Annotated in this window: 88 protein-coding genes and 1 tRNA gene (1 of these 89 only partly in view); 44 read left to right on the forward strand and 45 right to left on the reverse strand. The window is 69.3% G+C overall.

Annotated elements, in window-relative coordinates:
* Window positions 1-140: the 3' portion of a neutral/alkaline ceramidase gene (locus tag AB0I35_RS08505; protein WP_357395169.1), read on the forward strand. It extends 1,894 nt beyond the left edge of the window; only the last 140 of its 2,034 coding nucleotides appear in the window; the start codon falls outside the window, past its left edge; its stop codon occupies window positions 138-140.
* Here AB0I35_RS08505 and AB0I35_RS08510 read toward each other — a convergent pair.
* Window positions 137-397: a DUF2530 domain-containing protein gene (locus AB0I35_RS08510; protein WP_357395170.1), complete on the reverse strand. Its 261-nt coding sequence runs from the start codon at window positions 395-397 to the stop codon at window positions 137-139. The two genes, AB0I35_RS08505 and AB0I35_RS08510, sit on opposite strands and share 4 nt — an antisense overlap.
* Before the next feature lie 68 nt (window positions 398-465).
* Here AB0I35_RS08510 and AB0I35_RS08515 point away from each other — a divergent pair, with 68 nt between their 5' ends.
* Window positions 466-897 (forward strand): MarR family transcriptional regulator, encoded by a 432-nt coding sequence (locus tag AB0I35_RS08515; protein WP_067492414.1) that lies wholly within the window; start codon window positions 466-468, stop codon window positions 895-897.
* On the opposite strand, the gene AB0I35_RS08520 is transcribed toward AB0I35_RS08515, so the two are convergent.
* The gene (locus AB0I35_RS08520) at window positions 898-1,284 is read right to left on the reverse strand and encodes a YccF domain-containing protein (RefSeq protein WP_067492416.1); all 387 of its coding nucleotides are present in this window, start codon (window positions 1,282-1,284) and stop codon (window positions 898-900) included. It abuts the gene before it with no gap.
* Window positions 1,285-1,309: 25 nt separating this feature from the next.
* Between AB0I35_RS08520 and AB0I35_RS08525 the strand changes: the two genes are divergently transcribed.
* Window positions 1,310-2,113: an RNA methyltransferase gene (locus tag AB0I35_RS08525; RefSeq protein WP_357395171.1), complete on the forward strand. Its 804-nt coding sequence runs from the start codon at window positions 1,310-1,312 to the stop codon at window positions 2,111-2,113.
* Window positions 2,110-2,406: a DUF2537 domain-containing protein gene (locus AB0I35_RS08530; RefSeq protein WP_357395172.1), complete on the forward strand. Its 297-nt coding sequence runs from the start codon at window positions 2,110-2,112 to the stop codon at window positions 2,404-2,406. Before AB0I35_RS08525 ends, AB0I35_RS08530 begins: the two co-directional genes overlap by 4 nt.
* Here AB0I35_RS08530 and AB0I35_RS08535 read toward each other — a convergent pair.
* From AB0I35_RS08535 to serC, 3 genes are all read right to left on the reverse strand, one after another.
* The gene (locus tag AB0I35_RS08535; RefSeq protein ID WP_357395173.1) at window positions 2,380-3,096 is read right to left on the reverse strand and encodes a hypothetical protein; all 717 of its coding nucleotides are present in this window, start codon (window positions 3,094-3,096) and stop codon (window positions 2,380-2,382) included. The genes AB0I35_RS08530 and AB0I35_RS08535 overlap by 27 nt on opposite strands.
* Window positions 3,097-3,234: 138 nt before the next feature.
* Entirely contained in the window at window positions 3,235-4,308 is a 1,074-nt protein-coding gene (gene sepH, locus AB0I35_RS08540) for a septation protein SepH (protein WP_357395174.1), read from the reverse strand.
* A 400-nt stretch (window positions 4,309-4,708) separates the two neighbouring features.
* Entirely contained in the window at window positions 4,709-5,830 is a 1,122-nt protein-coding gene (gene serC, locus AB0I35_RS08545; protein ID WP_067492426.1) for a phosphoserine transaminase, read from the reverse strand.
* A gap of 239 nt (window positions 5,831-6,069) precedes the next feature.
* Here serC and AB0I35_RS08550 point away from each other — a divergent pair, with 239 nt between their 5' ends.
* The gene (locus tag AB0I35_RS08550) at window positions 6,070-6,705 is read left to right on the forward strand and encodes a hypothetical protein (protein ID WP_357395175.1); all 636 of its coding nucleotides are present in this window, start codon (window positions 6,070-6,072) and stop codon (window positions 6,703-6,705) included.
* Between the two features lie 170 nt (window positions 6,706-6,875).
* Here AB0I35_RS08550 and AB0I35_RS08555 read toward each other — a convergent pair whose 3' ends face one another.
* Window positions 6,876-7,388: a hypothetical protein gene (locus AB0I35_RS08555; protein ID WP_357395176.1), complete on the reverse strand. Its 513-nt coding sequence runs from the start codon at window positions 7,386-7,388 to the stop codon at window positions 6,876-6,878.
* A gap of 109 nt (window positions 7,389-7,497) precedes the next feature.
* Between AB0I35_RS08555 and AB0I35_RS08560 the strand changes: the two genes are divergently transcribed.
* The 3 genes from AB0I35_RS08560 (at window position 7,498) to AB0I35_RS08570 (ending at window position 10,828) form a co-directional block, all read left to right on the forward strand.
* Window positions 7,498-7,818, forward strand: a complete 321-nt coding sequence (locus tag AB0I35_RS08560; RefSeq protein ID WP_357395177.1) for a hypothetical protein — start codon at window positions 7,498-7,500, stop codon at window positions 7,816-7,818.
* Between the two features lie 8 nt (window positions 7,819-7,826).
* Window positions 7,827-9,695: an alpha/beta hydrolase gene (locus AB0I35_RS08565; RefSeq protein WP_357395178.1), complete on the forward strand. Its 1,869-nt coding sequence runs from the start codon at window positions 7,827-7,829 to the stop codon at window positions 9,693-9,695.
* 131 nt (window positions 9,696-9,826) lie between these two features.
* Window positions 9,827-10,828, forward strand: a complete 1,002-nt coding sequence (locus AB0I35_RS08570; RefSeq protein WP_357395179.1) for an LppA family lipoprotein — start codon at window positions 9,827-9,829, stop codon at window positions 10,826-10,828.
* Window positions 10,829-11,088: 260 nt separating this feature from the next.
* On the opposite strand, the gene AB0I35_RS08575 is transcribed toward AB0I35_RS08570, so the two are convergent.
* Window positions 11,089-12,210, reverse strand: a complete 1,122-nt coding sequence (locus AB0I35_RS08575) for a citrate synthase 2 (protein ID WP_357395180.1) — start codon at window positions 12,208-12,210, stop codon at window positions 11,089-11,091.
* A 181-nt stretch (window positions 12,211-12,391) separates the two neighbouring features.
* Between AB0I35_RS08575 and pdxH the strand changes: the two genes are divergently transcribed.
* The 4 genes from pdxH (at window position 12,392) to AB0I35_RS08595 (ending at window position 16,404) form a co-directional block, all read left to right on the forward strand.
* A complete protein-coding gene (gene pdxH / locus AB0I35_RS08580) occupies window positions 12,392-13,048 on the forward strand; it encodes a pyridoxamine 5'-phosphate oxidase (RefSeq protein WP_357395463.1) in 657 nt (218 codons plus the stop codon).
* 55 nt (window positions 13,049-13,103) lie between these two features.
* Entirely contained in the window at window positions 13,104-14,396 is a 1,293-nt protein-coding gene (locus AB0I35_RS08585; RefSeq protein WP_357395464.1) for an MFS transporter, read from the forward strand.
* A 294-nt stretch (window positions 14,397-14,690) separates the two neighbouring features.
* Window positions 14,691-16,004, forward strand: a complete 1,314-nt coding sequence (locus AB0I35_RS08590) for a citrate synthase (RefSeq protein ID WP_084457266.1) — start codon at window positions 14,691-14,693, stop codon at window positions 16,002-16,004.
* A 40-nt stretch (window positions 16,005-16,044) separates the two neighbouring features.
* A complete protein-coding gene (locus AB0I35_RS08595) occupies window positions 16,045-16,404 on the forward strand; it encodes an FKBP-type peptidyl-prolyl cis-trans isomerase (RefSeq protein ID WP_067492438.1) in 360 nt (119 codons plus the stop codon).
* A gap of 53 nt (window positions 16,405-16,457) precedes the next feature.
* Here AB0I35_RS08595 and AB0I35_RS08600 read toward each other — a convergent pair whose 3' ends face one another.
* A complete protein-coding gene (locus AB0I35_RS08600) occupies window positions 16,458-17,030 on the reverse strand; it encodes a hypothetical protein (RefSeq protein WP_357395181.1) in 573 nt (190 codons plus the stop codon).
* A 205-nt stretch (window positions 17,031-17,235) separates the two neighbouring features.
* On the opposite strand from AB0I35_RS08600, the gene AB0I35_RS08605 reads away from it, so the two are divergent.
* Window positions 17,236-17,859, forward strand: a complete 624-nt coding sequence (locus AB0I35_RS08605; RefSeq protein WP_357395182.1) for a hypothetical protein — start codon at window positions 17,236-17,238, stop codon at window positions 17,857-17,859.
* A 48-nt stretch (window positions 17,860-17,907) separates the two neighbouring features.
* Here the strand turns inward: AB0I35_RS08605 and AB0I35_RS08610 are convergent, their stop codons facing one another.
* Together AB0I35_RS08610 and AB0I35_RS08615 are read right to left on the reverse strand one after the other, a co-directional pair.
* A complete protein-coding gene (locus AB0I35_RS08610) occupies window positions 17,908-18,489 on the reverse strand; it encodes a Uma2 family endonuclease (RefSeq protein WP_357395183.1) in 582 nt (193 codons plus the stop codon).
* 36 nt (window positions 18,490-18,525) lie between these two features.
* A complete protein-coding gene (locus tag AB0I35_RS08615) occupies window positions 18,526-19,686 on the reverse strand; it encodes a hypothetical protein (RefSeq protein WP_357395184.1) in 1,161 nt (386 codons plus the stop codon).
* Between the two features lie 238 nt (window positions 19,687-19,924).
* Between AB0I35_RS08615 and AB0I35_RS08620 the strand changes: the two genes are divergently transcribed.
* Window positions 19,925-20,581 (forward strand): hypothetical protein, encoded by a 657-nt coding sequence (locus AB0I35_RS08620; protein ID WP_357395185.1) that lies wholly within the window; start codon window positions 19,925-19,927, stop codon window positions 20,579-20,581.
* An 83-nt stretch (window positions 20,582-20,664) separates the two neighbouring features.
* Here AB0I35_RS08620 and AB0I35_RS08625 read toward each other — a convergent pair whose 3' ends face one another.
* From AB0I35_RS08625 to AB0I35_RS08680, 12 genes are all read right to left on the reverse strand, one after another.
* Window positions 20,665-21,240: an alkaline shock response membrane anchor protein AmaP gene (locus tag AB0I35_RS08625; protein WP_357395186.1), complete on the reverse strand. Its 576-nt coding sequence runs from the start codon at window positions 21,238-21,240 to the stop codon at window positions 20,665-20,667.
* Entirely contained in the window at window positions 21,237-21,773 is a 537-nt protein-coding gene (locus tag AB0I35_RS08630) for a DUF6286 domain-containing protein (RefSeq protein WP_357395187.1), read from the reverse strand. The genes AB0I35_RS08625 and AB0I35_RS08630 overlap by 4 nt, the downstream gene beginning before the upstream one ends.
* Window positions 21,770-22,123: an Asp23/Gls24 family envelope stress response protein gene (locus tag AB0I35_RS08635; protein WP_357395188.1), complete on the reverse strand. Its 354-nt coding sequence runs from the start codon at window positions 22,121-22,123 to the stop codon at window positions 21,770-21,772. The genes AB0I35_RS08630 and AB0I35_RS08635 overlap by 4 nt, the downstream gene beginning before the upstream one ends.
* A complete protein-coding gene (locus AB0I35_RS08640; protein WP_067492453.1) occupies window positions 22,120-22,308 on the reverse strand; it encodes a hypothetical protein in 189 nt (62 codons plus the stop codon). Before AB0I35_RS08640 ends, AB0I35_RS08635 begins: the two co-directional genes overlap by 4 nt.
* Window position 22,309: 1 nt before the next feature.
* Window positions 22,310-22,780, reverse strand: coding sequence for an Asp23/Gls24 family envelope stress response protein (locus AB0I35_RS08645; protein WP_357395190.1), 471 nt, complete (start codon window positions 22,778-22,780; stop codon window positions 22,310-22,312).
* Between the two features lie 73 nt (window positions 22,781-22,853).
* A complete protein-coding gene (locus AB0I35_RS08650; protein ID WP_357395191.1) occupies window positions 22,854-23,219 on the reverse strand; it encodes a hypothetical protein in 366 nt (121 codons plus the stop codon).
* Window positions 23,186-23,554, reverse strand: coding sequence for an Asp23/Gls24 family envelope stress response protein (locus AB0I35_RS08655; protein WP_357395465.1), 369 nt, complete (start codon window positions 23,552-23,554; stop codon window positions 23,186-23,188). Before AB0I35_RS08655 ends, AB0I35_RS08650 begins: the two co-directional genes overlap by 34 nt.
* 5 nt (window positions 23,555-23,559) lie before the next feature.
* Window positions 23,560-24,132 carry an Asp23/Gls24 family envelope stress response protein gene (locus tag AB0I35_RS08660; RefSeq protein ID WP_357395192.1) on the reverse strand — a complete coding sequence of 191 codons (573 nt, stop codon included), beginning with the start codon at window positions 24,130-24,132 and terminating at the stop codon, window positions 23,560-23,562.
* Window positions 24,123-24,686, reverse strand: a complete 564-nt coding sequence (locus AB0I35_RS08665; protein ID WP_357395194.1) for a sigma-70 family RNA polymerase sigma factor — start codon at window positions 24,684-24,686, stop codon at window positions 24,123-24,125. The genes AB0I35_RS08660 and AB0I35_RS08665 overlap by 10 nt, the downstream gene beginning before the upstream one ends.
* A gap of 119 nt (window positions 24,687-24,805) precedes the next feature.
* Complete coding sequence (locus AB0I35_RS08670) at window positions 24,806-26,128, reverse strand: HAMP domain-containing sensor histidine kinase (protein ID WP_357395195.1); 1,323 nt, start codon at window positions 26,126-26,128, stop codon at window positions 24,806-24,808.
* Window positions 26,129-26,169: 41 nt separating this feature from the next.
* Window positions 26,170-26,880, reverse strand: coding sequence for a response regulator transcription factor (locus tag AB0I35_RS08675; RefSeq protein WP_357395196.1), 711 nt, complete (start codon window positions 26,878-26,880; stop codon window positions 26,170-26,172).
* 103 nt (window positions 26,881-26,983) lie between these two features.
* Complete coding sequence (locus tag AB0I35_RS08680; RefSeq protein WP_357395197.1) at window positions 26,984-29,014, reverse strand: AMP-binding protein; 2,031 nt, start codon at window positions 29,012-29,014, stop codon at window positions 26,984-26,986.
* 262 nt (window positions 29,015-29,276) lie between these two features.
* Between AB0I35_RS08680 and AB0I35_RS08685 the strand changes: the two genes are divergently transcribed.
* From AB0I35_RS08685 to AB0I35_RS08700, 4 genes are read left to right on the forward strand one after another with little or no spacing between them, the layout of a single operon-like run.
* The gene (locus AB0I35_RS08685) at window positions 29,277-33,011 is read left to right on the forward strand and encodes an ATP-binding protein (protein ID WP_357395199.1); all 3,735 of its coding nucleotides are present in this window, start codon (window positions 29,277-29,279) and stop codon (window positions 33,009-33,011) included.
* Window positions 33,008-33,421: a roadblock/LC7 domain-containing protein gene (locus AB0I35_RS08690; RefSeq protein WP_011207200.1), complete on the forward strand. Its 414-nt coding sequence runs from the start codon at window positions 33,008-33,010 to the stop codon at window positions 33,419-33,421. The genes AB0I35_RS08685 and AB0I35_RS08690 overlap by 4 nt, the downstream gene beginning before the upstream one ends.
* Before the next feature lie 7 nt (window positions 33,422-33,428).
* On the forward strand, window positions 33,429-33,803 hold the full coding sequence (locus tag AB0I35_RS08695) for a DUF742 domain-containing protein (protein WP_067492470.1): 375 nt from the start codon (window positions 33,429-33,431) through the stop codon (window positions 33,801-33,803).
* A complete protein-coding gene (locus AB0I35_RS08700; RefSeq protein ID WP_174550224.1) occupies window positions 33,784-34,386 on the forward strand; it encodes an ATP/GTP-binding protein in 603 nt (200 codons plus the stop codon). The genes AB0I35_RS08695 and AB0I35_RS08700 overlap by 20 nt, the downstream gene beginning before the upstream one ends.
* Window positions 34,387-34,436: 50 nt before the next feature.
* On the opposite strand, the gene AB0I35_RS08705 is transcribed toward AB0I35_RS08700, so the two are convergent.
* Entirely contained in the window at window positions 34,437-34,979 is a 543-nt protein-coding gene (locus AB0I35_RS08705; protein WP_357395200.1) for a hypothetical protein, read from the reverse strand.
* Window positions 34,976-35,251 carry a helix-turn-helix transcriptional regulator gene (locus AB0I35_RS08710; protein WP_067640988.1) on the reverse strand — a complete coding sequence of 92 codons (276 nt, stop codon included), beginning with the start codon at window positions 35,249-35,251 and terminating at the stop codon, window positions 34,976-34,978. Before AB0I35_RS08710 ends, AB0I35_RS08705 begins: the two co-directional genes overlap by 4 nt.
* Before the next feature lie 83 nt (window positions 35,252-35,334).
* Between AB0I35_RS08710 and AB0I35_RS08715 the strand changes: the two genes are divergently transcribed.
* Both AB0I35_RS08715 and AB0I35_RS08720 read left to right on the forward strand, forming a co-directional pair.
* Window positions 35,335-36,831 carry a carboxyl transferase domain-containing protein gene (locus AB0I35_RS08715; RefSeq protein ID WP_357395201.1) on the forward strand — a complete coding sequence of 499 codons (1,497 nt, stop codon included), beginning with the start codon at window positions 35,335-35,337 and terminating at the stop codon, window positions 36,829-36,831.
* 92 nt (window positions 36,832-36,923) lie between these two features.
* Window positions 36,924-37,778, forward strand: coding sequence for an aldo/keto reductase (locus AB0I35_RS08720; RefSeq protein ID WP_357395202.1), 855 nt, complete (start codon window positions 36,924-36,926; stop codon window positions 37,776-37,778).
* Here AB0I35_RS08720 and AB0I35_RS08725 read toward each other — a convergent pair.
* Window positions 37,759-38,877: an NAD(P)-binding domain-containing protein gene (locus AB0I35_RS08725; protein ID WP_357395203.1), complete on the reverse strand. Its 1,119-nt coding sequence runs from the start codon at window positions 38,875-38,877 to the stop codon at window positions 37,759-37,761. The two genes, AB0I35_RS08720 and AB0I35_RS08725, sit on opposite strands and share 20 nt — an antisense overlap.
* 91 nt (window positions 38,878-38,968) lie before the next feature.
* Between AB0I35_RS08725 and AB0I35_RS08730 the strand changes: the two genes are divergently transcribed.
* The 5 genes from AB0I35_RS08730 to AB0I35_RS08750 all read left to right on the forward strand — a co-directional run bounded on the left by AB0I35_RS08730 (window position 38,969) and on the right by AB0I35_RS08750 (window position 43,713).
* The gene (locus AB0I35_RS08730) at window positions 38,969-39,697 is read left to right on the forward strand and encodes an enoyl-CoA hydratase (protein WP_357395205.1); all 729 of its coding nucleotides are present in this window, start codon (window positions 38,969-38,971) and stop codon (window positions 39,695-39,697) included.
* Window positions 39,697-40,830 carry an MBL fold metallo-hydrolase gene (locus AB0I35_RS08735; RefSeq protein WP_357395206.1) on the forward strand — a complete coding sequence of 378 codons (1,134 nt, stop codon included), beginning with the start codon at window positions 39,697-39,699 and terminating at the stop codon, window positions 40,828-40,830. The genes AB0I35_RS08730 and AB0I35_RS08735 overlap by 1 nt, the downstream gene beginning before the upstream one ends.
* Window positions 40,831-40,890: 60 nt before the next feature.
* On the forward strand, window positions 40,891-41,139 hold the full coding sequence (locus AB0I35_RS08740; protein WP_067492586.1) for an antitoxin: 249 nt from the start codon (window positions 40,891-40,893) through the stop codon (window positions 41,137-41,139).
* 52 nt (window positions 41,140-41,191) lie between these two features.
* Window positions 41,192-43,459, forward strand: coding sequence for an ATP-dependent DNA ligase (locus AB0I35_RS08745; protein ID WP_357395207.1), 2,268 nt, complete (start codon window positions 41,192-41,194; stop codon window positions 43,457-43,459).
* 74 nt (window positions 43,460-43,533) lie between these two features.
* Window positions 43,534-43,713 carry an antitoxin gene (locus AB0I35_RS08750; RefSeq protein WP_357395208.1) on the forward strand — a complete coding sequence of 60 codons (180 nt, stop codon included), beginning with the start codon at window positions 43,534-43,536 and terminating at the stop codon, window positions 43,711-43,713.
* A 79-nt stretch (window positions 43,714-43,792) separates the two neighbouring features.
* On the opposite strand, the gene AB0I35_RS08755 is transcribed toward AB0I35_RS08750, so the two are convergent.
* The 8 genes from AB0I35_RS08755 to AB0I35_RS08790 all read right to left on the reverse strand — a co-directional run bounded on the left by AB0I35_RS08755 (window position 43,793) and on the right by AB0I35_RS08790 (window position 51,122).
* Window positions 43,793-44,428 (reverse strand): ammonium transporter, encoded by a 636-nt coding sequence (locus AB0I35_RS08755; protein ID WP_357147552.1) that lies wholly within the window; start codon window positions 44,426-44,428, stop codon window positions 43,793-43,795.
* A gap of 211 nt (window positions 44,429-44,639) precedes the next feature.
* A complete protein-coding gene (locus AB0I35_RS08760) occupies window positions 44,640-45,380 on the reverse strand; it encodes an energy-coupling factor transporter transmembrane protein EcfT (RefSeq protein ID WP_357395209.1) in 741 nt (246 codons plus the stop codon).
* On the reverse strand, window positions 45,377-47,470 hold the full coding sequence (locus tag AB0I35_RS08765) for an ATP-binding cassette domain-containing protein (RefSeq protein ID WP_357395211.1): 2,094 nt from the start codon (window positions 47,468-47,470) through the stop codon (window positions 45,377-45,379). The genes AB0I35_RS08760 and AB0I35_RS08765 overlap by 4 nt, the downstream gene beginning before the upstream one ends.
* A gap of 101 nt (window positions 47,471-47,571) precedes the next feature.
* Complete coding sequence (locus AB0I35_RS08770; protein WP_357395212.1) at window positions 47,572-48,351, reverse strand: metallophosphoesterase; 780 nt, start codon at window positions 48,349-48,351, stop codon at window positions 47,572-47,574.
* 252 nt (window positions 48,352-48,603) lie between these two features.
* Window positions 48,604-49,362: an RNA pseudouridine synthase gene (locus AB0I35_RS08775; RefSeq protein WP_357395466.1), complete on the reverse strand. Its 759-nt coding sequence runs from the start codon at window positions 49,360-49,362 to the stop codon at window positions 48,604-48,606.
* Between the two features lie 58 nt (window positions 49,363-49,420).
* Window positions 49,421-49,855: a PIN domain-containing protein gene (locus AB0I35_RS08780; RefSeq protein ID WP_357395213.1), complete on the reverse strand. Its 435-nt coding sequence runs from the start codon at window positions 49,853-49,855 to the stop codon at window positions 49,421-49,423.
* Window positions 49,852-50,094: a CopG family transcriptional regulator gene (locus AB0I35_RS08785; RefSeq protein WP_357395215.1), complete on the reverse strand. Its 243-nt coding sequence runs from the start codon at window positions 50,092-50,094 to the stop codon at window positions 49,852-49,854. The genes AB0I35_RS08780 and AB0I35_RS08785 overlap by 4 nt, the downstream gene beginning before the upstream one ends.
* Before the next feature lie 41 nt (window positions 50,095-50,135).
* Window positions 50,136-51,122, reverse strand: coding sequence for an adenylate/guanylate cyclase domain-containing protein (locus tag AB0I35_RS08790; RefSeq protein WP_357395216.1), 987 nt, complete (start codon window positions 51,120-51,122; stop codon window positions 50,136-50,138).
* A 193-nt stretch (window positions 51,123-51,315) separates the two neighbouring features.
* Between AB0I35_RS08790 and AB0I35_RS08795 the strand changes: the two genes are divergently transcribed.
* Entirely contained in the window at window positions 51,316-52,212 is an 897-nt protein-coding gene (locus AB0I35_RS08795) for an NAD(P)-binding domain-containing protein (protein ID WP_357395217.1), read from the forward strand.
* On the opposite strand, the gene AB0I35_RS08800 is transcribed toward AB0I35_RS08795, so the two are convergent.
* The gene (locus AB0I35_RS08800) at window positions 52,176-52,910 is read right to left on the reverse strand and encodes a MerR family transcriptional regulator (protein ID WP_357395219.1); all 735 of its coding nucleotides are present in this window, start codon (window positions 52,908-52,910) and stop codon (window positions 52,176-52,178) included. The two genes, AB0I35_RS08795 and AB0I35_RS08800, sit on opposite strands and share 37 nt — an antisense overlap.
* Before the next feature lie 61 nt (window positions 52,911-52,971).
* Here AB0I35_RS08800 and AB0I35_RS08805 point away from each other — a divergent pair, with 61 nt between their 5' ends.
* Window positions 52,972-53,403 (forward strand): DUF6194 family protein, encoded by a 432-nt coding sequence (locus tag AB0I35_RS08805; protein WP_357395220.1) that lies wholly within the window; start codon window positions 52,972-52,974, stop codon window positions 53,401-53,403.
* A gap of 28 nt (window positions 53,404-53,431) precedes the next feature.
* Here AB0I35_RS08805 and AB0I35_RS08810 read toward each other — a convergent pair whose 3' ends face one another.
* Entirely contained in the window at window positions 53,432-54,022 is a 591-nt protein-coding gene (locus tag AB0I35_RS08810) for a TetR/AcrR family transcriptional regulator (protein WP_357395221.1), read from the reverse strand.
* Between the two features lie 149 nt (window positions 54,023-54,171).
* Between AB0I35_RS08810 and abc-f the strand changes: the two genes are divergently transcribed.
* The 6 genes from abc-f (at window position 54,172) to AB0I35_RS08840 (ending at window position 58,980) form a co-directional block, all read left to right on the forward strand.
* On the forward strand, window positions 54,172-55,773 hold the full coding sequence (gene abc-f / locus AB0I35_RS08815) for a ribosomal protection-like ABC-F family protein (RefSeq protein WP_357395222.1): 1,602 nt from the start codon (window positions 54,172-54,174) through the stop codon (window positions 55,771-55,773).
* A 17-nt stretch (window positions 55,774-55,790) separates the two neighbouring features.
* Window positions 55,791-56,504, forward strand: coding sequence for a CatB-related O-acetyltransferase (locus tag AB0I35_RS08820; protein ID WP_357395223.1), 714 nt, complete (start codon window positions 55,791-55,793; stop codon window positions 56,502-56,504).
* Complete coding sequence (locus AB0I35_RS08825) at window positions 56,462-56,629, forward strand: DUF4236 domain-containing protein (RefSeq protein ID WP_084457272.1); 168 nt, start codon at window positions 56,462-56,464, stop codon at window positions 56,627-56,629. The genes AB0I35_RS08820 and AB0I35_RS08825 overlap by 43 nt, the downstream gene beginning before the upstream one ends.
* Window positions 56,630-56,640: 11 nt before the next feature.
* Window positions 56,641-57,276, forward strand: coding sequence for an aminotransferase class I/II-fold pyridoxal phosphate-dependent enzyme (locus AB0I35_RS08830; RefSeq protein WP_357395467.1), 636 nt, complete (start codon window positions 56,641-56,643; stop codon window positions 57,274-57,276).
* Window positions 57,277-57,518: 242 nt separating this feature from the next.
* Complete coding sequence (locus AB0I35_RS08835; RefSeq protein ID WP_357395224.1) at window positions 57,519-57,791, forward strand: hypothetical protein; 273 nt, start codon at window positions 57,519-57,521, stop codon at window positions 57,789-57,791.
* Window positions 57,792-58,092: 301 nt separating this feature from the next.
* Complete coding sequence (locus AB0I35_RS08840; RefSeq protein WP_357395225.1) at window positions 58,093-58,980, forward strand: exodeoxyribonuclease III; 888 nt, start codon at window positions 58,093-58,095, stop codon at window positions 58,978-58,980.
* Between the two features lie 7 nt (window positions 58,981-58,987).
* Here AB0I35_RS08840 and AB0I35_RS08845 read toward each other — a convergent pair.
* The 3 genes from AB0I35_RS08845 to AB0I35_RS08855 all read right to left on the reverse strand — a co-directional run bounded on the left by AB0I35_RS08845 (window position 58,988) and on the right by AB0I35_RS08855 (window position 61,080).
* A tRNA-Arg gene (locus AB0I35_RS08845) sits at window positions 58,988-59,063 on the reverse strand.
* A gap of 66 nt (window positions 59,064-59,129) precedes the next feature.
* Window positions 59,130-59,840: a DUF1542 domain-containing protein gene (locus AB0I35_RS08850; RefSeq protein WP_357395226.1), complete on the reverse strand. Its 711-nt coding sequence runs from the start codon at window positions 59,838-59,840 to the stop codon at window positions 59,130-59,132.
* 100 nt (window positions 59,841-59,940) lie between these two features.
* Entirely contained in the window at window positions 59,941-61,080 is a 1,140-nt protein-coding gene (locus AB0I35_RS08855; protein WP_357395227.1) for an acyl-CoA dehydrogenase family protein, read from the reverse strand.
* 149 nt (window positions 61,081-61,229) lie between these two features.
* Here AB0I35_RS08855 and AB0I35_RS08860 point away from each other — a divergent pair, with 149 nt between their 5' ends.
* Window positions 61,230-62,864, forward strand: coding sequence for a long-chain fatty acid--CoA ligase (locus AB0I35_RS08860; protein WP_357395228.1), 1,635 nt, complete (start codon window positions 61,230-61,232; stop codon window positions 62,862-62,864).
* Between the two features lie 99 nt (window positions 62,865-62,963).
* Here AB0I35_RS08860 and AB0I35_RS08865 read toward each other — a convergent pair whose 3' ends face one another.
* Both AB0I35_RS08865 and AB0I35_RS08870 read right to left on the reverse strand, forming a co-directional pair.
* Window positions 62,964-63,356 (reverse strand): SCO5389 family protein, encoded by a 393-nt coding sequence (locus tag AB0I35_RS08865; protein ID WP_357395229.1) that lies wholly within the window; start codon window positions 63,354-63,356, stop codon window positions 62,964-62,966.
* 77 nt (window positions 63,357-63,433) lie between these two features.
* Complete coding sequence (locus AB0I35_RS08870) at window positions 63,434-64,465, reverse strand: nitronate monooxygenase (protein WP_357395230.1); 1,032 nt, start codon at window positions 64,463-64,465, stop codon at window positions 63,434-63,436.
* A 261-nt stretch (window positions 64,466-64,726) separates the two neighbouring features.
* Here AB0I35_RS08870 and AB0I35_RS08875 point away from each other — a divergent pair, with 261 nt between their 5' ends.
* From AB0I35_RS08875 to AB0I35_RS08905, 7 genes are all read left to right on the forward strand, one after another.
* Window positions 64,727-65,587, forward strand: coding sequence for a M23 family metallopeptidase (locus AB0I35_RS08875; protein WP_357395232.1), 861 nt, complete (start codon window positions 64,727-64,729; stop codon window positions 65,585-65,587).
* 235 nt (window positions 65,588-65,822) lie between these two features.
* Window positions 65,823-73,148: an amino acid adenylation domain-containing protein gene (locus AB0I35_RS08880; protein WP_357395233.1), complete on the forward strand. Its 7,326-nt coding sequence runs from the start codon at window positions 65,823-65,825 to the stop codon at window positions 73,146-73,148.
* A 48-nt stretch (window positions 73,149-73,196) separates the two neighbouring features.
* Window positions 73,197-79,067, forward strand: coding sequence for an amino acid adenylation domain-containing protein (locus AB0I35_RS08885; RefSeq protein ID WP_357395235.1), 5,871 nt, complete (start codon window positions 73,197-73,199; stop codon window positions 79,065-79,067).
* 140 nt (window positions 79,068-79,207) lie between these two features.
* Entirely contained in the window at window positions 79,208-86,545 is a 7,338-nt protein-coding gene (locus tag AB0I35_RS08890) for an amino acid adenylation domain-containing protein (protein WP_357395236.1), read from the forward strand.
* 62 nt (window positions 86,546-86,607) lie between these two features.
* Complete coding sequence (locus AB0I35_RS08895) at window positions 86,608-104,169, forward strand: amino acid adenylation domain-containing protein (RefSeq protein WP_357395237.1); 17,562 nt, start codon at window positions 86,608-86,610, stop codon at window positions 104,167-104,169.
* 205 nt (window positions 104,170-104,374) lie between these two features.
* On the forward strand, window positions 104,375-105,397 hold the full coding sequence (locus AB0I35_RS08900) for an alpha/beta hydrolase family protein (protein ID WP_357395468.1): 1,023 nt from the start codon (window positions 104,375-104,377) through the stop codon (window positions 105,395-105,397).
* A gap of 183 nt (window positions 105,398-105,580) precedes the next feature.
* Entirely contained in the window at window positions 105,581-106,819 is a 1,239-nt protein-coding gene (locus AB0I35_RS08905) for a TetR/AcrR family transcriptional regulator (RefSeq protein ID WP_357395238.1), read from the forward strand.
* Here the strand turns inward: AB0I35_RS08905 and AB0I35_RS08910 are convergent.
* On the reverse strand, window positions 106,802-108,301 hold the full coding sequence (locus AB0I35_RS08910) for an aldehyde dehydrogenase family protein (protein WP_357395239.1): 1,500 nt from the start codon (window positions 108,299-108,301) through the stop codon (window positions 106,802-106,804). The two genes, AB0I35_RS08905 and AB0I35_RS08910, sit on opposite strands and share 18 nt — an antisense overlap.
* A gap of 214 nt (window positions 108,302-108,515) precedes the next feature.
* Here AB0I35_RS08910 and AB0I35_RS08915 point away from each other — a divergent pair, with 214 nt between their 5' ends.
* From AB0I35_RS08915 to AB0I35_RS08925, 3 genes are read left to right on the forward strand one after another with little or no spacing between them, the layout of a single operon-like run.
* Entirely contained in the window at window positions 108,516-109,517 is a 1,002-nt protein-coding gene (locus AB0I35_RS08915) for a daunorubicin/doxorubicin resistance ABC transporter ATP-binding protein DrrA (RefSeq protein ID WP_067491227.1), read from the forward strand.
* Window positions 109,517-110,326: an ABC transporter permease gene (locus AB0I35_RS08920; protein ID WP_357395240.1), complete on the forward strand. Its 810-nt coding sequence runs from the start codon at window positions 109,517-109,519 to the stop codon at window positions 110,324-110,326. Before AB0I35_RS08915 ends, AB0I35_RS08920 begins: the two co-directional genes overlap by 1 nt.
* On the forward strand, window positions 110,323-111,150 hold the full coding sequence (locus tag AB0I35_RS08925) for an ABC transporter permease (RefSeq protein WP_357395241.1): 828 nt from the start codon (window positions 110,323-110,325) through the stop codon (window positions 111,148-111,150). The genes AB0I35_RS08920 and AB0I35_RS08925 overlap by 4 nt, the downstream gene beginning before the upstream one ends.
* A 39-nt stretch (window positions 111,151-111,189) precedes the next feature.
* On the opposite strand, the gene AB0I35_RS08930 is transcribed toward AB0I35_RS08925, so the two are convergent.
* From AB0I35_RS08930 to AB0I35_RS08945, 4 genes are all read right to left on the reverse strand, one after another.
* Window positions 111,190-112,365 (reverse strand): lycopene cyclase family protein, encoded by a 1,176-nt coding sequence (locus tag AB0I35_RS08930; RefSeq protein ID WP_357395243.1) that lies wholly within the window; start codon window positions 112,363-112,365, stop codon window positions 111,190-111,192.
* Between the two features lie 202 nt (window positions 112,366-112,567).
* Window positions 112,568-113,734: an ABC transporter permease gene (locus tag AB0I35_RS08935; RefSeq protein WP_357395244.1), complete on the reverse strand. Its 1,167-nt coding sequence runs from the start codon at window positions 113,732-113,734 to the stop codon at window positions 112,568-112,570.
* Between the two features lie 52 nt (window positions 113,735-113,786).
* Entirely contained in the window at window positions 113,787-114,659 is an 873-nt protein-coding gene (locus tag AB0I35_RS08940; protein ID WP_357395245.1) for an ATP-binding cassette domain-containing protein, read from the reverse strand.
* A 49-nt stretch (window positions 114,660-114,708) separates the two neighbouring features.
* Entirely contained in the window at window positions 114,709-115,185 is a 477-nt protein-coding gene (locus AB0I35_RS08945) for a hotdog fold domain-containing protein (protein WP_357395246.1), read from the reverse strand.
* Window positions 115,186-115,343 lie beyond the last annotated feature (158 nt).

Below are 115,343 nucleotides of genomic sequence, written 5' to 3' on the forward strand. Positions count from 1 at the left end.
CGATCGCCCGTTTCGTCTGGGACATCCCGGCCGGCGCGGAACCGGGAACGCACCGGTTCGTGCACTTCGCCGACGCGCTCGGCGCCGACGGCGTGCTGCGCCCGTTCACCGGGACCAGCGACGAGTTCGAGGTCGTCTAGTCCTCGGTGAGGCCCACCTGGGCGCCCTTGTCGCCCCGCAGGGCCGACCGCCGCTGTGCCAGCCAGATCGATGAGCCGAGCACGCCGACGAACAGGCCCATCAGGCACACCGACCGGGCATCGGCCCAGGCCGGGACCACGAAAGCCAGCACGGTCGCCACCGCCCAGGCGGCGAAGCCGATCAGCACGACCGGGCGCGGATCGACCAGGCTGCGTGGCAGGTGCGGCATCTCGCGGCTGACGGGTCCGGCGTCCATACCCAAACAGTAGCGCCCTGAAACTCATCAGCGGGCACAGCCGTACCGTAGAGTTCTGCACTGTGACAGTGCCATCCGACGTCCGTGCCCTCGCCGGTGATCTCTCGCTGGCGGTTGTGCGGCTCACGCGACACCTGCGCGGCCGCCGTGCCGAGGCGCAGATCTCGCTCACGCAGCTGTCGGCCCTGGCCACCCTCGCTCGCGACGGCGCGATGACGCCCGGCAATCTCGCGGGCAAGGAGCGCGTGCAGCCGCCGTCGATGACCCGCGTGATCGCCTCCCTCGCCGACCTCGAGCTGGTTCAGCGCAGACCGCATCCCACCGACGGGCGCCAGATCATCGTGTCGCTGTCACCGGCCGGCCGGGCGTTGGTCGCCGACGAGACTCACGCGCGGGAGGCCTGGATGACCGAGCAGCTGTCCAACCTGAGCCCGGAACAGCTCGCGGTGCTCGATCAGGCTGTGGCGATCATGAACCAGATCATCGCGGGTTCGGAGTAGTCAGCCCTGCTGCGGTACCACCTCGTGGCCGAGCGGGAACAGCGACAGCGGAACCAGTTTGAGATTGGCCCAGGCGAACGGCAGCCCGATGATCGTCACCGCCAGCGCCACACTGGTGAACACGTGGCCGAGCGCCAGCCACCAACCGGCGAAGACGAACCAGATGATGTTGCCGAGCAGCGACCCCGCCCCGGCGCTCGGCTTGTCGACGACCGTGCGCCCGAACGGCCACAGCACGTAACCGGCCAGCCGCAACGACGCGATACCGAACGGGATCGTGACGATCAGGACGAAGCAGATCAGCGCCGCGAACAGGTAGCCGACTGCCATCCAGAACCCGCAGAGCACCACCCACAGAATGTTCAAGATCAACTGAACCAGCTTCATGCATCCAGCATGCCAGGATGATCCGGTGGCCGAAGTAATTCCCCTCGACGATCCCGCCGACCCGCGTGTCGACGACTTCCGCGATCTGTCCTCCGCCGACCGCAGGCCCGACCTGCCCGGCCGCAAGGGACTGGTGATCGCCGAGGGGGTGGTGGTGGTGCAGCGCATGCTCGACTCGCGTTTCACCCCGAGTGCGCTGCTCGGTGTCGCCAAACGCTACGAGGCACTCGCCGACGACCTCGCGGGGCTCGATGTGCCCTACTACCAGGCGACGGCCGAGGTGATGGCCCAGGTGGTCGGCTTCCACCTCAATCGTGGTGTGCTCGCGGTCGCGCCGCGCCCGGCTGAGCTGACGGTCGACGGGGTGCTCGACGGTGCGCGCACGGTGGCCGTGCTCGAGGGCGTCAACGATCACGAGAACCTGGGGTCGATGTTCCGCAACGCGGCCGGGCTCGGCGCCGACGCGGTGCTGTTCGGTGACCGCTGCTCCGACCCGCTCTACCGGCGTTCGGTCCGCGTCTCCATGGGGCACGTGCTGCGGGTGCCGTTCGCCCAGATTCCGCAGTGGCCGGGCGGTCTGGAGTTGTTGCGGGAGCGTGGTTTCCAGATCATCGCGCTCACCCCGAACCCGGCGGCGGCGAACCTGGCGACCGCGATGACGGGCGAGCGGGTCGCCCTGCTGCTCGGCGCCGAGGGCCCCGGCCTGACCGAAGAGGCCATGCGCGCCACCGACATTCGCGCACGGATCCCCATGTCGCCCGGCACCGATTCGCTCAATGTCGCCACCGCTGCCGCGATGGCCTTCTACGAACGAGTCCGCACGTCATGAGTCCGGACGGGCGCTATCGGGCGGGGCCGGGTTCGGTGCCGTTGGCGTTGGGCGGCACGGTGATCGCGCTGGTCGCGGCGCTCGGCGCGGTGGCGGTGTACGCGTTCGGTGTCGCGCTGGCCGATGTGCATCCGCTGCTCGCGATCGCGGTGAACGTGATCGCGGTGGTCGGGGTCGCGCCGACCGTGTGGCGGTGGCGATCCACGCCGGTCGTGCGCTGGGTGCTCGCGGGGGCGGTGGTCGGAGTGGCCCTCGGCTGGCTCGCGCTACTGGTCTACCTGGTCGTCGGCTAGCCGACCGGGCCTGCGCAGCCATCGGGACAGACCGCGCCGGGGTGGCGCGGTCGACACAGGTTCAGGTGCTCGGCCTTTCGGGTACAGCGTGAATCCGCAGACCGGCAGGTCGCCCAGGCGGGGTGCCCCGAGATGGCGGAAGCCGAGCCAGTGGGCATTGGCCGCGTCGGCGAAATCGGGTGGATCGAAGGGCAGCGATTGCGGGCCCGGTCGGTCGTCGCGATCCCACGGCACCGGATGGTCGCCCGCCCAGAACTCGCGCTCCCACACCATCGGCAGGCCCTCGTTCTCCAGGATATCGACCCTGGTCGAGCTGAACGAGCGCCGGAATTCCCCCCGTTCCCAATGGGCGAACGCACCCCAGTGCACGGTGGTGTCGAACGAGATCAGGTAGGTGTGTTCGGACGCGAGGGGGCGCACGAGCAGATCGGGCAATCTGGTCGGCTCGATCAGCGCGGCCTCGGCGGTGCACACGACCGTCACTCCGGGATAACACCCGATGTAGACCTCGTCGCGATCCGGACCAGCGCAGCCGTCGAGTGTCCCGACCACGATCGGGCGCACATCGTTGTCGGCATACAGCTCACCAGCCAGTGCCTGCGCGGCAACGGGATCGGACGTGGGCCGCTCGCGCAAGACGGCGGCGGGCTCGGCGGTATCGACATACCAAAGCGTGGAAGCCGACTTCACGTGTCACCTCCGATTGCTATCGGAACCCGTGGTGCGGCGGCTGCCGCCGCGCCGGGCGTGCACTCGACCCCTGCGCTGTCGGCTGTCGACCAGCGCGGCCCCGAGTTCCCGGGAGAACTCGGGGCCGCCGGTGCACAGTCAGTTGCCGGAGCTGCGTACGCCCAGGAGTACGTCTTCCCAGGACGGCATCGGCGCCTTGCCCCGCTTGTTGCGTGCCGGCTTCGGCTTTTCCGGCTCGGGCTTGGCGGCGGGCTTGTCCTGCTGCCCAGCGGGCGGCGCCGGTGTGGCGGGCTCGCTCGGCGCGGCGGGGGCCGTCGCCGCCGGAACCGGTGCGGCCGGTTTGGGGGCCGCCGGGGTCGGTGCGGTCGGCATCGGTGCGGTCGGCATCGGCGAGGCAGGCATCGGCGTGGCGGGCATGGCCGTCGGCGCCGGCTTGGCCGGAATCGCCGCCGTCCCACCGCCTGCCGCGACCTGGCGCTGCTCGTAGTACTCGTTCAGCGCGGGCTGCGGACGGCTCTGCGGGCGCGGCGCAGGCGTCATCGGCTCACGTGGACGCGGCTCCACCGGGACCGGCGCCTCGACCACCGGGGCAGACGGTGCGGGCATGGTGGCCAGACCACGCAGGGCGCGACCGAAATCCGGATCGATCAGGTCGTTGGCCGGGTCGTCGAGCGGGGAGACCGAACCGCCGTGCGCGTCGGGCTGGTAGCGCCAGTGCGCGGCGATCTCGGAGTGCCCGTGCCGCCACTGCAATTGCGCGACCCAAAACCCCTTTTCGTCCTTCCAGGCATCCCATTCGGCGTGTTCGATGGTGTGCCCGCGCTCGGCGAAGGCCGCGGTGACGATCTCGTGCAGCGTTTCCAGCGCCGGGCCGTCGGGGCGCACCGGGTGGGCTTTCTGCGCCAGCTCGGCGGCGCGAGCACGCTCGAGCAACACCGGATAGGCGAACCGCTCGACTTTGCTCGCCGGCATGCCGGACTCCGCCGTGACCTGCTCGACGGACGCGCCGGCGCGAATACGGGCCTGGATATCTCTAGGACGCATAGACGCTTCCATTTCGATCTCGATCTGGCCGAATCGTGCGAGGTCGCCGCGCGCCGCCGCGCGGAGCTTGTCGTCGGCGGGCAGCCGGAACTTGGTGCCGGACTCGAGGTCGCTGCACACGATGTGCGTGGAGTCGGGCGTCACCCCGATCACTCGAAGTTCACGCACCGTTACCTCCCTATCGCGTCGGCTCCGTCTGTTAGGACACCGCCCACTTTCCTAGACAGTAGTGCACATTACTTGGCCGCGGCAGCAGACACGCACGCCCAAATCGCGCACGCGGGCACCCCGGGCGGCTAATCTGATCGGCTCGTTACACGAATCCCGCACGCATGCAGGCACTTTGGTGATGGGTCATCGGTGCTGACAGTCGCGAACCCTCCGCAGAATGCGAACTTTGCGAAGCGTGTCAACCGGAGGCGAATACTGAATGGGTTTGCGCCGACCGGGAGTTGCGGGTGCGATTTTTGCGACGAAGGAACAAAAATCGTGCCCGCAACTCCCGGTCATAGTGGGCGCAAACCCCGCAGTGCCGCAGGCGCCGCCAAACAAGACGGCGCCGACAGAATTACAGCTGACCGACAACCCAGTCGATGGAACGGGTCAGCTGGGAAACGTCTTCCGGGTCGATCGCCGGGAACATGCCCACACGCAGCTGGTTGCGGCCCAGCTTGCGGTACGGCTCGGTGTCGACGATGCCGTTGGCCCGCAGGATCTTCGCCACCTGGGCGGCGTCGACCGAATCGTCGAAGTCGATGGTGCCGACGACCTGCGAACGATGCGCCGGATCGGTGACGTACGGGGTGGCGAAGGAGCTCTGCTCGGCCCAGGTGTAGAGGCGCGAGGACGAGTCGAGGGTGCGCTTCACGGTCCAGTCCAGGCCGCCGTTGGTGTTCATCCACTCGATCTGGTCGGCGAACAGCAGCAGGGTGGCGATGGCCGGGGTGTTGTAGGTCTGGTCCTTGGTGCTGTTGTCGATGGCGACGGGCAGCGAGAGGAACTCCGGGGTCCAGCGACCCGAGGCCTTGATCTCCTCCACGCGGGCCAGCGCGGCCGGGCTCATGATCGCGACCCACAGGCCACCGTCGGCGGCGAAGCACTTCTGCGGGGCGAAGTAGTACACGTCGGAGTCGGCGATGTTCACCGGCAGACCGCCCGCGCCGGAGGTGGCGTCGATGGCGATCAGCGCGTTCTCCGAACCGGCCGGGCGCGACACCGGGATGGACACACCGGTCGAGGTCTCGTTGTGGGCCCAGCCGATCAGGTCGACGCTCGGGTCCGACACGGGCTCGGGTGCGCTGCCCGGCTCCGACGACACCACGATCGGGTCACCGATGAAGGGGTTGCCCTTGGCGACGGAGGCGAACTTCGAGGAGAACTCGCCGTTGGTCAGGTGCAGCGAACGCTCGCGGATCAGGCCGAAGGCGGCCGCGTCCCAGAACGCGGTGGTGCCGCCGTTACCGAGCACCACCTCGTAGCCCTCGGGCAGCGAGAACAGCTCGCGCAGGCCGTTGCGCACCCGCGCCACCACGTCCTTGACCGGCTTCTGGCGATGCGAGGTGCCGAAGACCGAGGCGCCGACAGTCACCAGCGACTGCAGCTGCTCCGGGCGGACCTTGGACGGGCCGCAGCCGAACCGTCCGTCGGCGGGCTTGAGGTCGGCGGGAATTGTCGGGAACGCACTGGTCATGCGGGGGAGTTTAGTGGTGGGCGGATGACGGTGGTCGCGGTGGGTGCGGGTCTGTGAGCCGCCCCACGTCCGACCGGGGATCCTGCCGGTGCCCCCGCCCGCCGACCGGCCGGGCGGGCGTGGACGCTGCCTCTCGGCGCGCCGCGTTGTCGACATCCGGATGCTCTGTCCGCCGGGTCACCGGTCCGGGTGCGGGGAATTTGCCCTGGCGCCAACGTAGTTGGCAGTACTCTTCCGCTATGAGTCTGCTCGCGGTCGATTCGGGACGGAACCTGCTCGACCGGTGGCTGTGGGTTTTCGGTCGGCGGCCGGGCTTGCTGTCGGAGGGGGCGCGCCGGGAACTGCTGCTCAGGGGGCTGCCAGCCAGTGCCACCGTGCTTTCGGTGTGGTCGCGCCGGGGCGAGGGTGGCTATCGGTTCAGCGTGCGGGTCCAATTGCCCGACGAGCTGCCCTACGACGTGCGCGTACGGCAACGGATCCGTAGCCAGGACCTGGAATGGATGCGCCCCGGCGACACCATCGGCTGCCGCGTCGACCCCGGCGACCCCGACCGCGTCGTCCTGTACCTCCCCGAACAAACGAAATCCACCCCCGGCTCCACCGCCAAGATTCTCGCCAACGGCCGCCGCGCCGAAGCCACAGTCCTCGCGGTAGCCCCCGTCGCCACCGACTACACCGCCCGCGAAGACCCGGTCCTACGCCTCGACCTGGAACTCCGAGCCTGGGACGAACCAACCCCCTGGCGAGTCCGCCTCATCCAACCCGTCCCCTTGACCGCCGTCGGCCAAATAGAACTGGGCACCCAACTGAAGGCTGCGTTCTTCACCGTCGATCGAGGCGCCTCGGTAGCCGTCGACTTCACTTCCCTGCGCTGAACGTCTTACTGATCGCAGGCCGGTGGCGGCCGCTGGGGTGCCTCTCAGTGAATGTTCGGACCTGCGGTGATGAACTGAGCATGCAGTGATGATCCCGGAGGACGCTGCGCGACATTCTGGAGTTCTCGGCCCGTTGCCATGATGTACGGCCGCCACTGACCTGGTCAGTCCTACTCGAGCCAGGACTGCCGACGGAAGTACTCATCGTCGGCATCGTCATCTTCTTGTGTTGGACCACGTCGAGATGAGGCTGCGGTCGGTGCTGCCGCCGTAGGCCAACCCGCCTGATCGGGAGCGAAATGCTGTGCTTGGGGCCGAGGCGACGGCGCGTGGGTCTGACTCGGAGAAAGCAGTGGCTGCGGCGGGAGTGGTTGGTCGAGCGCGTCGACATAGCGCTCTCGCTGAGCACGTAGGCGAGGATCGTTGTCGAGTGCGGCGATCGCGGCATTGATCGATCGACGCGATTCGGCCAGTGCTTCGCCGTGGAGACGAGTAATCGCTGCGACGAGTGAGTCGGGGTCGAGGCGGCGGGCTGTGTCCGTCAGATGGATCGCGGCGATGGATCCGTCGGCGTTGACCTGCACCGACGCGATCCCCCCATCCGAGTTCGCAGCCGCGGGGCGGGTGAGACCAGATTGAAGCCTCCCGGTGTTTGCGTCCAACGGATCGAGTGCGCCGGTCATGATGTTGTTCCCCTATCGATCATCCTCGCGGTGCTTGCGGAGCTTATAGTGGCCGGGAGGCAGATGCGATGGGGAGCGTGGCCGCACCTCATGGGGGAGGGAACCGTTGATGAGTCCGACACCGAGTGCAGAGACCTTTGATCTCGACCCGGATGCTGTGCGCGTCCTCGCGGCAGAGATGGGGACCGCCGGCCAGGCAATCCAGCTCATCGCCAAGGGAGGGGCCCTTGCCGATGGCGTCTACGAGTGCATGCCCAACGGCGATACTCCACCGGCGTACCAGGTTGCGGCACGTCGCGTCGACAAGGCGATGTCAGCGGTGGGAACAGCATTGGCCGAGCTGAGCGGCAAAACAATCGCCGCCGTGATCACGTTCCAACAACAGGATGAAGCATTCGCCGGCGCGTTGCAGGGGGCAGGCGAACGATGAGTCAGCACTTGACGGTCCCGCTGGTCGAGTCGTGGAAACCGATCGCGTTCGCCGCGCAGGCGACCGAGTTCACGCGCCAAGCAAGTGAATTGCGAGCCGCGATCGACGCTCAATACATCGCGGTCGACGCCTCACATGAAACATTCCGGCGCGAGACGGGCGACGCGATGCGCACCCGGTACAACGAAGTCCACCAGAAGGCCGTTCATATCGTTGATGCGCTGGAGCGTGGTCGCGACGCCGCGACGTCGGCGCAGTGGACGATCAGCTCCGCGCAGGGATTTCTTGCATCGAAAAAGGCTGATGCGATTGCCAAGGGCTTGGAGGTCCGTGACGACGGCACATGCGTAATCAGTGAATCTGCGAAGCAACGCCTGTACTCGGCTGTGGCGAGCGAATCGACGGATTCGGCGGTGGTCGCGGACAAGTACAACGTTGGAATCGCGGCGCTGGAGGTGTCCGCCAAGAACCACACCATGTGGGTCAAAGACGCGTTGACTGGCGCCGTCAATGCGGACGCGGCGGCGAAGCGGGCAATTGAAGCAGCGTTCGACAACCTCCCGACACCGGATTCGTTCGGTAACGAGAGCACATCGAAGACCGGAACCCCTCAGCCACCGAGAGGCGGTACAGCGCAGGATAACCGGGCTTGGTGGGATTCACTCACGAGCGAGCAGAAGAGGGAGATCGCAACGAACTCCCCGGGTTCGATCGGCAACCTCGATGGCTTGCCTGCTGAGGTGAGAGACGCCGCGAACCGGGCGATGCTCGAGCCCGAACGGGCACGGCTCGAAGCCGACCGAGCGAAATACGAGGCGGCTGTCGCCGCAGCTACAACACAGGCGGCGACGACCGGCGACATGTCGGAAATCGGCAACGCACGAACCGAGCTGGATCGGACAAATCAGAAACTCAAGGACCTCGCCGCTGTCAGCGCCGCAGTCGGGGATAGCCCGTCTTCGTCCAATCCGCCCCGCTACCTGATGGCTCTCGATATGCAGTCCGGCCGCCAGGGTCGTGCTGCCGTGTCGGTCGGCAATCCTGACACCGCGGACCACATTTCGGTGACCACACCCGGTCTCGGCTCGAATCTGGACTCCACACTTCTCGGCGGTGGGGAGCCGAAGAATCCGCACGGCGGCATGATGGGCGAGGCCGAGAAGATGATCGACACGTCTCAGAGCCAGTTGAAGGCGGCCGGTCGTGAGGGTGAGGAAATCGCCTCGGTCGCTTGGTTTGGTTATGATCCGCCGCAGGGTGGGATGGGGAGCCTGTCCGACGTCGAACCGGACATGATCAACGTGACCAACGAAGGTCGAGCACAAGAAGCGGCGCAGCCGTTGTCGTCGTTCTATTCAGGTCTCGATGTCGCCAGTGAGAAGAATGACCCTCACATCACTGCGCTCGGGCACTCCTACGGATCGTTGGCGACCAGTCATGCACTGCAGCAACAGTCGGGTGTCGTCGACGATGTCGTGTTCTACGGATCACCAGGACTGGGCGCCGATGTTCCTGGCCTACCAGGCCTGAACGGAATCGGTTCACCGATCACCAACCTTGGACTCAACGATGCGGTGGAGAACGCGGGCGATCTCGGGCTGCAGGATGGCCATGTGTACGAGATGACCGAGCACGGCGAGATCGTGGGCAATCTGGACTCGTTCGGCCGTAGCCCGGACGGAATGCCCTGGGTCACGCACCTCAGTACCGACCCGATCACCGTTGACGGTGAGTATTACTCGAGTGGCGCTGAGAACCCGCACTCCGAGTACGGACGTACGGATGGCAGCACCGGAAACCTCCACCGTTCCGGTTACAACCTCGCCGCAATCGTCGCGGGTCTGCCTGAAAATGCCACCAACCCGAAAACCAGCTGATGGCCCGATTTTCGAGAGCGGCCTGGCCCCCGAGCCGAACCCCGAGAACTCGCGGGCTGACGGCGGTCATGATGTGTTTGGCGGCATCGACGCTTGTTCTCGGCTGTGACGCGGCGCGTACTCATCCGACCGTGACCGGTCCGGAAGAAACTGCCGCCGCCTTGGAGCGGCTGCGCCAGCGCCCGAGCATGGAGCAGGAGTTCACTGCGATGAGATCGATCACAATGGAAATCGCTGCTGTCGCGGCTGAGTTGCTTCCTGGGATTACCTTCGAATGGTCCAAGAGCGACCACCTCAGCACCGAACAATGTTTCAAGCCGTACGACCAGACTGGTGCGGTGATGATCGGCCTCGAGAGTTATCGTTCTGCTCCGTCTGTGGAAGTCCCCGAGCACGTATGGCGGCAGTTCACTCAGCGTGTTCAGGACATCGCGGGCCGCATTGGTGCGCTAGCCACCGAGACACCGGAGAATGGCGTCTTCTACAACGCAGCCGATGGAACAAAGGTCTCGATGAGCAGGCACAGCGGGATCTCGATCGACACGCAGGTCGGCTGTCGGTTGTCCGCTGCGCAGCTCGACAGTCGGCCGAATCCGACTGGACCCGAGGAAACCGTTGACGCTCAACAGCGCCTGCTCGAGCGTCGCAGCCTCGAGTCCGAATTCACCGATATGCGTGCAGCGGTGGAGGAAATCGGTTCGGCTGCAAGCAGTTTTACTCCTCGCCCGACCTTCGAGTGGGGGTTCGCGGAGTCGTATCGACCGAAATCGTGCGGGATTCCCTACGACCGAACGGAGGGAACCGTGCTGATTCTGGAGGACTACCAGGTCGTATCCCACGCCACGATTGCGGACGAAGGTTGGCAACAGGTCACCGATCGTGCCCGAGACGTCGCAGCTCGTTTCGGTGCGACTCCTCCCGTGGTCAGCGAGATGCCCGGGAACTACACCCAGACCTTCGTCAACTCGGAAGACGGTGCGCGGATTTCCGTGCGGAATGATCAGCGCACGATCACTATCTCTGCCCAGACCGGATGTCGGCTGGCCGACGATCCGCGCCTGCATCGGTCGGCAGTTCAGACCCCCGCTGGCCGGGTTCCGTACCCGACGCTCGCACCTCTGCCGACGTCGTGACCGCGATAAGTCTCGATGTCCGCCGATAATTCGCATGGTTGGAGTAGCACGTGGCGATCAACGACACATCACTTGCCGGTGAAAATCTCTGTCGGTTACTTCGGCATCGAAGCAGCTTTCGAAGCCATTCCCGGCCCTGACACCGCAGCACCCTGTGAAAAGGCGTTCAAATTTCGGGGGAGTGGCAGTCCGGTTCAGCGAGGACGGTGAACCAAAAGACCGGGCACCAATAGTCGGTGCCCGGTCTGGAAAGGACGGGGTCAGTCCGAGATGGCGGACCAGCCGGCGACTTCCTCCGGCTTGCGCGGACCCGGCCCGGTGTAGATGGCGGCGGGGCGGACGAGCTTGCCCAGCTGCTTCTGTTCGAGGATGTGGGCGCACCAGCCGGCGGTGCGGCCGCAGGTGAACATGGCGGGCATCATGTGGGCGGGGACCTCGGCGAAGTCGAGGATGACCGCGGCCCAGAATTCGACGTTGGTTTCGATGGCGCGGTCGGGGCGGCGTTCGCGCAGTTCGGCGAGGGCGGCCTGTTCGAGGGCGGCGGCTACTTCGTAGCGGGGGGCGGCCAGGCGCTTGGCGGTGGCGCGCAGCACGCGGGCGCGGGGGTCCTCGGCGCGGTAGACGCGGTGGCCGAAGCCCATCAGCTTCTCTTTGCGGTCGAGGATGCCCTTCACCAGAGCCCTTGCGTCGCCGGTCTTTTCGACTTCCTCGATCATCGGGAGCACGCGGGCGGGCGCACCGCCGTGCAGCGGACCCGACATGGCGCCGATCGCACCCGACAGCGACGCCGCCACATCGGCGCCGGTGGAGGCGATGACGCGGGCGGTGAAGGTGGAGGCGTTCATGCCGTGCTCGGCGGCCGACACCCAGTAGGCGTCGATCGCCTCGGTGTGGCGCGGATCCGGGTCACCCTTCCAGCGGGTCATGAACCGCTCGGTGACGGTGGTGCACTCGTCGATCTTGCGCTGCGGAACGGCGGGCTGGTAGATGCCGCGCGCGGACTGCGCCACATACGACAGCGCCATCACCGAGGCGCGGGCGAGGTTCTCGCGGGCGGTCTCGTCATCGATGTCGAGCAGCGGCTCGTAACCCCAGATCGGGGCGAGCATGGCCAGGCCGGCCTGCACGTCGACGCGCACGTCGCCGGTGTGTACGGGCAGCGGGAACGGTTCGGCGGGCGGCAGGCCGCGACCGAACTGACCGTCGACGAGCAGCGCCCACACATCACCGAAGGTCACCCGGTTGGCGACCAGATCCTCGATGTCGACGCCGCGGTACCGTAGGGCGCCACCGTCCTTGTCGGGCTCGGCGATATCGGTGGTGAAGGCCACCACGCCTTCCAATCCGCTGACGAAATCCTGTGGTACCGAGCTCGCGGTCATGGTGACTCTCCTTGCAGGGGCAGGCCGATCTTTCGCAACGATAGACCCGCTGGTACTGCGGAGTAACGTCGCCCCTATGCGTGAACTCGACCCGTCCTCGGCGGCCGCGACCGAGCCCGCCGCGCAGCCTTCCGTAACCCTGTCCGACGCCGCGATTTCCGGCGCTGTCGACCTGAGCACGATGCGCGTCGACTACGGCGATCCGCGGGCGGTGCGCACCACCGAACCCGATCTGGACGAGACGTGGGTGGCCGGTGGCTGGGAGCCGCTGCTGCGCCGCTGGATCGAACAGGCGGGCACCCTCGGAGTGGCCGAACCGAACGCGATGGTGCTGGCCACCGTCTCGCTCGCCGGTCCGGCGCCACGGCCGGTGGCGCGAACGGTGCTGTGCAAGGGCCTCTCGCGCGAGGGTGTCGTCTTCTATACGAACTACGACTCCGCCAAGGGCAATCAGCTCGCCGCCGACCCGTACGCGGCCGCCACCTTCGTCTGGCCGTCGCTGGCCAGGCAGGTGCATGTGCGCGGAGTGACCGAACGGGTCGCGCCCGAGGTCACCGAGGCGTACTGGCAGACCCGGCCGCGCGAATCCCGGCTCGGCGCCTGGGCCTCGCGGCAGTCGCGGCCCGCGGCCACCCGCGCCGACCTCGATCGCGCCCTGGCCGAGACCACCGCCCGGTTCGCCGATGTCGACGACATCCCCGTGCCGCCGCACTGGGGTGGCTATCTGCTGCGACCCGACGAGGTGGAGTTCTGGCAGGGCAGGCACGGACGGCTGCACAACCGGATCGTCGTCCGCATCGACGGCGAACGGACGACGGTGCTGCGGCTGCAACCCTGACGGTGGGATATCTCACCGAGCGCAAACATGGGACGTTTCACCGCGACTGGCTAATCTGCGGCGCGTGAAACTGCTCGCCGACACCCGGCCCCTGCGTAATCGCGACTATCGCAGGCTGTGGACGACCAACATCGTCACCGTCATCGGCGCGCAGCTGTCGGTAGTCGCGGTGCCGCAGCAGATCTTTCAGATCACCGGCAGCTCCGGATACGTGGGTCTGGCCGGACTGTTCGGCCTCATTCCGCTGGTGGTGTTCGGGCTGTGGGGCGGTGCGCTGGCCGACGTGATGGACCGGCGCACCCTGCTCGTCATCACCACCGCGGGCACGGGGGTGACGGCGGTCGCGTTCTGGGTGCAGGCCGCGCTCGGCTTGAACAACGTGTGGCTCGTGCTCGGGTTGTTCGCCACCCAGCAGGCGTTCTTCGCGGTCAACCAGCCGACCCGCGGCGCGCTGATCGCCCGGCTGCTGCCGCCCGAGCAGATCGCTGCCGCCAGTTCGCTGAGCATGACGGTGCAGAACGTCGGCATGATCGCCGGACCGGTCCTCGCCGGTGTGCTGATCCCCGTGCTCGGTCTGCCGACGCTGTACCTGCTCGACGCGATCGCGCTGCTCGCCACCCTGTGGGCGGTGTGCCGCCTGCCCGCCTTCCCGCCGAGTGGTGAGCAGCGCCGGGCCGGTCTGCGCACCGTGATCGACGGCTTCCGCTACCTCACCGGCCAGCGGATCCTGCTCGCCTCCTTCGTCGTCGACATCATCGCCATGGTGTTCGGCATGCCGCGTGCGCTGTTCCCGCAGATCGCGCACGAGACGTTCCACGATCCGGCCGAGGGCGGGGTGGCGCTCGGTCTGTTGTTCGCGGCGATCTCGGCGGGCGCGGTGCTGGGCGGAGTGTTCTCCGGGTGGGTGCCCCGGGTGCGCAGGCAGGGGCTGGCGGTGATCGTGTGCATCGCGATCTGGGGCGTGGCGATGGTCGGTTTCGGCCTCGCGGTCGGGCTGGCCGGGCACCTGTTCGGGCTGGGGGTGTGGTTGTGGATCGCGCTGGCGTTCCTGGCGCTCGGCGGTGCGGTCGACATGGTGTCGGCGGCGTTCCGGACGGCGATGTTGCTCAACGTGTCGACCGACGAGATGCGCGGCCGGCTGCAGGGGGTGTTCATCGTGGTTGTCGCCGGTGGGCCACGGGTCGGTGATGTTGCCCACGGTTTTGCCGCCGCCAGCCTGGGTACTGCTGTTGCCGCCGCGGGTGGCGGCGTCCTCGTGGTGATCGGGGTGCTTGTCGCCGCAGTGGCCTTCCCTGCTTTCGTTCGCTACCGCGTGGCGCGCGCGCACGCCGAGGTTGTCGCCGAATGAGTTGGGCGACAAGGAAATACATGGTCGCCGCGGGTGGCGGGCGAGTTCGGGCCGTGACCACCGGTTCCGGCCCCGCCGCGCGCCGTGCGAACCCGGATCCGCGCAGGTGGAGCACCTCACCACGGATTCGCCCCGGTGTGAGCACAGCCCAGGCCAACCCTGATTGCTCATCCACGGCCGACAAGAGTTAGCGTTACACCAAGCGCGCCGTCTGCCGACCGCAAACGGCGCACGGTTCGGCGCCGGGTTTCAGGGCTCGGCGAGAATCTCAACTAGCCTGAGAGGGATCCTTCCGTGCCCGCTGAGAACATCACCAACGTCGCCGATGACGCCAAGGCGGTACTGCAGTACCCCGGTGGCGAGTTCCCGATCTCGGTCACCAGGGCCGCAGAGGGCAACGACGGACTCGACTTGGGCAAGCTGCTGGCCAGCACCGGTTACGTCACCTACGACCCCGGTTTCATGAACACCGCGTCGACCAAGTCGGCCATCACCTACATCGACGGCGAAGCGGGCATCCTGCGCTACCGCGGCTACCCGATCGACCAGCTCGCGGGCCGCTCGACCTTCATCGAGGTCAGCTACCTGCTCATCTACGGCGAGCTGCCGACCCAGGCCCAGCTCGACGACTTCACCGATCGCATCCGCCGCCACACCCTGCTGCACGAGGACCTGAAGCGGTTCTTCGACGGCTTCCCGCGCAACGCGCACCCCATGCCGGTGCTGTCGTCCGCGGTGAACGCGCTGTCGGCGTACTACCAGGACTCCCTGGACCCGCGCGACCCCGAGCAGGTCGAGCTGTCGACCATCCGCCTGCTGGCGAAGCTGCCGACCATCGCCGCCTACTCGTACAAGAAGTCGGTCGGTCAGCCGTTCCTCTACCCGGACAACTCGCTGAGCCTGGTCGAGAACTTCCTGCGGATGACCTTCGGCTTCCCGGCCGAGCCCTACGAGGTCGACCCCGAGGTCGCCGCCGCGCTCGACATGCTGCTGATCCTGCACGCCGACCACGAGCAGAACTGCTCCACCTCGACCGTTCGCCTCGTCGGTTCCTCCGACGCCAACCTGTTCACCTCGGTGTCCGGTGGCATCAACGCGCTGTGGGGCCCGCTGCACGGCGGCGCCAACCAGGCCGTGCTCGAGATGCTCGACGAGATCAAGGCCAACGGCGGCGACGTCAAGGAATTCATCCGCAAGGTCAAGAACAAGGAAGACGGCGTGAAGCTCATGGGCTTCGGGCACCGCGTCTACCGCAACTACGACCCGCGCGCCACCCTGGTCAAGCAGGCCGCCGACAAGATCCTGTCGAAGATCGGTGGCGACGACCAGCTGCTCGACATCGCCAAGCAGCTCGAAGAGGCCGCCCTCACCGACGACTACTTCGTCTCGCGTCGCCTGTACCCGAACGTCGACTTCTACACCGGCGTCATCTACCGCGCGATGGGCTTCCCGACCCGCATGTTCACCGTGCTGTTCGCGATGGGCCGCCTCCCCGGCTGGATCGCGCACTGGCGTGAAATGCACTCCGAGCCGCTCAAGATCGGCCGCCCGCGCCAGATCTACACCGGCTACGGTGAGCGTGACTACCGCGCGATCGACAACCGCTAGTCATCTGGACAACGCACACTATCGAAGGGGATAGCCCGCAATGACCAAGCCGGAAATCGAATTCCAGGAGGGCCCGCCGCCCTCTCAGCTCGTCATCAAGGACATCATCGAAGGCGAAGGCGCCGAAGCTGTGCCCGGTGGCACCGTGGAGGTCCACTACGTCGGCGTCGAGTTCGAGACCGGCGAGCAGTTCGATTCCTCCTGGGACCGTGGTGAATCCATCACCTTCCCGCTGCGCGGCCTGATCCAGGGCTGGCAGGACGGTATCCCGGGGATGAAGGTCGGCGGCCGTCGCCAGCTGACCATCCCGCCGGAGCTGGCCTACGGTCCGGTCGGCGCGGGTCACCACCTGTCGGGCAAGACCCTGGTCTTCGTGATCGACCTGCTCGACGCCAACTGAGCTGAGCTGACGGCGGCCCGTGTTTCCCCAGGGAGACACGGGCCGTCGACGTTTCACACCTTGTCTATCGCGGCGGCCAGCCAGCGGTCGTCGACCTTGCGCATGGTCAGTGCGAAGGTGGTGCGCTGCGATCGGCCGTCGGGTGCGGTGCCGTTCGTCAGCCGCTGACCGACGATGGCGACGACGACGTACTCGGCGCCCGCGCCGGACCTGGACAGACACTCCGGCTCGCCCTCGATCGTCGAGGACACCTGAGCGGTCTCCATCGCCGCCCGCAGCCCGGCGGCGCCCTCCACGAACTGGTCGTGGAATTCGCCGGTGGAACCGGCTCGCATCTGCTCGAAGTAGCCGTCCAGGTCGCCGTGGTGATAGGTCACCATCATCCGCGTGAACGCGCAGGCCGCGAGTCGGGCCGCCTCCTGGGGCAGGACGACGGGCTCGCCCGGAAGCGCCACGGGAGCGGCGGGTTCGCGAAACACGGCCACCGCGCCGGCCGAGCCGCCGATCAGGGCCGCGACGAGCACCAGGAGGCCGACGACGATCCAGCCGACACCGGACCGGCCGCTCGGCGGGCGCACAGGTCCGGTGGGTGCGACATTGTGTGTACCAGAGCCGGTTTCGATCATCCTGCCCCCCTTCCCGCGCGTCAGCTTACGGGGCTGCGACGACCCGTGGTGCGGCCCGGTAGGGCATCGGGGTAATGTGCGGCGAGTGTGACCGGAGCCATAGCTCCCCGTGTGTCTCGTTTCCAATGCGTTGTCCATGACAGTGACTTGTTCGATTCGCCCGGGGCCCGGCTGCCCGGGTGATTCGGGAGGGAGATTCTCGATCATGTTCCACCACAAGGTTGTCCGTCACGCGCTGGCCGCCGTGCTGCCCGTCGCCGTCGCGGTGAGCGTGGTCGGTGCCGGGACGGCTTCGGCTGAATCCGATCAGGTGCGCTTCGCGCAGGGGCTGGCCAGCACCGGCGAAGGGTTCAGCACGACTGTCGCCCCGGATCTGCGCACCGTGTCGGCCTCGCTCTCCGAAGGTCGTTTCGTGCTCGCCCCGCAGGGTGTCGTCGTCGAATCGGCGGCGGGCGAGCAGACCGGGCAGATCCCCACCTCGTTCACCACGGCGGGCGGAAACCTCATCTCCCTCGCCACCGAGATCGCCGCCGACGGCCAGAGCCTCACGGTGACCCCGCGGCCAACCCCCGCCGCGACGGCCGAACTGCGCACCATCGCCACCAACCCCGCCGCCCAGTTCCCCGACCCGGTCCAGAACGCCGCCGCCATCGGCGCGGGCATCGGCCTCATCGCCGCCGCCGTCGTCTGCATCCCGATGATCACCACGATGATCCTCTACCTCCCCTGCGTCGGCCTCGTCGGCCTCCCCAACGCCCTGGTAGGCGCCCTGATCGGCGCCATCGTCGGCGTAGCCGCCCCGGACGTCATCCCCCAGATCCTCCCCTGATCCCGAAACGTCCGCGGCCCGGTCGACTTCGACCGGGCCGCAGGCATTTCAGCGCATCAATTGGTCGAACGGTATGTCCCCGACGATGACATGCTCGAGCCGAAGCAACCTTTCGCGGTGGATCTGGTGCAGTCGATACTCTCGGGCATGTGCGTCGAGCCGGAATTCGAGTACCTCGGCGATCCCGAATTTCGTGTCGAGCATGACCACGAGGTAGAGCGGAATGCCGACTCGCGCGTACTGCGCCTTCTTGTCGAGCAGGTCCTCGGCGGCTGTCGACGGCGAGGACACTTCGACGACGATCAGCGCATCACCCGCTTCCGGCTTGTCCCCGGGCTGGTCCAAGCATCGGTAGACGGTGACGTCCGGCCGTCGGAAGGTGAACTTCGGAACCCGCCAAAGCACAACGTCGATGTCGGTCTCGGCGCGAATGCACGGTTCGGTGCTCGGCAGGTCCTCCATAGCGCCTGCGAGACGGCGAGCGATGCGGTTGTGTTCAGGCGTCGGTGATTCGGAGACGATGACGTGCCCGTGCACCACCTCGATCTCCCGCGAGATGTCTTCGGGAAGCCGGCGGTACTGCTCTTCCGTCATCTGGTGGGGTAGCGAGTCCACGGCCTGGATCGTCATATGCCGAGCTTACCGACTGGCTCGGTGCCGGGGCGGCTACTGGTGAACGACCTCGACGGGGTCGGTGAGGGCGAGGGCCAGCGCGGACTGCTGGGACTGACCGCGCGGCGGGAGGGACTCCAGGGCCTTGCTGGTTTGGGTGTTGAGGTTGCCGACGATGTTCTGGAGGGCGCCTACGCCGCCGGTGAGTTGTTCGATGGCCGAGACCAGTTGGGCGCCGCCCTGTTCGGCGAGGGTGGGGAGGTCTTTGGCGAGGGCGGCGCCCTGGGTGAGCTGGTCACGGGCGCTGTTGAGGCGGGCGACGACGGTGCGCAGGAGGGTGCCGAGGTCGGTGTTGGGATCTACCGCGGCGCCGGTCAATTCGCTCAGGCCCGCCAGTTGGGTGCCCGCCTGGTTCGAGACCGACTGGAGCGCTTCGAGTTTGGTGATGATGCCGGCCAGCTGGGGGTCGGCGGCGAAGGGAAGCGCTTTCAGCGGCGGCAGGATCTGGTCGAGACCGGAGCCGAGGGCGGCCGCGCTGTTCTGCACGCCCGCGATGGTCACGCCGGTGGAGCTGAGGGCATCGGCGAGCTGAGTGGCCTGCAGTGCCGCGCCGTCGACGGTCTGGTTCAGCAACTCGATCGCCGAAGTAAGCTGTCCCGCACCCTGTTTGGCGAAGTCGAGGAAGCCGAGCAACTGCTCCGCCCCACCGCTGAACTGATCGGCCCCGTCGGCGGCCGCGTTCACGCCCGCGCTCAGGAGCTGGGCGGTGAACTGCACCGAGGTCATCTGATTGCGTGCCTGCGACACCGCCGCCAGCGCGGCGTCCACGCCGGACGCGCCGATCCGGTGAGTCACCACGTCGACCGCGCCGTTCACCGTGCCTCGGTCGGCGTCCTCGTGGGTGGTGACGGTGACCTTGGCGCGCTGTGGTGTCGGCGTGGCGAGGGTGGCCATGGCCGAGGTGAGATCGGCGGGCAGCGTGATCACCGCGGCGTAATCGCCGGGGTCGACCTCACCGGGCTTCGCGAGCGTCCACTCGTAGCCGCCCGCCTCCTGCACCGCCTTGGCGACCCGTTCACCGGTCGGTCCGGTGTCGGCGTTGACCAGTGCGATCCCGGTCGGCGCGGAATCCGTTGTGGCGCAAGCGGCGACGGTGGCACCGGTGAGCAGGACGGCGGTGAGCAGGCAGAGCAGGCGGGCGCGTGTGTGGATCACAGCCGCGACGGTATCGGGACAGTTCGGTGCGGGTCGTGGGGGTTGTCTGAGAGTTCGTTGAGGAACACCTTTTCCCACTCATCGGGACTGTTAACCCCCGAATGCTATGTGCTGTGTCACAGTTCCGGTTTCGCAGCTGTTCTGTTCGGTACAACTCTCGAGTCAATCGACATCGAGATTTCTTCGATTCGTCCGGGGGTTCGGGGGTCGCCGGAGGCATCGGGAGGGAGACATTTTCATGTTCCGCCACACCATCACTCGTGCGAGTCGCCGCGCGTTCGTCGCCGCGCTGCCGCTGGCCGTCGCCACTTCGCTGGTCACCGCCGGCACCGCCGCCGCCGACGTGACACCTGAGCGTCAGGCGCAGATCGCCACCGGCCTGTCGAGCGTCGTCTCCGAAGGTGGTGTCGACTTCCGCAGCTCCGTTTCGCCCGACCTGCGCACCATCTCCGCGACCGTCGAGAACGGCCGCTTCGTGCTCACCCCCGACGCGCTGACCGTGGTGTCCGCCGAGGGCGTCACCGTGGGCGAGGTGCCGCTGAAGCTGAACACCGTCGACGGCAACGCGATCGCGGTCGCCTCCGTGGTCTCGGCCGACGGCAAGAGCGTGTCGATGGCCCCCGCGCTGTCGGCCGACACCAGCACCGAGCTGAAGAACATCGCCACCGACCCGGCCGCGGCCAACCACGACCCGGTCCAGAACGGTGCCGCCGCGGGTGCGACCATCGGCGCGATCGCCGCCGCCATCCTGTGCGTTCCGGCTCTGGCCGCGTTCATCATCGGCTTCGTCATCTGCGCCATTCCCAGCGTGATCTCCACCGCCATCACCGGCGCGGTCATCGGCGCCGTCATCGGCCTGGTCATCCCGGAAGCCGTTCCCCAGGTCCTGCCCTGATGATCCGCACCCGCGGACGGTAGCCTCGGCTCGACACACGAAAGCCCCGCACTCGCCGTCCTGGCGGGTCGCGGGGCTTTCGGCTATCTGGCGCGCTTGGTTCTGCCGTGATCGGCGATCCGGAACTCGACGCTCACCGGAATCGCGCTGAGCTCCAAGGCAGTTCGCAGCCGGGGGACAGCGTGACCGAGTATCCGTTTGCGCAATGCGGTCAGGTCGGCGTCGGGGTCGGTCTCGACCAGCAGATGCAGATCGGGTGCCAGCTCCGTGCCCGAGAGCCGGGCGGTGGCCGAGCGAACCCCGTCGTAGGTCTCGATGTCGGCGGCAACCGGTTCGGCGGCGGCACCGGAACCGAGGCGGGTGTACCCCTGGGCGGTGGAGTCCCCGAGCTGCCACACGGTCTGCTTGGGCAGGCGCGTGAATTGCGCGGCCAGCCACCGCAACGCGGCGAGCGCGAGGACGACGGCTCCCGCCACAGCGAGGAAGAAGACCCAGCGCGGTGGTTCCGCGGTCCCGGGTACCAGCGGTGAATCGCGCGAAATCCGGGCGAAGGCACCGAGGTGTGCCGCGATCAGCAGCCCGCCCGCCGTGGCGAGCGTGAGGCCGAGCAGCCCGAGCAGTCCGCGATTGAGCCGGGCGGGCCGGTTGACGACGGTCATCGCGTACCTCCTGGTCCGATCGTGCGCAGGCTGGTGCGCAGGCGGGGGACAACGGCTGGTCTGATCCGGTCGAGCCGGGCGGCCACGGCCGTACCGAGGTTCTCAGCGGTCAGCTCGGCGGTGTGACGTGTGTGCCCGGCGATGTGGATCTTCTTGCGACGCAACCGGACCCGCGCCTTCTCGACACCGTCGACGGCGCCGGCGGCATCAGTGAGCGCGTGCCGCAGGCTGCGCCGAGCGATCCCGGCCTCGAGGTCGTCGCCGGGTTCGAGTGCGAGCACCACCGGCTTGCCCGGCAGCACCGCGGCCGCGAGCAGCGCCGACCCCACCGCGGCGAGGACCGCACCCGCACCGAGCACCCACACGCTGTCCCACGACGTGTCGTGCAGCCGGGTGGCGAGGCTGTCGTAGGAAACCCATTCCCGTGACCCGGTGAGCCGCTGGATCAGCGACACCGCGACGAGCACGGCGGCGCCGAGCAGCGCCAGCGCGACGACGACGGCCGGGACGACCCGGCGGGGGCGACGCGTCATCGAACTCTCCTTTCCCGCGGTTCGGGAACCATGGCCGACACCTCGATGTCGACCCGTGGCACGGTCAGACCGGTCAGCGCCTCGGTCCTGGCGATGACGTGCGCGCGGCACTCGTCGGTGACGCGCGCGACCGGCGACGGATAGCTGACCGGGAGCCGGACGTGCAGGGTGGCGCCGGTCCCGACGACCTCGGCGCGCACCCGCACATCCGGTTCGACCCCGGCCACCTCGGTCGCGGCCCGAGCGGCGATGCGCCGTACGACGCGCTCGTCGATCGTCGTCGCCCCTGGCAGCTCGGTGGCCTCGGGACGCGCGGTGACGCCTGCGAGCTCGGTGGCGGCGCTGGTCACCGTCTGCTCCGATCCTGCGCCGACCGCAGCAGCCCGGACAGATCGACTTCACCGTCGAGCCAGCGCCCGATCAGCAGACCGAGGCCACCGAAGATCAGCACCACGGCGAACGCGCCGAGTCCGCCGAAAGCGGCGGCGAAGCCGAGGGACAGGCCCATGACGAGGCAGATCGTGGTGGCGTTCATGTCACTGCACCCGGTCGCGGGTCGGCTGCTGCTGGTCGTCGGACTCGTCTTCGATGTAGACGTCGTTGACGTTGATGTTGACCTCGACGACCTCGAGTCCGGTCATCTGCTCGATGGCCGTGATCACGTTGCGGCGCACCGCGCGCGCCAATTCGGTGATGGCGACGCCGTATTCGACGACGAGTTCCAGGTCGACGGCGGCCTGCTTCTCGCCGACCTCGACCGAGACGCCCTGGCCGATGCTCGAGGAAGCGCCCGGAATGCGGTCGCGCAGTGCGCCGATCGCGCGGGCGGTGCCACCACCGAGGGCGTACACGCCGCGCACCTCACGTGCCGCGAGCCCGGCGATCTTCTGGACAACGGTATCGGCGATGGTCGTCGTGCCCTGGTCGGTCGCCAGCGCGCCCGTACCCTTGCCCGGTGCGCCGGTCTTCTCGACGGCCTTGCTGTTCTCGGTGCTCGTGCTGGTCATAGCTTCCTCCGATGGTGTTGTGCTCCAACATTTCTCGAACTAACACTGGTAGGACACCGTGGCCGGGGTTTCGTCACGGGCGAGGAACGTGATCTGGATCGCTCCCGTCGGCAACGGTTTCGGCGTGCAGGTCGACCACATGGATCCGCAACGCCGCGCCTGCCCACGGGGTTTCGTCGAGCAGCGGGCGAATCGCGGCCGCGAGCTTGTCGATCAGCGGGCGCAACGGCAAACTCGCGGCGACCACGCGTAGCTGCACCGCCGTTGGATCGAGATCCACCGCCGCGCTGCCCGCGTTCCACGGCAACCAGCGACTGTTCTCCAAGCCCATCGGAACAGCGGGATGTACGCCGTCGACGGCATCGATGGCCGCGACGATCCGGTCGATCAATTCGGACTCACCGCTCACGATCGCCCCGGTTCGATATCGAGTACCCATACCGTCACCTCGTCGACCTCGGCGCCGGTGTCTTCGGTGACCGCTCGCGCGACAGCCTGCTGCACCGCCCGGCCGACCTCGCCGACATGCGCCGACGCCGTCAGCGCCAGATCGACCTGGAGGCTGAGCAACCCGCCGGTGCGCCGCACCCGGACACCGCCCGAGGCGGCGGGTTGCTGTCCGATCCAGAGCTGGCGTCCGGTGCGGGCGAGCTGACCGACCAGGCCGAGTACGCCGGGCTCGAGCCGGGCGACCCCGGACACCGAGGCCGCCGCCCGCGCGGCGACCGCGGCGATCACGGCGTCGCCGACGATCAATTCGGTTTCGGGCAGCATGCCGGTCACCGGTCCTCCTGGTAGATGTCGACAACGGTGAGGTCGAGCCTGCCCAGGTGCACTCCGACCCGTGCCGTGGCCGCGGCGCGCACCCGCTCGCGCACCAGCGAGACGACGTCCTCGATGCGCGGCACGCCGTGGCGCACGGCGATGGTCATGTCGACGGCGATCACCTGCTCGCCGTCCGCGCCGGGTTCGCTGCTCTGCACCCGGCAACCGCGGGCGCGCACGCCGTCGACGGTGTCGGCCGCGAACCGCAGCACAACGGCCACCGCCTGCTCGCTGACCTGGATGGCACCGGGATGGGGTGTGTCGAGAGCGAGGGTGCGGCCACGGCGCACATCGGCGCGCACGGCCGACATGATGCGCCCGAACAGATCGGGTGGGGGTGGGTCGGGTTCCTCGATCAGTTCGCGGGTGGCCGTGCGCAGGGTCAGCAGGCTCTCCCTGGCCGCGGCGCACTGCGGGCACGTCGCCTCGTGGCTGTCGATGTCGCTGTCGTCGAGTCGTTCCCACACCTGTTCGAGACCGCGTCCGCACGGGAGCAGGTAGTCGTTGTCGTTGTGGGTCACCGCCATGGCTTCATCACCTCTGCCAGTTGGGCTCGGGCACGCGCGATCCGTCCGCGCACCGCAGTGCTGTTGGTGCCGACGATCTCGGCGATCTCGTCATAGGAACGGCCGTGCACTTCGCGCAGCAGCCAGCAGGCCCGCTGTTCGGGCGTGAGCAGCTGCAGCGCGTCGGTCAGCGCGGCCATCTGGCTGCTCACCTCGGTGGCGTGATCGGGTCGGGTGTCGGTGCGGGTCGACGCCGTGGTGTCGGGGTCGACCTCGGTGGAAGGGCGGCGCGCGCGGATGACGTTGAGACACCGGTTGGTCGTCATCCGGTAGAGCCAGCTCGCGAACGCGGCGTCGTCCTGCAGGCGCGCGATCGTTCGCCAGGCCTTGAGGAACACCTCCTGGGTGACGTCCTCGGCCTCGGCGCGGTCGGCCAGCATCTTGGCGGCCAGCCGGAACATCGGTCCTTGATAGCGCAGCACCAGCTGCTCGTATGCGCGGACATCGCCGTCACGCGCCCGACCTGCCAGGGTCGCGTCGTCCAGCTCTGCCTCGGCCGCGGGTGACGTCGTCACACGCCCACCTCCTCCGCTGCTCCTGTGATGGACACCGACGCGCAGGACATCGTCACGGCGAATTATGAGTGATCGTCGTCTCTGTTCCGGTTCCTCGCGGTCCCAGGGGTGTCGCGATCTCAGACAGCGGGGCGGATCGGCAGGTCGAGGACCAGGCGTGCGCCGCCGAGGAAGCTGTTCTCGAAGTAGGCCCGGCCCCCGTGCAGCTGGGCCTGCTGGGCGACCAGAGCAAGGCCGAGGCCGGAGCCGATCTTCGTCGCGTTGGAACCACGGGCGAACCGCTCGAACACCCGGTCGCGTTCCGCGGCGGGAACGCCGGTGCCGTTGTCGTCGACCGCGATGACCACGCGGTCGGCGCCGACGCGGTGAGCCGAGACGACGGCCTCGGTCGCGCCGCCGTGTTTCACCGAATTGGTCAGCGCGTTGTCGACGGCCAGGCGCAGGCCCGCAGGCAGACCGCGGGTGATCAGTTCGGCGTCGGTGTCGATGCGCACCGAGAGGCCGGGGTTGTGCCGCATGGCGTCGTGCGCGGCCTGGTCGCACAGGTCGGCCACATCGGTGGCGACATGGTCGGCTTCGGCGGTGAGGTCACCACGGGCCAGCCGTTCCAGTGCGGAAAGCGTCGTCTCGACGCGCGTTTCGGTGCGGGCCAGATCGTCGAGGATCTCGCGGCGCTGGGCGTCGGTGAGATCGAGCGTGCGCAGTACCTCGAGGTCGGTGCGCATCGCGGTGAGGGGCGTGCGCAGTTCGTGGGCGGACACGGCGGCGAAATCGCGGGCGGTCTCCAACGCGGCGGCGGTCTCGGCCTGGGCCTGATCGACGCGGGCGAGCATGGTGTTCACCGCCTCGGCGAGTTTCTCCGCCTCGGCCACACCGGAACCGTCGACCGGTCGGGCCGGGTGGTCGGGGTCGGGGAAGGCGCTGCGCGCCGAGACCTGCCGGGTGAGTCGCACGATCGGATCGACAGCCCGACCGGCGAGGAGCCAGCCGAGGGCAGCCGCGGCGGCGACCGCGATCGCGGCGCCCGCGAGTACCCAGCGCTGCTGATCAGCCGTCGCCTTCGCCGCCTCCGTGGTCGGAATGGCAAGCGACACAGTGCGACCCGCGGGCTGGTTCTCCGTGGTGGTCAGCACCCGGTAGGGCTGGTCGTTCACCTCGACGGTCTGCGAGCCGGGCGCGAGGTCCGGCAGCTGGGTGGAGCTGGACGCGGTCACCTGGCCGTTGTCGCGCACGGTGAGCGCCATCGTGTTCTGCAGCCCGGTGAGATTCACGAAGCCGGTGGCGAGCACCGGTTCGATCAGCACGATGCGCGAGGCGATTTCGAGTTGCTGATCCGTCTGGGTCACATTGTTGCGTTCGATCGCCTGAAAGCCCACGAACGCGGCAATGCTCACGATGATCACCGCACCCGCCGCCGCGGCCGCCGCGACTCGTGTTCGCAACGAAAACGATTGCCTGCGACGGCCTTTCGGCGACCGCACGGTCATTTAGGTTCCCGCAACACGAAACCGACGCCGCGAATAGTGTGCAAAATCCTTGGCGTGTCATCTATTTCGAGTTTGCGGCGAAGGTATCCGACGAACACGTCCACCACATTCGTATCGGCTATGAAATCGTAGCCCCACACCAATTCCAGCAGCCGCTCGCGCGTGAGCACCACACCCGCATTGCGCGCCAGGGTGGACAGCAATTCGAATTCCCTTTTGGTGAGCTCGATTTCCCGCCCGTGCAGCAGTGCGCGATAACCCGCGACATCCACCTGCAGCGGGCCGACGGTGATCGCGCCGGGCGCCACCTGATCGGGAGTGTCGGTTCGCCTGCGCAGCAGGGCGCGGATACGGGCGACCAGTTCGGCGAGCTCGAAGGGTTTCACCAGGTAGTCGTCGGCGCCCGACTCCAGCCCGGCGATCCGGTCGTCCACCGAGGCGCGGGCGCTGAGCACGCAGATCGGCACATCGTTGCCCATGGCCCGCAGCGCCGTCACCACCCCGGCGCCGTCGAGAACCGGCATGTTCATATCGAGCACCACGGCGTCGGGCGCGTGCTCGGACACCGCCCGCAACGCGGCACCACCGTCGCGAGCGACGAGCACCTGGAACCCGGAGAGCCGCAGACCGCGCTGCACCGAGGCGAGCACGTCTTCGTCGTCGTCGACGACCAGCACAGTAGCGGCAGCGGCGGCACGTTCAGTCACGCCGCAATCCTAGGGGGACTCGAGCGTCGAGAACTGTGTCGCCAGCCGCCGATGTCCTGTTCTCGGAGTTAAGCGCCGAGAACCGCGGCGCCAGCCGCCAATGTCACGGCGCTACCTGGTCGCCGTCGTGGTTGGGTGTGGTCGGCCTGCCGAGCGGGGGGTTGGCGAGGATGCGGTCGGCCAGGGCGGTGAGGACGGCCGGGTCCTCGATGGTGGCCGGGGGTTCCACGTGTTCACCGGCGGTGAGCTGGCGGATGGTCTTGCGCAAGATCTTGCCCGAGCGGGTCTTGGGCAGGCCGGTGACGACGATCGCGTCGTGCAGGGTGGCGATGGCGCCGATCTGCTCGCGCACCCGTTCCACGAGCTCGTCGCGCAACTGGTCGGGCTCGATCTCGACGCCCTGTTTGAGCACTACATACGCCAGCGGCAGGCTGCCCTTGAGCTCGTCGGGCACGCCGATCACGGCGCACTCGGCGACGGCTTCGTGCCCGGCGATGGCGGCCTCGATACTGCCCGCCGAAAGCCGGTGCCCGGCGATATTGATGACGTCGTCGGAGCGGCCGAGGACGTAGAGGTAGCCGTCTTCGTCGAAGTAGCCGGAGTCGCCGGTGAGGTAGTGGCCGGGGAACGCCGAGAGATAGGAGCGCACGAACCGCTCACGGTTGCGCCACAGGCCGCTCAGGCAGCCGGGGGGCAACGGCAGGCCGATGACGATATTGCCCTCGGTGCCGTTGGGTACCGGGTTGCCGCTGGCATCGAGCACCCGCAGGCGGTACCCGGGCACCGGCACCCCGGCGGAACCGGGTTTCACGGGCAGTTCCTGCAGGCCGAGCGGGTCGGCGCAGATGGGCCAGCCGGTCTCGGTCTGCCACCAGTGATCGACCACCGGGGTGTCGGGATGACCGGCGAGCAGGGTGTCGCTCGCCCACTCGAAGGTGGCCGGGTCGAGCCGCTCGCCCGCGCAGAACAGGGCACGCAGCCGGGACAGGTCGTGGCGATGGGCGGCGGTGGCCTCCGGGTCGGCGCGGCGGATGGCACGCAACGCCGTGGGGGCGGTGAACAGCACCCGCACGTCGTGTTCGTCGACGATGCGCCAGAACGCGCCCGCGTCGGGGGTGCCGACGGGTTTGCCCTCGTAGAGCACCGTGGTGGCGCCTACGAACAACGGCGCGTAGACGATGTAGGAGTGGCCGACCACCCAGCCCACATCCGAGGACGCGAAGAACACCTGACCCGGGCCCACGTCGTAGATATTGCGCATCGACCAGGCGAGGGCAACCGCGTGGCCGCCGTTGTCGCGCACCACGCCCTTGGGCTTTCCGGTGGTGCCCGAGGTGTAGAGGATGTAGAGCGGGTCGCAGGCGCCAACGGTCACCGGCTCGGCGGGTTCGGCGTCGGCGACGGTGGCGTCCCAGTCCAGCCAGCGTGCGGCGACTGTCTGATCCGAGGCGGGCAGTACGTCGGTGGCGGGCTGGTCCCGGGCGAACTCGATGGTCGGGAACTGTGGGCGCTGTTTGACGAGCACCGTGCGCACCGAGGTGCTCTCGGCCAGGTCGAGGGCCTGCAGCACGATCGGCGGGTACTCGATGCGGCGGCCCGGCTCGAGCCCCCCCGACGCGGTGACGACGAGCACCGGCTCGGCGTCGTCGATGCGGGCCGCCAGCTCGGGTGCGGCGAACCCGCCGAAGACCACCGAGTGGACCGCGCCGATGCGGGCACAGGCCAGCATGGCGATCACGGCCTCGGGGATCATCGGCAGGTAGATCACCACCCGATTACCGGCGACCACGCCGAGATCACGCATCGCCCCGGCGAAGCGTTCCACCTCGCCGAGCAATTCCGCATAGGTATAAGTCGTCGTGGTGTCGGTCATAGCCGACACATAGATCAACGCGGCCTGATCCGAACGTCCACCTTCGGCGAGAGTTCCGCCGCGCACATGCCGATCGAGGGCGTTCACACAGGTATTGAGCTTGCCGTCGGGATACCAACGGGCCGAACGTTTGTCGGCGGCATCGACAGTGTGCTCGGGCGCCAGATCCCACTCGATCTCGCGGGCGGCGGCTGACCAGAAGTCGGCTGGATCGACCAGGCTGGTCTGATAGACCGGCCGGTACTCGTGTTCGGTGTCCAAGCCTGTGACTCCTAGCCTCGCTTCGTGCCCGCTCGATAGATCCTGATGATTGTGGCAGACTTCACGCGACACCCGAGGGGGTGCCGCGACCTTTGGTTTTGCCTGTAACGGGCAGGTCATCGCGCGGACCTCTACCGGGAGTCGGCCAAGAAGTTATTGATCCGTTAGAATCTGTTGTCACTTATTCGGGCAGTCGTAGACGCAATTTCTCGGCCAGCCGCAGTTCTCGGCCAGCACCGTCTGGCGAGCCACCATTGCGCCTGTGGAGGTTCGTGATGGCGCACGGTACGAGGCCAGTTTGGAAAGTGAGTGGGAGATGCGTGACGCCGCTAGGTCCGGCAGCAAGCGCTGGGCGCTCGGCAACTGGGACCTGCGTTGGAAGGTTACGGCCGTCTTGGCTGTGCCTCTCGCGGTCGCGGTCGGGCTCGGCGTGTCGAGGATTACCTCCGAGTTCACCGAGGCCAACCGGCTTTCGAGCATCAACGAGCAGGTAGACGCGATTCCGTCGGTCACCTCGCTCAGTGCTGTGACCGCGCGGGTGACCGGTAGCCAGACGGTGCCCGCCGGGCCAGGGGTCACCCTGGTGACCGATCAGGACCTCGTCGACCTCGACGCCGCCATCGCTGGCGGCGAGGCCGAGCTCGGCCGTCTCGTCGACCTGCCGAAGGCGCACGCCGCCCTCGAGCGGATGATCGCCCAGGCCAAGAACGTGCGTGCCCAGGGCAAGGGGCTCACCGCTTCGCCCGATACCGCGCTCGCCTCGGTCGAGCAGATGCGCAAGGACAGTGTCTCGATCGTCGAGTCGACGATCGCCCAGGTGAGCAACCCGGTGATGGACACGGCCAAGCTGCGCCTGGTCGACTCGCTCAACACCCGCTCGATCCTCGTCGACCAGCTGGCCGCGATCTCGGAGATGCTGCGCGGATCGCCCGCGGGCCCGCAGAACTACCTCACCGGTGTGGCCACCGAGCGTCACCTGCTCGACGTGCTCGCCAACCGCTTCCCCGACGGCGACAAGGTGCTCGCCGACCTCAAGACCCAGGCCGACATCCGCCAGAACCTGGTGAACGGGCCCGACGTGCAGGCGGGCAAGCTGCCCATCGGTGAGATGCGTACCTCGCTCGTCACCAGCCTCGTGGCCTACGAAACCGTCGTCGACGAGTCGACCAAGGCCATCGAGACCTCGATGGACGAGCTCACCACCTCGGCCGCCACCGGTGCCTGGACCTACACCGCGGTCGTCATCGCGACCATCCTCGCCGCGCTGCTGCTCGCCGTGTTCGTCGCCCGCTCGATGATCGTGCCGCTGCACCGCCTGCGCCTGGCCGCGCTGCGCGTGGCCGAGTCCGACCTGCCCCACGAGGTCGCTCAGCTCCGCAACGGCGCCGCCCCCGAGGACGTGCCGCTCGAGCCGATGCCGGTGCGCTCCGACGAGGAGATCGGTCAGCTGGCCCGCGCCGTCGACGACATCCACGGTCAGGCGCTGCGCCTGGCCAGCGACCAGGCGCAGATGCGTTCGCAGGTCAACGACATGTTCGAGACGCTGGCGCGGCGGTCCAAGTCGCTCGTCGACCATCAGCTCACCCTCATCGAGGCGATGGAGTACGACGAGAAGGACCCGCGCCTGCTCGAGAACCTCTTCCGCCTCGACCACCTCGCCGCGCGTATGCGCCGTAACGGTGACAACCTGCTGATCCTCGCCGGTACCAAGCAGCGGCGTTCCAAGTCGGCCCCGGTCGAGATCGCCGACGTGCTGCGCGCCGCGATCTCCGAGGTCGAGGACTACGAGCGCGTCAAGCTCGGTGCCACTCCGCGCGGTTCGCTCGTCGAACCGGCCGCCTCCGACCTGGCGCACCTGTTCGCCGAGTTGCTCGACAACGCGCTGCGCGCCTCGCCGCCGGAGACCGACGTCAAGTTCACCTTCGCCCAGGCACACGACCAGGGTCTGCTGATCGAGGTCGCCGACCGGGGCATCGGTATGCCGCCCGCGGAGATGACCGACATCAACCGCAGGCTCGAGCAGGCCGCCGAGCCCGGCCCCGACACCGCCCGCCACATGGGTCTGTTCGTGGTCGGCCGCCTGGCCGAGCGGCACGGTCTCACCGTCCGCCTGCGCCCGACGTTCGACACCGCGCGCGATCCGGGCGTCACCGTCACCGTGCACGTGCCGGTCGGCCTGATCGTCTCGGGTGCCGGTGGCGCGGTCGTGCCGCCGAACCAGCTGCAGAAGCAGCAGCAACCGCCGCAGCCGCAGAAGCCGCAGCCCCAGCAGCCGCAGCAGCCGAGCACCATGCAGACCCGTGCGATCACCCGTACTCCGGGTGGCAACGTGATGGTCACCGTCGACCCGGGCGTGAGCCCGCCGCCGACCGGCCCCGGTGGACTGCCGCAGCGTCAGCCGGGCAACTCGATGGCGCAGACACAGGATGGAAACGAGCAGTCCCCGTCGCTGCGCCCCGCCGCCCCCGGACAGGGCAATGTGCCGCAGCGCGGCAAGCTGGCCGCGGCCAACCTGCCCAAGCGCAACCTGGCGGCGGGTGGTCCCGGCGCGCCGCAGCGTCCGCAGCCACCCCAGCCCCCGCAGGGCAAGCCGGGTGAGGCCAAGCCCGCGCCGACGGCCGGCGGCCTGCCGCAGCGTCAGCCGGGTGCCAACGGTGCCCCCGCCCGCGAGCAGGGTCAGCCGCCGCGCGACGCGGCACCCACCCGTGAGGGCGGCCTGCCGCAGCGTTCGCCCGGCGCCAACGGCGCGCCGCCGCGTGACCCGTCGACCGGTCTGCCGCAACGCGACCCGTCGAACCGCGCGCCGCAGCGCGACCAGAGCGGCGGCCTCCCGCAGCGTGACCCGGCGGCCGGTCCGCAGTCCGGCGGCCTGCCGCAGCGCGCGCCCTCGGGTGGTCTCCCGCCGCGTGACCCGTCCAACGGTCTGCCGCAGCGGGAGCAGACCGGTGGTCTGCCGCAACGCGATCCGTCCACCGGCCTGCCGCAGCGTGCGCCGAACAATCCGCCGACCGGTCTCCCGCAGCGTGGCGGCCCCGTGCCGCAGCGTGATTCCGAGCCGGTGCAGCGCGACCCGTCGACGGGCCTGCCGCAGCGTGGTGGCCCTGCGCCGCAGCGTGATTCCGAGCCGGTGCAGCGCGACCCGTCGACCGGTCTGCCGCAGCGTGGTGGCCTGCCCCAGCGCGAGCCGACCCCGCGTCTGCCGCACCGCGAGCAGTCCGGCGGTCTGCCGCGCCTGGACAACCCGGCCGGTGGTCTGCCGCAACGAGATCCGGCCAACGGGCTGCCGCAACGCAACCCCGCCGGTGGCCCCCCGCAGCGCACCCCGTCGGAAACGCCCGCCGCCCACCGGGATACGGCCGACGGCGGCCTTCCGCAGCGCGCGCCCGGTCTCCCGCAGCGTGGTGAAGCCGCGCCGGAGCGCCCACTCGGACCGAATGGGCTGCCCCAGCGTGCTCCCGGCGCTACTGTGGTACCGCAGGCGAACGCCGGGCCGGGAGTGGCTCTGCCGCAACGGGATCGGGATCCTGCGGAGCCGGGGAACGCTGCGTCGGCAGGGCGTGATCCGGGACGGCACAGCTATCGGTCGAATCCGGCCAAGGCCGCGTCGTTCTTCCAGACCAGGTTGCAGCCGGCACCGGAGGGCGATTCCGTGATGGGCGGAACGCCGATCTTCGCGGAGATGATGTCGGCGTGGCTCACGGACGAGAATTCCGACCGGTCCCAGCTGGCCGCCGCCTTCGAATCACCCGGTGACGAAGGTTGGCAGGCCGCGCGACGGGCCGCCGAGGCGCAGGCCGAGGCCCGCACGGCCGCCGGCTTGCCACAACGCAATCCGGGCGGAAGGCTCGTGCCCGGTGGCGTGACCGGTAACGCCGACCGCACACCGAAGCGCGACCCTGAAACCATCAGGTCCAGCTTGAGTCGTCACCAGCAGGGCGTCCGGGATGGCCGCGCAATGAAGGCAATGAACCTAACCGGAGATAAAGGAGACCGATGAACCCCGATCTAGGTGGTACGAACCGTCAGCTGGATTGGCTGGTTTCGAACTTCGCCAACGAGGTTCCTGGCGTAGCCCATGCTGTCCTTGTCTCGGCCGACGGCCTGCTGATGGCCGCCAGTGCCCAGCTACCGGTCGACCGCGCGGAACAGCTGTCTGCTGTCACCGCCGGTCTGGCCAGCCTGTCCGTCGGCGTGTCGAATCTGTTCGAAGGCGGTACGGTACTGCAGTCCGTCGTCGAGATGGAGCACGGTTACCTGCTGCTGATGGCAGTGGGCGACGGCTCCTATCTCGCGGTCCTGACCAACACCTCGTGTGACATCGGTCAGGTCGGCTACGAGATGGCTCTGTTGGTCGAGCGTGTGGGCCAGACCGTCCAGGCCACGCCACGCGTCACGATGGGTTCCTGATGGTGGGATGGACATAGACGATCACCGCATGGGAAGCGCCGAGCCAAGCCTCGTTCGCCCTTACTCGTTGACTTCCGGCCGTACCAGGCCGGCGGTCGAGTTGGCGTTGGAGGCTCTCGTTGCCTCGCATCCGGTCGCCATGGAGCGGCAGTTCGAACTGAACAACCTCGAAACGTCCATCGTGGAGTTGTGCAGACAATCGCCGTCCGTCGCCGAGATAGCCGCCCAGCTGCGCATCCCCATCGGGGTTGCGCGGGTACTGGTGGCCGACCTCATCGAGGCCGGTCATGTCCGGGTCTCGGCGACTTTGAAAGACGATTCCAGCGACGATGAACGTCGCGAGCTGATCGAAAGGGTTCTCAGTGGACTCCGGCGTATTTGATTCGACGGCGCAGGTCGACACCCGCACGAGCAAGCCGACTTCGGCGAAGATCGTTGTTGCCGGTGGCTTCGGTGTCGGTAAGACCACGTTGGTCGGTGCGGTGTCGGAGATCGTTCCGCTGCGCACCGAGGCGTTGGTGACCAATGCCAGTGCTGGAATCGACAACCTCACCGGCATCCCGCAGAAGTCGACCACCACGGTGGCCATGGACTTCGGCCGGATCAGCCTCGCCGACGACCTGGTCCTGTACCTGTTCGGTACGCCGGGCCAGTACCGGTTCTGGTTCATGTGGGACGACCTCATCCGCGGCGCCATCGGCGCCGTGGTGCTGGTCGACACCCGCAGGCTGGAGGACAGCTTCGCGGCCGTCGACTACTTCGAGGCCCGTGGCCTGCCGTTCCTGGTGGCGCTCAACGAGTTCGACGACGCACCGAAGTACCCGCTCGAGGACATCCGCCAGGCCCTCGCGGTCCCCGCGGATGTCCCGATCATGTCGATCGACGCCCGCCGCCGCGAGCCGGCCAAGCAGGCACTGGTCTCGCTCACCGAGTACGCGCTGCGCAAGGTGATGCAGGGCTACTGATCGGCGGGTGGGGCTGCGTCGATGAAGGCCGCAGCCCCGGTCTCACCCCGTCAGGGTTCCGGTTCGGGGTCGGGACGGGTCCAGCCGATGATCATCGCGGGCGTGCAACCGCCCGCCATGATCGCTGCCAGCAGCATGAGTCCTCCCGCGTAGGCGGTGCGATACGCATCGGCTTCGGGGGCGATAGCGCTTGCCCCGATCAGGAAGAACAGACCGGGCAGAGTCAAGGACTGGGTGAGCGCGAGGCCGACCGAGCGGGCCTTGTTGCGCTCGGCGATCTCGAATTCGTCGAGCATCTGTTCCGGCGCGTAATCCTGTCCGCCGCTGGCGATTCGCAGCATTGTCCAAGCCGGCAGGAACAGCAGGAGCGAGATCGTCGCGATCACGACCGGCACGACCTGCAGGTCGAACGCGCAGAGCACGCCCGCGATCGCCACTCCGGCAAGCGGGGTCGCGGAGCCGATCACCAGTAGCCGTCGGCGTCGAAGCGATCGCCAGCTTTTCAGCATGCCTGCCGTGCGTTGTTCCTGCACGAGCCAGCGCCGCACCCGGTAGTCCTGATAGCGGTCGATCAAACCGGTCGCGCTGGTCATGACGTGCCTTTCGTTCGTGGATACACCTCGGCCGAGAGCGGGCCGAATTCCGTGCGGGAGAAGACCGCCTCCACCGGCAGCGCGAACACATCGCAGATGCGCAGTGCCAGGTCGAGGCTGGGGTAGTGGTCGCCGCGCTCGAGCGCGCCGATCGTCTGGACATTGACATTCACCGCGTCGGCCAGCGCCGCCCGGCTCATCCGCTGTTCGGCACGCAGCACCGCGATGCGGTTGTAGATCGGGAGGGTTTCCCCTCGTCTTACTGGGCTCACACAACATAGTGTTGTAAAAACCAAACATTCTGTCAAGGATATCCGCGATATCGTGATCGCCCGGCTACGCTCTGCTCGTGCAGATGTCGGCGAATGAGGTGATCGCGCGGCTGCTCGACGTGGATTCGTTCGTGAGCTGGGATCGCCCACCGATCGGGCGCGCCGCCTCGCCGCGCTACCGCCAGGAGCTCGTCGACGCGAGCCGCCGGGCGGGCACCGACGAATCGGTGCTCACCGGCGAGGGGCTGCTGCGCGGGCGTCGGGTTGCCGTGATCGCCTGCGAATTCGGGTTTCTCGCCGGATCGATCGGAGTGGCCGCCGCCGAGCGGATCGTGGCGGCGGTGGAGCGGGCGACCGAACTCGGGCTGCCGCTGATCGCCTCACCGACCTCGGGTGGCACCCGGATGCAGGAGGGCACAGTCGCTTTCGTGCAGATGGTGAAGATCGCCGGCGCGGTCGCCGTGCACAAGGCGGCCGGGCATCCGTACCTGGTCTACCTGCGCAATCCGACGATGGGTGGGGTGTTCGCGTCGTGGGGATCGCTGGGGCACATCACCTTCGCCCAACCCGGTGCCCTCATCGGCTTCCTCGGCCCGCGCGTGTACGAAGCCCTGTACGGCAAGCCTTTTCCGCCTGACGTGCAGACCGCTGAGAACCTCTACCGCAACGGTGTGATCGACGGCGTGGTGCCGATCGAGGTCTTCCGCCGGATCGCCCATCGCGCGTTGAGTGTGTGCGCTGGCCTGCCGCTTCCGTTGTCTGCCGAGCCGGGTTGGGCTGCGCCCGTGCGTAATCCGAGCGTCCCGACGAATCCCGCAGCTACCGCGTGGGATTCGGTGCTCAGTACCCGACGCCCCGGACGCCCGGGTATTCGTGACCTGCTTCGCCATACCAGCCAACGGGTTCCGCTGTCGGGCACCGGCCAGGGCGAAACCGACCGCACCGTCCTGCTCGCCCTCGCCCGATTCGGCGGACAGCCGTGCGTGGTGTTCGGGCACGACCGGTCCGGCCGCCTCGAGGAGCAGACGATGAGCCCCGCCGCGCTGCGTGAGGCGCGCCGGGCGATGGCGCTGGCGGGGGAGTTGCGGCTGCCACTGGTCCTGGTGATCGACACCGTCGGCGCCGCGCTGTCCAAGGAGGCGGAGGAACGCGGTCTGGCGGGCGAAATCGCCCGCTGCCTGGCCGATCTCGTCACCCTCGACACTCCGACGGTTTCCGTGCTGCTCGGTCAGGGCACCGGCGGTGGCGCCCTCGCCCTGCTGCCCGCCGACCGGGTGCTCGCCGCGCGGCACGGCTGGCTCGCGCCGCTGCCGCCGGAAGGGGCAAGCGCCATCGTCTTCCGCGATACCGAACACGCGCCGGAACTCGCTGCCGCCCAACGCATTCGCTCGGCGGATCTGCGCGAGGACGGCGTGGTGGACCGGATCGTGGAGGAGTACCCCGACGCCGCCGACGAGCCGGTCGCCTTCGCCCGCCGCGTCGTCCTGGCGATCGCCGAGGAACTGGCCGCTCTGCGCACCCACCCACCTGAGGAACTGCGCACGCTGCGGCTGGCTCGCTACCGCCGCATCGGCCGGTGAGAAACCGACCTCCGCCCCGGTTCGCACACCTGGGGAAACACGCGAGGTCGCGTCGTTGACGCCACCGGCAACCACTTCTACCCTTCGGTAGGGTGACCTTCCGCAGCGAAAGCAGTCCTGTTCCCACCATCGTGCTGGGCGATGGGAACGTCATACCGCAGCTCGGCTTCGGTGTGTTCCAGGTGCCGGAGGAAGACGTCACCACTGTGGTCGCCGAGGCGTTGAAGGTCGGTTACCGCAGTATCGACACGGCCGCGATCTACGGAAACGAGGAAGGCGTAGGTCGCGCGATCCGTGCCTCGGGGATTCCGCGCGACGAGATCTATGTGACAACCAAGCTGTGGAACTCCGAGCAGGGCTACGACAGCACGCTGCGTGCGTTCGACACCAGCATGCGGCGTCTCGGCCTGGACTATCTCGACCTGTACCTGATCCATTGGCCGGTGCCGAAGGCCGCTCGTTTCGTCGATACGTTCCGGGCTTTCCAGGCGTTGAAGTCGCAGGGCCGGGTGAAATCCATCGGCGTCTCGAACTTCCGGATCCCCGATCTGGAGCAGGTGATCGCCGAGACCGGCGAGATCCCCACCGTGAACCAGATCGAGCTGCATCCCACCCTAGCCCAGCCCGAACTGCGCGCCTTCCATGCCAACAATGCCATCGCCACCGAGGCGTGGAGTCCACTCGGGCAGGGCACGCTACTGGACAATCCCACCATCGTGAGCCTGGCCGAGGCGCTCGACCGCACGCCCGCGCAGATCATCATCCGGTGGCACCTGCAGCTGGGCAATATCGTCATCCCGAAGTCGGTGACACCCTCGCGCATCGCCGAGAACTTCGACGTGTTCACCTTCGAACTCGACGCCGACGCGATGGCCGCGATCAACCGCCTCGATCAGGGCACCCGGGTCGGCCCCGATCCGGCCACCTTCAGCGCCGGTCTGGACTGATCCCCAGGTAGTCGCTCAACTCCCGGGCGGCCGCCCGGCCGGCCCGGTTGGCGCCGATCGTGCTGGCCGACGGCCCGTAGCCGATCAGGTGCACGCGGGGGTCGACCGCGACCTGGGTGGCCAAACGGCCGGTCATCGTGATGCCGCCGCCGGGTCCGCGCAGTCGCAGCGGCGCCAGATGGTCGAGGGAACTGCGGAATCCGGTCGCCCACAGAATCACGTCGGCAGGCTGGAAAGTACCGTCGGACCAGCGCACACCGGTCGGTTCGATCCGTTCGAACATGGGCAGCCGGTCGAGTACGCCTCGGTCGCGGGCGGCGCGTAGCCGGTCGTCGAGCGGCAGGCCGGTCAGTGACACCACCGAGCCCGGCGGCAGACCACGGCGCACGCGGTCCTCCACCGCGGCCACCGCCGCGCGCCCGTCCGCTTCGGTGAACGGTGTCTCGCGCCAGCGCGGCTCGGTCCTGGTCACCCAGGTGGTCGAGGTGACCCGGGAGATCTCGTCGAGCAACTGCACCGCCGAGATACCGCCGCCGACGACGATCACGTGTTTGCCCGCGAATTCGTCGGCCCTGCGGTAGTCGCGCGTGTGCAGCTGACGTCCGGCGAAGCTGTCGGCGCCCGGATAGCGCGGGATGAACGGGTGTTCCCACGTGCCGGTGCCGTTGATCAGCCCGCGCGTGCGCAGTGTTCCGGCACTGTCGGTTTCGACCTGCAGCACCTCACCGCGTCCGGCGCAGCTCTGCCCGTCGGCGGTCCGGTCGCAGACCACCCGCACCGAAACCTGACGGCGGACCCGCAGGTCGAACCGCTTCTCGTAGAGCTCGTAGTAGTGCGGGACGGCGGTCGCGGCCGGTGCCGAGGACGACCCGGGCGGCAGGGTTTCGGCGAACGACATGCCGGGCAGGTCGTGCACCCGGTTCACGGTGGTCAAGGTGAGCGAGGGCCAGCGGAACTGCCAGGCACCGCCCGGTCCCGGCGCGTGATCGACGATGAGGAAGTCGCGTTCGGGCACCAACCCCAGCCGGCGCAGGTGATAGCCCGCCGACAGCCCGGCCTGGCCCGCGCCGATCACCACGATGTCGAAGTCGGTTCCCACAGCCGCCGATGGTATGCCTTACCGGGCGCCGACCGCTGACTGTGGCAGAGTGAAGACAACCACGTGATCCGGTACTTCTGTGGAGGAATTCATGCTCGGCGTGACCCGCGATGGCGACGTGATCACCATCGAACTGCAGCGCGAACAGCGGCGCAACGCGCTCAACGAGGAGCTGGTCGCCCAGCTGCGCACCGCCATGCTCGAGGCCGTCGACCAGGGGGCGCGCGTCATCGTGCTTACCGGCCGTGGCCCGATCTTCAGCGCGGGCGCCGACCTGTCCGGTGTGTACTCCGAGACCTTCCTGACCGGTCTGCTCGACATGCTGCACACCATCGAAAGCCTTCCGGTGCCGGTCATCTCGGCGATCAACGGCGGCGCGATCGGCGCCGGTGTGCAGCTGGCGCTCGCCTCGGACCTGCGGGTGATCGAGCCCGACGCCTACATCGCGGTGCCCGCCGCCAAGCTCGGTATCTCGGTGGACCGCTGGACCGTCGCGCGGCTGGCCGCTCTGATCGGCGGCGGCCCGGCCCGCACCATCCTGCTCGGCGCCGAAACCGTCAGTGCCGAGGACGCTTACGCGTTCGGCTTCGCCAACAAGATCGGCACCGTCGCCGATGCCAAGGCCTGGGCCAAGTCGATCGCCCAACTCGCGCCGCTGTCACTGCGGGCCATGAAGCTCATGCTCAACGACGACGGCACCCGCGTCCCGGCCAGCGAGCAGCTGGAGACGGCGCTGTCGGCGGCCTGGACCAGCGACGACGCGCAGGAAGGCCGGCTGGCCCGGCAGGAGAAGCGCCCGGCGAAATTCCAGGGGCGCTGATGAATCCGGCACGGGTCGCGGGTTCGGTGGCGAGTGCGCTCGGGCTGGCCTGGGTGGCGCGTGCCGTGTGGGGGCTGCCGAGGGCGCTCGGTGCCGGGCCGTCGGAGATCGCGCCGACGGCGCTGGGCAAGTCGTCGTATCGGGACGGCCGTTTCCACAACACCGAGGCCAGCGCGATGATCGCGGCCGGTTCGGCGGCCTCGCTGGTGTGGTCGGGGCTCACGCAGGGGCGGGTCGGGCGGCCGAAGCGGCCGGTGCCGCTGGTGACGCCCGCCGTACCCGAGCAGGCGGAGGAACTGGCCGTCACCTGGTACGGGCACGCGAGCGCGCTGATCGAACTCGACGGGTACCGCGTGCTGACCGACCCGGTGTGGAGCGAGCGGGTCTCGCCGTCGCCGGTGATCGGGCCTGCCCGGTTGCATCCGGTGCCGGGCGCGCTGTCCACCCTGCCGAGGGTCGACGCTGTCGTCATCTCCCACGACCACTACGACCACCTCGACAAGCCGACCGTCGACGAGCTGGTCCGCGCCCAGCGCGCGCCCTTCGTGGTGCCGATGGGAATCGGCGCACATCTGCGGCTGTGGGGCGTTCCGGACGATCGCATCATCGAATTGGATTGGGGCGGTTCGGTTTCCCTCGGCCACAAGGCGGGCGACCGTGGCTTGACCATCACCTGCGCGGAGGCCCGCCACTTCTCCGGTCGCGGCCTCACTCGCAACACCACCCTGTGGGCGTCGTGGGCGCTGACCGGGCCGACCAAGCGGGTGTATTTCGGCGGCGACACCGGGTTCACGAAGGCGTTCGCGCAGGCCGGTGCGGTGCTCGGACCGTTCGACCTCACCCTGCTCCCGATCGGCGCCTACGACGAGCGCTGGACCGATGTGCACATGACCCCCGAGGAAGCGGTGCGCGCGCACGCGGCCCTGTGCCTCGGCGACCCCGGCTATGGGCTGCTCGTCCCCATTCACTGGGCCACCTTCAACCTGGCCTTCCACGGCTGGGCCGAACCGGTGCACCGGCTGGTGTCGGCGGCCGCCGCGGCCGGAACCGCGATCGCGGTGCCCAAGCCGGGTGAACGGGTGGTTCCGAATGACCTCCCACCACGGGTTTCGTGGTGGGAAGATGTGGAGTGAACCTTTCGGCTTAGTGCAGCGATGGGCGATCGCGCGAAACTGGGAAAGGAACATCGGCAGATGAGTCTCGTGGACACCTTGAAGGGCTTGCTCGGTAAGGGCAAGGAGGCCGCCGCGCAGAACGCGGACAAGATCAACGATGCGGTCGACAAGGCGGGCACCTTCATCGACGACAAAACCAAGGGCAAGTACAGCGACAAGATCGAGAAGGGCAAGGAAGCCGCCAAGAAGGCCGTGCCCCCGCAGCAGCCGGGCTCGGGACCTGCCACGGGCGGCACCACCCCGACCGATCCGGGGCCGAAGGCCTGACCCGGTGCGCGGGGGCCGCGACAGTGCGGCCCCCGCCGCCGGGTGAGCGTCGATGGTCCGCCGCGAGTTCCGTGGTGCACCGGGTGAACCGGATATCGAGGTCGAGCTCAGCAACCTCGACAAGGTGTTGTACCCGGCGACCGGAACGACCAAAGGTGAAGTGATCGCCTACTATTCGGCGATCACCGATGCCATCGCGCCGCATATCGCCGGTCGCGCGGTCACCAGGAAGCGGTGGCCCAACGGGGTGGATCACCCCGATTTCTTCGAGAAGAACCTGCCCGAGCACGCGCCCGCGTGGTTGCACCGCGCCGCACTCGAGCATTCCAGCCGCCGGGTGGTGTACCCGCTCATCGATTCCGAGGCGGCGATGGCCTGGCTCGGGCAGCAGGCGGCGCTGGAAATCCATGTACCACAATGGCGTTTCGAGGCGGGCGAGCGCGGTCCGGCCACCCGTATCGTGTTCGACCTCGATCCCGGGCCCGGGGCGGGTCTGGTCGAATGCGCCACGGTGGCGCTGGCCGTGCGGGACATGGTCGGTGAGATCGGCATGCGCGCCTTTCCGGTGACCAGCGGCAGCAAGGGAATTCACCTCTACGTGCCGCTGGACCGGCCGGTGAGTTCGCGTGGCGCGTCGACGGTCGCCAAACAGGTGGCGACGAATCTGGAGAAGCTGCACCCCGACCTCGTCACCGCGACGATGGCGAAGTCGGCGCGGGGCGGCAAGGTGTTCCTCGACTGGAGCCAGAACAACGCCGCCAAGACGACCATCGCGCCCTACTCGCTGCGCGGACGCACCGAACCCAATGCCGCCGCCCCACGCGACTGGTCCGAGATCGAGGACGCGAAGGCGTTGCGGCAGTTGCGTTTCGACGAAGTACTCGCCCGCTGGAAAGCCGACGGCGACCTGCTGGCCGACCTCGACCCACCCTTGCCCGCCCGTCCCGACTCGCTCACCAAGTACCGCAGCATGCGCGACCCGGGGCGCACGCCGGAACCGGTCCCCGCCACCGCCCCCGAGCGTGGTTCCGACGACCGGTTCGTGATCCAGGAACACCACGCCCGCCGCCTGCACTGGGATGTGCGCCTCGAACGCGACGGCGTCCTCGCCTCCTGGGCCGTCCCGAAGGGCCCACCGACCGAGCCGAAACACAATCGCCTGGCCGTGCGCACCGAGGACCATCCGCTCGAATACCTCGACTTCCACGGCACCATCCCCAAGGGCGAGTACGGCGCCGGGGAGATGACGATCTGGGATTCGGGCACCTACCGCACCGAGAAGTGGCGCGACGACGAGGTGATCGTCGAGTTCGACGGCAAGAAGGTGCGTGGCCGCTATGCCTTCATCCAGACCAAGGGCGACCAGTGGCTGATGCACTACATGCGCGACCAAGGCGTCCGGGAAACGCTGTCCGACAACGGTTCCCGGTCGTTCCCGCACGGCTTGTCCCCGATGCTCGCGACCGCCGGAGACGTGGAGTCGTTGCAGCCTCCGGAGTGGGAGTTCGAGACCAAGTGGGACGGGTTCCGGGTGATCGTCGAGATCGACGACGGCACCGTCACCGTGCGCAGCAGGCGCGGCAACACGGTCACCGCCCGGTACCCGCGCCTGGCCGCGCTGGCCGCCGAACTGGCCGGGCATCGCGTGGTGCTCGACGGGGAGGCGGTCGTCTTCGACGACAACGGGCTCTCGGATATCTCCGCGCTCCAGGCGGATTCGGCCCGCGCGATCTTCGTCGCCTTCGATGTCCTCTACCTCGACGGCACCTCGCTGCTCCGCAAGAAATACAGCGACCGCCGGGTGGTACTCGAGGCATTGGGACAACTGGCGCCCTCCATGCGGGTGTCCGAACGACTCGGCGGCTCCGGGGCCGAGGCAGTGGAGCAGAGCCGTGAACAGGGACAGGAGGGCGTGGTCGCCAAGCGCGTCGACTCGGTGTATCAGCCGGGCAAACGCAGCCAGACCTGGATCAAACAGCGGAACTGGCGATCCAGGGAGGTGGTGATCGGTGGGTGGCGGTCGAGCGCGGCCCGCCCGTTCAAGTCCTTGCTCGTCGGCATTCCGCACGACGACGACTTCGTCTACGTGGGCCGGGTCGGCACCGGGTTCGATGCCGAACAGCAGCGCCGCATCGCCGAGCGGTTGCAACGCCTGCGCCGCGAGAGTTCACCGTTCACCAACGAGATGACGGCGGAGGAGATCAAGGACGCCGAGTGGGTCACCCCGAGCGTCACCGGCACCGTGCGGTTCCAGGCGTGGACCGATACGGGGCGCCTGTGGCATCCGATCTGGGACGGTGTGACAAGTTCGCCACGATGATGCTCGCGCGTGAAAGCTGCGCTGTTGCTAGGGTGATCGCGTTGTACCCGGTTCGAATCAGCGAGGAGTACGCGGTGGATTTCAAGAACCTGGCGGACAAGGCGATGGGCCTTGCCTCCCAGCACGCCGACAAGGTCGACGACGTCATCGAGAAGGCCGGTGACGTGGTGGACAGCAAGACCGGCGGCAAGTTCGCCGGTCAGGTGGATTCGGCTCAGGAAGCGGCGAAGAACGCGCTGCGCGACAAGGCCTGAGGCCGACGGCGGGCCGGCCGCCACCGGCCCGCCGGACCAACGCGCTGAGAGTTTGCTCCCAGCGCGTTGCCTTCGGGGATTACCCGGTCTGCGCCCAGCGGGTGGTGCCCGGCGGAGCGGTCAAGGTGTTGATCAGGTCGATGCCCGCGACGATCAGGGTGGGCCCACCGGCGACGATGGTGCCGATGATCGCACCGACGGACGCACCGGTGATGAGGCCAGGCAGCGCGCCGACGCCGCCCGCGGCCGCGCCGACGACGAGGCCGATCACCGCACCGATGGCCATGCCGACGAAGCTGCCGATGGCGGTGGCCAGGCCGAAGGTCGACGCGAAATTAGCCTGTGCCGCATAGTTTTCCGAAGGCGAGGCGACCGGGGTGAGGTTGGGGCGCGCGGTGGCCGCGTCCTTCACCGCGGTCAGTTCGAGCTTGCGGCCCTCGTCGCTGACCGCGTGCGGCAGCGGGTACTCGAGGGCGCCGTCGCGCACCGAAAGCGGCAGCGACAGCAGGGTTGCGCCCGCTTCGTCGCGGACCTGGACGGCGCCGTCGGTGACGGTGAAGGTGCCGTGCGTGAGGGTGGTGACAACAGTGTTGCCGATGAGTTCGGTGCGGTACTCGACGCTCGGCGCCACCGGTTCGGCGTTCGCGACGCCGGTGCCGACGAGTGCTGCCGCGAGCACCGGAATGGCGACCGCGGCGATCTTACGGATGATCATGTGAACATTCCCATCTGGTTTTCATCAGGAGACGTGCCCAAACGAAGGCGCCGCGTTCGTTGCTTCCCCCGAGAAGCGAGCGTCGGCACGTGAAAGCGGTCCAGCTCGGTTGTCGATTGAACGCTAGTCGTCTCGATGGTGTCTCACAGAGGAATTCAGATTTTAAACATGAAATTCCTCATAGATATACGCTATGAGGAGCCGTGCTCGTTCACAGTGCGGCGTTGAGCCCGAGCGCCCCCGCGCAGACCGCGAAGACGATCATGAGGGCAATGGCATCGCGCCTGGTCGGGGCGCTGGGATGGGCCGTGAGCATGCCCGTGCCACCGCGCGCGGTGATGGCCTCGGCCAGCTCGCCCGCCCGGCGCGACGACACCGCCATGCACGCGGTGAGAATGTCGATGAGGGGATTCGCGTCGGAGGCGCGATGCAGCAGGCTCTCCTTGGGGCGCAGCTTGCGGGCCGCGCGCAGCACCCGGATCTCGTCGAGCAGCAGTGGCAGCCCGCGCAGGGTGAGCGCGACGACCACGGCCCACTCGTCGACCGGCAGCCGCAGCTTGCGCAGCGGCGCACCGAGCTTGGCCAGTGCCGGGGCCACCTCACCCATCGGTGTGGTGAACGCGATCAGCAGCGAGGCCGCGACCAGCACCAGGCCGAACACGACCACCTGTGCGTAGACCAGTACCCCACGCGTTCCGTTGGGAATGTTGACCAGCGCGCCGAGCACGATCAGTCCCCAGAACCACAGCGGCAGGCGCGGCAGCGCGCCGAACGGAATCCTGGCCAGCACGGCGATCGCGATCAGGAACGCGATGACCACGCCGAGCACCGGCCACGCGGGCCAGAACATCAGCAGCAGGCTGATGGTGAACGCCGCGATCATCTTGGTGCCTGCCCACAGGCGGTGCACCACGCTGTTCACCGGTACCTCGCGCAACAAAACGGTGCTCATCGGGCCACTCCGTTCCCCGGTTCGTTGCGTGAATTGTCCAGTCGCCACAGCGGTTCGGTGAGCGCGGCGACAGCGCCGACGGTCTGTCGCGCGGTCTCGACGATCACCCCGGAATCCAGGTGGACGGTGCGATCACAGACCACCGACACATCGGCCACATCGTGTGAGATGACGATCAGGGTGAGACCCGAATCACGCAGGCGGGCAAGCAGTTCCACCACTTCGGCACGGCCCTGCGGGTCGAGTCCGGCCAGCGGTTCGTCCAGGACGACGACCTGGGGATGGCTGGCGACCATCGCCGCGAGCACCACCCGCTTGGCCTGACCGCCGCTGAGTTCGTCGACCGAGCGGGCCGCGAAGGCCCGGTCGAGGCCGACCGCGTCGAGCGCGCGGCCGACCGCGCCGGAACCGGTGGCCCTGCCGCCCCAGTCGGCGATCTCCTCGCCGACCGTCTGCTTCTGCAGTTGCAGGCGGGAATGCTGGAACGCCAGGGTGACGCGCCCGATCTGCTTGTCGACCGGGGTGCCGCGCAGTTCGCAGCGGCCCTCGCTCGGGGCGATCAGGCCGGCGATGATCCAGGCCAGCGTCGACTTGCCCGACCCGTTGCCACCGACCACGAGCAGTGCCTCGCCGCGGCGTACCGACAGGTCGACACCGTGCAGGGCCGGTGCCTCCCACGGCGTGCCCCGGTTGTAGGTGTGCCGCACGCCGGCGAGCTCGAGGATGGGTTCGCCCATCGGTGCCCGGCGCCGGTCGCGGGCCGGTTGCGGCCAGGCCGCGAGCCGGTCGACCATGCGGCCCTGCGCCAGGTGGATCACCCGGTTCGCGGCGCTCGCGTCGGCTTCGTGGTGGGTCACCAGGACCACGGCGGTGCCGTGCCGCTCGGGCAGCCGGGCCAGCAGGGCGACCAGGTCGCGGCGGCCGTCCGGATCGATCATCGAGGTGGCTTCGTCGGCGATCAGCAGGGCCGGGCGACGGGCCAGGGCGGCGGCGACGGCGAGGCGCTGCTGCTGGCCACCGGAGAGGGTGGCGGTTTCGCGGCGGCCCATGCCGTCGAGGCCGACCTCGGCGAGCAGCGCGTCCACGTCGACCTGGGCGGCGAGTTCGGGCGGCAGGCCCCACACTACGTCGTCGGCGACGGAGACACCGAGGGTCTGGCTCTCGGGACGTTGCAGCACCAGCGCGGTGCCACCGAGTTTGCCGAGGCCCGCCGAGCCCGGCCGGTCGACGGCGCCGGACGTCGGTGGTCTGCCCGCGAGCACCCGGGTGAGCGTCGATTTGCCCGACCCGTTGTGCCCGACCACGGCGACGAACTCGCCGGGCCGAATGGTGAGGTCGATATCGGCGAGCGCGTCGGCGGCGGCTCCCGGGTACCGGAAACCGACGCCGTGCAGGGCGACGGGCAGCGGCGCGATCTGCCGGTCGTCCTCGGGTGCGTCGAGGCGGTCGCTGCCCGGCAGCCACCGCAGCCGGTCGAGCACCGAGCCGAGCACGAACCAGGAGACCACGGTGCTCACGAACACCCCGAGCGCGACCGAGCCGCCGATGTAGAGCCACCACCAGCGCAGCACGGCATCGGTGGCCTCGGTCGCCATCCGGCCGAGCGGTTCGAGCTGCGCCTGTCGTTCGGCGAGGTTGTTGATGCCCTCGGCGGTGCTGCGGATGGCGTCGAAGAACAGCTGCCTGGTCCGGGCGAACAGCAGCAGGCTCGCCACCGAGAACAGCCCCCAGCCGAGGCCCGCGACCAGCCCGAGCGCCAGCACCGCGGCGAATCCGCCACCTCGTCGTTTGACGATGCCGACGATCCCGGCGATGGTCGCGGCGCCGAGCACCCCGAGCGCGGGCATGATCCCGGCCGCCACGAACGTCACCAGTCCGGCGGCGACGGTCGCGGTGACCAGCGCCCGCAGCCGGTACCGGTGGGCAAGCAGCCCCAGCGGAACGGCCGCGACCAGCTGCAACGCGGCCGCCATCGGCACCAGCGACCCCACGGTGATGAGTCCGACGGTGAGTCCCGCCATCACCGCCCCGGTGGCCAGCTCGATGGGACGCAGTGGTCCGCGAGGAAGATCCGCGGGCTTGTGATTCACGTGTCCAGTCTGCCAGGGGGTTGCCCCTCCGGGATATGCGCGGCGTGTGGATTATGTGTGGATCCCGTGTGCCCACCTGGTGTCAGGCACGCCGCGCAGGCTCAGATCCGGGGTTCGGTCAGCCAGCCGCCCATCGCCACTGTGCGGAAATGAGTTGTCAGAGCGTGATTTTCGTCGATGACATGCAATGCGATGGCTGGGTCGGGTGCGTAGTCCATCACGCGATGCGGCGGAGTGATCTCCCATTCGCCGCCGAGGACCGAGGCGGTGCTCGGGCCGGTGATCATCGGCTTGCCCGCGAAGGTGGTGGCGATGGGGGAGTGGGCGTGGCCGGTGAGCACGCCGATGATGCGCTGGTCACCCGCGACGATCGCGGCCAGACGACCGGGATCGGCCAGCGCGATCACGTCGACGATCGGGCTGAACAGGTGGTTCGGCGGGTGGTGCAGGGCGATGAGGATCGGGCCGTCGGCGGGCGCCTCGGCCAGGGCGGCGCGTAGCCACGTGTACGTGTCCTCGGACAGTTCACCGCTCGGTTCGCCGGGGATGCTGGAATCGAGCATGAGGATCGTCAGCGGGCCGACGCGGTTGGCGCTGTTGACGGGTGCCGTCGAGGCGGGCTCGCCGAGCAGGCCGGTGCGGAAGTTCGCGCGGTCGTCGTGGTTGCCGGGGAGCAGGTAGACCGGGATGTCGGCGGTCAGGGCCAGGCGCGCCTCGGCGTACTGCTCGGGTTTGCCGGAATCGGTGATGTCGCCGGTGACGAGGATGACGTCGGGCCTGCGCGGCAGGTCCGCCAGATAGCCCATCACCGCCTCGACCCGTTCGGTATTGCGTGCGCTGAGGTCGAAATGGGTGTCGCTGAGCTGAGCCGCCAGGATCATCGGCAGTCGCTTTCTTCTCTGGGATCGCTCCGTTGCGTCAGAGTGCGCCGGGATGACTCATCGGCACCCTTCAAGGCTAGATGACCTGCGCTTATTCGTCTGCATGAGCCGTACCACGGACCGAAACCCATCGGCTGGTCTGTGTGCGTTTTCACCGCCCGAAAGCTTACGTTCTCCTGCGCCGACCGGCCGGTTGTAGTAACGCCACCGCGCGCAACAACGGCGACAGCAGCTGGGAACTCGTCGGGTAGATCAGGCCGTGCGGCGGTCGGCCTCGGCGAGCAGGGTGGCCGCTTCGCCGGGGTCGGTGGTCAGCGGTGCCCAGAAGTCGGGGCCGGGGGTGGCGCGCAGGTCGAGGACCGGTGGGGTGCGCCAGTCGGCCTCCAGGCTCAGCTGCCAGGAGTGCAGGTGGGTGCGGGGGAGGGCGGCGGTGCGGTCGAACAGGGGATCGCCGAGGATCGGGTGGCCGGTCCAGGCGAGTTGCACGCGGATCTGATGTCGTCGGCCGGTCACCGGCCGCAGGGCGAGCAGGGCGCGATCGTCCTTGCGCGCGACGGTGGTGAACCTGGTGAGCGAGGGATAGTTCTTGGCGGGCAGCAGGTCGGCGTCGTCGACGAACCAGCGCTCGCCTTCGCGGCGGATGGCCTCGCGCGGCGCCGCGATCCGCACCCTGTTCTTGCGCCCCACGCTCAACGGCAGGTCGAGTTCGCCCTGGTCGGGCAGGTCGTCCCCGGACACGATCGCCAGATAGGCCTTGCGCGCGGTCTGCTTGTTGAACTGGCGGGTGAGCTGTCCGTGCGCCGCCAGATCGGTCGCCAGCAGCACCAGCCCGGAGGTCACCTTGTCGATCCGGTGCACCGGGTACACCTGCGTCCCCGCCGCCTGCGCGATCTCGACCAGATCGGTGTCGTGCCGCTCCCCGGTCACCGAAATACCCGACGGCTTGTTCAGCGCCACCACCGCGTCATCGGCGAACACCGTGTACGCCTCGCGCACACTCAGCCAATCCATCTCCACCACAACACCCTAGAGAACGGTGTCGGGCCCCCGAGGGACACCTGCCCATCCGCTAGATATCGGCGGGAAGAATGCGAAAGGCGTCGATGCCGTGAGTCAACGGCTCTATCGCGCGAAAATCACGCTGATCGAGGGTGAAGACGGTGTCGGTGCGGAACTTGTCTGCCAGCACGACCCCTACGGCGTCGGCCAGATCCAGCCGTAGCCCTTCGTATTTGGATCGAATCGTCTGAGCCGCAGCCAGATCCACGTGCTTCAGCTCGGCGAGCCGATAGCGTCCGTCGATCATGCGGCCCATCAGCGATTCGATCACCTGCATGGCCGCGGGGAAGCCGAGGTCTCGGTGGACGAGGTGGTCCAGTTCGGTCAACACCAGCGGCGAGATCACGAGCGTCTCGGTTTCCATCACTTCGACCGCCTGCGCATGCTCCTCTTGATCTGCATCGAAGGCGGCGAACAAGGCCGACGTGTCGGCGACAATGATCACCGGCGCGCCGCTTGCTGCTTGATATGGGAGTACACATCGTCATCCATCTCGTCGGCGGTGCGAGACCGGCCGCTGCGGAAGACGGGGAGTGGCGCGTTGTGCTTGGGGCGATCGGAGGTGTCGAGCAACATGGCGATGCCGCGACGGATGAGTTCCGCCTTGCTGACACCGGTAGCGGCCGCTTCCGCGTCGAGGCGCATCTCCAGCGCCTCGGGGAGATACACGGTCGTTTTGTTCATGCCACATATGGTACCACCCATTCGGGGGGCGACAGTGTTCTCTACGCGCGGCGAAGGCGGTGGGGACGCAGGCGGTTGAAGCCGCGGACGCGGACGCTGCGCAGGTGCCGGATGGCGAATTCGGGGTGGTCGGCGAGGGCTTCGGCGGCGGCGTCGTCGATGAGGATGTTGGCGGGGCGGGCGACGCCGGTGAGCCGGGCGGCGATATTGACCACCGAGCCGTACAGGTCGCCGAAGCGTTGCAGCACCTCACCGTAGGCGAAGGCGACGCGCAGTTCGGGGGTGCCGCCGACGAGCATGGTCGACTCCTGGATGGCCAGTGCGATCCGGGCCGCGTCGACCGCGTTCTCGGCGGCGAACATCACCTCGTCGCCCACGTTCTTGATCACCCAGCCGCCGTTGTCGGTGATCGCGGCGGTGGTGGTCGACTCGAAAGCCTCCAGCAGCGTGGACAATTCGTCGGGATGCAGGTGCCGGGTGAGCCGGGTGAAACCGACCATGTCGGCGAAACCGACGGCCAGGGTGCGGGTCGATCCGTCCCCGGCGTCGTCGATGGAACGGGCGACGGCGGCCACCAGATGCCTGCGCCACACATACGCCTGCAACTGCTCGACCTCGGCGAGGGTGTCCTCGGCGGCCGTCCTGATGCGCTCGGCTATGGGTAGTGCGGGATCGGCCGCCTCCGCGCGGACCCTGACCTCGGCGAGCACCAGGTCGGCCTGCCATTCGGCCAGTCGCGCCAGACCCTGACCGATGGTGCGCGCCGCCGCCGCCTGCTGCCGGAGGTTCGACGCCGCAACAACTTTCATGCCGCGGAAGGTGCTCACCGAGTCGATGTCGATCTGGGCGTAGTCGACGGCTTCCTCGGAGTTGGCGGGGAAACCGAGCGCCGTCCACAGCCGTCGGGATTCGCTCTCCGGTACGCCGGAGAGCTCGGCCACCTGGGTCCGGTTGAACCGTCGTGGGCCGCCCAGCAGCGCCTCCTCGACGATGCGCTGTACCAATTCGGTCATCTCGGGCTCCGACATACCTGAAACTTTACGGCCACCGGCTGTACACCCGGGGATGCTCACCTCCGGCCTTGGCAGGGTTCACAACAATGACGCCCCACACAATTGTTCACCCGCCGGTGCCCTGACCTGGACGATTACCTGTGGGTGAGCTAGGGGCGGGAAAAGTGCGTACTTCTGTGCCGCCCGGATGGCGCCCACACTCGGACCCATGAACAACGTGACCGTGCTCGGCACCGGCGCGATGGGCACCGCGATCGCCCAGGCCTTTCTCGCCGCCGGCTACCGCACCCATGTCTGGAACCGCAGCCCCGAGCGCACCACGGCCCTGGTGGCGGCGGGTGCGATCGCCCATCCCGCCGTCGCCGATGCCGTCGCCGCGAGCCGGGTGATCGTGACGACCATGACGACCTTCGCCGCCACCCGCGACAGCCTGGACGGCACCGGCGAACTCGCGGGCCGCGATCTCATCACCCTGAACAGCGGAACACCCGCACAGGCAAGGCAATTCGCGCGTTTCGCGCATTGCGTGGGCGCGCGTTACCTCGGTGGCGCGATCAAGAACGTGCCATCGGCCGTCGGAAACTTCGACACCCTGCTGTATTTCGGTGGCGACCGCGCCGTCTTCGACACCCATGTCGAGGCCTTGCGCGTGCTCGGCGGCGATGTCGAATTCCTCGGTCCCGACCCGGATCTGGCCGCCCTCTACGAATCCGCCGTCGGCGCAACCCTTCTGCCCACCCTGCTCGGCATCCTCGAGGGGGCGGCGATCCTGGCCGCCCGTGGAATCCCGGCCGAGGCGATGGTCGGGTACTCGGCGAAATGGTTGCGGATGATCGAATCCCTGCTGCCGATCCTGGCCACCGAGATCGACACGCAGGACTACACCCGCCTCGGCGCCACCATCAACCTGTTCCACACGGCGGTCCCCGACGACACCCAGCTCGCGGCGGAGACGGGCATCGATATGAGCTGGCACGAACCGATCCACCACCTGCTCCGTTGCGCGGTCGCCGAGGGGCGTGGTGACCAGAGCATCACCGCCCTGTTCGAGTTGCTCGCCGCCGGTACTCAGCAGAGCGCGCGAGCCCGGGGGTTGTGCGGCTGATCCCGCAGGACCTCCGTGAGGGCCGCCGCCGCTTCGACGAGTGCCCTGGAGCGTCGGGTGAGTGCGGCCTCTCGGGTGGCGAGGGCCTCGCGTAGTTCTCCCGGTCCGCTGCGCCGGAACTGGGTGAGCACCGTGCGCAGGGTGGTTATGCCGTAACCCGCGCGCCGCAACTGGTGCACGATCCTGGCGTCGCGCACCTGTTCGGGCGTGTATCGCCGCGCCCCCTTCGTGCGCTCGGGAACGACCAGTCCCGTTGCGTCCCAATGCCGCAGCGTGGAGGTCCGGACGCCGAGCGCGTCGGCGAGCTCGGCGATCCCGAGGACGTCGGAGTCGCGCACGTCCGCGATCGGTTCGGCTCCGATACCGGCTGCCGCCCGCACCGCGAGCGCCAGCTCGCCGCGTTCGGTGTGCAGGGCGGCGTGGGCGGCGTCGAGCCCGGCAAGCGCCCGCTGGGTTTCCCCGGCGACGGCACCGCGCATGATCGCTTTCGCCGCCACCGGGCCGGTCCCTTCCGCCAGCGCGCGGTAGGCCCGGGCGGCCGCGACATGCGCGTCCCGATAGTGCCGGTGGCCGCCCGGCGTCCGTTGCGCGGCGGGCAGCACACCGTCGTTTTCGAGGTCGCGCACCTGCTGCACCGAGTAACCGGCCGCCCGCGCCACATCGACCGTGCGCAAGCGGGCCGAATGGAGCTTTGTCACGAGTTCTCCCGGGTATATCGCGTCGGAGTCCACACAAGCACTTCAATGTGACGCTTGAAGCATGCAGATTACCGAGATCGACGACTTCGTGAGCGGACTCGACGGTGTGCTCGCCCTGCGGCCTACCGAGGGCAGCGACTTCCCCGAGATCAGCTGGGGCGACATCTTCTACTACTACGCCCCGGACGGCGTGGTGCCCCGTGGCCAGCCCTTCGCCACGATCGTCACCAAGAACTATCCCGACGACACCGCGTCCGGCCTGGACAGGCCCGGTGCCTTCCGCGTCAACGTCGCGGTCGGCACGGACACCTTCACCGAATACGCCGGCAACCCGCTCGCCGACAACACCTTCGCCCCGCATCCGCAATACGCCCGGGCGCACTGGCTTTCGATCACGAACCCCGGCCAGGATGCCGCCGAGGTGCTGCGTGAGCTGTTGCGAGAAGCCCACGCCCGCAACAAATCACGCGCCGAGCGCCATTCGCGACATTGACCGCCGGGTGGCGTGCGGTGACTACCGTTCACCCGCGGAACGCCCCCGCACGGGCGGCGAGCGCAGTGCTGGCCGCCGCCCGCTCCGGCAGCCCAGGATCCGGCGGGGTGCGCAGCAGCATCAGGCAGTGGTACACCGGGGCCGTCGCCGCGATGAGCAGCGCTCGGGCATCGGTGTCGGCGGGGATCTCGCCCCGTTCCACGGCCCGCGCCACGACGATCTCGCACTGCGCGTAACGGTCCTCCCACATCCGCGCGAGCCCCTGCGCGGCCTCCGTCGACCGGAACGACACCGCGATCAGCGCCGACGCGATCGATGGTTCCGCGAGCAACGACTCCTGGATCTCCTCGTTCAGCGCGGCCAGGTCCCCGGCGAGCGAACCGGTATCGCGCGGCTGCCAGTCCAGATCACCCGCCGCCGCGATGACATCGGCGAGCAGCCCGCCCACATTGCGCCACCGCCGGTACACGGTGGTCCGATGCACACCGGCGCGCTCGGCGACCGAGTCGATGGTCAGCGCGTCGTAGCCGTTCTCGGCCAGTTCGGCGCCGACAGCGGCCAGCACCTGCTCCCGGTTGCGGGCGGTGCGGCCACCTGGGCGCGGTTTGGGTTCGCTCATGAATCTTCTTCTTGCTCGCGGGGAAATCCTGTGGCACCATGCTAATGCAATTGTTGTCGCACTAGTGAGGTTGCCGATGCTCCTTCGAAGCGTTCATCACGTCCTGCGGTCCGCTCGGTCCGCGTCCTCGAATGCTTCGGAGTGCTTGTATGCCAACCCAACTCACCGCACGCGCGGTCAGCAAATCCTTCCTGGGGCGCCCGGTTCTCGATGAGGTGACGTGTGCGTTCGCCACGGGCGAGCGCACCGGGATCATCGGCGAGAACGGTTCGGGTAAGTCCACCCTGCTGCGCCTGCTGGCCGGTCGCGAACTGCCCGATTCCGGCGAGGTGACGGTCCGGGCCGACGGCGGCGTCGGCTACCTCGCCCAGGACGAGGAACTTCCACCGCACCTCACCGTGCAGCAGATCATCGACCGCGCCCTGGTCGACCTGCGCGCCATCGAGAACCGCCTGCGAACGCTGGAAGCCGCGATGGCCGACGGTGACGGGATGGCCGAATATGCCGAGCTGACAACCCTTTTCGAGCTGCGTGGCGGTTACGACGCCGAAGCCGAGGTGGAACGGGCGCTGCACGGTCTCGGTCTCGGACTCGTCGCCCGCGATCGCCGCGTCGGCGACCTGTCCGGTGGCGAGCAGGTGCGATTGCGGTTGGCCTCGGTGCTGGCGGCGGGCACCGAGGTGCTGTTGCTCGACGAGCCGACCAACCACCTCGACGACACCGCCATGACCTGGCTCGAAGACCACCTGCGCATCCGTCGCGGCACCATCGTCGCGGTGTCACACGACCGGCGGTTCCTCGAACGCGTCGCCACCGACCTGCTCGAGGTCGACGCCGACCGCAGACAAGTGGTCCGCTACGGCAACGGCTACGCGGGGTATCTCACCGAAAAAGCGGCGGCCAGGCAACGCTGGGAGCAGGCCCACGAACAGTGGCAGGCCGACATCGCCCGCCTGCGCGAGAGCGCCGCGACCACCGCCCGCGCGGTGGCACCGGGCCGGGCGATGAAGGACAACAACAAGATGGCCTACGACCGGGCCGGTGGGCGGGTTCAGCAGTCATTGGCCAGTCGTGTCCGCAACGCGGAGGAACGTTTGCGGCGGCTGCTGGCCGACCCGGTACCCGCACCGCCGCAGCCGCTGCGGTTCACCCCGGCGCTGCGGACGCGGCGAGTGCAGGGGCCGGTGCTCGAAGCGGTCGACGTGGCGGTCGAGGGTCGGCTGCACCGGACGAGCCTGTCGATCGCGGCGGGGGAGCGGGTGCTGATCACCGGGCCCAACGGCGTCGGAAAGTCCACGCTGCTAAGGGTTCTCACCGGCGAAGTCACACCTGACGCCGGCACCGTGGCCCGGCGCGGGCGCATCGGCTACCTGGCCCAGGAGCCTTCGTTTTCCGACTCGTCGCAAACCCTGGCCGCCGCCTTCGCGCACGGTCGCGCGGGCGGCCCCGATGAGCACACCGAGCAACTACTCGCCCTCGGCCTGTTCCATCGCGCGCAACTGGACACCCGCGTGGCCGACCTGTCCACCGGCCAACGCCAACGCCTGGCCCTTGCCCGCCTCGTCACCGAGCCCGTCGACGCTCTGCTCCTCGACGAACCGACCAACCACCTCTCGCCGGCCCTGATCGAAGACCTGGAAACCGCCCTGAGCACCTATCGCGGTGCACTGCTGGTCGTCAGCCACGACCGCCGCCTGCGCTCACGCTGGCACGGCGCCCACCTCGCCCTCGGCGCCACCGCCACCGTCTGAATCCCGAAGGAGCCCCCGTGCCCGCACCCGACCCGACCACAGCCCACCCCATTCCCGACCGCACCCGGGTGATGCTGCTGAAACCGCACGTGACCTCGCCCTGGATCGAGGTCGGCGACTTCACCTACTACGACGATCCCGACGACCCGACCGCCTTCGAAACCCGCAATGTCCTCTACAGCTACGGTCCGGAGAAACTGGTCATCGGCAAGTTCTGCGCCATCGCCACCGGCGCCCGGTTCATCATGAACGGCGCCAACCACCGCATGGACGGCCCGTCGACCTACCCGTTCCCCGTCCTCGGCGGTTCGTGGGCCGACCATATCGACCTGGTCATGGACCTGCCGAGCCGTGGGGACACGGTGATCGGCAACGATGTGTGGATCGGCAACGGCGCGACCTTGATGCCCGGCGTCCGCGTCGGCAACGGTGCGATCATCGGCACCGGCGCCGTGGTCACCGCCGATGTACCCGACTACGGGATCGTCGGTGGCAACCCGGCCCGGCTGATCCGAACCCGTTATCCCGCAGCCGAAGTCGAGCGTCTGCTGGCTTGCGCCTGGTGGGACTGGCCGCTCGACCACATCACCCGCCATATCCGAACTATCATGGCTGGTAGCGTCGATGCACTGGAATCGGCTGCCGCCGAGCTCGATTCGGATCGACGCGCCGAACCGAAAGGCCAGCCATGCCCATCCGATTCCGTCAGCGCAAATCCTTCGGTCCCCTGAAGTTCAATTTCACCCAGTCAGGCCTGTCGTCCTGGGGCATCAAAATCGGTCCCTGGTCCTGGAACTCGCGCACCAGGAAGAACGCCGTCGACCTCCCCGGCCCCCTGAGCTGGCGCCAGCGCTGAGACTCGGCTGAATTCGCGCGCGACGGTGCGCGTCAGCTCACTTCCGGCACAACGACCCCGAGTCGCTGCGGTCGGTGCTGCGGATGGCGCGCGCCAATATCGACCGTGCGGTGGTGGTGCTCGAAGGTCATCACAGCATGGACGGTACCGTCGGTCGGCTTCCCGAAATCGCCTCCTTTGCCAGGGAATTCGACTGCGCCGTGATGGTCGACGAGGCGCATTCACTCGGTGTGTTCGTCGCCGACGGCCGAGGCGTTCGCGAACATTTCGGCCTACCGGGCGACGCGGTCGACATCTGGATGGGCACCCTGTCCAAGGCGCTCGGCAGCTGCGGTGGATTCGTCGCCGGTGACGCCGACCTGATCGACGCGATGAAGGCCGCCGCTCCCGGCGTCGCGATGCTGAGCGGTGGCCCCGCGCCGTCGACGATCGGTGCCGCCCTGGCCCTCGCCATCCTCCACATGGAGCCCCAACGCCTGACCCGCCTGTGGCCCAACACCGACTTCTTCCGGGGCTTGCTCGTCGAACGTGACCTCGACCTGGGCGTCTCCGAGGGCACCCCTGAGCAGCTCCGCAGCACCGCCGACGAGCTGGCCGAGGCGGTGCGGGTCGCCGAAGCTCTGCTTGCCATCGACGGCATCGGCTGACGGTTCCGGATCTCGCCCGGAGCGGATGATGCATCGTGATCGGCCAGGCGTGACGCCTGCCCGATGACCATCGTGGCGTCGAAACCCGATCGGTGATCATGTGCCGGATACGGTCGGCGGGACAGTTCGGGTCTGGCAGCACCCGGATCGGTGACCGGCACTCCCGACATCGGAGGCTTGGTGCGGGTCGCTGGAGTATTTCGCTTCGTAGGGTGAGAGCGTCTCCGATCGGAAGGAATACAGTGACCGAAGCACCCTCCTTAGTCGTCGCCTACACCCACCTGTTCCCAGGTCTGGAACTCGACCTCCCCGGCGACCGCTTCGACCTCGTCTTCGCCGACGGCAGTGAAGCGGCGGCCGCCCTCACCGAAACAGGCGGCGACCCGGCCATCCTGGTCGACGCCTACCGCACCCAGGCGGGAACGGAGATCGCCGAAACCCTCTGGCCTGTCCGGCCTTCAGCGGACGACGAGCGCCGGGTGAAACTCGGGAAGGCCCTGCGCTCGACCAGCTAGGGCCGCAGTGCTCCGAGCACCTGCTGTGCGGTGTTGGCGTGGCTCGCCGCGTTCGGGTGTGGCGGTGCGATCGCATCCATAGTGGAGGGTTCTGTCGAGTGCTGGGCACGCGGCAGGCTACTCCCTGACGTCAGCCAGGCTCGCATTCACGAAGTCCGGTCGACGACTTCGGCATCGCTCTCCTTCTCGCGGCGGGAGAAATTTGTGCCGTCGGCAGGATTCGAACCTGCGACATCCTGGTTTCAGGTCGTGTACCGGAGCTGCCCGGGCGGGTGACAGGGGTCTCCGGCACAGTGTTGCCATGGGTTCGTCGGTCGCTGAGTGCTTCACTGTCGCCACATTCAACGTCAACGGAATCCGCGCGTCGCGTCGTCGTGGTTTCGACCAGTGGTTGCGGGCGCGGTCGGCGGATGTGGTCGCGCTGCAGGAGTTGCGTTGTTCCGCAGCCGATGTGGGAACCTTCCCGGGCTATTCGGCGGCCGTGGACGTCGGTTCCGTGGCCGGTCGCAACGGTGTGGCCGTACTGACCAAGCTTCCCGCCGCTGCCGTGCGGACGTGGGTGACCCACCCACCCAGGGCTCGCGGACTCGGTGAGTTCATCGCGCAGGGACGTTATGTCGAGGTCGATCTGGCCGACCGCCCGGTGACGGTGGGCTCTCTGTATCTCCCCAAGGGTGGTCTGCCCGCGCATCTCCAGCGCCCGGGATCGATGCGCGAACAGCCCGACGGTGGGGTCAAGTACGAACGCAAGCAGAGGTTCCTCGCAGCGTTCGCCCGCGAAGTGCACCGGAACCGACTCGCTGCGCTGAGCGCGGGACGCGAGTTCGTCCTCACCGGGGATCTGAACATCGCGCACACCCGGCACGATGTGACCAACTGGCGTGCCGCCCGCACGATGGACGGCTTCCTGCCCGCCGACCGCGAGTGGTTCAGTGCGGTTCTCGGCAGGCGCCGGCTCGTCGACGTGGTGCGACAGGTGCACGGCGATCACCCGGGCCCACTCACCTGGTGGAGTTGGGCGGGGCAATCGTTCGCCAAGGATGTGGGCTGGCGAGTGGACCACCAACTCGCGACACCCGGCCTCGCCCGCCTCGCGACGTCTGTCGTCGTCGACAAGGAACCGTCACCCGCCGAGCGCCTCTCCGATCACGCGCCCCTCGTCGTGACGTACGCGGCGATGCCCGACTGAGAAATTCTGGTGCCCTCGGCAGGATTCGAACCTGCGACACCCGCTTTAGGAGAGCGGTGCTCTATCCCCTGAGCTACGAAGGCGGGGGGCTCGCTCGGCGGGCCGAGGTGAGTATAACGCGAGGGGGTGGGTGGGGGTGTCGGGCTCGGTCAGAAGGCGGGGTAGGTGCCGGTGTCGTAGCCGGGGTCGGTGAGGTCTGTGGGGGCGGGGGTGGCGGCTCGGCCGGTGCCGTCTTCGAAGGCTTCGGCGTCGTAGCCGATGCCGTGCATGCCGGCGAACAGGGCCGAGAACAACAGGACCGAGCCTGCTCCCCAGGCACCGGCGAGGAGGGCGGGTTTCCACCAGGGTTCGGAGTACCAGCCCGCGGGGACGGGGCGGCCCGCGACTCGGCCGCCGGGGTAGTAGTGACCGGTGGTGGGGGAGGGGTGGGGGGAGGCGGTGATGCGGCGGCCGTTGTAGTCGATGGTTCGGGACTGTTCGACGCGGCCCGCGATGTCCTGGCCGTCTAGGGCGGGGATCGGATCGCCGGGGTCCATGTTCATCGCCTGCCGGGCGGCGCGGACGTAATAGAGGCCTTCGAGGGCGGTGCGGCGAGCGAGGTCGGCCTGGTGGGGTGAGCGCGCGCGGTCGAGTTGGGCGGTGGCGGCGGTGTGGCGTTCGGCGGCGTCGGCGAGAGCCTGGCGGGCTGCCTCGTTGCGCGGGGTGAGGGCGTAGACCTGGCCGCCGAGGCGTTCGATGCCCACCCTGGCCTCGGCTCGTGCCTCGTCGAATTCGCGGGCGGTCCGCTTGTTCTGTTCGGCGCGCAGGTACAGCAGGGCGCCCACCGATAACACCAGGATCAAGACCAGCCACCACAGCATCGCACGCCTCATTTCGTCGAGGTGTCGAGATGCTGTTCAGTTTACTGACCGGTTGCGGCGAACGCGCTGACCGCTGGTGATCAGCGCGTTGCCGAATTGCTCAACCGGCGAGATGGCGGGCGATCACCAGGCGCTGGATCTGATTGGTTCCCTCGAAGATCTGCATCACCTTCGCCTCGCGCATGTAGCGCTCCACAGGGAAGTCCTGGGTGTAGCCGTAGCCGCCGAACACCTGGACGGCGTCGGTGGTCACCTTCATCGCGGCATCGGTGGCGGCGAGTTTGGCGACGCTGGCCTGACGCGAATAGGGCAGACCGGCGTCGCGGCGGCGGGCGGCGTCGAGGTAGGTGGCACGGGCGGTGTCGACCGCGGCGGCCATGTCGGCGAGCACGAAACCCAGGCCCTGGTGGTCGATGATCTTGCGGCCGAACGCTTCTCGCTCCTTGGCGTAGGCGACGGCCTCGTCGAGCGCGCGCTGGGCCACGCCCGTGGCGACGGCGGCGATGCCGAGGCGGCCCGCGTCGAGGGCGCTGAAGGCGATCGAAAGTCCTTGCCCCTCTTCGCCGATGCGGCGTTCGGCGGGCAGGAACACGTCGTCGTAGGCAGCGGTGGTGGTGGGGATGCCGCGCAGACCCATCTTCTCCTCGGGCTTGCCGAAGCTCAGACCCTCGGTGCCCGCGGGCACGAGGAAGCACGAAATGCCGCGCGAGCCTTCGCCGGTGCGTGCGAACAGGGTGTAGAAGTCGGCGCGGCCACCGTTGGTGATCCAGGCCTTGGTTCCGGTGATCCGGTAACCGCCGTCGACGGGGGTCGCGCGGCAGCGCAGTGCGGCCGCGTCGGAACCGGCGTGTGCCTCGGAAAGGCTGTAGGCGCCGATGGTTTCGCCCGACAGCATCCCTGCCAGCCACTGCTGCTTCTGCTCGTCGGTGCCGTAGGTGAACAAGGGATGGCACGACAGCCCGTGCACGCTCACCGCCACTGCGACCGCCGCCCACCGGCTCGCCAGTTCCTCGAGCACCTGCAGGTACACCTCGTACGGCTGCGCGCCGCCACCGAACTCCTCGGAGTAGGGCAGGCTGAGCAGTCCGGCCGCGCCGAGGGCGGGGAAAACGCCCTCGGGAAAGGTCCCGGTCTTCTCGCTTTCGGCGACGCGCGGCTCGAGCACTTTGTCGGCGATCTCACGGGTCAGCTCGATCAGGTCGCGCGCTTCTTCGGTGGGCAACATGCGGTCTACAGCCATGCCGGTCACAGTACGGCCGGGCTGCCCGTCCGCGCCGACAAGGTCGAGACCGGAATCTTGGTTGAGGAACCCGTTGCTCAGGCCAAACCTTTCGGTAACATCCCGTGTGACGTGGATCATTCCGCGGCGAGGGATTCGAAGGAGCACCGATGCTGAGCACAATGCAGGACGACCAGCTCTCGCTGGCAAAACTGCTCAACTATGCCGCCACTTTCCAAGGCGATTCCACTGTGTCCACCTGGACCGGCGACGGTGTTCGCACCATGACCTACCGCGAGCTCGGCGCGGATTCCGCTCGGCTGGCCAACGCGCTGCGCGGGCTCGGCATTGAAGAGGGCGACCGGGTCGGCACCTTCATGTGGAACAACAACGAGCACATGACCGCCTACATCGCGGTCCCCGCGATGGGTGCTGTTCTGCACGCGCTCAACATTCGGCTGTTCCCGGAGCAGCTGGTGTTCGTCGCCAATCACGCCGAGGACCAGGTGGTGATCGTCGACGGCACGCTGGTTCCGCTGTTCGCCCAGTACCTGCCGAACCTGAAGCCGGTCAAGCACGTGATCGTCGCCAACGGTGACCCGGCCGCGCTCGCCGCGCCCGAGGGCGTGCAGGTGCATTCCTACCGTGAGCTGCTCGACGGCCAGTCCGCCGAGTTCGACTTCCCCGTCATCGACGAGCGTTCGGCCGCCGCGATGTGTTACACCTCGGGCACCACCGGCGACCCGAAGGGTGTCGTCTACTCGCACCGCTCCAACTGGCTGCACGCGATGCAGGTGAACTCGCCCAACGGCATGGGTTTCCACGGCGGTGACTACGTGCTCGCGATCGTTCCGCTGTTCCACGCCAACGCGTGGGGCCTGCCGTACGCGGCGCTGATGTCGGGCGCGAACATCCTGATGCCGGACCGTTTCCTGCAGCCCGCGCCGCTGCTGGAGATGATGGCCGCCGAGAAGCCGAGTTTCGCCGCCGCGGTGCCGACCATCTGGGGCGGTGTGCTCGCCGCGCTGGCCGCCGCGCCGCAGGACATCTCGCACCTGCGCACGGCTGTCGTCGGTGGTTCGGCGGTGCCGCCGTCGATGATGCGCGCCTTCGAGGAGAAGCACGGCGTGCGCATCCTGCACGCCTGGGGGATGACCGAGACCTCGCCGCTGGGCAGCGTCGCCCACCCGCCCGCGGGCGTCGACGGCGACGAGGCCTGGGAGTACCGCTACACCCAGGGCCGTTTCCCGGCGAATGTGGAGGCCCGCCTGGTCGGCGACGACGGCAAGGTCGTTCCCAACGACGGTGAGTCCCTCGGTGAGCTCGAGGTGCGCGGTGCCTGGATCACCGGCTCCTACTACTCGCCCACCGGCGCCGAGATCGACCCGGACAAGTTCGACGACGGCTGGCTGCGCACCGGCGATGTCGGCAAGATCAGCCCCAACGGCTACCTGACCCTGGTCGACCGCTCCAAGGACGTCATCAAGTCCGGCGGCGAGTGGATCTCCTCGGTCGACCTGGAGAACGCGGTGATGGGCCACCCCGCCGTCGCGGAGGCGGCCGTGATCGGCGTGCCGGACGAGAAGTGGGACGAGCGCCCGCTGGTCGCCATCGTGCTGGCCGAGGGTGCCGCCGCCGAGGCCGCCGAGCTGCGTGACTTCCTGGCCGACAAGTTCGCCAAGTGGCAGCTTCCGGAGCGCTGGACCTTCATCGCGGAGGTGCCCAAGACCAGCGTCGGCAAGTTCGACAAGAAGCGCCTGCGCGCCCAGTACGCCGAGGGAGAGCTCGAGGTCGTCACGGTCTAGAACGACGAGAAGGGCGGGCGCGGAATCACTTCCACGCCCGCCCTTCTGTGGTCCAAGCCCCTTCTCCGAGCAGGACCCGCGGCGTCGGCCGCCGAAGATTCAGCAGTTACGGAGCTCTGGACTCTGGTTCAGGAGCTGGGCGCGTGGGCTGATGTAGCGGGTGTAGGTTTCCCCGCCGACCGCCGAGAGCGGGAAGGCCGCGACCCGGTGGCAGTTCTGGAAGGCCAACTTGACCCCGAAGTGGCGTTCCAGGCCACCGCGGATGGCGTCGGAGGCAAGGGCACGCAGCAGCTGGCCGCGGGCCGCCTCGTCCGGCGGTGGGACCCGGTTGTCGGCGTATTCGTCGGTGCCGTCACGCAGATCAGCGGCGACCCGGCTCACCACTTCCCAGGCGTAGGGCAGCGACCGGCGGACACAGTCGACGAATTCCGCGTCGTCGATATCGCCCTGTTCGGCGCGTTCGAGTAAGGCTGCGGGAACATCGAGGGACATGGCGCTCTCCTCCTGCTCGAAGTATTCGGTGGAATGCCCGGCCGAGTGTAAACGAAATCCGTTGTCGATAAGCGGGTTCAGTCCGAAAGGGCGCGGCGCAGCGAGGATTTCGCGTCCGACCACAGGGCGGTGACCAGTTCGCGCGCTGGTTGCTCGGTGCTGAGCGAATGCGCTTGTCCGGCCCACAGATTCACCTGATCCGGGTTGCCCGCGGCCCGGCCGTCGGCGCGCAAAGGCGAAGTGGCGTAGTGGATTTCCGGATACGCCGCGGGCGTGCCCGGGGTGTGGTCGATGAGGAACCGGTTGCGGATGCCGCGCGCACGCCGACCGGTGAAGGCGCGGGTGAGCATGGTGGGTTCGGTGGAGCCGATCGCGCCACGGTGCACCGCGTTGGTTCCGGCTTCCGGGCAGCGCAGCAGGGCCGTGCCGACCTGCGCCGCCCGCGCGCCCGCGGCCAGAACCGCCGCGACCGCCGCGCCGGTCGCGATGCCACCCGCGGCGACGATCGGGCGATCGGTGGTGGCGGTGAGCAATTGCAGCAGGGCGAGCAGGCCGAGGGGGTCGATCGGGTCGTCGGCCGGGTCGTCGAGGAAGCACGCGCGGTGCCCGCCCGCCTCGGCCCCCTGGGCGATCAGTGCGTCGGCGCCCGCGTCGAGCGCGATGGCGGCCTCGGCGGGCGAGGTCACCGTCACCCAGACCTCGGAGCCGACGGCGTGCAACCGGTCGACCTCCACCGCGGTGGGGCAACCGAAGGTGGTCGACACCACCGCGACCGGCTCCTCGATCAGCAGGTCGAGCTTGTCGGCCCAGCCGTCGGTGTCGTGCCTGGGCGTGCCGAGCGGAAACTCGATCCCGAGTTCGGCCAGGTAGCCCGCGTAGGAGGCCGGATCGGCGACCGGGCCCGGCGCGAAGAGATTCACGCCGAACGGCCCGGGGATGCGCTCTCTGGTCGCGGCGATCTGCGCGGCCACCGCCTCGGTGCCGAGGTATCCGGCGGCCAACTGTCCGAACCCGCCCGCGGCCGACACCGCGGCCACCAACTCGGGAGTGGACGGGCCGCCCGCCATGGGCGCGGCGACGACGGGGACGCGCAAGCTCTCGATCACCATGCCAAGAGTGTGGCCCGCCGAACCGGTGTCCAGCCCCCGCGACGCGGGCGGTAACACGTCGCGATCCTGGGCTCGTTACTAGTCAACACACGATTTACCTGGGAATTCGCCACCGAAGGTTGCGGAATGATCACGGCGCGGTACAGTTCACATCACGACGGATGCCGAACCGTTACACATAGTCCGGCATCGGGAGAGATCCCAGGTCGATCGCGAGATCGGCTTCGTACCGTCATTGTCGCCGGACGCTAGGACGAAACCTTGTCGCAGCACCGTATGGGCCCCGATTCGATCTCCGTCAAGGCCCTGCTGGCCGACGGTGGCGCCGGACGCCCCAGCCGGCACCGCGCCGCGCCCTCGCGTACCGAGCGGGTGCGGGCCGCCGCCGGTGCCGCGGTCGCCGCGGGCGCCCTGGTCGGGACCGCCGCGCAGGTCGTCCCCGCCATCGCCTACGCCGCCCCGCTGCTGCCGACCACCCAGGACGACGTCGAGGAATCCGTCGTTCCCGAGTCGGCCCGCGAAGACGTGAACCTCGTCGCCGCGCAGGAAGTCGCCTCCCACGTCGAGGCGCCCGCGCCGGTGCAGGCCGTCGCCGCCCCCATCGCCGCGCCGGTGGCCGCCCCGTTCGGCATCGGCAACCTGCCCCCGGAGATCTCCGGCCCACTGTCGCAGGTCGAAGACATTCTGCAGGGCATCCAGCACCAGGTCGCGCCGCCGCAGGCCGCCCGCCCGGTCGCCGGTCCCATCAGCTCCGGCTTCGGCGCCCGCTGGGGCGCCATGCACAGCGGCATCGACTTCGCCGACAACCTCGGCGCCCCGATCCACTCCGTCATGAGTGGCACCGTCGTCGAGGCGGGTCCGGCCTCGGGCTTCGGTCTGTGGGTGCGGGTGCTGCAGGACGACGGCACCACCGCGGTCTACGGCCACGTCAACGACATGCTCGTCAGCGAGGGTCAGCGGGTGAACGCGGGCCAGGTCATCGCGACCGTCGGCAACCGCGGCCAGTCCACCGGCCCGCACCTGCACCTCGAGATCTGGGATCAGGGCGGCGCCAAGATCGACCCGCTGCCGTACCTGGCTTCCAAGGGCGTTCCGATGGAATGGGGCCCGTCGGCTCACTGAGCGGATATCGCCCGCAAACAGGCACGATCTAGTGACGGTGGTTCGTATGAGCCCCGTCACTTTGCCGTTGAAGCGGCAACAGTGACAAAGCCGGAGCCGATACACCTCTGGGCCCGAGATTCTGGGGGCTACCGGCGCGATCCCGGTATGTGTGTGAACGGCCGATATGATGGCCCGATCTGCACGGTGCGGTTGTGGCCGCGCGTCAGGCTCGATGAGAGGTGAATGATCCCGCATGGAAACTGCCCGTCGTTCTGCCCGCGGTAACCGCCGTCGCCGGTCGAGCAGTCCGACTTTCGGGCAGTTGCTGACCGCCGCTGTCGAGTCGTCGGCCGATCGGGTGGCAGTCCGGTTCAATCCCACGGGCGAGCCCGCCGATCAGCGCGAGCTCACCTATTCGGAGTTCGACCAGCGGTCGGCCCAGCTGGCGCGGGAACTGATCGGGCGCGGCATCGGCCCCGGCGATGTGGTCGCCATCGGCATAGCCCGCAGCATCGAATCGGTGCTCGCGGTGTGGGCCATCGCCAAGACCGGCGCCGCCTACGTGCCGGTCGACCCGAACTACCCCGCCGACCGCATCGCCCACATCCTGTCCGACTCCGGCGCGGTCCTCGGCCTCACCACCACCGCGCACCGCGCGGTCCTCGGCACCACGCTGCCGTGGCTCGAGCTCGACGACACCGCGACCGCCGAGCGGATCGCCGCCCACCCCGCGCACCCGGTGTCCTACGCCGACCGCGTCCGCACGCTCGACGAGCGTCATCCGGCGTACCTGATCTACACCTCCGGCTCCACCGGCAAGCCCAAGGGCGTCGTGGTGACCCACACCGGCCTCGCCCCGCTGGTCGCCGCCGAACGCGAGCACTACGGCGTCACCGCCGACGCGCGCGTGCTGCACGTGTGCTCGCCGAACTTCGACGTGTCGGTGCTCGAGCTGCTGCTGGCGTTCTCGGCGGGCGCCACCCTGGTGATCGCGCCGCCGCAGGTGTTCGGCGGTTACGAACTGGCCGACCTGCTGCGTCGCGAGCGGGTGTCACACATGCTCATCACGCCCGGTGCGCTGGAATCGGTGGAGGCGGCCGATCTCGACGATCTGCAGGTCGTCGTGGTCGCGGGTGACAAGTTCGGCCCGGAACTGGTCGGCCGCTGGGCCGTCGGCGATCGCCGCTTCTACAACGGTTACGGCCCGACCGAGGCGACCATCCTCGCCACCAGCACCTCGCCGATGGATCCCGCCGCCCCGGTGACGATCGGTTCCGCCATCGCCGGAATCGGCGCGTTCGTGCTCGATTCGCGGCTGCGGCCGGTGCCTGCCGGGGTGATCGGCGAGCTGTACCTGTCCGGCCCCGCGCTGGCGCAGGGTTATCTGAACCGGCCCGCACTGACCGCGGAGCGTTTCGTCGCGAGCCCGTTCGGCGCGCAGGCGGGCGACGCCAATGCCCGGCTGTACCGCACCGGCGACCTGGTGCGCCGCAGCGAATCCGGTGACGGTGTCATCGAATACATGGGCCGCTCGGACTTCCAGGTGAAGATCCGCGGCTTCCGCATCGAGCTCGGCGAGATCGACAACGCCCTCACCGCGCATCCCGACATCGACTTCGCGGCCACTCTCGGCAAGACCCTGCCCTCCGGCGTCACCGCGCTGGTGTCGTATGTGCTGCCGCGCGCGGGCGCCACCCTCGACATCCCCGCCGTCGACGCGTTCCTCTCGGAGTCGTTGCCCGGCTACATGATTCCGGCCGCCATCATGGTGCTCGACCGGATCCCGCTCACCCCGGTGGGCAAGCTCGACCGCAACGCGCTGCCGGAACCGGTGTTCGCCGCGCGCGAGTTCCGCGCACCGTCCACTCCGGTCGAGGAGATCGTCGCCGACGTCTTCGCCGCCCTGCTCACCACCGGTGGCGACGAGGACATCCGGGTCGGCGCCGACGACGACTTCTTCGAACTCGGCGGCAACTCGCTGCTCGCCGCCCAGGCGGCCACCCGCATCGGCGCCGCGCTCGACACCAGGGTGCCGGTGCAGGTGCTGTTCGAGGTGAGCACCGTGTCGGCGCTGGCCGAACGGGTGGAACGCCACATCGGCACCGGCTCCGGCCAGGAACTGGTGCCCCAGGAGCGGCCCGAGATCATTCCGCTGTCGTTCGCGCAGCAGCGGATGTGGTTCCTGAACCGGTTCGATCCGGTCAGTGCCGTGAACAACATGCCCATCGCGGTGCGGCTGTCGGGCGCGCTCGACGTCGACGCTCTGCGCGCGGCGGTACGCGACCTGGTGACCAGGCACGAGGTGCTGCGCACCATGTACCCGCAGGTCGACGGCGCCGGTCAGCAGCTGATCCTGCCGGTGTCCGATCCGCGCGCGGTGCCGGAGATGGCCTGCGAGCAGGTCACCGAGGAGCAGGTCCCGGCGCTCGTCGCCGAGACCGTCGGTGTCGGCTTCGATGTGTCGCTCGCGCCGCCGATCCGGCTGCGGCTGCTCCGGCTCACCGCGCAGGAGCATGTGCTGATCTGCGTGGTCCACCACATCGCGGGCGACGGTGTGTCGATGGGCCCGCTCACCCGTGACCTGATGACCGCCTATGTGCGGCGCAGCGCGGGGTCCGAACCCGAATTGCCGCCGCTGCGTGTGCAATACGCCGACTTCACGCTGTGGCAGCGCGCCGTGCTCGGCACCGAGGACGACCCGGAATCGGTGCTGGCGCAGCAGATCGGCTACTGGCGCACCCAGCTCGCCGGCCTGCCCGACCAGCTCGCGCTCCCGGCCGACCGGCCGCGCCCCTCGGTGGCCACCTACCGCGGCGCCACCTTCGACTTCCGCATCCCCGCCGACGTGCACGCCGGGCTGGACAAGCTCGCGCACACCCACAACTCGACGCTGTTCATGGTGGTGCACGCGGGGCTGTCGGCGCTGCTCGCGCGGCTGTCGGGCAGTACCGATATCGCGATCGGCACGCCGGTGGCGGGCCGTGGTGATGCCGCCCTCGACGACCTCATCGGCATGTTCGTCAACACCCTCGTGCTGCGCACCGAGGTGGATCCGGCGATGGGCTTCGAGGAACTGCTCGCCCAGGCGCGCGCCACCGATGTGGCCGCGTTCGGCCACGCCGACGTGCCGTTCGAGCGGCTGGTCGAGCTGCTCGACCCGGCCCGTTCCACCGCGCGGCACCCGCTGTTCCAGGTGCTGCTCGCCTTCCAGAACATGGCGCGCACCGCGCTCGAGCTGCCGGGGATGACCGTCAGCGGGGTGGACCTGAGCATCCCGTTCGCCAAGTTCGACCTGCAGTTCGAGATGGTCGAGGACACCGACCGCCACGGCGTGCCGCACGGTATCGCGGTGGGCCTGACCTATGCGACCGACCTGTTCGACGCGGCGACCGTGGAGGGTATCGCCGCCCGGTTCGTCCGGTTGCTCACCGCCATCGTCGCCGACCCGGCGGCCCCGCTCGGTGGGCACGAGCTGATGGAACAGGCCGAGCTGGATCGAATCCTGCTGGGCTGGAACGACACCCGTCATGAGCTGACGCCCGCGCTGCTGCTCGACGGTTACCGCCGTGCGGTAGCCGAGCACCCCGATGCGGTCGCACTCGCCTTCGAGGGCACCGAGCTGACCTACCGGGAGTTCGACGAGCGGGTGAACCGCTTGGCGCGCAAACTCGTCGCCGACGGTGTCGGCCCGGAATCGTATGTGGCGCTGGCCGTTCGGCGTTCGCTCGAGCTGGTGGTCGGTATGTACGCCATCGTCACGGCCGGTGGCGCGTACGTGCCGCTCGACCCGGACCACCCCGCCGAGCGCATCGCCCACATCCTCGACACCGCGCAGCCGGTGTGCGTGCTCACCACCACCGCCGACGCGATTGAGGTACCCGCCGGAACGCCGGTGATCTCGATCGACACCGTTGCGCTGCAGGACTTCTCGGCCGAACCGCTGACCGCGTCCGAGCTGGCGAGCCCGGTCCTGCCGCAGCACCCCGCCTACGTCATCTTCACCTCCGGTTCCACCGGCAGGCCCAAGGGTGTCGCGGTGTCGCACGCGGCGATCGAAAACCAGATCGCCTGGATGCTCGCCGAATACCCGCTCGGCCCCGGCGACGTGTATCTGCAGAAGACCGCGACCACCTTCGACGTGTCGCTGTGGGGCTACTTCATGCCGCTGCGTACCGGCGCGAAGCTGGTCGTCGCCACCCACGACGGGCACCGCGACCCCGCCTACATCGCCGAAACCATCGCCGCGCAACGTGTCACGACGACCGACTTCGTGCCGTCGATGCTCACCGTGTTCGCCGCGCACACCGCGCCGGGCGCGATCCCCACCCTGCGTGACGTCTTCGCGATCGGTGAGGCTCTGCCACCCGAGACCGTCGCCGCCATGGGCGCGGTGTCGGACGCGCGTGTGCACAACCTGTACGGGCCGACCGAGGCCGCCGTCTCGGTGACCTACTGGCCCGCCGACGAACCGGGCCGTGGCTCGGTGCCGATCGGTGTGCCGGAGTGGAACACCCAGGTGTACGTGCTGGATTCGCGTCTGCGCCCGGTGCCCGCCGGGGTGGTCGGCGAGCTGTACCTGGCCGGTGACCAGCTCGCGCGCGGCTATGTCGCCAGGCCCGACCTCACCGCCGACCGCTTCGTCGCCAACCCCTTCGCGACGGTTTCCGACGGTATCGCCGCGTCCGGGTCCGCCGACGGCACCGCGGCTGGTGCGCGCATGTACCGCACCGGCGACCTCGTCGTCTGGCGCACCCTGCCCGACGGCCGTGGGACGCTGGAATACCTGGGCCGCACCGACTTCCAGGTGAAGTTCCGTGGTCAGCGCATCGAGCTCGGCGAGATCGAGACCGCGCTGCTCGCGCAGTCGGTGGTGAGTCAGGCCGTGGCGATCGTCGCGGATTCGCCTGCGGGAGAACAGCTCGTGGCCTACGTGGTGCCCAAGCCCGGCGCCACGATCGAAGCGGCACCACTGCTGGCCGCCATCGGTGAGACCCTGCCGTCCTACATGGTTCCGGCCGCGCTGGTCGCGCTCGACGAACTGCCGCTCAACCCCAGCGGCAAGCTCGATCGCAAGGCGCTGCCCGCCCCAACCTTCACCGCGGGTGAGTTCCGGGCACCGGCCACGCCCACCGAGGAGATCGTGGCGGGCGTCTACGCCGAACTGCTCGGCATGGCCCGGGTCGGCGCCGACGACGACTACTTCGCGCTCGGCGGCAACTCGCTGCTGGCCACCCGGGCGATCGCGAGGATCAACGAGGCGCTCGACGCCGACATCAGCATCCGCGACCTGTTCGAGGCGCCGACGGTGACCGCGCTGGCCGCCCGGATCAGCGCGAGCGGTTCCGGCGCACGACCCGCCCTCGTCCCGGCCGCGCGCCCGCAACGGATTCCGCTGTCGCTGGCGCAGCAGCGCATGTGGGTGCTCAACCAGGTCGACCCCGCCTCGGGCGCCTACAACCTGCCCTTCGCGCTCCGCCTCACCGGGGACCTCGATGTGGCCGCGCTCGACGCCGCCATCGCCGATGTGCTCGGCAGGCACGAGTCGCTGCGCACCCGTTTCCCGTCGGTGGATCAGGGCGCGCCGTACCAGGAGATCGTCGCGGTCGCCGACGTGCTGCCCGACGGCCTCGTGGTGGAGACCACCGACGACGTGCTCGCCCGGGTCGCCGAACTCGCCGGCGCCGGTTTCGACGTCACCCGTGAGGTGCCCGTGCGGACGCGGCTGCTCACCGACGGATCGTCGGACTCGCTACTGGTGTTCGTGGTGCACCACATCTCCGCCGACGGCGCCTCGCTCGCCCCGCTGGCGCGCGACCTGATTACCGCCTACGTCGCCCGTACGGGTGGGCAGAGCCCGGCGTGGACCCCGCTGCCGGTGCAGTACGCGGACTTCGCGCTCTGGCAGCGTGAAGTGGTCGGCGCCGACGACCAGCCTGGTTCGGTGGCCGCCGCCCAGCTCGACTACTGGCGCAGCCGGCTGGCCGGGATGCCGCCGCTGCTGGAGCTGCCGCAGGACCGCCCGCGCCCCTCCGTGCCGAGCCTGCGCGGCGCGACCACCGAGCTGCGGTTGCCCGCCGAGGTGCACGAGCAACTGAATCATCTTGCGCGTGAGCACAAGTCGTCGCTGTTCATGGTTGTGCACGCGGCGCTGGCCGTGCTGCTCGCGCGGCTGTCGGGCAGCACCGACATCGCGATCGGCACCGCCGTCGCCGGTCGTGGTGAGCGGGCGCTCGACGAGCTGGTCGGCATGTTCGTCAACACGCTCACGCTGCGCACCGCCCTCGACCCGGCGGGCTCGTTCGACGAGGCCGTCGATCTGGCTCGCGAGACCGATCTCGGCGCGTTCGCCAATGCCGATCTGCCGTTCGAGCGGGTCGTCGAGGTGGTGGCGCCGGGCAAGGGCAGCGCCCACAACCCGCTGTTCCAGGTGGCGCTGACCTTCAGCAACAACGAGACCGCCGCACTCGAACTGCCCGGCCTCACCGTCGCCGCGCTCGACACCGGGGTGTCGGCCAAGTTCGACCTGCAGGTCGACGTGGAGCCGCGCTACACCGACGAAGGCGCGCCCGGTGAACTGGTCGCCCTGTTCAACTACGCCACCGATCTGTTCGACGAGGCGACTGTTCGATCCATCGGCACGCGCTTCGCTCGCATCCTCACGGCGGTGGCCGCCGACCCGCAGGTCCGCGTGGGCGACATCGACATCCTCGACGAGAGCGAACGCGCCCGCTTGCTCGCAGGCGCCGCCCAGGCACCCACGCCGACCACGGCGACCGGTGGAACGACCCTCACCCAGGCGTTCACCGCCGCCGCCGAGGACGACCCGGACGGCCCCGCGCTGGTCTGGGGCGACGAGCAGCTCGGATTCGAACAGCTCGACGCCCGCTCCTCGCGCCTGGCACGCCTGCTGATCGCGCGTGGCTTCGGACCAGGTTCCGGTGTGGCGCTTGACCTTCCGCGTGGCACCGACTGGGCCGTCGCGGTGTGGGCGGTGCTCAAGGCGGGCGCGGCGATCGTGCCGTTCTCGCGGGAGACGGCGGCCGAGCCGACGGCCAAGATCGGCATCACTACCGGCACGGCACCCTCGTCCGAGCTCGACTGGGTGGTGCTCGACGATCCCGCCGTGCGCACCGAACTGTCCACGCAGTCGGCCCGCCCGGTGACCTACGCCGACCGCACCCGCGCCCTGCGCGGCAGCGACCCGGCCTTCGTCGGCGCCGAGGGTGTGCGCAGCTACGACGACCTCGCCACGGCGGGCTCGCGGGTGCGCACCGAGGCCGAGCTCACCTTCGAATCACGGACCTTCGCCACCGCGACCGACACCTTCGCGGCCGTCGTCGAACCGGTCGCGGCCGGTGTGGCCGGTGCGTCGATGGTGCTGGTCACCGGCGATCCGTCGGCGGCGCTCGCCGAGGAATGGGTGAGTCACCTGTTCGGTGACCGGGCCGGTCTCGACGCGGTCGACACGGGCGAACTCGAGGATCTGCGCGCGGTGATCGCCGACGACGCGGCACCCGGCGACGCGGGCCGGGCCGAGGTGGTCCTGGTACTCGCCGAGCTGAGCGCCGCCGCGGTCTGAAACCATGACCGGCGCAAGAGTTTCGGTGACGGATGAGGTGGATTCGCGATGACACGACCGGTACGCACTCGCCCGGTGCGCACACGCCGCGCCCGGGTGACCGCGCTGCCGCAGCTGCTGGCCACCGCCGTGGAGACCGCTCCCGACGGTGTCGCCGTGGTGCTCGCCGATGCCACCCGCACCCTCGGTAGCCTCACCTACGCCGAGCTCGACGAGCGGTCCAGCCGCATCGCGCGCCTGCTCATCGCGCGCGGGATCGGCGCGGGCGACCTGGTGGCGCTGGGGATTCCGCGCTCGATCGAGTCGGTGCTCGCGGTGTGGGCGGTGGCCAAGACCGGTGCCGGTTTCGTGCCCGTCGACCCGAACTACCCGCCGGACCGGGTGGCGCACATGGTCACCGATTCCGGAGCGGTGTTCGGGCTGACCGTCGCGAGCGCGGCCGAACGGCTGCCCGCCCAGGTCCAGTGGCTGGCCATCGACGACGCGGCGACGGTGGCGCGGCTCGACGAGTTCTCCGGTGTGCCGATCACCAATGCCGACCGGGTGCGCCAGATTCGCGCCGAGGACCTCGCCTACGTCATCTACACCTCGGGCTCGACGGGTCTGCCCAAGGGCGTGGCGGTGTCGCAGGCCGGGCTCGCCGGGTTCAGCGCCGAACAGCGCAAGCACTACGGGGTCGAAGCGCACTCGCGGACACTGCATTTCGCGTCACCGTCGTTCGACGCGTCCATTCTCGAACTGCTGCTCGCGGTCGGTGCGGGCGCGACCATGGTGATCGTCGATCCGAGTGTGTTCGGCGGTGACGAACTGGCCGCGCTGCTGCGCCGGGAGCGGGTGAGTCACGCCTTCATCACTCCGGCCGCGCTCGCCTCGATCGACCCGGCCGGTCTCGACGACTTCCGGGTGGTCGCGGTGGGCGGCGAGGCATGTCCGCCGGATCTGCTGCGGCGCTGGGCGATTCCGCTGGCCGACGGCAGTCTGCGGCAGTTCCACAATGTGTACGGGCCGACCGAGACCACCATCGTCACCAATATCAGTGTGCCGCTGAAACCCGGTGATCCGCTCACCATCGGTGGACCGCTGGCCGGTGTGGCCGAATACGTGCTCGACGACCGGCTCGGCCCGGTGCCGCCCGGTGTCACCGGCGAGCTGTACATCACCGGCGCCCAGCTCACCCGCGGTTACCACGCACGGCCGGGGCTCACCGCGTCGCGTTTCGTGCCGAACCCGTTCGAGCCCGCCGGTTCCCGGCTCTACCGCACGGGCGACCTGGTCCGCTGGACCAACGACGGTGCCCTGGAGTACGTGGGGCGCAACGACTTCCAGGTGAAGATCCGTGGTTTCCGGATCGAGCTCGGCGAGATCGACGCCGTGCTCTCCGCGCACGAGAGCCTCGACTTCGCCGCCACCGTCGGACACGAACTCGACAGCGGCGCGACGATTCTCGTGTCCTATGTGCACGCCGCACCGGGCGCCGTCGTCGACACCGCCGAACTCACCGCGTTCGCCGAACGCAGCCTGCCCGCGCACATGGTGCCGACGGTGCTGATGGAACTCGACACCATCCCGCTCACTCCCGTGGGCAAGCTGGACCGCCGGGCGCTGCCCGCGCCGGTGCTCGAGCATGCCGAATTCCGCCCGCCGGTCACCGCGGTCGAGCAGATCGTGGCGGGCACCTTCGCCCAGGTGCTCGACGCCGACACCCAACTCGGCCTCGACGACGACTTCTTCGCCCTCGGCGGCAACTCGCTGCTGGCCACCCAGGTCGCGGCCCGGCTCGGCGCCGCTTTGGACACCGAATTCCCGGTGCGGCTGCTGTTCGAGGCGCCGACGGTGGAGGCCCTGGCCCGTCGGCTCGCCGAAGCCGCCGGTGCCGGTGCGCGTCCGGCGCTGGTGGCCCGCGAGCGCCCCGACCGGATCCCGCTGTCGCTGGCCCAGCAGCGGATGTGGTTCCTCAACCAGTTCGATCCGCAGTCGGTGGCCTACAACATCCCGATGGCGGTACGGCTCACCGGCGCCATCGATGTGGCCGCGCTCGACGCGGCCGTCGCCGACCTGGTGGCCAGGCACGAAACCCTGCGCACCGTCTACCCCGAGACCGACGACGGGCCGGTGCAGCGGATCCTCGACCCGTCGGAGGCGACACCCCGGCTCGAGGTGCGTACCCTGACGGCCGCCGAATTGCCGACGGCCATGAGGGAACTCGGCTCCCACGGTTTCGATGTGCGCAGTCAGGTGCCGCTGCGGGTCGCGCTGTTCCAGCTCGGCCCCGAGGAATCGGTGCTCGCGGTCGTCGTGCATCACATCGCCGGGGACGGCAGTTCGCTCGCCCCGCTCAGCCGGGATCTGATGCTGGCCTACGGCGCGCGTTCGGCCGGTACCGCGCCGGACTGGGCGCCCCTGCCCGTGCAGTACGCCGACTACGCGCTGTGGCAGCGCGAGCTGCTCGGCAGCGAAGACGACCCGGATTCGCTGGCCTCGGCCCAGCTCGACTACTGGCGCACGGCCCTGGCCGGGCTGCCCGACCAGCTCGACCTGCCCGCCGACCACCCGCGCCCGGCCGTCCAGTCGCTGGCCGGTGGCCGGGTGCCGATCGAGATCGACGCCGACACCCACCGGGCGCTGCTCGCCCTGGCCCGTGCGCAGGGGGCCACCCTGTTCATGGTTGTGCACGCCGCGCTCGCGGTGACTCTCGGCAGGCTGGCCGGTACCGATGACCTGGCCATCGGAACCCCCATCGCCGGACGTGGTGAGGCCGCGCTCGACGACCTCATCGGCATGTTCGTCAACACCCTCGTCTTCCGCACCACCCTGAACGCAGGCGAACCGTTCACCGATCTGCTCGCCCGGCAGCGGGAAACGGACCTGCAGGTGTTCGCCCACGCCGACCTGCCGTTCGAACGCCTCGTCGAGGCGATCAATCCGGCTCGCTCCACCGCGCGGCACCCGCTGTTCCAGGTGGGCCTGTCCTTCCAGAACCTCACCCGCAGCGGGCTCGAGCTGGGGGAGACCGCCGTCGAAGGCGTGGATGTCGACCTCGCGGTCTCGCAGTTCGACCTGCACGCCATCGTCGCCGACGCCTACGACAGCGAAGGCGCGGCCCAGGGCATCAACGGTGTACTCACCTACGCCACAGATCTTTTCGAGCCCGAGACCGCGCGGACCTACGCCGACCGGTTCGCGCGGGTACTCGCGGGAATCGCCGCCGACCCCCAGCGCCGCGTGGGCGAGATCGAGCTCCTGTCCGAGGACGAGCGCATACGAATCCTGCACGACTGGAACGACACCCGGCACGTCTGCCCGTCGACCACACTGCCCGCGCTGTTCGACGAGACGGTCGCCGCACATCCCGATCGGGTGGCGCTGGTCGCTCCCGAGGGAGCCGAGCTGACCTACCGCGAGTTCGCGGCGAGAGTGAATCAGCTCGCGCGGCATCTGATCGCGCAGGGTGTGGGAGTGGAGGACCGGGTGGCGCTCGCCATCCGCCGGTCCGTGGATCTCGTCGTCGCCATGTACGCGGTAGCTCAGGCGGGAGCGGCCTATGTTCCGCTCGATCCCGATCAGCCCGCCGACCGGGTGCGCCACGTCCTCGACACCGCCGCGCCGGTGTGCGTATTGACCACCGCGCGTGATGGTTTCGGCGATGCCGTCGCGATCGACACACTCGACCTCGCCGGGTATCCGACTGGTCCGATCGAGGCACGTGAGCGGCGGGGCCGGCTGCGGCCGGAGAACACGGCCTACGTCATCTTCACCTCCGGGTCCACCGGCAAACCCAAGGGTGTCGCGGTGCCGCACGGCGCCATCGTCAACCAATTGCTCTGGAAGACCGAACACTTCGGCCTCACCGGCGACGACTCCGTGCTGCTGAAGACCGCCGCCACCTTCGACCTCTCCGTCTGGGAGTTCTGGACCACCGCCGTGAGCGGCGCCAAACTGGTGATCGCCGCACCGGACGGACACCGCGACCCGGCCTACCTGCTGCGGGTGCTCACCGATCAGCAGGTGAGCACGCTGCACGTGGTCCCGTCCATGCTCGACGCCCTGCTCACCGCATGCGCGGGCGCGCTGCCGGTTTCGCTGCGCCGCGTGCTCGCCATCGGTGAAGCCCTCCCGGCCGACACGGCTCAGCGGTTCCTCGCCGCCACCGACGCCGCCCTGCACAACCTGTACGGGCCGACCGAGGCGGCGGTGTCGATCACCGACCACCGCGTCACCGCCGCCGACCGCACGATGGTGCCGATCGGCGCGCCCGAATGGAACAGCCGCGTCTACGTGCTGGACGCTCGCCTGCGGCCGGTGCCCCCGGGCGTGGCAGGCGAGCTGTACCTGGCAGGCGACCAGCTCGCCCGAGGTTACTTCGCCCGCCCCGACCTCACCGCCGACCGCTTCGTCGCCAACCCCTTCGAACCGGGCGCCCGCATGTACCGCACCGGCGACCTGGTGGCCTGGAAGGGGTCACGCTCCGCTACCTCCTCCGCGCTCGCCGCCGGCGTGTACGGCGAACTCGACTACCGAGGCCGCACCGACTTCCAGGTGAAGATCCGCGGCTTCCGCATCGAACTCGGCGACATCGAATCGGCCCTGCTCGCGGCGCCGCAGGTGGCCCAGGCGGCGGTGCTCGCCACCACCGACGCGCGGCTCGGTGACCGGCTGGTGGCCTATGTGGTGCCCGCCCCCGGCGCCGAACTCACCGCGACCGTCGCCAGAAACGCGGTGGCGCAGGTGCTTCCGTCGTACATGGTGCCGTCGGCGTTCGTCGTCCTCGATCGGCTGCCGCTCAATGCCAACGGCAAGCTCGACCGTGCCGCCCTGCCCGCACCGGTCATCGAACCGCGCCGGTACCGGGCGCCGGAAAGCGGCGAGGAGATCGCGGTCGCCGAGGTCTTCACCGAGGTGCTCGGTGTCGGCGACCCCGGCCTCGACGACGACTTCTTCGCCCTCGGCGGCAACTCCCTGCTCGCCACCCGCGTGGTACACCGCCTGCACGAACGCACCGGAACCGCGCTCACCGTCGCCGCGTTCTTCGCCGACCCCACCGTGGGCGGCCTCGCCGAACGTCTCGGCGGTTCGGGACAGCAGGATCTGGCGGCCGCGCTGTCGGTCGTCCTGCCACTGAACGACGCCGCCCGCGGCGGCCCGCGGGCCGGCGGCCCGGCGAGCGCGGAACCCCTGTTCTGCCTGCATCCGGTATCCGGCTTGGCCTGGGCGTATTCGTCGCTGGTCCCGTACCTGCCCGCCGACCGGCCGGTGATCGGCATCCAGTCGCCCGCCCTCAGCGAACCCGGCTTCCGGCCCGGCACGGCCGACGAACTGATCGACCGGTACGTGGCCGAAATCCGCGCCGTCCAACCGCACGGCCCGTACCGGCTGCTCGGCTGGTCGCTCGGCGGTGTGCTCGCCCACGCCGTCGCCACCCGACTGCAGGCGGCGGGCCGGCCGGTGGCCTCGCTGACCATGCTCGACAGTGTGCCCGGCGCCGACCTCACCGACTTCCGCGCCGAACTGCGTCACGCACTGCTCGATCTGGGCATCCCCGACGACAAGCTCCCCTCGGCCGAGGACCTGGCCGACCTCGGTGACGACGCCGTGGCCGCTCTGCATACCACGCTCGCGGCCGACCTGCCGATCTCGCGGGACGATTTCGTGGCGATGTACCGGGGCGCGCTGCGTTCGGTCGCGCTGGTGACCGAACTCGTCCCGGATCGGTTCGACGGATCGCTCACCTATTTCACCGCCATGAACACCGGCGGCAAGGACCGCGGCGGCGCTTCGCGGTGGCGGCACCACATCAGCGGGATCATCGTCGATCACCCCGTCGCCACCACACATCAGCTCATGCTCGCCGACCCGGCACCGGCCGTCATCGGACCGGTTCTGGACCAGGTCATCAGCGGGTCTGTGCATAGCACCACGTAACGGGCGGGCGGCAGATTACGATTCTGTTGCCAGAGAGTCGGTGTGTCATGGCGCACACCTCGGCGACGGTCGGCGGTGCAATGTAGAGATCTATGCTGTGTCCCGTTCGGCCTCGTCGGACGCGAGAGGTGTATTGGTCTGTGGAAAGCCCCCGCCGCGCTGGCCGTGAACGTCGTCGAACCGGCGGCCGAGCGCTGTTCGGCCAGTTGCTCACGGCTGCTGTCGAGTCCGCAGCCGAGTCCGTCGCGCTGCGCTACAACCCGACCGGCATGCCCGGCGCCGAGCAGGTGCTCACCTACCGTGAGCTCGACGAACGCTCCTCGCGGCTGGCCCGTGAACTGATCGGCCGTGGTGTCGGCGCGGGCGACGTGGTCGCCGTCGGCATCTCCCGCTCCATCGAATCGGTGCTCGCCGTGTGGGCGGTCGCCAAGACCGGCGCCGCCTACGTGCCCGTCGACCCGGCCTACCCCAGCGACCGGATCGCGCACATCGCTGTCGATTCCGGCGCCACCCTCGGCCTCACCACGGCCGCCCACCGGGCGAGCCTCGGGACCAGCCTGTACTGGATCGAACTGGACGACCCCGTCGTCGCCGAGCGCATCGCGGCCCACCCCGCGCACGCGGTGAGCTACGCCGACCGGGTGCGCCAGATCGACCCGGCCCACCCGGCCTACGTCATCTACACCTCCGGTTCCACCGGCAGACCCAAGGGCGTGGTGGTGACCCACGCGGGTCTCGCCTCGCTGGTCGCGGCCGAACGCGAGAACTTCGGGGTGGGCCCGGATTCGCGAGTGCTGCACGTGTGCTCGCCGAACTTCGACGTCTCGGTGCTCGAGCTGCTGCTCACCTTCGCCACCGGTGCCACGCTGGTGATCTCGCCACCGCGCGTGTTCGGCGGTTTCGAATTGTCGGATCTGCTGCGCCGCGAGCGCGTGACCCATCTGCTCATCACGCCCGGCGCCCTGGAGTCGGTCGACCCGGCCGGGCTGCCCGACCTGCGCACCGTCGTCGTGGCGGGCGACCGGTTCGGACCGGAACTGGTCGGCCGCTGGGCGGTCGACGGCCGCAACTTCCACAACGGGTACGGGCCGACCGAAGCGACCATCCTCGCCACCAGCACCGCCGCTCTGCACCCGCACGAGCCGATCACCCTCGGCACCGCCGTGCCCGGCATGGGCCTGTTCGTGCTCGACGCGCGGCTGCGGCCCGTGCCCGCGGGCGTGGTGGGCGAGCTCTACCTGTCGGGTCCGGCACTGGCGCAGGGGTATCTCGGCAAGCCCGGGCTCACCGCGCAGCGGTTCATCGCCTCGCCGTTCGGGCCGGGCAGGCTCTATCGCACCGGCGACCTGGTGCGTCGCGTGGAACCCGGTGCCACCCTGGAGTATCTGGGCCGCACCGACTTCCAGGTGAAGGTGCGTGGGTTCCGCATCGAGCTCGGCGAGATCGACAACGCCCTCACCGCCCATCCCGACCTCGACTACGCCGTCACCCTCGGCAAGTCCATGCCGTCGGGGGCAACCGGTCTCGTGTCGTACGTGCTGCCGCGCCTCGGACGCACGGTCGACACCGGCGAGCTGGCCGAATTCCTCGCCGAATCACTGCCCGCGTACATGATTCCGGCCGTCATCATGGTCCTGGACAAGCTGCCGCTGAACTCGGTCGGCAAACTCGACCGTGCCGCCCTGCCGACCCCGGTGTTCACCGCTCGCGGTTTCCGCGCGCCCGCCACACCCGCCGAGCAGGCCGTCGCCGATGTGTTCGCCGCGCTGCTCTTGCGCGACGGCGCGGGCCGGGTCGGCGCCGACGACGACTTCTTCGAACTCGGCGGCGACTCGCTGCTGGCCGCCCAGGCCGTCGCCCGCATCGGTGCCGCACTCGACGTGCGAGTGCCCGTGCAGGCCGTCTTCGAGGCGCCGACCGTCGCCGCGCTGGCCCAGCGCGCCGAACAGCAGCGGACCTCGGCGGGCGCGCTGGCGCTCGTCGCCCGGTCGCGACCCGCACAGATCCCGCTGTCCTACGCCCAGCAGCGGATGTGGTTCCTCAACCGGTTCGACCCGTCCTCGGCCGTCGACAACATCCCGCTCGTCATCCGCCTGAACGGGCGCCTGGATCTGCCTGCCCTGCAAGCCGCGATCGGCGACCTCGCCACCCGGCACGAGGTGCTGCGCACGGTGTACCCGGCCATCGAGGGTGTCGACGGGCCGGTGCTGGAAGGCCACGGACACCAGCTCATCCTCGCGCCCGGCGATCCGCTGGCCACCCCGGATTTCGAGGTCGTCGCGATCGAGGAGGCCGAGCTCGCCGACGCCGTCGCCGACACCGTGCTCACCGGCTTCGACGTCACCGCCGCACCGCCCGTGCGGATCCGCATCTTCGAACTCGACGAATCCGAACACGTCGTGGCGTGCGTGATCCACCACATCGCCGCCGACGGGTTCTCCTTCGCCCCGCTCACCAGGGACCTGCTCACCGCCTACGCCGAGCGACGCGGCGGCGGCGCACCGCAGTGGCCGCCGCTGCCGGTGCAGTACGCCGACTACACGCTGTGGCAGCGCGAACTGCTCGGCAGCGAGGACGACCCGCACTCGCTGCTCGCCACCCAGATGGCGTTCTGGCGTGACACCCTCGCCGGCCTGCCCGAACAGCTGGAACTCCCCGCCGACCGGCCGCGCCCCGCCGTCGCGAGCCACGAGGGCGACCTGCACCACATCCATGTCCCGGCCTCGGTGCACGCGGGTCTGCAGAACCTCGCGCGCGAACACAACGCCACCGTGTTCATGGTGGTGCACACCGCGCTGGCGTTGCTGCTCGCGCGCCTGTCGGGCACCCGCGACATCGCCATCGGCACCCCGGTCGCCGGGCGCGGCGAGCAGGCGCTCGACGAGCTCATCGGCATGTTCGTCAATACCCTCGTGCTGCGCACGGAGATCGACCCGGCGGCGTCGTTCCGGCAGCTGCTCATCGACGTCCGCGCCCGCGACCTGGCCGCTTTCGGCCACGCCGATGTGCCGTTCGAGCGTCTCGTCGAACTGCTCGAGCCGGTCCGTTCGACGTCGCGGCACCCGCTGTTCCAGGTGATGCTCACCTTCCAGAACCTGGCCCGCACCGATCTGGAATTGCCCGGGCTCACCGTCAGCGACGGTGATTTCACGGTGCCGATCGCCAAGTTCGATCTGCAGGTGGAGGTCGCCGAACACATCGGTGACGACGGCGCGCCGCAGGGCATGGCCGTGTCGTTCGGGTACGCCACCGACCTGTTCGATCGCGGCACCGTCAGCGATTTCGCCGATCGCTGGGCGCGGGTACTCGCCACCGTGGTCGCCGATCCGACCCTGCCCGTCGGCGACATCGACGTCCTCGCTCCCGGTGAGCGCGAACTCGTGCTCCGCGAAGGCAATTCGCCCGGCGTGCCCGTTCCCGAGGTGACCCTGGTCGACCTCCTCGCCGCCCAGGCGCGGCAGCGACCCGACGCCGTCGCCGTGCGGGCGGGGGAGCGGTCGCTGAGCTTCGCCGACCTGTTCGGTCAGGCCTCGGCGCTGGCCCGCGCGCTCATCGCCCGCGGCGCCGGTCCGGAAACCCTTGTCGCCGTTGCGGTGCCACGCACCGAGGAGTTGCCGGTCGCGCTGCTCGCGGTCATGCTGTCGGGTGCGGGCTATCTGCCGATCGACTCCGGGTACCCGGCACAACGCCTCGAGTACGTGGTCGACGACGCGAAACCCGCTGTGCTGCTCGCGTCGGCGTCGCAATACGACATCCTGCGCGAGGCCGGACACGGCTGGGCCTCGACAATGCCGGTGGTGCTGCTCGACGAGCGCGCCCTGCACTCCGACACGCCGCTGCACTCGTCCGAACGTCACGCTCCGCTGCGTCCGGACCATCTGGCCTACGTCATCTACACCTCCGGGTCCACCGGTCTGCCCAAGGGTGTGGCGGTGAGCCACCGCAATGTGCTCGAGTTGTTCGCCAATACCCAGGTGTTGTTCAGCTTCGACGTCGACGACGTGTGGACGGTGTTCCATTCCTTCGCCTTCGACTTCTCGGTGTGGGAGCTGTGGTGCGCGCTGGCCGGTGGCGCGTCGGTGGTGGTCGTCGACCACGTCACCTCGCGCTCGCCGATCGAGTTCCGCGCCCTGCTCGCCCGCGAACAGGTGACGGTGCTGAGCCAGACACCGACCGCCTTCGCCCAGCTCGACGAGGCCGACCGCGCCGCCCAGGCCGCGGGCGCCGCCCCGCTCGCGCTGCGCTACGTGATCTTCGGTGGCGAGGCGCTCGACCCGCGCAAACTCCTCCGCTGGTACGACCGCTACGGAAACAGCCCGGCCGCACCGGAACTGGTGAACATGTACGGGATCACCGAGACCACGGTGCACGTGTCGCACCTGGCCTTGTCACCGCAGCCGTCGGCGACCGCGGGCAGCGTGATCGGCCGTGCCCTGCCCGGTCTTTCGGTCGCGGTGCTCGACGACCGGTTGCGTCCGGTGCCCTTCGGCGTGGCCGGTGAGCTCTACATCGCGGGCAACCAGGTGACGCGCGGCTATCTCGGCAAGCCGGGACTGACCGCGACCCGTTTCGTCGCCGACCCGTACGGTCCGCCCGGATCGCGGCGCTACCGTTCCGGCGACCTCGGCCGCTGGGTCAGCTTCCGTGGCACCCCGACCCTCGAATACGGCGGCCGCGGCGACCAGCAGGTGCAGTTGCGCGGCTTCCGGATCGAGCCGGGCGAGATCGAGTCGGCGCTGCTCGGGGTCGCCGGTGTCGGGCAGGCGGCGGTGGTCGTGCGTGCCGACGAACACGCGGGCGACCGGCTGATCGCGTACGTGGTCCCGGTGGCGGGGGCAGACCTCGACCCGGTGGCCGTCCGCGCCAGGGTCGCCGAATTCCTCACCGGGTACATGGTTCCCGACGCCGTGATGGTGGTGGCCGGACTGCCGCTGACCGCGAACGGCAAGCTCGACCGGGCCGCGCTGCCCGCCCCCGAGTTCGCCTCGGCGGCGACGTTCCGCGCGCCGACCACCCCGATCGAACAGAGCGTGGCCGAGGTGTTCGCCACCCTGCTCGGGGTGCCCGAGGTCGGCCTGGACGACAACTTCTTCGATCGCGGCGGCAACTCGCTGCTGGCGACCCGCGCCATCGCCCGTATCGACGCCGCCTTGGCCGCCGACCTGGTGGTGCGCGACCTGTTCGAGGCGCCGACCGTGGCCGCCCTGTCCGCGCGGGTGCGCCCCGGCGCGGTCACCAACCCGCGCCCGCCGCTGGTTCCCGCCCAGGATCGGGGCGTCATCCCGCTCTCGCCCGCCCAGCAGCGCATGTGGTTGCTCAACCGCATCGACCCGGATTCCCCGGCCTACAACATCCCGCTCGTGCTTCGCCTGCGCGGTGCGCTCGACACCTCGGCACTGCGCTACGCCGTGGCCGATGTGCTCGAACGGCACGAGGCGCTGCGCACCCGCTTCCCGGCCGACGCGCCGGGCGAGCTGCCGTACCAGGAGATCCTGCCGGTGAGCGCGGTGCTGCCGGGCGGGCTGCCGATCGAGACCTGCGACGACCCGGCCGAACGGGTGATGCGGCTGCTGGCCGGTGGTTTCGATGTCACCGAGCGAGTTCCGTTGCGGGCGTGCCTGTTCACCGTGCCCGACACCGACCCGCTGGCCGAGGAGGAGCATGTCCTCGCGGTGGTGGTGCAGCACATCATCGCCGACGGTGCCTCCCTCGCCCCGCTGGCCCGCGATCTGGTGATCGCCTACCGTGCCCGCGTGGAGGGGCGTTCACCGAGCTGGGCGCCGCTGCCGGTGCAGTACGCCGACTACGCGCTGTGGCAGCGCGCGGTGCTCGGCGACGAGCACGACGAGACTTCCACCGCCGCACGCCAGCTCGCGTTCTGGCGGACCACCCTGGCCGGTCGCACCGGCACCATCGAACTGCCGCACGACCACCCGCGTCCACCGCAGGCTTCACTGCGCGGTGCCGATGTGCGAACCACCCTGCCCGCCGACGTGCACGCCGGGCTCACCGAGATCGCCCGCGAGCACAACGCGTCGCTGTTCATGGTCGTGCACGCCGCGCTGGCGGTGCTGCTCGCCCGGGTGAGCGGCGACACCGATATCGCCATCGGCACGCCCATCGCCGGGCGGGGGGAACCGGAGCTCGACGACCTGGTCGGCATGTTCGTCAACACGCTGACCCTGCGCACCGAGGTCACGCCGCAGCGCGGTTTCGCCGAATTCGTCGACACCGTCCGCGAAGTCGACCTCACCGCGTTCGCCCACGCCGACCTGCCGTTCGAGCGGATCGTGGAGGAGGTGGCGCCAACCGGCGCCGTCTCGCACAACCCGCTGTTCCAGGTGGTGCTGTCGTTCCACAACAACGAGACACCGATCCTGCGGCTGCCTGGACTCACCATCGAGGCCGTGGACTCCGCCGCGCGTTCGGCCAAGTTCGATCTGCAGGTGAACGTGGGGCCCACGCACACCGCCACCGGTGAACCCGACGAGGTGGGTGTGGTGTTCACCTATGCGACAGACCTTTTCGAGGAACACACCGTCGCCGCGCTGGCGCGTGGCTTCGCCGAGATCGTCGCGGCCGTCGCCGCCGACCCCGCGGTCCGAGTTGGCGATATCGACCTGCGCGATGCCAGGGAGAAGGAACGCGAACTCACCGCCGCGGCCTACGCGCCCGCCCCGTCGGCCAACGGCGCCGCGCTGGCCCAGGAACTGGCCGCCGCCGTGGAAGAGGACCCCGACGCGCCCGCCCTCGACCTGGGCGACGCCGAACTCAGCTACCACCAGTTCGACGCTCGCTCCTCACAGTTGGCGCGGTCGCTGATCGCGCGTGGTGCGGGCCCGGGCAACGGTGTCGCGATCCGGCTCGACCGGGGTGCCGAGGCCGCCATCGCCGTGTGGGCGGTGCTCAAGGCGGGGGCGGCGGTGGTGCCGCTGCTCACCATCGACGCGCCGCTACCCGACGGGCTGGAGGTGAAGCTCGGGCTGAGCCTCGACATCCTCGATCCGCCCGACGGTCTCGACTGGTACGACCTGGCCGACCCGGCCCTGCGCGCCGAACTGGCCGCCGAGTCACCACGCCCCATCGGCTACGCCCATCGCACCCGCGCCCTGCGCGGCGACGACGTGGCCTTCGTCGGTGGTGGCCGGGTGCTGAACTACGACGAACTGGCCGGTGCGGCCGAGCGGATCGGGCAGCGTACGGGTCTGAATTTCGAGTCACGGACCCGCACGGCGGGCAGGCCGGATTCGGTAGCCGGGGTGCTGGAACTGGTCGCGGCCGGAATCGCCGGTGCGGCAGTCGTTCTGGGTTCCGGTGACGACGGCGCCGACGAGGTGAGCCATGTGTTCACCGAATCGGCGGTCGCTGTCGCCGAACCAGGGGAAGGTGCCGGTGCGACGATCGTCGCGTTGAGTGAGATGATCGGCAACGCCGGCCGGTCGCAGCAGCGGCGTGCGGTGGCTGGGATGGATGGATAGGTACGAGGTGCGTGCATGACCGGGCAGCGGCGAGTCGACTCCGGCGATCGGATGGGGCTGTCGTGACCAGGGCGTCGCGGTCGTCCGGGACCCGGGCCAGGCAGCGGGGCAAGACGCTGCCGCAACTGCTGTCCGTCGCGGTGGAGTCGAACCCGGGTGGGGTGGCGCTGAGCTGGTCCGACGGTGTGTCGGCGCCGGTTCGCCTGACCTACGGCGAACTCGACGAGCGCGCCAACCGATTGGCCCGGTTGCTGATCGAGCGTGGGGTCGGTCCCGAGGACGTGGTCGCCGTCGGCATCGGCCGCTCACCGGAGTCGGTGCTCGCCATGTGGGCGGTGACCAAGGCCGGTGCGGCCTTCCTGCCCGTCGACCCGAACTACCCGCAGGCGCGGGTGTCGCACATGCTCGCCGACGCGGGCGCGGTGGTCGGGCTGTCGATGACGGCGGCCGTCGATCGCCTGCCCGCCACCGTCGACTGGTTGTGCCTGGACGATCCCGCAGTGCGCCGCGCCGCCGAGGAACACCCCGGCGACCCGGTGACCTTCGCCGACCGCGTGCGACCGCTGCGGCTGCAGCATCCCGCCTACGTGGTGTACACCTCCGGGTCGACCGGTCTGCCCAAGGGCGTCGTGGTGACCCACGCCGGTCTCGCCGGATACTGCGCCGAGCAACGCGCCCACTACGGCATCGAACCCTCCTCGCGCACTCTGCATTTCGCGTCACCGTCGTTCGACGCCGCCGTGCTGGAACTGCTGATGGCCGTCGGTGCGGGGGCGACCATGGTGATCGCACCCGCGGGCATCCTCGGCGGTGCCGAGCTGGCCGAGGTGCTGCGTCGCGAATCGGTGACGCACATGTTCATCACCACCGCCGCCCTCGCCTCGCTCGATCCCACCGGGCTCGACGAACTGGCCGTGGTCACCACCGGTGGTGAGGCGTGTCCGCCGGATCTGATCCGCCGCTGGGCCACCGGAACCCGGCGTTTCCACGATTGCTACGGACCGACCGAGACCACGATCGTCACCAATATCAGTGCGCCGCTGGAGATCGGCGACACGGTGAACATCGGCGCCCCGCTGCGTGGGGTCACCGAGTACGTGCTCGACGAACGTCTCGTCCGCGTGCCCGACGGCATGATCGGCGAGCTGTACATCGCGGGTAACGGGCTGGCGCGCGGCTACCACCGCAGGCCCGCACTGACCGCGTCCAGATTCGTCACCGATCTCTTCGACCCGGCGGGCGGACGCATGTACCGCACCGGCGACCTGGTGCGCAGACGACCCGACGGCGCCATCGAATTCGTGGGACGCAACGACTTCCAGGTGAAGGTGCGTGGATTCCGCATCGAGCTCGGCGAGATCGACACCGTGCTCACCGCGCACGAGTCCGTCGACTTCGCGGTGACCGTCGGCCACGAACTCGACAACGGCACAACGATTCTCGCCGCCTACGTGCATGCCGCGCCCGGTGCCTCGATCGACCTCGACGAGGTGCTCGCCCACGCCAAGGCCGGTCTGCCCGCCCACATGGTGCCGACCGCGCTGACGGTGCTCGACACCATCCCGCTCACCCCCGTCGGCAAGCTCGACCGGGCCGCACTGCCCGCCCCCACCCTGCGCGCCGCCGAGTTCCGCAGGCCGTCCGGTGCGATGGAGGAGCTGGTCGCCGCCGTCTTCACCGACCTGCTGCACCCGGCCGACCCGATCGGCGCCGATGACGACTTCTTCGCCCTCGGCGGTAACTCCCTGCTCGCCACCCGGGTCGCGGCGCGGCTCGGCGCCGAACTGTCCACCCGTGTTCCGGCCGGGCATGTCTTCGAAAGTCCCACTGTCGCAGGGCTCGCCGCGCTGCTCGAGCCACTGAAGGGTGCGGGTGGGCACGCGCCGTTGACCCGCCGTGGCCGTCCCGAGCTGATTCCGCTCTCGCCCGCGCAGCGGCGGATGTGGTTCCTCAACCAGTTCGACCCGAACTCCACGGCCGAGACGATCCCGTTCGCCCTGCGCCTGACCGGGCCGTTCGACGCGCACGCGCTGTACGCGGCGTTGTCGGATCTGGTCGGCAGGCACGAATCCCTGCGCACCTGGTATCCGGTGCTCACTGCCGGTGAAACCGCCGACGGCGACGGTGTGGCCGAAGGCGTCGGGCACCAGGTGATCCTGCCCGCCTCCGAAGCGGTGCCCGAGGTCCTCGTCGACAGCTTGTCCGAGGACGAATTGCCGCTCTGGCTGGCCGAATTCGCCGCCAAGGGCTTCGATGTGGCGGCCGGGGTGCCGCTGCGGGTGGCGCTGGCCGAGCTCGGTCCGCGCGATCATGTGGTCGCGATCGCCCTGCACCACATCACCGCCGACGGTGCCTCCATCACCCCGCTGCTGCGCGACCTGCTCGGTGCCTACCTGGCTCGGCGCAACCGGTCACGCCCCAGCTGGGCGCCCCTGCCGGTGCAGTACGCCGACTACACACTGTGGCATCGCGAACTGCTCGGTGCCGAGGACGACCCCGACTCGCTCGCCGCCGCCCAGATCGCCTTCTGGCGCAATACGCTCGCCGCCCTGCCCGACCGCCTCGATCTGCCGACCGACCGCCCGCGACAACCCGTATTCAGCGGTCGCGGTGCGGAATTCGGCTTCCAGATCCCGGCCGCCGTGCACACCGCGCTCGCCGACCTGGCCCAACGCACCGGTACCTCGGAGTTCATGGTCGTGCACGCGGCGCTCGCGGTGCTGCTGAGCCGAGTGGCCCACACCGACGACATCGCCATCGGCACCCCGGTGGCCGGGCGCGGTGCCCGCGAACTCGACGACCTGATCGGCATGTTCGTCAACACCCTGGTCCTGCGCACCCAGGTGGACCAGCGGGCGAGCTTCCTCGAGCTGCTGCGGGCGACCAAACGCGCCGACCTGGCCGCCTTCGCCCACGCCGACCTGCCCTTCGAACGGCTCGTCGAGTTGCTCGACCCGGTGCGCTCCCAGGCGCATCATCCGCTGTTCCAGGTGGCGTTGTTCTTCCAGAACCTCGACCTGCCGACGCTGCGGTTGCCCGGCATGGAAGTGGCGCCGGTCGAATTCGGTGGCGCGGTAGCGCGTTTCGACCTGCAACTGACCGTCGTGCCCGGCACCGATCCGGCCGAACCGATGGCGGCGCTGTTCACCTACGCCACCGATCTGTTCGACGCGGAGTCCATCGAGAACCTAGCCGGACGCTTCACCCGCCTGCTGTCGGCGGTGACCGCCGAGCCGTCGCTGAGTGTGGCCGAGGTCGACCTGCTCACCGACGACGAACGTCACCAGAGCATCGTCGCCTGGAACGACACCACCCACCCGGTGGCGCCGGAACTCGTGCTCGACGCCTATCGCCGTGCGGTGCAGGCCCATCCGTCGGCGACGGCGCTGGTGTACGAGGGCGTCGCGCTCACCTATCGGCAGTTCGACGAGCGGGTCAACGCGCTGGCCCGCGTGCTGATCGGCGCGGGTGTCGGCCCGGAAAGCCTTGTCGGACTGGCTGTCCGGCGCTCGCCGGAACTGGTGATCGGGATGTACGCGGTGCTCACCGCCGGTGGCGCGTACGTGCCGCTCGACCCCGATCACCCGGCCGACCGCATCGCCTACATCCTCGACACCGCCCGCCCCGCCTGCGTGCTGAGCACCCGCGCCGACGCCACAGCCCTCCCCACGGGGATCGACGTGGTGCTGGTCGACGAACTCGACACCACGGGTGTGTCCGTCGAACCGGTGCGCCCCGAGGAACTCCTCGCCCCACTGCACCCCGAGCACCCCGCCTACGTCATCTTCACCTCCGGTTCCACCGGAAAGCCCAAGGGCGTGCTGATCTCGCACGCCGCCATCCACAACCAGCTGGTGTGGATGCTGGCGAAATACCCTCTGGTCCTGGGCGACGTCTACCTCCAGAAGACCGCGACCACCTTCGACGTGTCCCTTTGGGGTTACTTCCTCCCCTTGCGCGTGGGGGCCACCCTGCTGCTGGCGAACCCCGACGGCCACCGCGACCCCGCCTACCTCATCGATCTCATCGACATCCACCGCGTCACCGTCACCGACTTCGTCCCGTCTATGCTCACGGTCTTCGCGGCGCAGGCCCGTGCCGGTCGGCCGGAAATCGAGTCCGTCGCGAGCGCGTCGGCACGTGGTGAAGGCGCTTCCGGTGTGGTCGTCGACGCCGCGCAAGCCTCGGCGGGATCCGGCGACTCGGCACAGCCGCGACGTGCGCCGGGTGGGCTGCCGCAGCGCGTGCCCGGGAATTCCGCAGGGCTCCAAGGCGGTCCGGCGCGCGTGGTGACGGGCGATGCCGGTGCGGCTTCGCCCGGGCTCGGTGGCTCGACGCAGTCCGGTTCGGGTTCGCGACAAGCGCACGGCCTGGGTGGTCCGGCCTCGACGGCTCCGTCCGGCTCCGTCGGGGATCGTGTCACCCGTGAGCGGCTGTTGCGTTCGGCGCTGGCCACCGCGCCCGCTCAGGAGGACGAGCCGCCCGCGTGGTCGCTGCGGGCCGCGCGGACGTCGGCCAACCCGCTACCCGGCCCCGTCGATGCCGAGCCTGCCAGCCTGTCGACATTGCGCGACGTGTTCGTGATCGGTGAGGCGTTGCCGCCGGAAACCGTGGATGCCATGGCCGAGGTGTGTTCGGCGCGGCTGCACAATCTGTACGGGCCGACCGAGGCGGCTGTCTCGGTGACCTACTGGCCCGCCAGGGCGGGGGAGCGGTCGGTGCCGATCGGCCTGCCGCAGTGGAACACCCGGGTATACGTGCTCGACGAGCGGCTGCGGCCGGTGCCCCCGGGCGTCGCGGGTGAGCTCTATCTCGCGGGTGAGCAGCTCGCGCGCGGGTATGTCGCGCGGCGCGGTCTCACCGCCGACCGGTTCGTCGCCGACCCGTTCGCCGCCGATTTCGGTGGTTCGGTGACCGGCGCACGCATGTACCGCACCGGTGACCTGGTGGTGTGGCGCAGGCCGACCGCAGGGGAGCCGCAACGGCTCGACTACCTGGGACGCATCGACTTCCAGGTGAAGTTCCGTGGCCAGCGCATCGAGCTCGGTGAGATCGAAACCGCCCTGCTGGCAAGCGAATCCGTGAGCCAGGCGGTGGCGATGGTCGCCGCGACCGAACTGGGTGATCAGCTGGTGGCCTATGTGGTTGCGGCGCCCGGCCGCGCCGCCGACCCGGATCGCCTGTTGGCCTCGGTCGCCAAAACCCTCCCGGCGTATATGGTTCCGGCCGCCATCACGGTGCTCGCCGAATTGCCACTCAATCCGAGCGGCAAACTCGACCGCAAAGCGTTGCCCGCACCGCATTTCACCACGCGCGCCTTCCGCGCCCCGGCGACCGCGGCTGAGAAGCTGGTCGCCGCGCTCTACGGTGAAGTGCTGGGGCGCAGGGACATCGGCGCCGACGACGACTTCTTCGCCCTCGGCGGAAACTCCCTGGTCGCCACCCGGCTGGTCGCCCGTCTCGGCGCCGCAACCGGCAGCCGCATCCCCGTGCGCACCCTGTTCGAGCACCCGACGGTCGCGGCACTGGCCGCCGCCCTCGACCCGGCCGCCGTCGACGAGACTGCGGACACCGTCTCCACCCTCGGCAGCCTCGACCGCCCGGCCGAACTCCCACTGTCACCGGCCCAACGCCGCATGTGGTTCCTCAACCGCTTCGACCAGGGCGCCACCGGCGACGGCACCGCCGCCTACAACCTCCCCTTCGCGCTGCGCCTCACCGGCAACCTGGACGTCGACGCCCTCACCACGGCGTTGCACGACGTCCTGGCCCGCCACGAAGTCCTGCGCACCGTCTACCCCGACACCGGGGACGGCCCGATCCAGCGGATCCTGCCCGCCGACGAGGTCGACCTCGGCATCACGGTCCACCGCATCGGCGAACCCACCGACCCCTTCGCCACCACCAAGCTTCCGGTCGTGAACGCTGCCGCCGATGCGGGCGTAACCGATGCGGCCGGGCGGCCCTTCGTCCGTTCTGGCGACCGTCCGCTACCGGGTGGCGACGGAAGCCGACACCTCGGCGAGGACGGCGCCTCGTTCCCCGGTGTGGATCACCCGACCTCCGGTGTTTCCGGCTTCGGGGACGATCAACCCGCCGGTGTGGGGGTCGCCGGGTCCGGCGCGGAGCTGGTCGAACGGATCACCGCACTGGCTTCGACCGCCTTCGATGTGACGACCGAGGTGCCCTTGCGGGTGCGGTTGTTCGAGGTGACCGGTGCCGATCCGGACGCGCCGACGGAATACGTGCTCGCGGTGGTGGTGCATCACATCGCGGCCGACGCCTCGTCGATGGCGCCGCTGGTGCGCGATATGACCACCGCCTACCTCGCACGGGCGGCCGGGCATGCGCCCGACTGGGCGAGTCTGCCGGTGCAGTACGCCGACTACGCGCTGTGGCAGGTGGATCGGTTGGGTGCGGAGAGCGACCCCGAATCGCTTGCCGCACAACAGGTTTCCTTCTGGCAGACGGAACTGTCCGGGCTGCCGGATCTGCTGGAACTGCCCGCTGATCGCCCGCGCCCCGCCGTCGCCTCGCTCGCGGGTGACCGAGTGCCGGTGCGGATCGACGCCGACACCCACGCCGGACTCGCGCGGATCGCGCAGCAGACCGGTTCGACGGTCTTCATGGTGCTACATACCGCCTTCGCCGTGCTGCTCGCGCGGCTGGCCGGTACCGCCGACGTGGCGGTCGGGACACCAGTCGCCGGACGCGGGGAACGCGAACTCGACGACCTGATCGGTATGTTCGTCAACACCGTTGTCCTGCGCACGCGCTACGACGGGAGCGCGGCCTTCACCGATCTGCTCGCCGACCAGCGCGCCCGCGATCTGGCCGCCTTCGCCGCCGCCGATGTGCCCTTCGAACGGCTCGTCGAGGTGCTCGACCCGCCGCGTTCCACGGCACGTCACCCGCTGTTCCAGGTGGGCCTGTCCTTCCAGAACGTGGACCACGCCACCCTCGAGCTGCCGGGTCTGCGGATCGCGCCGGTGCCCGCGGATCTCGCGGTCTCGCAATTCGACCTGCACCTGATCGTCGGTGACGGGTACGCCGAGGACGGCAGCCCCACCGGCATCGAAGGGTTCTTCACCTACGCCACCGACTTGTTCGACGCCGCCACCGTGGCCGGGTTCGCCGAGCGGCTGAACCTGCTGCTCGACGCGATCGTGAGTGAACCGGCCCGGGTGGTCGGCGATGTCGATCTGCGTACGGCCGTCGAGCGGTCGAGCGAAATCGTGGGCGGTGCCGCCGATCTCGCGATGCCGACGGGCACCCTCGCCGAGCTGCCCGCCTCGGCGCGGCCCGAAGCGATCGCCCTCGTCGCGGACCTGCCCGAGGGCCGTCTCGAACTGACCTATGCCGAGTTCGAGGCGCGCGCGAATCGCCTCGCCCGCCATCTCATCTCGCTCGGGGTCGGCCCGGAGTCGCTGGTCGCGCTCGCCCTGCCCCGTTCAATCGACCTGGTGGTCGCCATGTACGCGGTGGCTCGCTCCGGCGGCGCCTACGTGCCGATCGACCCGGATCAACCCGCCGACCGTACCGATTACATCCTGCACACCGCGGCCCCGATCTGCGTGCTCACCAACGGCTTTCGCACCGACGCGGCGCCCATGGTCCGGGTGGACCATCCGGCGGTGCAGTCGGCCGATCCGGCCCCGGTGACCGACGCGGATCGTCGGGCGCCGCTGCGTCCGGAGAACACGGCCTACGTCATCTTCACCTCCGGATCCACCGGACGACCCAAGGGTGTGGCCGTCTCGCATGCGGCGGTGGTCAACCAATTGCAGTGGCTTCGTGCCGAATTCGAGACGACCGCGGCCGATGCGTTCCTGCTGAAGACGCCCGCCACGTTCGACCTCTCGGTGTGGGAGTTCTGGTCGGCGGCCGTCTGCGGTGGCCGCCTGGTGATCGCCGCGCCCGACGGGCACCGCGATCCGGCCTACCTGGACGCGCTCATCGCCGACGCGGACGTCACCACACTCACGGCGGTACCGTCGCTGCTCGACACCCTCGTCGGCTACTGGGAGGCGACCGCGCCACCACTGCGCCGCATCCTGGCGATCGGTGAAACACTGCCCGCCGCGCTGGCACAGCGACTGCTGAATGCCCTGCCGGACACTAGGGTCGACAACCTCTACGGCCCCACCGAGGCCGCCGTCTCGATCACCGACCATCGGGTGACTTCCGCCGATACCGAGACGGTCCCCATCGGCACGCCCGAGTGGAACAGCCGCGTCTACGTGCTCGACGAGCGCCTGCGCCCTGTCCCACCCGGCGTCCGTGGCGAGCTGTACCTCGGTGGTGTCCAGCTGGCCAGAGGTTATCTGCGCAAACCGGCCCTCACCGCCGAACGTTTCCTGGCCGACCCCTTCCAGCCGGGTGCCCGCATGTACCGCACCGGCGACCTGGTCATCCGCACGCGCGCGGACAGCGCGACCAACGGCGAACTGATCTACCTGGGCCGCACCGACTTCCAGGTCAAGGTCCGTGGCTTCCGGGTGGAACCCGGCGAAGTCGAAGCCGCGCTCCTCGCCCTGCCACAGGTCGCGCAGGTCGCCGTCCTGGCACGCACCGACGCCCACTACGGCGACCGCCTCGTCGCGTACGTGGTGCCGACGGACTCCCGCGCGGCCCATTTCGGTGCCGCCGAGAACTCGGTCGCGGCATCCGCGCCGGTCACTCGCCCGGAACTCGATGTGGTGCAGGTCAAGTCCGCGCTGCGGGAGAAACTGCCCGCTTACCTGGTGCCCGAGGCATTCGTGGTGCTCGATGCGCTGCCGCGCACCGTCAACGGCAAGCTGGACCGCACCGCGCTGCCCGCACCGGTCTTCGAATCCGCCGCTTTCCGGGCGCCGACGACGCCTACGGAGCAGTTGATCGCCGGGGTCTACGCCGACATCCTCGGGGTGGACGACGTCGGCGCCGATGACGACTTCTTCGCCCTCGGCGGTAACTCTCTGCTCGCGACCCGTGCGGCCGCCCGCATCGCCGAGGCGTTGCACCGCGCGGTGGGCGTGCGACTGCTGTTCGAGGCCCCGACGGTCACCGAACTCGCGCTGCGGGTGCACCGGGCCGACGAGTTGTCGGCCGCGCGCCCGGTCGCGGGACCGCGCCCGGCCGAGGTGCCGCTGTCGCTGGCCCAGCAGCGCATGTGGCTGCTCAACCAGCTCGACCCCGACGCGACCGTCTACAACATCCCCGCCGCCATCCGCCTCACCGGCACCCTCGACCTGCCCGCCCTCGAGGCCGCCGTCCGCGACCTGTTCACCCGCCACGAAGTCCTGCGCACCCGCTACCCCGAGACCCCGCACGATCGGGTCCGGCAGCCTGCGGCGCTCACCAGGGGAACCGCCGCCGGGCAACCTGCGACCGGTGCTTCGGCGGGCGCCACGGCCGGGCGCCGCACCGAATGGGGGCCTGTGCAGGAGGTGCTGGCACCGGGCGCGGTCGACCTCGACCTCACACCTGTACCGGTCACCGCCGACGACGTACTCGCCGAAGTGCGGTGCACCGCCTCGACCGGGTTCGATGTCACCGCCGCGCCACCGGTCCGGTTGCGTCTGCTCCGGCTGAGTGCCGACGAACACGTGCTGGTGTTCGTCGCGCATCACATCGCCGCCGACGGCTTCTCGATGGGCCCGCTCACCAGGGACCTGGTGCTCGCCTACACCGCGCGCACCTCGGGTGCCGCGCCCGCGTGGACGCCACTTCCGCTCCAATACGCCGATTACGCGGTGTGGCAACGCGATACGCTCGGTGACGAGGCGGACCCGTCATCGATCGCCGCGAACCAGCTCGCCTACTGGACCACCGAACTCGCCGACCTGCCCGACGAGATCGACCTGCCGACCGACCGGCCACGCCCCGCGGTGCAATCCTTCGCCGGTGCCACAACAGGTTTCGACATCGATGCCGACCTGCACGCCGGACTCGCCGCACTGGCACGGCGCGAAGGCGTCACCGTGTTCATGGTCGTGCAGGCCGCGCTCGCCACCCTCCTGGCCCGCCTGTCCGACACCGACGATGTCGCCATCGGCACCCCGATCGCCGGTCGCGGCGCGCGCGAACTCGACGACCTCGTCGGCATGTTCGTCAACACCCTCGTGCTGCGCAGTCGCGTCGCGGGCGCCGAACCGTTCACCGCGCTGCTGGCCGCCACCCGCGACACCGACCTGCGCGCCTTCGCCCACGCCGACGTCCCGTTCGAGCGGGTCGTCGACGCGGTCCACCCGGCCCGCTCGACCAGCAGGCACCCCTTGTTCCAGGTGGCGCTGTCGTTCGAGAACCTCGCGCCGGTGACCGTGGAACTGCCCGGTCTCGCCGTGCACGCCCTCGACGCCCGCACCGCCGACGCCAAGTTCGACCTGCTGCTCACCGTGCGTGAACAGCAACGCAACGGCGGCATGTACGCCGAATTCACCTACGCGACCGACTTGTTCGACGAATCGACGGTGCGTACTCTCGGCGCCCGCTTCACCCGCCTGCTGGCCGCCGTCGTGGCCGACCCCACCGCGCCCGTCGGCGATATCGACCTGCTCGACGACCAGGAACTCGCGGCGCAGACCACCTTCGCGGGCCCACCCGCCGCGCCTGCGCGCACCCTCGCCCAGCTCATGGGCGACGCCGTCCGCGCCAACCCGTCGGGGATCGCACTGCGCGGCGAAGGACGCGGCTTCACCTACACCGACCTCGACGCGGCCGCCAACCAGTTGGCCCGTGCGCTCATCGCCCGTGGCGCGGGCCCGGAAGTTCCGGTGGCCGTCGCCATCCGGCGATCGGTGGAATCCGTGCTCGCGCTGTGGGCCATCGCCCGCACCGGCGCGGTGATCGTGCCGATCGACCCCGGCTACCCCCTCGACCGGATCGCGCACATGGTCGCCGATTCGGGTGCGACCCTCGGCGTCACCCTGGCCGCCGAACTGGCCGACCTGCCCGCGTTGCCCGCCGCCGGTGGCTGGGTGGCGCTCGACGACCGCGCGTTCACCGCCGAGGTCGCGGCCAATCCCGGTGTCGCGCTGCGCGAGATCGAGCTCCTCGGCGCCGCGCGCCCGGGCGGCGCGGCGTACATGATCTACACCTCCGGGTCGACCGGTCTGCCCAAGGGCGTCGTGGTCACCCATGCCGGTGTCGCCAACTTCTGCGCCGAACAGGTCGAGCGCTACCGGCTCGACAAGTCCACGCGCGCACTGGCATTCGCCTCGCCGTCGTTCGACGCGTCCATGCTGGAACTGCTGCTCGCCCTCGGCGGCGCGGGCGCCCTGGTCCTCGCCCCGGCCGACACCGTCGTCGGCACCGACCTGACCGAACTGATCCGCACGGAAGGGGTGACCCATGCCAACCTCACCCCGACCGTGCTCGCCACCCTCGAACCCGAGGACCTGCCCGAACTGCGCGTCCTGAGCGTCGGCGGCGAGCACCTGCCCGCCGAGCTCGCCGCGCGCTGGGACACACTGCCGCAACGTCGCGTGCACAACGCCTACGGCCCCACCGAGGCGACCATCGCCGTCACGCTCAGCGCACCGCTGCACGGCACCGACGTGAACATGGGCGGCCCGATTCGCGGCGTCCGCGCACTGATCCTCGATCCGCGCCTGCACCCGGTGCCCGAAGGCGCCACCGGTGAGCTCTACGTGGGCGGTGTCCAGCTGGCGCGCGGCTACCACCAGCGCGCGGGCCTCACCGCCGCCCGCTTCGTCGCCGATCCGCAAGGTCCGGCAGGCGCCCGCCTCTACCGCACCGGCGACCTCGTCCGCCGCCGCGGCGACGTGCTGGAATACGTGGGCCGCAACGACTTCCAGGTGAAGATCCGTGGTCTGCGCATCGAACTCGGCGAGATCGATGCCGTGCTGGCCGCCGCACCCGGCGTCAGCTGGGTCACCACGATGGGCCGCGACAACGGCGCCGGATCGACCATGCTCGTGTCGTATGTGCAAGGCACCGACCTGGAACCGAGCGCACTCACCGCCACCGCCGCCGAGGCGCTGCCGGACTACATGGTGCCCGCCGCCGTCGTCGTACTCGACGAACTGCCGCTCACCCCGAGCGGCAAACTCGACCGCCGCGCCCTGCCCGATCCGGTGCTCGGCCACCGCGAGTTCCGGCCGCCGCGCAGCTCGGCCGAACGCGCCGTCGCCCGCGTGATCGGTGAGGTGCTCGGCCACGACCGGGTCGGTGTGGACGACGACTTCTTCGCTCTCGGCGGCGACAGCATCACCGCCATCCAGGTGGTGTCGCGGGCCGCCGACGCGGGCGTCACCCTGCGCCCGCGCGACCTGTTCGCCGCGCGCACCGTCGGCGCCCTCGCCGAGCGCGCGCAACTCACCGCCGAGGCGACCACCCGGACCGGCGCCCTGCCGCTCACCGCCACCGCCGCCCAGCTCCTGGAAGCGGGGGAGCAGGCCGTCGAACCACGCGCCCTGCTGCTCGACGTGCCCGCCGACTGCCCCGACGAGGCCGTCGCCGCCGTCGCGGCCGCGGTGATGAACCAGCACCCCATGCTGTGGGCGGTTCTCGACCGCACCGAACCCGACCCGGTGCTGCGCATCCCCCCGCCCGCCGAACGCACCGGCGGCGCCTTCCGCAGGCTGGCCGGTGAGGACGGCGAGGCCTCGCTGCCCGTGGACGACATCGTCGCCGCCGCGGCCGCCGCGCTCGACCCCGACGAGGGTCGCAACATCCACTTCATCCTCACCGGCGACGGCCCGTCCACCCTCGTCGTGGTAGCCAATGCGCTCGTGCTGGACGAGGTTTCCTGGCGCGCCGTGGTCGACCAGCTCACCACCGCGTGGAGCCGGGGCCGTCACGCCGCACCCTCGGCGCCCGACGCGGGTCTCGACGACCTGATCCGCCGCCTGGCCGACTACCCGTCCTCGCCCGCCGCCCGCGCCGAACGCGAGTACTGGCACCGCGCCGTGCGCGCCAGGACGGCCGATTCGGGCGAGCTGCGCCAGCGCCGCCGGGTATCGCTGAGCATCACCGGCGAGGGCACCGCCGCCGTCGGCACCGTCGCCGATGCCTACCGCGCCACGGTCGAGGAGGTGCTGCTCACCGCCGTCGCCCTCGCACTGCACACCGCCGCCGATTCGGCGGCCGTCCGCGCGATCGGCAGCGTCGTCCGGCTGCGTGCCGACCAGCGCGTCCTCGGACGGCACGACGCGGAGAACGTGGTCGGCGGATTCACCACCGACTTCCCGCTCGCCCTCCGCCTCGACGGCGTCGACCCGGCCGACGCGCTCGTCGGCGGCCCCGCCGCGGGCTCGGCACTGTCCCAGATCAAGGAACTGTGCCGCACGGTCCCGGCAGGCGGCGCCGGCTTCGGACTGCTGCGCTACCTCGACGCCGACGCGGCCGACACCGTGCGCACCGTCGACCGCGGCCGCTTCGCGGTCCGGGTGCGTGACCTGCGACCCGCCCGCGTCCACACCGACGTCGCCGTCGACGATCTGGTCCTCGTGCTCACCGTCGACGCCACCGCCGACGGCATGGTCGCCCGCTTCGACTACGCCGCGACGGTTCTCGACGCCGACGCGGTGAAGCACTTCGCCGAGCACTGGATCCGCGCCCTCGGCGGACTCGCCGAACACGGCCTGCGCCCGGACGCGGGCGGATTCACCCCGTCGGACTTCGCCCTGGTCCGCCTCGGCCAGACCGAACTCGACCGCCTGGTGCGCCGCTACCCCCGGCTCAGCGACATCTGGCCGGTGACACCGCTGCAGTCCGGGATGCTGTTCCACGCCCTGCTCGCCGAGAATTCGGTCGACCCCTACATCACCCAGATCGTCCTCGACCTCGACCCGTCCGTCGACACCGAACGCCTGCACACCGCCGCCCAGACCGTGCTCGACCGGCACGACAACCTGCGCGTCGCCTTCGCCACCGACCCGGCGGGCACACCGCTGCAGGTGGTCATCGACGACGTCGACGTGCCGTGGCAACTGATCGATGCCGACGAAGCCACCTACGAACGCATCCGAAGTGCCGACCTGGCAACACATTTCGACATGGCGGTCGCGCCGCAGCTGCGCTTCACCCTGGTGCGCACACCCCAGCGCGCCCACCTGGTGGTGACCAGCCACCACATCCTCATCGACGGCTGGTCGATGCCGCTGCTGCTGCAGGAACTGCTCGCCGCCTACACCGTCGGGCGCACCCGTCGCCTGCCGAAACCGGCGCCCTACCGCGACTACCTGGCCTGGCTCACCGAACAGGATCTCGACGCCGCCCGGCAGGCCTGGCGGGGCGCGCTCACCGGCCTGGCCGAACCGACCCCGCTGGCCCCGGTCGAGAAGGGCCGCGAAATCGCCTCGGGCACCGGGGAAACCGGCTTCGCGCTCACACCCGCCGATACCGCGGCACTGACCCGGCTCGCCGCCGACCTCGGCGTCACGGTGAACACCGTGGTCCAGGCGGCCTGGGGGCTGCTCATCGCCCGCCTCGTCGATCGCGACGACGTGGTGTTCGGCGCGACCGTGTCGGGCAGGCCCGCCGCACTGCCCGGTGTGGAACGCATGGTCGGGCTTTTCCTCAACGCCATCCCGGTGCGGGTGCGGGTGCGGCCCGAGCACACCGTCGCCGAGCTGCTGCGGACCCTGCAGGACGAGCAGGCCGCCCTGTTCGACTACCACTACCTCGGTCTCGGTGAGATCCAGGAGATCGTCGGTGTGGACGCGCTGTTCGATTCGCTCGTCGTGTTCGAGTCGTTCCCCGTCGACCGGGCGGCGATCGACCGAGCCGCCAGTGGGTCGGCCACCATCACCGGTCTCGACGCGACCAACGGCACCCACTACCCGCTCACCGTGCAGGTGGTGGCAGGCGACCAACTGCGCGTGTCGGTGAAGTACCTGCGCGACGTGTTCGACGCCTACACCGCACACCTGCTGTCCCAACGGTTCTCACTGCTGCTGGCCCGCTTCACCGCCGACCCGCAGTCCCGCCTCGGCGCACTGGACGTGCTGCTGGCCGACGAACGCGGCACCCTCGCCGCACTCAACGCCACCGACGCGCCGGAACTGCTCGACGAGTCGACGCTGCTGACGCTGTTCGACGCCCAGGTGGCCCGCACACCCGACGCGGTCGCGGTGATCGACGGTGAGAACAGCTACACCTACGAGCAATTCGACGCCAGGTCACGGCAACTGGCCGCCACGCTGAGCGCGCTCGGAGCCGGTCCGGAGGTACTGATCGCGGTCGCCATGCGGCGTGGTATCGACCTCGTCACCAGCATCTACGCGGTGTTGCGCACAGGGGCGGCCTACGTCCCGGTCGACCCGGACCATCCCGCCGAACGCACCGAACGCGTGCTCGCCACCGCGGCCCCACTGTGTGTGCTCACGACCACGGGCACCGGATTCCACACCAGCGCAAGGGTCGTCGAGATCGACACCCTCGGCACCGAGTCCGCGCCGTTGGCCGAACCGGCACCGGACAACCTCGCCTATGTGATCCACACTTCCGGCTCCACCGGAAAACCCAAGGGCGTCATGCTGACCCACCGTCAGCTCGTCGCCCAGTTCCGCTGGGCGCAACGCGACTACCTGCACAGCCCCGGCGATGTGGTGCTGCACAAGACACCGGTCACCTTCGACATCTCCACCTGGGAACTGCTGTGGCCGTTGCAGACCGGTGCGGCGGTGGTCATCGCCCGGCCCGACGGTCATCGCGACCCCGATTACCTCGCCGAGGTCATCACCGAACATTCCGTCACCACCGTGCACTTCGTGCCGTCCATGCTCGACGCCTTCCTGGCCGACCGCCGGGCGGGCGAACTGCCTTCGCTGCGACGGGTATTCGCCGCCGGTGAGGCACTGCAGGCACCGACCGCGCGCCGGTTCGCCGAGGTGCTCCCCGGAGCCGACCTCGTCAACTGGTACGGCCCGGCCGAGGCCACCGTCGTCACGGCGACCGAAGTGGCTGCGGAGGCGCACATTCCGATCGGCGAACCGGTCGCCAACACTCGCGTCCACGTGCTCGACCGGCACCTGCGGCCGGTCCCGCCCGGCATCGCGGGCGAGCTGTACCTCGAAGGCGTGCAGCTGGCGCGTGGGTACCTCGCCGCGCCCGCGCTCACCGCCGAACGGTTCGTCGCCCATCCGGGTGGCGGCAGGCTCTACCGCACCGGCGACGTGGTGCGCCTCGACGCCGATGGCGCTCTGGAATACCTGGGGCGCAGCGACTTCCAGGTGAAACTCCGGGGTCAGCGGATCGAACTCGGTGAAGTCGAAGCGGTTCTGCGCGGGCATCCGGCGGTGCGGCACGCCGCCGTCGCCCTGGTCCACGGCCCGACCGGCGACCGCCTCGTCGGCTATGTCGTTCCCGTCGAAACGCGTGCCGAGCAGCCGGGAACCGCGACCCCGGCGGCGGGCTACTCCATCGAAAGCGGTGCGAGTACAAGCGGATTGGACGAAGCCGAAGTGCTGTCCTATGCCCGCACCGCGCTCCCGTCCTACATGGTCCCCGCCACGCTGGTCGTGCTCGCCGCGCTGCCGCTCAACGCCAGCGGCAAGCTCGACCGCAAAGCCCTGCCCGTCCCGGCGGCGACCACCCGGCCCTACCGGCCGCCGACCACCCCGGTCCAGCGCGCGGTCGCCGAGGTCTTCGCCGAGGTGCTCGGCGCGGGCAAGGTCGGCCTCGACGACGACTTCTTCGAGCTCGGCGGCAACTCGCTCGTCGCGACCAAGGCCATCAGCAGGCTGCGCACCCGCGTCGGCGCCGACGTACGCGTGCAGTGGTTCTTCAGCGACGCCACCGTCGCCGCGCTCGCCGAACGCATCGACGCCACCCAGGCGGGCGCCGGTGACTACGACCTCGAATCCGACGACGCCCTCGGCGTGCTGCTGCCCATCCGCAACCGCGTGCCGCACGGCACCGAGGCGGGTGGCCCGCTGTTCTGTGTGCACCCGATGTACGGGCTGGCCTGGTGCTATGCCGGGCTGGCTCAATACATTCCGGCGCGCAGGCCGATCTTCGGCCTGCAGTCACCCGCGCTCAGCGAGTCCGGGTACCTGCCGGGCACCCTGGCCGCCATGGCCCGCCGCTACGTCATCGAGATCAAAGCGGTCCAGCCACAGGGCCCCTACCGGCTGATGGGCTGGTCGCTCGGCGGCGTGCTCGCCCACGCCGTCGCCACCGAACTGCAGGCGGACGGCGAGCAGGTGAGCCTGCTCGCCATGCTCGACTCCCACCCCGACATCGACGTCCCCGATTTCCACACCGCCGTGCGCGACGCGCTGGCCGAACTCGGGGTCGACCTGAGCGCCGCCGTGGCGACCAACGGAGTGCGCGAACTCAGCGACGAGGCGTTGGCCGCCCTGCACGCGATCATCCCGGCCAACATGGCCGTGCTCACCCCCGAACGGGTGCGCCGCATCTATCGCAGCGCGGTGCGTTCGGCGGAACTGATCGCCGAGCACCGGCCCGCCGTATTCCGGGGCAGGCTGGAGTATTTCAGCGCCCTCGGACACGAGAAGGCGGCCGCGAACTGGGCCCGGTATGTCGACGGCGAAATCCGCGATCGGCCGGTCGCGGTGGTGCACGATCAGATGACCTCACCGCAGGCACTCGCCGAGATCGGGCCGCGGCTCGCGGAACTGCTCGACGCGGGTGACCGGGCGACCGGGTCGCGATGAGGCGGCTGTGGCTGATGCGGCATGATGTGACCGCGCTGTTGTAACGATTACTACTGTTGTATCGAGTGCATAACCCGTAAGGTTCTGCCGTGGTGCAACTACGGCCCGGGAAACCGGGTGCGGACCGAGTCGGAATTCGAGACGAAGCGAAGGTGCGAAAGTGATCCGTCGGCACACCCGGCGTCGTGGCCACCGAGCCGCGGCGATGATCGCGGCAACGGCAGTGACCGCCGGACTGTTGTCCGGCCTCGGCATCGCACCGGCTTCGGCCGACCCGATCATCGATTCCAAGAGCCTGCTCGCCAACCCGGTCTCCGAGGACGGTTCCAAGATCGTCAAGGCCGAGGTGAAGGATTCGCGCAGCCTGCGGTTGCACGTGTACTCGGCGGCCATGGACCAGAACATCATCGTCGACGTACAGCGTCCCGCCGACGCCTCGGTCCCGCGCCCCACCCTGTACCTGCTCAACGGTGCCGGCGGCGGCGAGGATTCGGCGTCCTGGGTCGCCAAGACCGACGCGCTGGAATTCCTGTCGGACAAGAACGTCAACGTGATCCAGCCGATCGGTGGCTCGTGGAGCTACTACACCGACTGGATCAAGGACGACCCGGTCGTCGGCCGCAACAAGTGGAAGACCTTCTTCACCGAGGAACTGCCCCCGCTCGTCGACGGCGCGCTCGGCACCAACGGTGTGAACGCCATCGCGGGTCTGTCGACCTCCGGCACCACCGTGCTCGCGTTGCCGATCGCCAAGCCCGGCCTGTACAAGGCGGCCGCGGCCTACAGCGGTTGCGCGCAGACCTCCGACCCGGTCGGTTCGGAATTCGTGAAGCTCACCGTGGAGACCTGGGGCGGCGGCGACACCATGAACATGTGGGGCCCGCAGGGTTCCGAGGAATGGGTCAAGAACGATCCGTACGTGAACGCCGAAGGCCTGCGCGGCGTGGAACTCTACGTCTCCACCGGCAACGGCCTGCCCGGACCGTACGACACCCTCAACGGCCCCTACGCGCTGCCCGGCGCCTACGGTCTGGCCAACCAGATCGTCATCGGCGGCATCATCGAGGCGGGTACCAACTACTGCACCCATAACCTGGCCAACCGGCTGAAAGAGCTGAACATCCCCGCCACCTTCAACTTCCGTCCCAACGGCACCCACTCGTGGGGCTACTGGCAGGACGAGCTGAAGCTGTCGTGGCCGACGCTGGCCCGGGGTCTCGGCCTCTAAGGTCCCCGCGATTCCACCCGAACCGTCCCGCCCGCACCGTCGCGAGCGGGACGGTTCGCGTTTGCCCGACTTCGTCACGCCGTTTGCGAATTGTGGTTAACTTAGGTTGACTGGTCCAGCGCCGTTGCCGGGCGGCGCCGAGCCGTCGACGACGGTTCGCGCAACGGGAAGTGAGCAACGTACATGGTCGCCGATCGCAGGGAGTCCCACCGCGGCCCCGAGCAGGCGACCGCGCAGGCCAAGGTGGTCCGCCGCAGGCCGAAGGACCGCAAGATGCAGATCATGCGCGCCGCCGCCAGGGCCTTCAGCGCGCGCGGCTACTACCCGGTCGGCGTCGACGAGATCGCGGCCGAGGTCGGCATCTCCGGGCCCGCGCTCTACCGGCACTTCGCCAACAAATACGCACTGCTCGTCGCCGCCGCCGAAGAGGGCGCGCGCGGGCTGCGCGATGTGGCGGAAGCGGCCGATGACCCGGCGCTGAGCCCACACGATCGCCTCGACGCGCTGCTCACCGCCGTGGCCGAGCACAATATCGACATCCGGCGCGAAGCCGGTCTTTACCGCTGGGAACGTCGCTACCTCGAGCGCGAGGACCGCGTCCGTATCCGCGCTTTCTACCGGGAACTCGAGGCGATGGTCGCCGCACCCATCGCGGAATTACGGCCGGACGCGAGCCCCGAGGACATCACGCTGCTCGCCGTCGGCGCGCTCAGCGCCCTGGCGAGCATCGCCGCGCACCGCACCACGCTCGCGCATTCGCGCATGCTCGCCCTGCAGCTCGACATGGCCTGGTCCATTGTGCGCGCCGACCTGCCGCCCGCACCGGCGCCTGCCGAGCCGGGCAAGCAGAATCGTGGGTTGCCGGTGACATCGAAACGTGAACAGCTGCTCACCGAGGCGATCCGCATCTTCGGCCGCAACGGCTACCACGAGTCGGGTATCGAGGAGATCGGCGCCGCCGTCGGCATCAACGCCTCCAGCGTGTACCGCCACTTCGACAGCAAAGCCGACCTGCTCGCCGCCGCCTTCCACCGTGCGGGCGACCGCCTCGCCGTGGCGATCAGCGAGGCGCTCGCGCAGTCGAACGACCGCGCCGACGCCGCCCGTCGCATCGCCGACGAGCACGCCCGCCTCACCTTCGCGACGCCGGAGATCATGCCGGTGTACTACGCCGAATTCAGCAATCTGCCCCAGGCCGAACAGCATCGGCTGCGCGCGATCCAGCGCCAGAACATCCTCGAATGGGCCAACCTGCTCGACGGCGACCCGATCGAGGCGCGGTTCCGGGTGCACGCCGCGATCGGTCAGATCATCGACGTGGGCAGGTTGCTGCGCTTCGACTCCCGGCCCGAGCAGCTCGCCCGGCTCGGCGCGCTCACCAGCGCGGTGCTGCTCGGCGGGCAGTCAGCGCCCGTGGCGTAACCGGAACGCCGCCTTGGCCAGGCGCAGATGTCCCGGCCTGCGATCGAACGTCGACAGGCGCACCGGCGCGCGAAAGCGTCGGCGGGCGATCGACATCGTCCGGCTGAATTCCTGCAAACCCTGCTGACCGTGGCTGTGCCCCTGCCCGTATTCGCCGACCCCGCCGAACGGCAGGGCCGGGATACCGGTGAACGCGGTCGACGAATTCACCGTCACCACACCGACTTTCAGCTGGGCGGCGATGAACTCGGCGCTGACGATATCGCGGGTGAACACGGTGACGGCGATGCCGTTGCCCGCCGCGTTCACCCGGGTCACCGCGTCGGCCAGGTCCGACACCCGGTTCACCACAAGCACGGGGCCGATGCCCTCGCCGGTGATCGCGATGCTCTCCTCCGGCACCTCGGCGAGCACGATCGGCTCCACGTAGGGGTCGCGGAAGGAGTCGAGTCCGCCGAGCACGGCGTGCCCGCCGCGGGCGATGGCATCGCGCACCTGGGAGCGCACCACGTCCACCTGGTCGGCATTGATCATCGGCCCGTAGGCGGCGCGGTTGTCGGCGCCCGGACGCAGCTTGGCGGCCCGGTCGGCGGCGCGGGCGAGGAAATCGTCGAAGACCGAGTCGGCGACATAGCAGCGCTGGATGCCCGAGGCGTTCTGACCGGAATTGGCCATGGCCCCGAACACCGCGGCCTCGGCGGCTTCGTCGAGGGCGGCGTCGACGTGCACGATCATGCTGCCCTTGCCGCTGTGCTCCACCACCACCGGCGTGAGCGAGCGCGCACACTGCGCGATCACCTCACGGCCACCGGCCTCGGGACCGGCGTAGGCGATCTTGTCCACCTCCGCGCCGCACAGCGCCGTCGCGGTGCGCGCGTCGCCCGTCACGGCCTGCAGCACCGGATAGTCGGGTACCACGCGCGACCAGCTCGCGGCCAGCCAGAGTCCGACGCCGGTGGTGATCTCGTGTGGTTTGAACACCACTGTGTTCCCGGCGGCCATGGCGTAGGCGATGGAACCCATCGGCGTGAACACCGGGTTGTTCCACGCACCGAGCACGCCGACCACACCGAGCGGCAGATAACCCACCGACGCGTATTGATTGCGGGTGAACCAGCCCGAACGCAAGCGTTTGCGGCCGAGTGCGCGTTCGGCGTTGCGGGCGGCCCAATCCAGGTTCTCCACCGCGAGCATCACCTCGAGCGCGGCATCGGCCTCCGGTTTACCCGTCTCGTTGCGCAGGATCTCCACCAATTCGCCACTGCGCCGGGCGATCTGGCTTCGCCAATCCAGCAGTAGGCTTCGGCGTTCTCCGAAATCCAGTTCACCCCACCAGTTCTGTGTCGCCCTCGCGGTGCGGACCGCGCGCGTGACCTCGGCGCCGCCCTGCACCGGATATTGCGCGAGTTGTTCGCCGGTGCGCGGATCGAACGACATCAGCAGATCGGTACGGCCCGGCAATGCGGCGGCCGATTCGGCCATGGTCACCTCCCTCTACCCGGATGCCAGGGTATGGGCGTGTCGTCGCGGCGACAAGGAATCGGACCGAATCTCCCCGGGCCTGCTGGAGTACCGACCCGGAAAATCCCCGGACCGGTAACATCGCGCCGAACGGTATGGATCACTTACCGGGAAGAAAAATTCCGTGGCGCGCACCCGTTCGATCGGCGCCGCCGCGGCCGATGGTGGAGAGTTGATGCCGAGTTCTATCTCAGTGGATTCGCCCGTGGGTGGCGTCGCGTCGCACGGCGGTGAGCCCGCGGTGCTCGTTTCCGACGTGCGCAAATCCTTCGGCGACGTGCACGCGCTGCAGGGCATCAGTTTCCAGGCCGAGAAGGCCAGCGTGCTCGGGATCCTCGGCCCCAACGGCGCGGGCAAGACCACCACGGTCAAAATCCTGTCCACGCTGCTGCGCCCCGACTCCGGCACCGCCGTCGTCGCCGGGCACGACGTGCTCACCGACGCCGCGGGCGTGCGCCGCTCGATCATGATGACCGGCCAGTACGCCGCGCTCGACGAGAACCTCACCGGACGCGAGAACCTCGAACTGTTCGGTCGCCTCATGGGCCTGACCAAGTCGGCCGCCCGCAAGCGCGCCGAGGTGCTGCTCGAGGAATTCGACCTGGTCAGCGCCGGTAAACGGGCCGTGCGCAACTACTCGGGCGGTATGCGTCGCCGCGTCGACATCGCCTGCGGGCTGGTGGTCCGCCCCGAGGTGGTGTTCCTCGACGAACCGACCACCGGGCTCGACCCGCGCAGCCGCCAGGGCGTGTGGGATCTGGTGACGGCGCTGAAGAACCAGGGCATCACGGTGCTGCTCACCACGCAGTATCTCGAAGAAGCCGATGTGCTCAGCGACAACATCATCGTCATCGACAAGGGCACCGTCATCGCCGAAGGCACCGCCGACCAGCTCAAGGCCAAGACCGGCGGCAGCTACTGCGAGATCATCCCGCTCGATCTCAGCCGCATCGCGGCCGCCGTGCAGGCCCTCGGTGACCTGGTCCCGGCCGCCGTCGCCGCCGAGATCGCGGGCGCCGACAAGCTGTCCATCCCCGCACCCGACGGCGCGGCCACCCTCGCCGAGGCGCTGCGCAGGCTCGACAACGCGGGCATCGAACTGGCCGACATCGCCCTGCGCCGCCCCTCCCTCGACGACGTGTTCCTGTCGATCACCGGTCATTCGGGCGGCCACTAGTGAGCGTGTCGACCCCCGCGGCGACGGGGTTGTTCGCCGATCTACCCCAGGTGCACCAGAGCAGTTTCGCGCAGTGGCGCGCGCTGACCGGTCGCATCGTGCGGACCATGGCGACCAAGGGTGAACTGATCGTCGCCGTGCTCACCCCGCTGGTGGTGACCGTCGCGTTCTACCTGCCGCTGCGCTACGTGATGAAGGTGCAGGGCATCGACTACGCGCAGTACGTGATGCCCATCATCGTGCTGCAGACCATGGCGATGACCATGATGTCGAACGCCCAGCTCGCGGCGTTCGAGGCGCTCACCGGGTTGAGTACGCGGTTACAGACCATGCCGATCGGGTCGCTGGTCCCGCTGATGTCGCGGATCTGCGCCGGTCTGGTCCGTTCGCTGGTCTCGCTGGTCGCGACCGTCGGCTACGGGTACCTGATCGGATTCCGGTTCACCGGCGGCGTGGTGCAGGCACTGGCGTTCTGCGGGTTCGCGCTCGCTGTCGGCGTTGTGCTCACCCTCGGCGCCGACGCGCTGGGCAGCCTCACCAAGAATCCCGAGGCGCTCAGCCAGGCGCTCACGCTGCCGATCCTGATCTTCGGCATGATGTCGACCGGCTTCGTGCCCGAGAACAGTTTCCCCACCTGGGCGCGCGGGTTCGCCCGCAACCAGCCGATCTCGCAGTTCGCGCAGACGCTCAGCGACATGGCGGCCGGCCAGCTGTCGTGGGCGGGCACCTGGGTATCGCTGGTCTGGCTCGGCATCGCGGCAGTTGTATTCCTCCCACTGGCGGTGTGGGCGAGTGTGAGGCGATCATGACGACAACGGAAACGGCGGCCCAGCTGCCGGTGGTGCACGCCAAGCCGGAGAGCTCGGTGTCGGTGTGGTTCAGCCACAGCCTCATCCAGACCAAACGACTGCTGATGGTGTGGCTGCGCGACCCGTCTACCACCATCCAGACCATCGCCTACCCGGCCGTGACGCTGCTGATGTTTCGCATCGTCCTCGGTGACTCCATCACCGCCGCGACCGGCACACCGAGCATCTACGGCCAGGCCGCGCTGCTCACGCTCGTGGCGGCGATGACCGGTGCGGTGGTGAGTGCGCTCGGCTTCAAACGCGAGAAGGCCTCGGGCCTGCTCAGCCGCTTCTACACGATGCCGCTGAACAAGGCGTCGCTGCTCACCGGGCGGCTGCTGGCGGAGGCGTTGCGCATTCTCATCACCACGGTGATCGTGCTGCTCGTCGCCGTACCGCTGGGCTTCCTCTTCATGGAGGACCCGCTCACCAACGTCGCCCTGGTCTGCGTTCCGATCCTCTTCGGGCTCGGCTTCGCGGTGATGGTGACGGCGCTGGCCACCATCACCGAGGGCGTGATGCTCATCAGCCTGATCGGCATCCTCAACACCCTGCTGATGTTCTTCAACACCGGCTTCGTCCCGATCATCGCCTACCCCACCTGGTTGCAGACCGTGGTCGCGAACCAGCCGATGAGCTGCGCGATCGACGCGATGAAGGGCCTGTCCTACGGCGGTCCCGTCGCGGACCCGCTGCTCAAGACGGTCCTGTGGACGGTGGGGATGATCGCGGTGTTCGCCTACCCGGCCATCCGCGGCTACAAGAAGGCCGCCGAGACCGCGTAGTTCCGTGGAAGGCCGCGCCGTTGCCCGGCGCGGCCTTTCTCATGCCGGTTCCGCGAACGGGTAGTCGACCCAGCGGTCGCGGTTGGTCCAGCCGACCAGGTCGTAGCGCCAGCGGAACGGCCAGGTGTGGGCGACGGTGTTGAACAGCACCGCGCCGAGGGCGGTGTAGTCGTCGTGCGCCGACAGCAGCGCGCGTTGGCCGCGTTCGGACTCGGTGAAGAACGCTTCGAACATGGCGATCGACTGGTCGGTGGTGAGCCTGCCCAGACCCCACAGGCCGCGCATCCGCATCCAGTACACCGCCCGCGCCTGCCATGGCCACAGCGCCTCGACGGGGTCGATGCCCTGCTGCACGGCCGAGACGGCGGTGTCGATGAGGGCGAGCGAATCGGCCACGCTGTAGCCGGTGCACGGGTGCATCATGCCGCCGCGGGAACCGAAAGGGATCGCGATCGCGGCGCCCTTTTTCGGCGGCGGCTGGTCGAGCGGGTAGTGGGCGGCCTCGTGCGGTTCGTCGCCGGTGAGCCGGATGCCGTGGGCGGCAAGACGATTCAGTGTTCGCTTGCGCAGTTCGTGCTGCGGCATGCCGCCGCGCAGGCCGAGGCTGGTCTCCTCGAAGATGACGGTTCCGTCCCCGAGCGGCACCGCGTACAGGAACGACGGCGGCTCGTCCGGGCCCGCCCCGTTCTCCGGGCGCCAGTCGAGCAGCAGACCCTCGCCGTCACCGACCATCGGCGCCGCGGTCTCGGCATCGACGAAGATCCCGTGCGCCGAGGCCGCGCGCCGCTTGCCGAGCGTCGGCAGCCCACGGGTGTCGAACACCGTTCCCGCTGTGATCACCGTCCCGTCGGCCAGCTCCACTTCGTGCTGGTCCACCCGCCCGGCCCGCTGCGCGAACACCGTCGCGTCGTCGAGCGCGAGCGCCGCGTGCAACCCCGCCTTCGACAGCACACAGTAGGCCCGCTCGATCCGGTGCTCGGTCTTGGTCCACACCGTCGGCGCCGCGATCCGCTGCGCGATAGCGCTCTCCGGCAACCAGCTCGGCAGCTCGTCGACCCAGCACGAGAACGTCGGCGGAAACAACCGCTCCGGCCGCGGATCCACCGCGGCAACCCGCAACCCGGCCCCGGCAGCCCGATGCGCCAACCCCCGCCCAGCCGGCCCCAACCCGACCACGCAAATATCGAACTCCCGCACACTCACCCCCGCATTCAATCCACACCGCACACGCTCGCGCAACCACCGGACAGCGTGGTCAGCTTGCACCATGCTGGAGTCGGCCTGCTCGCCGCGGTCGCGACCGCCGTGACAGCCGATCAGGAATCCCGGCTGTGGGTCGCGGCCGCCATCCTGGTCTTCGGCCTGATCCTCGGCCTCACAGTCAGCGGTTCGACTTCACGATGGATGTTCCAGGCCGTCAGTCCTCGAGGGCGAGGGCCTGGCGGAGGGTGAGGCGGCCTTGGGTTTGCATGAGGGAGCGGCGGTAGATCTTTTCGGCCAGGACGACGATGGCGTAGGTGGTGGCGGCCATCAGGGTGAGGGCGATGAGGGGTTCCCACCAGGCGGCGGTGCCTTCGGCCAGGCGGCTCGGCATGGCGATGATCGAGGTGATGGGGACGTAGGAGGCGATGACGCGGCCGGTTCCGGAGAGGAAGATGCCCGCGAACAGCACGATCATGATGAGCATCGACAGGGGAGTCGAGGTGGACTGCAGGTCCTCGCTGCGCGTCGACAGGGAGCCTGCCACGGCCCACAGGCTGGCCAGGGCGAGGAAGCCGACCACGAAGAACACGATGAACCAGCCCGCGGCACCGGCGATCCGGCCGAGCTGATCGGCCTTGCCGAGGAAGACCAACCCGCCGAGCCCGGCAACCACGAACAGCACGAGCTGCCCGAACGCCAGCACCGCGTTACCGACCACCTTGCCGATCAGCAACTGCCGCAGCGGGATCGCGCTCGCCAGGATCTCGACGATGCGGTTCTGCTTCTCCTCGATCACGCTCTGCGCGATCGACATCCCGAACAGTATCGACGCCAGATAGAACAGGAACGCGAAGACGAACGCGACGATCTTGGCGAGCCCCGGATCGACCGCGCTCTTGTCCAACAGCGTGTAACTCACCTCCGCGCCGCGGGTGAGCTCTTCCATGGTTGCCCCGAACTCGGCGGCATTGCTCTGCAAGGCCAGCTGCTGTGCGGCGGCGGTGATGTAGGTGGTCGCGTCGTCGTTCTCGGCGGAGTTGCCGATGAGCTCCCACCCGCCGGGTGCGGGAACGAGACCGGCCTCCGCCTTGTCGTTCCGAACGTTCTGCTCGACCTCGGCTCGGTCGCGGGCCTGGTACCCGCGGAAGCTGATGTCGGTTCCCGACCGGGCAGCCAGCTCGTTGGCCAGGCTCAGTACTTCGCCTGCGCCGCTGCCGGTGGCGACGATATCGATTCGTTCGGGTCTGCTGCCGAGAAACCCGCTCACCGCCACCGAGGCGATGATCGCCACGATGGTCACCACCGTCGAGATCACGAAATTGCGATCCCGCAGCTTCACCACGATCTCGCGCGCGGAAACGATCCGCCACACCCCTTTCACGCCGCACCTCCTCGGCACGCCGCGATCACGCGATCCGCCGACTCCAGCCGCATCACGCCGTCACCTCCCGATAGATCTCGGCAACGGTCGGCCTGACCTCGGTGAACTCACGCACCGATCCACGCGACAACGCCTCTTTCAAAACGGCATCGGTCTCCGACGCCTCGAAAACCGCACGCCCACCCTCTATTTCAACCGACCGGACCCCGGGATGGGACCGCAACCACTGCGCGTCACCGTCGACGACGAGCCGATATCGCAACCCACCGGCCGAACGAAGCTCATCGACCGACCCCTGCCCGACCACCCGTCCCGCCGACAGGATGACGAGCCGATCGCACAACCGCTCGACCAGATCGAGCTGGTGCGAGGAGAACAGGACCGGCACACCCTTCGCCGCGTACTCCCGCAACAACTCGACCATCGAGTCGACAGCCAACGGGTCGAGCCCGGAGAACGGTTCGTCGAGAATCAGTGCCGCGGGCTGCGCGATCACCGCCGCCGCGATCTGCACTCGCTGCTGATTGCCGAGCGAGAGCGATTCGAGCTTGTCCTTGCCACGGTCGGCCAACCCGAACCGTTCGAGCAGACCGAGCGCACGGGTCTTGGCTTCCTCGGCCGTCACATCACGCAATCGCGCGAGGTAGACGAGCTGATCGAGCACCGGTTGCTTGGGGTAGAGCCCGCGTTCCTCCGGCATGTACCCGAAGGAGCGGCGATCCAGCGCTGTGACCGGCCGCCCGTCCCAGCGCACTTCGCCGGACTGCACGGCGAGCACGCCCATGATCATCCGCATGGTCGTGGTCTTGCCCGCCCCGTTCCCGCCGACGAACCCGGTGAGAACCCCCGGTGCCACCGTGAACGACACGTCGTTTACCGCGACCTTGTCGCCGAACCGGCGGACCACATGCGCGACTTCCAGCATCGAACCTCCCCGTCTGTAGCCGTGCTCACAACCGTACCGGCCCAGCGGATTACCGGGGCGTGACCCAGGTGGTGATCTCGGCGTGCACCACCTCGACGCCGTCCGTGTCGAAGATCGACACCGGCACCGTCAGCTCGCGGCCCTCGGTGATCGCCGCGAAATCGGGGATCTCCGCCAGTCTCGCCACCGCGCGCAAACCCGTTTCGGCCTTCGCCAGGTACTGCACATTCATGCCCTTGGGGATCCAGCGATGGGTGGTCGGCACCGTCGCCTCGCTCAGCATGCCCATCGCCACCTCGGCCAGATTGCACGCGGCGATGGCGTGGAAGGTGCCGAGATGATTGTGGATGCCGAACCATTTCGGCGAGGTCACCTCGCACAGGCCGGGCTCGAGCCGCACCACTTGCGGCAGCACCGTGCCGAAGTAGGGGACCCGGGCCACCATCCCGAGTGAGAACAGCGCGTGCCCGATGCGGTTGTCGGGCAGCTTCTTCCAGCCGCGGTACGTCGCGGTTTCCTGTGCCATTCCCGCATCTTACTCAAAAGTAAGATAAGCGGGAAGCCCACCTGACCAGCGCCGGTGACCCGCCAGCTACCATGGTCGAGCACAGTCCGATCAGTGACCGATGCCTCATGCCCCCCGATTTGAAGAGCTTTGTCGGCATGGTGCATACTGTTCGGGTT

It is taken from the genome of Nocardia sp. NPDC050378, assembly GCF_040655675.1.
Classification (GTDB): Bacteria; Actinomycetota; Actinomycetes; order Mycobacteriales; family Mycobacteriaceae; genus Nocardia; species Nocardia coubleae.

Excerpts from the sequence above, each read along its gene's own strand:
- AB0I35_RS08790 (WP_357395216.1), bottom strand. The coding sequence starts at position 51,122 with ATGTCGGAGCCCGAGATGACCGAATTGGTACAGCGCATCGTCGAGGAG.
- AB0I35_RS08915 (WP_067491227.1), top strand. The coding sequence starts at position 108,516 with ATGCCGAGTTCTATCTCAGTGGATTCGCCCGTGGGTGGCGTCGCGTCG.
- AB0I35_RS08805 (WP_357395220.1), top strand. The coding sequence starts at position 52,972 with ATGCAGATTACCGAGATCGACGACTTCGTGAGCGGACTCGACGGTGTG.
- AB0I35_RS08770 (WP_357395212.1), bottom strand. The coding sequence starts at position 48,351 with ATGATCCTGGCGGCTCAGCTCAGCGACACCCATTTCGACCTCAGCGCA.
- AB0I35_RS08735 (WP_357395206.1), top strand. The coding sequence starts at position 39,697 with ATGAATCCGGCACGGGTCGCGGGTTCGGTGGCGAGTGCGCTCGGGCTG.
- AB0I35_RS08850 (WP_357395226.1), bottom strand. The coding sequence starts at position 59,840 with ATGCTGTGGTGGCTGGTCTTGATCCTGGTGTTATCGGTGGGCGCCCTG.
- serC (WP_067492426.1), bottom strand. The coding sequence starts at position 5,830 with ATGACCAGTGCGTTCCCGACAATTCCCGCCGACCTCAAGCCCGCCGAC.
- AB0I35_RS08760 (WP_357395209.1), bottom strand. The coding sequence starts at position 45,380 with ATGAGCACCGTTTTGTTGCGCGAGGTACCGGTGAACAGCGTGGTGCAC.
- AB0I35_RS08730 (WP_357395205.1), top strand. The coding sequence starts at position 38,969 with ATGCTCGGCGTGACCCGCGATGGCGACGTGATCACCATCGAACTGCAG.
- AB0I35_RS08605 (WP_357395182.1), top strand. The coding sequence starts at position 17,236 with ATGTTCCACCACAAGGTTGTCCGTCACGCGCTGGCCGCCGTGCTGCCC.
- AB0I35_RS08880 (WP_357395233.1), top strand. The coding sequence starts at position 65,823 with ATGGAAACTGCCCGTCGTTCTGCCCGCGGTAACCGCCGTCGCCGGTCG.
- AB0I35_RS08900 (WP_357395468.1), top strand. The coding sequence starts at position 104,375 with ATGATCGCGGCAACGGCAGTGACCGCCGGACTGTTGTCCGGCCTCGGC.
- abc-f (WP_357395222.1), top strand. The coding sequence starts at position 54,172 with ATGCCAACCCAACTCACCGCACGCGCGGTCAGCAAATCCTTCCTGGGG.
- AB0I35_RS08905 (WP_357395238.1), top strand. The coding sequence starts at position 105,581 with ATGGTCGCCGATCGCAGGGAGTCCCACCGCGGCCCCGAGCAGGCGACC.
- AB0I35_RS08620 (WP_357395185.1), top strand. The coding sequence starts at position 19,925 with ATGTTCCGCCACACCATCACTCGTGCGAGTCGCCGCGCGTTCGTCGCC.
- AB0I35_RS08530 (WP_357395172.1), top strand. The coding sequence starts at position 2,110 with ATGAGTCCGGACGGGCGCTATCGGGCGGGGCCGGGTTCGGTGCCGTTG.
- pdxH (WP_357395463.1), top strand. The coding sequence starts at position 12,392 with ATGCGCGTCGACTACGGCGATCCGCGGGCGGTGCGCACCACCGAACCC.
- AB0I35_RS08840 (WP_357395225.1), top strand. The coding sequence starts at position 58,093 with ATGGGTTCGTCGGTCGCTGAGTGCTTCACTGTCGCCACATTCAACGTC.
- AB0I35_RS08555 (WP_357395176.1), bottom strand. The coding sequence starts at position 7,388 with ATGACCGGCGCACTCGATCCGTTGGACGCAAACACCGGGAGGCTTCAA.
- AB0I35_RS08660 (WP_357395192.1), bottom strand. The coding sequence starts at position 24,132 with ATGGCGGTGACCCACAACGACAACGACTACCTGCTCCCGTGCGGACGC.
- AB0I35_RS08510 (WP_357395170.1), bottom strand. The coding sequence starts at position 397 with ATGGACGCCGGACCCGTCAGCCGCGAGATGCCGCACCTGCCACGCAGC.
- AB0I35_RS08865 (WP_357395229.1), bottom strand. The coding sequence starts at position 63,356 with ATGTCCCTCGATGTTCCCGCAGCCTTACTCGAACGCGCCGAACAGGGC.
- AB0I35_RS08745 (WP_357395207.1), top strand. The coding sequence starts at position 41,192 with ATGGTCCGCCGCGAGTTCCGTGGTGCACCGGGTGAACCGGATATCGAG.
- AB0I35_RS08775 (WP_357395466.1), bottom strand. The coding sequence starts at position 49,362 with ATGGATTGGCTGAGTGTGCGCGAGGCGTACACGGTGTTCGCCGATGAC.
- AB0I35_RS08650 (WP_357395191.1), bottom strand. The coding sequence starts at position 23,219 with ATGGGTACTCGATATCGAACCGGGGCGATCGTGAGCGGTGAGTCCGAA.
- AB0I35_RS08630 (WP_357395187.1), bottom strand. The coding sequence starts at position 21,773 with ATGACGCGTCGCCCCCGCCGGGTCGTCCCGGCCGTCGTCGTCGCGCTG.
- AB0I35_RS08755 (WP_357147552.1), bottom strand. The coding sequence starts at position 44,428 with ATGATCATCCGTAAGATCGCCGCGGTCGCCATTCCGGTGCTCGCGGCA.
- AB0I35_RS08910 (WP_357395239.1), bottom strand. The coding sequence starts at position 108,301 with ATGGCCGAATCGGCCGCCGCATTGCCGGGCCGTACCGATCTGCTGATG.
- AB0I35_RS08860 (WP_357395228.1), top strand. The coding sequence starts at position 61,230 with ATGCTGAGCACAATGCAGGACGACCAGCTCTCGCTGGCAAAACTGCTC.
- AB0I35_RS08795 (WP_357395217.1), top strand. The coding sequence starts at position 51,316 with ATGAACAACGTGACCGTGCTCGGCACCGGCGCGATGGGCACCGCGATC.
- AB0I35_RS08885 (WP_357395235.1), top strand. The coding sequence starts at position 73,197 with ATGACACGACCGGTACGCACTCGCCCGGTGCGCACACGCCGCGCCCGG.
- AB0I35_RS08610 (WP_357395183.1), bottom strand. The coding sequence starts at position 18,489 with ATGACGATCCAGGCCGTGGACTCGCTACCCCACCAGATGACGGAAGAG.
- AB0I35_RS08550 (WP_357395175.1), top strand. The coding sequence starts at position 6,070 with ATGAGTCTGCTCGCGGTCGATTCGGGACGGAACCTGCTCGACCGGTGG.
- AB0I35_RS08640 (WP_067492453.1), bottom strand. The coding sequence starts at position 22,308 with ATGAACGCCACCACGATCTGCCTCGTCATGGGCCTGTCCCTCGGCTTC.
- AB0I35_RS08785 (WP_357395215.1), bottom strand. The coding sequence starts at position 50,094 with ATGAACAAAACGACCGTGTATCTCCCCGAGGCGCTGGAGATGCGCCTC.
- AB0I35_RS08600 (WP_357395181.1), bottom strand. The coding sequence starts at position 17,030 with ATGATCGAAACCGGCTCTGGTACACACAATGTCGCACCCACCGGACCT.
- AB0I35_RS08575 (WP_357395180.1), bottom strand. The coding sequence starts at position 12,210 with ATGACCGCGAGCTCGGTACCACAGGATTTCGTCAGCGGATTGGAAGGC.
- AB0I35_RS08595 (WP_067492438.1), top strand. The coding sequence starts at position 16,045 with ATGACCAAGCCGGAAATCGAATTCCAGGAGGGCCCGCCGCCCTCTCAG.
- AB0I35_RS08645 (WP_357395190.1), bottom strand. The coding sequence starts at position 22,780 with ATGACCAGCACGAGCACCGAGAACAGCAAGGCCGTCGAGAAGACCGGC.
- AB0I35_RS08925 (WP_357395241.1), top strand. The coding sequence starts at position 110,323 with ATGACGACAACGGAAACGGCGGCCCAGCTGCCGGTGGTGCACGCCAAG.
- AB0I35_RS08945 (WP_357395246.1), bottom strand. The coding sequence starts at position 115,185 with ATGGCACAGGAAACCGCGACGTACCGCGGCTGGAAGAAGCTGCCCGAC.
- AB0I35_RS08695 (WP_067492470.1), top strand. The coding sequence starts at position 33,429 with ATGGACATAGACGATCACCGCATGGGAAGCGCCGAGCCAAGCCTCGTT.
- AB0I35_RS08625 (WP_357395186.1), bottom strand. The coding sequence starts at position 21,240 with ATGACCGTCGTCAACCGGCCCGCCCGGCTCAATCGCGGACTGCTCGGG.
- AB0I35_RS08940 (WP_357395245.1), bottom strand. The coding sequence starts at position 114,659 with ATGCTGGAAGTCGCGCATGTGGTCCGCCGGTTCGGCGACAAGGTCGCG.
- AB0I35_RS08870 (WP_357395230.1), bottom strand. The coding sequence starts at position 64,465 with ATGGTGATCGAGAGCTTGCGCGTCCCCGTCGTCGCCGCGCCCATGGCG.
- AB0I35_RS08855 (WP_357395227.1), bottom strand. The coding sequence starts at position 61,080 with ATGGCTGTAGACCGCATGTTGCCCACCGAAGAAGCGCGCGACCTGATC.
- AB0I35_RS08705 (WP_357395200.1), bottom strand. The coding sequence starts at position 34,979 with ATGACCAGCGCGACCGGTTTGATCGACCGCTATCAGGACTACCGGGTG.
- AB0I35_RS08520 (WP_067492416.1), bottom strand. The coding sequence starts at position 1,284 with ATGAAGCTGGTTCAGTTGATCTTGAACATTCTGTGGGTGGTGCTCTGC.
- AB0I35_RS08560 (WP_357395177.1), top strand. The coding sequence starts at position 7,498 with ATGAGTCCGACACCGAGTGCAGAGACCTTTGATCTCGACCCGGATGCT.
- AB0I35_RS08715 (WP_357395201.1), top strand. The coding sequence starts at position 35,335 with ATGTCGGCGAATGAGGTGATCGCGCGGCTGCTCGACGTGGATTCGTTC.
- AB0I35_RS08655 (WP_357395465.1), bottom strand. The coding sequence starts at position 23,554 with ATGCTGCCCGAAACCGAATTGATCGTCGGCGACGCCGTGATCGCCGCG.
- AB0I35_RS08740 (WP_067492586.1), top strand. The coding sequence starts at position 40,891 with ATGAGTCTCGTGGACACCTTGAAGGGCTTGCTCGGTAAGGGCAAGGAG.
- AB0I35_RS08825 (WP_084457272.1), top strand. The coding sequence starts at position 56,462 with ATGCCCATCCGATTCCGTCAGCGCAAATCCTTCGGTCCCCTGAAGTTC.
- AB0I35_RS08810 (WP_357395221.1), bottom strand. The coding sequence starts at position 54,022 with ATGAGCGAACCCAAACCGCGCCCAGGTGGCCGCACCGCCCGCAACCGG.
- AB0I35_RS08690 (WP_011207200.1), top strand. The coding sequence starts at position 33,008 with ATGAACCCCGATCTAGGTGGTACGAACCGTCAGCTGGATTGGCTGGTT.